This is a genomic window from Thermanaeromonas toyohensis ToBE, from assembly GCF_900176005.1.
Taxonomy (GTDB): domain Bacteria; phylum Bacillota; class DSM-521; order Neomoorellales; family Neomoorellaceae; genus Thermanaeromonas; species Thermanaeromonas toyohensis.
Genome location: NZ_LT838272.1, coordinates 1,195,083 through 1,310,425 on the forward strand (window position 1 = coordinate 1,195,083; position 115,343 = coordinate 1,310,425).

General features: G+C 48.3%; 118 protein-coding genes and 1 riboswitch (2 of these 119 cut by a window edge). Of the genes, 115 read left to right on the plus strand and 3 right to left on the minus strand.

The window, feature by feature from the left end; translation table 11 throughout:
• From B9A14_RS05915 to B9A14_RS06235, 67 genes are all read left to right on the plus strand, one after another.
• Positions 1 to 856, plus strand: the 3' portion of a protein-coding gene (locus B9A14_RS05915; RefSeq protein ID WP_084664724.1) for an NAD(P)H-dependent oxidoreductase. The gene continues 428 nt to the left of window position 1, outside the view; only the last 856 of its 1,284 coding nucleotides appear in the window; its start codon lies beyond the left edge, outside the window; it ends in the stop codon at positions 854 to 856.
• 91 nt (positions 857 to 947) lie between these two features.
• Positions 948 to 1,889 carry a pyruvate dehydrogenase (acetyl-transferring) E1 component subunit alpha gene (pdhA, locus tag B9A14_RS05920; RefSeq protein WP_084667054.1) on the plus strand — a complete coding sequence of 314 codons (942 nt, stop codon included), beginning with the start codon at positions 948 to 950 and terminating at the stop codon, positions 1,887 to 1,889.
• 27 nt (positions 1,890 to 1,916) lie between these two features.
• Positions 1,917 to 2,894, plus strand: coding sequence for an alpha-ketoacid dehydrogenase subunit beta (locus B9A14_RS05925; RefSeq protein WP_084664726.1), 978 nt, complete (start codon positions 1,917 to 1,919; stop codon positions 2,892 to 2,894).
• A complete protein-coding gene (locus B9A14_RS05930) occupies positions 2,894 to 3,991 on the plus strand; it encodes a dihydrolipoamide acetyltransferase family protein (RefSeq protein ID WP_084664728.1) in 1,098 nt (365 codons plus the stop codon). The genes B9A14_RS05925 and B9A14_RS05930 overlap by 1 nt, the downstream gene beginning before the upstream one ends.
• Positions 3,992 to 4,060: 69 nt before the next feature.
• Positions 4,061 to 4,390 (plus strand): hypothetical protein, encoded by a 330-nt coding sequence (locus B9A14_RS05935; RefSeq protein WP_084664730.1) that lies wholly within the window; start codon positions 4,061 to 4,063, stop codon positions 4,388 to 4,390.
• Entirely contained in the window at positions 4,390 to 4,668 is a 279-nt protein-coding gene (locus B9A14_RS05940; protein WP_084664732.1) for an HPr family phosphocarrier protein, read from the plus strand. The genes B9A14_RS05935 and B9A14_RS05940 overlap by 1 nt, the downstream gene beginning before the upstream one ends.
• Positions 4,661 to 6,355 carry a phosphoenolpyruvate--protein phosphotransferase gene (gene ptsP, locus B9A14_RS05945; RefSeq protein ID WP_084664734.1) on the plus strand — a complete coding sequence of 565 codons (1,695 nt, stop codon included), beginning with the start codon at positions 4,661 to 4,663 and terminating at the stop codon, positions 6,353 to 6,355. The genes B9A14_RS05940 and ptsP overlap by 8 nt, the downstream gene beginning before the upstream one ends.
• On the plus strand, positions 6,333 to 6,974 hold the full coding sequence (lipB, locus tag B9A14_RS05950) for a lipoyl(octanoyl) transferase LipB (RefSeq protein ID WP_084664736.1): 642 nt from the start codon (positions 6,333 to 6,335) through the stop codon (positions 6,972 to 6,974). Before ptsP ends, lipB begins: the two co-directional genes overlap by 23 nt.
• Positions 6,975 to 7,083: 109 nt before the next feature.
• Positions 7,084 to 7,176, plus strand: coding sequence for a putative PEP-binding protein (locus B9A14_RS18220; RefSeq protein ID WP_157110047.1), 93 nt, complete (start codon positions 7,084 to 7,086; stop codon positions 7,174 to 7,176).
• Between the two features lie 43 nt (positions 7,177 to 7,219).
• Positions 7,220 to 7,436, plus strand: a riboswitch (cobalamin riboswitch).
• A 109-nt stretch (positions 7,437 to 7,545) separates the two neighbouring features.
• On the plus strand, positions 7,546 to 8,844 hold the full coding sequence (gene thiC / locus B9A14_RS05955) for a phosphomethylpyrimidine synthase ThiC (RefSeq protein ID WP_084667055.1): 1,299 nt from the start codon (positions 7,546 to 7,548) through the stop codon (positions 8,842 to 8,844).
• 72 nt (positions 8,845 to 8,916) lie between these two features.
• The gene (bzaB, locus tag B9A14_RS05960) at positions 8,917 to 10,206 is read left to right on the plus strand and encodes a B12 lower ligand biosynthesis ThiC-like protein BzaB (protein WP_084664738.1); all 1,290 of its coding nucleotides are present in this window, start codon (positions 8,917 to 8,919) and stop codon (positions 10,204 to 10,206) included.
• 5 nt (positions 10,207 to 10,211) lie between these two features.
• A complete protein-coding gene (cobS, locus tag B9A14_RS05965; protein WP_197686568.1) occupies positions 10,212 to 10,952 on the plus strand; it encodes an adenosylcobinamide-GDP ribazoletransferase in 741 nt (246 codons plus the stop codon).
• 201 nt (positions 10,953 to 11,153) lie between these two features.
• Positions 11,154 to 12,233, plus strand: coding sequence for a nicotinate-nucleotide--dimethylbenzimidazole phosphoribosyltransferase (gene cobT / locus B9A14_RS05970; RefSeq protein ID WP_084664740.1), 1,080 nt, complete (start codon positions 11,154 to 11,156; stop codon positions 12,231 to 12,233).
• Positions 12,234 to 12,236: 3 nt separating this feature from the next.
• Positions 12,237 to 13,829 carry a DUF2284 domain-containing protein gene (locus B9A14_RS05975; protein ID WP_084664742.1) on the plus strand — a complete coding sequence of 531 codons (1,593 nt, stop codon included), beginning with the start codon at positions 12,237 to 12,239 and terminating at the stop codon, positions 13,827 to 13,829.
• Positions 13,826 to 15,361 carry a B12-binding domain-containing radical SAM protein gene (locus B9A14_RS05980; RefSeq protein WP_231967948.1) on the plus strand — a complete coding sequence of 512 codons (1,536 nt, stop codon included), beginning with the start codon at positions 13,826 to 13,828 and terminating at the stop codon, positions 15,359 to 15,361. Before B9A14_RS05975 ends, B9A14_RS05980 begins: the two co-directional genes overlap by 4 nt.
• A 40-nt stretch (positions 15,362 to 15,401) precedes the next feature.
• Complete coding sequence (locus B9A14_RS05985) at positions 15,402 to 15,962, plus strand: ECF transporter S component (RefSeq protein ID WP_084664746.1); 561 nt, start codon at positions 15,402 to 15,404, stop codon at positions 15,960 to 15,962.
• Positions 15,925 to 16,680 (plus strand): AIR synthase related protein, encoded by a 756-nt coding sequence (locus B9A14_RS05990; RefSeq protein ID WP_084664748.1) that lies wholly within the window; start codon positions 15,925 to 15,927, stop codon positions 16,678 to 16,680. Before B9A14_RS05985 ends, B9A14_RS05990 begins: the two co-directional genes overlap by 38 nt.
• Positions 16,681 to 16,841: 161 nt before the next feature.
• Positions 16,842 to 16,946 carry a UPF0236 family transposase-like protein gene (locus B9A14_RS18225; RefSeq protein ID WP_157109790.1) on the plus strand — a complete coding sequence of 35 codons (105 nt, stop codon included), beginning with the start codon at positions 16,842 to 16,844 and terminating at the stop codon, positions 16,944 to 16,946.
• A gap of 56 nt (positions 16,947 to 17,002) precedes the next feature.
• Positions 17,003 to 17,815, plus strand: a complete 813-nt coding sequence (locus B9A14_RS05995) for an IclR family transcriptional regulator (RefSeq protein WP_084664750.1) — start codon at positions 17,003 to 17,005, stop codon at positions 17,813 to 17,815.
• Positions 17,816 to 17,901: 86 nt separating this feature from the next.
• Entirely contained in the window at positions 17,902 to 18,543 is a 642-nt protein-coding gene (locus B9A14_RS06000) for a bifunctional 4-hydroxy-2-oxoglutarate aldolase/2-dehydro-3-deoxy-phosphogluconate aldolase (protein WP_084664752.1), read from the plus strand.
• A gap of 23 nt (positions 18,544 to 18,566) precedes the next feature.
• Positions 18,567 to 19,562, plus strand: coding sequence for a 2-dehydro-3-deoxygalactonokinase (locus tag B9A14_RS06005; protein WP_231968003.1), 996 nt, complete (start codon positions 18,567 to 18,569; stop codon positions 19,560 to 19,562).
• A gap of 205 nt (positions 19,563 to 19,767) precedes the next feature.
• Positions 19,768 to 20,790, plus strand: coding sequence for a sugar ABC transporter substrate-binding protein (locus B9A14_RS06010; protein WP_084664756.1), 1,023 nt, complete (start codon positions 19,768 to 19,770; stop codon positions 20,788 to 20,790).
• Between the two features lie 93 nt (positions 20,791 to 20,883).
• A complete protein-coding gene (locus B9A14_RS06015; protein WP_197686569.1) occupies positions 20,884 to 22,404 on the plus strand; it encodes a sugar ABC transporter ATP-binding protein in 1,521 nt (506 codons plus the stop codon).
• Entirely contained in the window at positions 22,397 to 23,326 is a 930-nt protein-coding gene (locus B9A14_RS06020) for an ABC transporter permease (protein WP_084664758.1), read from the plus strand. The genes B9A14_RS06015 and B9A14_RS06020 overlap by 8 nt, the downstream gene beginning before the upstream one ends.
• A gap of 69 nt (positions 23,327 to 23,395) precedes the next feature.
• Positions 23,396 to 24,499: a pyridoxal-phosphate-dependent aminotransferase family protein gene (locus tag B9A14_RS06025; RefSeq protein WP_084664760.1), complete on the plus strand. Its 1,104-nt coding sequence runs from the start codon at positions 23,396 to 23,398 to the stop codon at positions 24,497 to 24,499.
• Positions 24,500 to 24,516: 17 nt separating this feature from the next.
• The gene (locus B9A14_RS06030; RefSeq protein WP_084664762.1) at positions 24,517 to 25,263 is read left to right on the plus strand and encodes a flavodoxin family protein; all 747 of its coding nucleotides are present in this window, start codon (positions 24,517 to 24,519) and stop codon (positions 25,261 to 25,263) included.
• Between the two features lie 233 nt (positions 25,264 to 25,496).
• Positions 25,497 to 25,925 carry a 4Fe-4S dicluster domain-containing protein gene (locus B9A14_RS17690; protein ID WP_084664764.1) on the plus strand — a complete coding sequence of 143 codons (429 nt, stop codon included), beginning with the start codon at positions 25,497 to 25,499 and terminating at the stop codon, positions 25,923 to 25,925.
• Positions 25,918 to 27,831: an aldehyde ferredoxin oxidoreductase family protein gene (locus B9A14_RS06040; protein ID WP_172839054.1), complete on the plus strand. Its 1,914-nt coding sequence runs from the start codon at positions 25,918 to 25,920 to the stop codon at positions 27,829 to 27,831. Before B9A14_RS17690 ends, B9A14_RS06040 begins: the two co-directional genes overlap by 8 nt.
• Before the next feature lie 16 nt (positions 27,832 to 27,847).
• Positions 27,848 to 28,975, plus strand: a complete 1,128-nt coding sequence (locus B9A14_RS06045) for an S-methyl thiohydantoin desulfurase family protein (RefSeq protein WP_084664768.1) — start codon at positions 27,848 to 27,850, stop codon at positions 28,973 to 28,975.
• Between the two features lie 20 nt (positions 28,976 to 28,995).
• Complete coding sequence (locus B9A14_RS06050; RefSeq protein WP_084664770.1) at positions 28,996 to 29,265, plus strand: MoaD/ThiS family protein; 270 nt, start codon at positions 28,996 to 28,998, stop codon at positions 29,263 to 29,265.
• 34 nt (positions 29,266 to 29,299) lie between these two features.
• Positions 29,300 to 30,301: an aminopeptidase gene (locus tag B9A14_RS06055; protein WP_231967950.1), complete on the plus strand. Its 1,002-nt coding sequence runs from the start codon at positions 29,300 to 29,302 to the stop codon at positions 30,299 to 30,301.
• 38 nt (positions 30,302 to 30,339) lie between these two features.
• Positions 30,340 to 31,491, plus strand: coding sequence for a uroporphyrinogen decarboxylase family protein (locus tag B9A14_RS06060; protein ID WP_197686570.1), 1,152 nt, complete (start codon positions 30,340 to 30,342; stop codon positions 31,489 to 31,491).
• A 37-nt stretch (positions 31,492 to 31,528) separates the two neighbouring features.
• Positions 31,529 to 32,647 carry an alanine dehydrogenase gene (gene ald / locus B9A14_RS06065; protein ID WP_084664772.1) on the plus strand — a complete coding sequence of 373 codons (1,119 nt, stop codon included), beginning with the start codon at positions 31,529 to 31,531 and terminating at the stop codon, positions 32,645 to 32,647.
• 176 nt (positions 32,648 to 32,823) lie between these two features.
• Entirely contained in the window at positions 32,824 to 33,921 is a 1,098-nt protein-coding gene (locus tag B9A14_RS06070) for a Glu/Leu/Phe/Val dehydrogenase dimerization domain-containing protein (RefSeq protein ID WP_084664774.1), read from the plus strand.
• 6 nt (positions 33,922 to 33,927) lie between these two features.
• Complete coding sequence (locus B9A14_RS06075; protein WP_084664776.1) at positions 33,928 to 34,131, plus strand: 4Fe-4S binding protein; 204 nt, start codon at positions 33,928 to 33,930, stop codon at positions 34,129 to 34,131.
• A gap of 14 nt (positions 34,132 to 34,145) precedes the next feature.
• Positions 34,146 to 35,213, plus strand: a complete 1,068-nt coding sequence (gene vorB, locus B9A14_RS06080) for a 3-methyl-2-oxobutanoate dehydrogenase subunit VorB (protein ID WP_084664778.1) — start codon at positions 34,146 to 34,148, stop codon at positions 35,211 to 35,213.
• A gap of 9 nt (positions 35,214 to 35,222) precedes the next feature.
• The gene (locus tag B9A14_RS06085) at positions 35,223 to 35,975 is read left to right on the plus strand and encodes a thiamine pyrophosphate-dependent enzyme (protein ID WP_084664780.1); all 753 of its coding nucleotides are present in this window, start codon (positions 35,223 to 35,225) and stop codon (positions 35,973 to 35,975) included.
• On the plus strand, positions 35,972 to 36,532 hold the full coding sequence (locus tag B9A14_RS06090; protein ID WP_084664782.1) for a 2-oxoacid:ferredoxin oxidoreductase subunit gamma family protein: 561 nt from the start codon (positions 35,972 to 35,974) through the stop codon (positions 36,530 to 36,532). Before B9A14_RS06085 ends, B9A14_RS06090 begins: the two co-directional genes overlap by 4 nt.
• Positions 36,483 to 37,607 carry a butyrate kinase gene (gene buk, locus B9A14_RS06095; RefSeq protein ID WP_084664784.1) on the plus strand — a complete coding sequence of 375 codons (1,125 nt, stop codon included), beginning with the start codon at positions 36,483 to 36,485 and terminating at the stop codon, positions 37,605 to 37,607. The genes B9A14_RS06090 and buk overlap by 50 nt, the downstream gene beginning before the upstream one ends.
• Positions 37,608 to 37,661: 54 nt before the next feature.
• Positions 37,662 to 37,754, plus strand: coding sequence for an AAA family ATPase (locus B9A14_RS18230; protein WP_422938467.1), 93 nt, complete (start codon positions 37,662 to 37,664; stop codon positions 37,752 to 37,754).
• A 368-nt stretch (positions 37,755 to 38,122) separates the two neighbouring features.
• Positions 38,123 to 39,271: a pyridoxal phosphate-dependent aminotransferase gene (locus tag B9A14_RS06105; protein ID WP_084664788.1), complete on the plus strand. Its 1,149-nt coding sequence runs from the start codon at positions 38,123 to 38,125 to the stop codon at positions 39,269 to 39,271.
• A gap of 473 nt (positions 39,272 to 39,744) precedes the next feature.
• Positions 39,745 to 40,641 (plus strand): bifunctional enoyl-CoA hydratase/phosphate acetyltransferase, encoded by an 897-nt coding sequence (locus B9A14_RS06110; protein WP_084664790.1) that lies wholly within the window; start codon positions 39,745 to 39,747, stop codon positions 40,639 to 40,641.
• A gap of 899 nt (positions 40,642 to 41,540) precedes the next feature.
• A complete protein-coding gene (gene ltaE / locus B9A14_RS06115) occupies positions 41,541 to 42,569 on the plus strand; it encodes a low-specificity L-threonine aldolase (RefSeq protein WP_172839055.1) in 1,029 nt (342 codons plus the stop codon).
• Between the two features lie 182 nt (positions 42,570 to 42,751).
• A complete protein-coding gene (locus B9A14_RS06120; RefSeq protein WP_269456776.1) occupies positions 42,752 to 43,936 on the plus strand; it encodes a DUF401 family protein in 1,185 nt (394 codons plus the stop codon).
• Positions 43,937 to 44,008: 72 nt separating this feature from the next.
• Positions 44,009 to 44,401 carry a YlxM family DNA-binding protein gene (gene ylxM / locus B9A14_RS06125; protein WP_084664794.1) on the plus strand — a complete coding sequence of 131 codons (393 nt, stop codon included), beginning with the start codon at positions 44,009 to 44,011 and terminating at the stop codon, positions 44,399 to 44,401.
• A complete protein-coding gene (ffh, locus tag B9A14_RS06130) occupies positions 44,401 to 45,750 on the plus strand; it encodes a signal recognition particle protein (RefSeq protein ID WP_084664796.1) in 1,350 nt (449 codons plus the stop codon). Before ylxM ends, ffh begins: the two co-directional genes overlap by 1 nt.
• A gap of 55 nt (positions 45,751 to 45,805) precedes the next feature.
• Positions 45,806 to 46,078 (plus strand): 30S ribosomal protein S16, encoded by a 273-nt coding sequence (gene rpsP / locus B9A14_RS06135; protein ID WP_084664798.1) that lies wholly within the window; start codon positions 45,806 to 45,808, stop codon positions 46,076 to 46,078.
• A 22-nt stretch (positions 46,079 to 46,100) separates the two neighbouring features.
• Positions 46,101 to 46,328 carry a KH domain-containing protein gene (locus B9A14_RS06140; protein WP_084664800.1) on the plus strand — a complete coding sequence of 76 codons (228 nt, stop codon included), beginning with the start codon at positions 46,101 to 46,103 and terminating at the stop codon, positions 46,326 to 46,328.
• Between the two features lie 4 nt (positions 46,329 to 46,332).
• On the plus strand, positions 46,333 to 46,845 hold the full coding sequence (gene rimM / locus B9A14_RS06145) for a ribosome maturation factor RimM (protein WP_084664802.1): 513 nt from the start codon (positions 46,333 to 46,335) through the stop codon (positions 46,843 to 46,845).
• Positions 46,846 to 46,859: 14 nt separating this feature from the next.
• Entirely contained in the window at positions 46,860 to 47,609 is a 750-nt protein-coding gene (gene trmD / locus B9A14_RS06150; RefSeq protein WP_084664804.1) for a tRNA (guanosine(37)-N1)-methyltransferase TrmD, read from the plus strand.
• A gap of 21 nt (positions 47,610 to 47,630) precedes the next feature.
• Positions 47,631 to 47,972, plus strand: coding sequence for a 50S ribosomal protein L19 (gene rplS / locus B9A14_RS06155; protein WP_084664806.1), 342 nt, complete (start codon positions 47,631 to 47,633; stop codon positions 47,970 to 47,972).
• A 61-nt stretch (positions 47,973 to 48,033) separates the two neighbouring features.
• Complete coding sequence (lepB, locus tag B9A14_RS06160) at positions 48,034 to 48,564, plus strand: signal peptidase I (RefSeq protein WP_084667061.1); 531 nt, start codon at positions 48,034 to 48,036, stop codon at positions 48,562 to 48,564.
• A gap of 2 nt (positions 48,565 to 48,566) precedes the next feature.
• Positions 48,567 to 49,397, plus strand: a complete 831-nt coding sequence (gene ylqF, locus B9A14_RS06165; protein WP_084664808.1) for a ribosome biogenesis GTPase YlqF — start codon at positions 48,567 to 48,569, stop codon at positions 49,395 to 49,397.
• Positions 49,387 to 50,058, plus strand: a complete 672-nt coding sequence (locus B9A14_RS06170; protein ID WP_157109792.1) for a response regulator — start codon at positions 49,387 to 49,389, stop codon at positions 50,056 to 50,058. Before ylqF ends, B9A14_RS06170 begins: the two co-directional genes overlap by 11 nt.
• Before the next feature lie 10 nt (positions 50,059 to 50,068).
• The gene (gene rnhB, locus B9A14_RS06175; RefSeq protein WP_084664810.1) at positions 50,069 to 50,668 is read left to right on the plus strand and encodes a ribonuclease HII; all 600 of its coding nucleotides are present in this window, start codon (positions 50,069 to 50,071) and stop codon (positions 50,666 to 50,668) included.
• 81 nt (positions 50,669 to 50,749) lie between these two features.
• Positions 50,750 to 51,109 carry an NADH-quinone oxidoreductase subunit A gene (locus B9A14_RS06180; protein ID WP_084667063.1) on the plus strand — a complete coding sequence of 120 codons (360 nt, stop codon included), beginning with the start codon at positions 50,750 to 50,752 and terminating at the stop codon, positions 51,107 to 51,109.
• Positions 51,106 to 51,606 carry an NADH-quinone oxidoreductase subunit B gene (locus B9A14_RS06185; RefSeq protein WP_422938468.1) on the plus strand — a complete coding sequence of 167 codons (501 nt, stop codon included), beginning with the start codon at positions 51,106 to 51,108 and terminating at the stop codon, positions 51,604 to 51,606. Before B9A14_RS06180 ends, B9A14_RS06185 begins: the two co-directional genes overlap by 4 nt.
• Positions 51,603 to 52,124, plus strand: coding sequence for an NADH-quinone oxidoreductase subunit C (locus B9A14_RS06190; RefSeq protein WP_231967952.1), 522 nt, complete (start codon positions 51,603 to 51,605; stop codon positions 52,122 to 52,124). The genes B9A14_RS06185 and B9A14_RS06190 overlap by 4 nt, the downstream gene beginning before the upstream one ends.
• Complete coding sequence (locus B9A14_RS06195; protein WP_084664814.1) at positions 52,114 to 53,226, plus strand: NADH-quinone oxidoreductase subunit D; 1,113 nt, start codon at positions 52,114 to 52,116, stop codon at positions 53,224 to 53,226. Before B9A14_RS06190 ends, B9A14_RS06195 begins: the two co-directional genes overlap by 11 nt.
• Positions 53,227 to 53,280: 54 nt before the next feature.
• The gene (nuoH, locus tag B9A14_RS06200) at positions 53,281 to 54,297 is read left to right on the plus strand and encodes an NADH-quinone oxidoreductase subunit NuoH (protein WP_084664816.1); all 1,017 of its coding nucleotides are present in this window, start codon (positions 53,281 to 53,283) and stop codon (positions 54,295 to 54,297) included.
• Positions 54,291 to 54,740 (plus strand): NuoI/complex I 23 kDa subunit family protein, encoded by a 450-nt coding sequence (locus B9A14_RS06205; protein WP_231967953.1) that lies wholly within the window; start codon positions 54,291 to 54,293, stop codon positions 54,738 to 54,740. Before nuoH ends, B9A14_RS06205 begins: the two co-directional genes overlap by 7 nt.
• A gap of 33 nt (positions 54,741 to 54,773) precedes the next feature.
• A complete protein-coding gene (locus B9A14_RS06210) occupies positions 54,774 to 55,283 on the plus strand; it encodes an NADH-quinone oxidoreductase subunit J family protein (protein WP_084664820.1) in 510 nt (169 codons plus the stop codon).
• A complete protein-coding gene (nuoK, locus tag B9A14_RS06215) occupies positions 55,280 to 55,588 on the plus strand; it encodes an NADH-quinone oxidoreductase subunit NuoK (protein WP_084664822.1) in 309 nt (102 codons plus the stop codon). The genes B9A14_RS06210 and nuoK overlap by 4 nt, the downstream gene beginning before the upstream one ends.
• A 39-nt stretch (positions 55,589 to 55,627) precedes the next feature.
• Entirely contained in the window at positions 55,628 to 57,511 is a 1,884-nt protein-coding gene (gene nuoL, locus B9A14_RS06220; RefSeq protein WP_084664824.1) for an NADH-quinone oxidoreductase subunit L, read from the plus strand.
• Entirely contained in the window at positions 57,508 to 59,037 is a 1,530-nt protein-coding gene (locus tag B9A14_RS06225; RefSeq protein WP_084664826.1) for a complex I subunit 4 family protein, read from the plus strand. The genes nuoL and B9A14_RS06225 overlap by 4 nt, the downstream gene beginning before the upstream one ends.
• A complete protein-coding gene (locus B9A14_RS06230) occupies positions 59,037 to 60,467 on the plus strand; it encodes an NADH-quinone oxidoreductase subunit N (RefSeq protein WP_084664828.1) in 1,431 nt (476 codons plus the stop codon). The genes B9A14_RS06225 and B9A14_RS06230 overlap by 1 nt, the downstream gene beginning before the upstream one ends.
• A gap of 30 nt (positions 60,468 to 60,497) precedes the next feature.
• On the plus strand, positions 60,498 to 60,860 hold the full coding sequence (locus B9A14_RS06235; protein ID WP_084664830.1) for a YraN family protein: 363 nt from the start codon (positions 60,498 to 60,500) through the stop codon (positions 60,858 to 60,860).
• 23 nt (positions 60,861 to 60,883) lie between these two features.
• Here the strand turns inward: B9A14_RS06235 and B9A14_RS06240 are convergent, their stop codons facing one another.
• Together B9A14_RS06240 and B9A14_RS06245 are read right to left on the minus strand one after the other, a co-directional pair.
• Positions 60,884 to 62,194 (minus strand): histone deacetylase family protein, encoded by a 1,311-nt coding sequence (locus B9A14_RS06240; protein ID WP_084664832.1) that lies wholly within the window; start codon positions 62,192 to 62,194, stop codon positions 60,884 to 60,886.
• A complete protein-coding gene (locus B9A14_RS06245) occupies positions 62,187 to 63,875 on the minus strand; it encodes a hydantoinase/oxoprolinase family protein (protein WP_084664834.1) in 1,689 nt (562 codons plus the stop codon). The genes B9A14_RS06240 and B9A14_RS06245 overlap by 8 nt, the downstream gene beginning before the upstream one ends.
• A gap of 161 nt (positions 63,876 to 64,036) precedes the next feature.
• Here B9A14_RS06245 and B9A14_RS06250 point away from each other — a divergent pair, with 161 nt between their 5' ends.
• Positions 64,037 to 65,044, plus strand: coding sequence for an isocitrate/isopropylmalate dehydrogenase family protein (locus B9A14_RS06250; RefSeq protein WP_084664836.1), 1,008 nt, complete (start codon positions 64,037 to 64,039; stop codon positions 65,042 to 65,044).
• A 39-nt stretch (positions 65,045 to 65,083) separates the two neighbouring features.
• The gene (locus B9A14_RS06255) at positions 65,084 to 65,782 is read left to right on the plus strand and encodes a metallophosphoesterase (protein WP_084664838.1); all 699 of its coding nucleotides are present in this window, start codon (positions 65,084 to 65,086) and stop codon (positions 65,780 to 65,782) included.
• A gap of 65 nt (positions 65,783 to 65,847) precedes the next feature.
• Here the strand turns inward: B9A14_RS06255 and B9A14_RS06260 are convergent, their stop codons facing one another.
• Complete coding sequence (locus B9A14_RS06260) at positions 65,848 to 66,372, minus strand: ferredoxin domain-containing protein (protein WP_084664840.1); 525 nt, start codon at positions 66,370 to 66,372, stop codon at positions 65,848 to 65,850.
• A gap of 149 nt (positions 66,373 to 66,521) precedes the next feature.
• Between B9A14_RS06260 and B9A14_RS06265 the strand changes: the two genes are divergently transcribed.
• The 46 genes from B9A14_RS06265 to B9A14_RS06490 all read left to right on the plus strand — a co-directional run.
• Positions 66,522 to 68,090, plus strand: coding sequence for an INTS9 family MBL fold metallo-hydrolase (locus B9A14_RS06265; protein ID WP_084664842.1), 1,569 nt, complete (start codon positions 66,522 to 66,524; stop codon positions 68,088 to 68,090).
• Positions 68,091 to 68,174: 84 nt separating this feature from the next.
• Positions 68,175 to 69,695: a YifB family Mg chelatase-like AAA ATPase gene (locus B9A14_RS06270; RefSeq protein WP_084664844.1), complete on the plus strand. Its 1,521-nt coding sequence runs from the start codon at positions 68,175 to 68,177 to the stop codon at positions 69,693 to 69,695.
• Between the two features lie 74 nt (positions 69,696 to 69,769).
• Entirely contained in the window at positions 69,770 to 71,374 is a 1,605-nt protein-coding gene (murJ, locus tag B9A14_RS06275; RefSeq protein ID WP_084664846.1) for a murein biosynthesis integral membrane protein MurJ, read from the plus strand.
• A gap of 44 nt (positions 71,375 to 71,418) precedes the next feature.
• A complete protein-coding gene (locus B9A14_RS06280; protein ID WP_084664848.1) occupies positions 71,419 to 72,852 on the plus strand; it encodes a Mur ligase family protein in 1,434 nt (477 codons plus the stop codon).
• Complete coding sequence (locus tag B9A14_RS06285; protein WP_084664850.1) at positions 72,812 to 73,561, plus strand: type 1 glutamine amidotransferase; 750 nt, start codon at positions 72,812 to 72,814, stop codon at positions 73,559 to 73,561. Before B9A14_RS06280 ends, B9A14_RS06285 begins: the two co-directional genes overlap by 41 nt.
• Positions 73,562 to 73,575: 14 nt before the next feature.
• On the plus strand, positions 73,576 to 74,679 hold the full coding sequence (locus tag B9A14_RS06290; protein WP_084664852.1) for an iron-containing alcohol dehydrogenase family protein: 1,104 nt from the start codon (positions 73,576 to 73,578) through the stop codon (positions 74,677 to 74,679).
• A gap of 47 nt (positions 74,680 to 74,726) precedes the next feature.
• Positions 74,727 to 74,861 carry a hypothetical protein gene (locus B9A14_RS17940; RefSeq protein ID WP_269456763.1) on the plus strand — a complete coding sequence of 45 codons (135 nt, stop codon included), beginning with the start codon at positions 74,727 to 74,729 and terminating at the stop codon, positions 74,859 to 74,861.
• Between the two features lie 47 nt (positions 74,862 to 74,908).
• On the plus strand, positions 74,909 to 76,027 hold the full coding sequence (gene dprA / locus B9A14_RS06295) for a DNA-processing protein DprA (protein ID WP_084664854.1): 1,119 nt from the start codon (positions 74,909 to 74,911) through the stop codon (positions 76,025 to 76,027).
• 32 nt (positions 76,028 to 76,059) lie between these two features.
• On the plus strand, positions 76,060 to 78,159 hold the full coding sequence (gene topA, locus B9A14_RS06300; RefSeq protein WP_084664856.1) for a type I DNA topoisomerase: 2,100 nt from the start codon (positions 76,060 to 76,062) through the stop codon (positions 78,157 to 78,159).
• Positions 78,160 to 78,161: 2 nt separating this feature from the next.
• Entirely contained in the window at positions 78,162 to 79,478 is a 1,317-nt protein-coding gene (gene trmFO / locus B9A14_RS06305; RefSeq protein WP_084664858.1) for an FADH(2)-oxidizing methylenetetrahydrofolate--tRNA-(uracil(54)-C(5))-methyltransferase TrmFO, read from the plus strand.
• Between the two features lie 107 nt (positions 79,479 to 79,585).
• A complete protein-coding gene (locus tag B9A14_RS06310; RefSeq protein ID WP_172839057.1) occupies positions 79,586 to 80,551 on the plus strand; it encodes a site-specific tyrosine recombinase in 966 nt (321 codons plus the stop codon).
• A 35-nt stretch (positions 80,552 to 80,586) separates the two neighbouring features.
• On the plus strand, positions 80,587 to 81,126 hold the full coding sequence (gene hslV, locus B9A14_RS06315; protein WP_084664860.1) for an ATP-dependent protease subunit HslV: 540 nt from the start codon (positions 80,587 to 80,589) through the stop codon (positions 81,124 to 81,126).
• Between the two features lie 33 nt (positions 81,127 to 81,159).
• Positions 81,160 to 82,542, plus strand: a complete 1,383-nt coding sequence (gene hslU / locus B9A14_RS06320) for an ATP-dependent protease ATPase subunit HslU (protein WP_084664862.1) — start codon at positions 81,160 to 81,162, stop codon at positions 82,540 to 82,542.
• Positions 82,543 to 82,568: 26 nt separating this feature from the next.
• Positions 82,569 to 83,357 carry a GTP-sensing pleiotropic transcriptional regulator CodY gene (gene codY, locus B9A14_RS06325; protein WP_084664864.1) on the plus strand — a complete coding sequence of 263 codons (789 nt, stop codon included), beginning with the start codon at positions 82,569 to 82,571 and terminating at the stop codon, positions 83,355 to 83,357.
• Between the two features lie 233 nt (positions 83,358 to 83,590).
• On the plus strand, positions 83,591 to 84,301 hold the full coding sequence (rpsB, locus tag B9A14_RS06335; protein WP_084664868.1) for a 30S ribosomal protein S2: 711 nt from the start codon (positions 83,591 to 83,593) through the stop codon (positions 84,299 to 84,301).
• A gap of 15 nt (positions 84,302 to 84,316) precedes the next feature.
• Complete coding sequence (gene tsf / locus B9A14_RS06340; protein ID WP_084664870.1) at positions 84,317 to 84,925, plus strand: translation elongation factor Ts; 609 nt, start codon at positions 84,317 to 84,319, stop codon at positions 84,923 to 84,925.
• 101 nt (positions 84,926 to 85,026) lie between these two features.
• Positions 85,027 to 85,755, plus strand: coding sequence for a UMP kinase (pyrH, locus tag B9A14_RS06345; protein ID WP_084664872.1), 729 nt, complete (start codon positions 85,027 to 85,029; stop codon positions 85,753 to 85,755).
• Complete coding sequence (gene frr / locus B9A14_RS06350; protein WP_084664874.1) at positions 85,749 to 86,306, plus strand: ribosome recycling factor; 558 nt, start codon at positions 85,749 to 85,751, stop codon at positions 86,304 to 86,306. Before pyrH ends, frr begins: the two co-directional genes overlap by 7 nt.
• A 5-nt stretch (positions 86,307 to 86,311) precedes the next feature.
• A complete protein-coding gene (locus B9A14_RS06355; RefSeq protein WP_084664876.1) occupies positions 86,312 to 86,557 on the plus strand; it encodes a hypothetical protein in 246 nt (81 codons plus the stop codon).
• Positions 86,538 to 86,708: a 4Fe-4S binding protein gene (locus B9A14_RS06360; RefSeq protein ID WP_084664878.1), complete on the plus strand. Its 171-nt coding sequence runs from the start codon at positions 86,538 to 86,540 to the stop codon at positions 86,706 to 86,708. Before B9A14_RS06355 ends, B9A14_RS06360 begins: the two co-directional genes overlap by 20 nt.
• Positions 86,709 to 86,812: 104 nt before the next feature.
• Entirely contained in the window at positions 86,813 to 87,544 is a 732-nt protein-coding gene (uppS, locus tag B9A14_RS06365) for an undecaprenyl pyrophosphate synthase (protein ID WP_084667066.1), read from the plus strand.
• Complete coding sequence (locus B9A14_RS06370) at positions 87,545 to 88,330, plus strand: phosphatidate cytidylyltransferase (RefSeq protein WP_084664880.1); 786 nt, start codon at positions 87,545 to 87,547, stop codon at positions 88,328 to 88,330.
• A gap of 23 nt (positions 88,331 to 88,353) precedes the next feature.
• Positions 88,354 to 89,442, plus strand: coding sequence for a sporulation integral membrane protein YtvI (gene ytvI, locus B9A14_RS06375; protein ID WP_084664882.1), 1,089 nt, complete (start codon positions 88,354 to 88,356; stop codon positions 89,440 to 89,442).
• A gap of 35 nt (positions 89,443 to 89,477) precedes the next feature.
• Positions 89,478 to 90,629 carry a 1-deoxy-D-xylulose-5-phosphate reductoisomerase gene (locus tag B9A14_RS06380; RefSeq protein ID WP_084664884.1) on the plus strand — a complete coding sequence of 384 codons (1,152 nt, stop codon included), beginning with the start codon at positions 89,478 to 89,480 and terminating at the stop codon, positions 90,627 to 90,629.
• An 18-nt stretch (positions 90,630 to 90,647) separates the two neighbouring features.
• The gene (gene rseP / locus B9A14_RS06385) at positions 90,648 to 91,658 is read left to right on the plus strand and encodes an RIP metalloprotease RseP (RefSeq protein ID WP_084664886.1); all 1,011 of its coding nucleotides are present in this window, start codon (positions 90,648 to 90,650) and stop codon (positions 91,656 to 91,658) included.
• Positions 91,659 to 91,730: 72 nt separating this feature from the next.
• A complete protein-coding gene (gene ispG, locus B9A14_RS06390; protein ID WP_084664888.1) occupies positions 91,731 to 92,819 on the plus strand; it encodes a flavodoxin-dependent (E)-4-hydroxy-3-methylbut-2-enyl-diphosphate synthase in 1,089 nt (362 codons plus the stop codon).
• A complete protein-coding gene (locus B9A14_RS06395; RefSeq protein WP_084664890.1) occupies positions 92,809 to 94,542 on the plus strand; it encodes a proline--tRNA ligase in 1,734 nt (577 codons plus the stop codon). The genes ispG and B9A14_RS06395 overlap by 11 nt, the downstream gene beginning before the upstream one ends.
• A 117-nt stretch (positions 94,543 to 94,659) precedes the next feature.
• The gene (locus B9A14_RS06400) at positions 94,660 to 98,268 is read left to right on the plus strand and encodes a PolC-type DNA polymerase III (RefSeq protein WP_197686572.1); all 3,609 of its coding nucleotides are present in this window, start codon (positions 94,660 to 94,662) and stop codon (positions 98,266 to 98,268) included.
• A gap of 349 nt (positions 98,269 to 98,617) precedes the next feature.
• Positions 98,618 to 99,772, plus strand: a complete 1,155-nt coding sequence (locus B9A14_RS06405; RefSeq protein ID WP_084664894.1) for an ABC transporter substrate-binding protein — start codon at positions 98,618 to 98,620, stop codon at positions 99,770 to 99,772.
• A 70-nt stretch (positions 99,773 to 99,842) separates the two neighbouring features.
• A complete protein-coding gene (locus B9A14_RS06410; protein ID WP_084664896.1) occupies positions 99,843 to 100,727 on the plus strand; it encodes a branched-chain amino acid ABC transporter permease in 885 nt (294 codons plus the stop codon).
• 83 nt (positions 100,728 to 100,810) lie between these two features.
• Positions 100,811 to 101,827: a branched-chain amino acid ABC transporter permease gene (locus tag B9A14_RS06415; RefSeq protein WP_084664898.1), complete on the plus strand. Its 1,017-nt coding sequence runs from the start codon at positions 100,811 to 100,813 to the stop codon at positions 101,825 to 101,827.
• Complete coding sequence (locus tag B9A14_RS06420) at positions 101,808 to 102,581, plus strand: ABC transporter ATP-binding protein (RefSeq protein WP_084664900.1); 774 nt, start codon at positions 101,808 to 101,810, stop codon at positions 102,579 to 102,581. The genes B9A14_RS06415 and B9A14_RS06420 overlap by 20 nt, the downstream gene beginning before the upstream one ends.
• Positions 102,581 to 103,300 carry an ABC transporter ATP-binding protein gene (locus tag B9A14_RS06425; protein WP_084664902.1) on the plus strand — a complete coding sequence of 240 codons (720 nt, stop codon included), beginning with the start codon at positions 102,581 to 102,583 and terminating at the stop codon, positions 103,298 to 103,300. Before B9A14_RS06420 ends, B9A14_RS06425 begins: the two co-directional genes overlap by 1 nt.
• Before the next feature lie 208 nt (positions 103,301 to 103,508).
• Positions 103,509 to 103,982: a ribosome maturation factor RimP gene (rimP, locus tag B9A14_RS06430; protein WP_422938469.1), complete on the plus strand. Its 474-nt coding sequence runs from the start codon at positions 103,509 to 103,511 to the stop codon at positions 103,980 to 103,982.
• Positions 103,983 to 103,996: 14 nt separating this feature from the next.
• Positions 103,997 to 105,067: a transcription termination factor NusA gene (nusA, locus tag B9A14_RS06435; protein ID WP_084664906.1), complete on the plus strand. Its 1,071-nt coding sequence runs from the start codon at positions 103,997 to 103,999 to the stop codon at positions 105,065 to 105,067.
• A 29-nt stretch (positions 105,068 to 105,096) separates the two neighbouring features.
• Entirely contained in the window at positions 105,097 to 105,369 is a 273-nt protein-coding gene (gene rnpM, locus B9A14_RS06440; RefSeq protein ID WP_084664908.1) for an RNase P modulator RnpM, read from the plus strand.
• Positions 105,369 to 105,692, plus strand: coding sequence for a L7Ae/L30e/S12e/Gadd45 family ribosomal protein (locus tag B9A14_RS06445; RefSeq protein ID WP_084664910.1), 324 nt, complete (start codon positions 105,369 to 105,371; stop codon positions 105,690 to 105,692). The genes rnpM and B9A14_RS06445 overlap by 1 nt, the downstream gene beginning before the upstream one ends.
• Positions 105,693 to 105,706: 14 nt before the next feature.
• Entirely contained in the window at positions 105,707 to 108,310 is a 2,604-nt protein-coding gene (infB, locus tag B9A14_RS06450; RefSeq protein ID WP_084664912.1) for a translation initiation factor IF-2, read from the plus strand.
• A 16-nt stretch (positions 108,311 to 108,326) separates the two neighbouring features.
• A complete protein-coding gene (gene rbfA / locus B9A14_RS06455; protein ID WP_084664914.1) occupies positions 108,327 to 108,674 on the plus strand; it encodes a 30S ribosome-binding factor RbfA in 348 nt (115 codons plus the stop codon).
• 6 nt (positions 108,675 to 108,680) lie between these two features.
• Entirely contained in the window at positions 108,681 to 109,667 is a 987-nt protein-coding gene (locus B9A14_RS06460; protein WP_084664916.1) for a DHH family phosphoesterase, read from the plus strand.
• Complete coding sequence (truB, locus tag B9A14_RS06465; RefSeq protein WP_084664918.1) at positions 109,648 to 110,574, plus strand: tRNA pseudouridine(55) synthase TruB; 927 nt, start codon at positions 109,648 to 109,650, stop codon at positions 110,572 to 110,574. Before B9A14_RS06460 ends, truB begins: the two co-directional genes overlap by 20 nt.
• Positions 110,575 to 110,613: 39 nt before the next feature.
• Positions 110,614 to 111,561 carry a bifunctional riboflavin kinase/FAD synthetase gene (locus B9A14_RS06470; protein ID WP_231967954.1) on the plus strand — a complete coding sequence of 316 codons (948 nt, stop codon included), beginning with the start codon at positions 110,614 to 110,616 and terminating at the stop codon, positions 111,559 to 111,561.
• Positions 111,562 to 111,630: 69 nt separating this feature from the next.
• Positions 111,631 to 111,852 carry a hypothetical protein gene (locus B9A14_RS06475; RefSeq protein ID WP_084664920.1) on the plus strand — a complete coding sequence of 74 codons (222 nt, stop codon included), beginning with the start codon at positions 111,631 to 111,633 and terminating at the stop codon, positions 111,850 to 111,852.
• Between the two features lie 125 nt (positions 111,853 to 111,977).
• Complete coding sequence (gene rpsO, locus B9A14_RS06480; protein ID WP_084664921.1) at positions 111,978 to 112,247, plus strand: 30S ribosomal protein S15; 270 nt, start codon at positions 111,978 to 111,980, stop codon at positions 112,245 to 112,247.
• A 143-nt stretch (positions 112,248 to 112,390) separates the two neighbouring features.
• A complete protein-coding gene (locus B9A14_RS06485) occupies positions 112,391 to 114,610 on the plus strand; it encodes a polyribonucleotide nucleotidyltransferase (protein ID WP_084664922.1) in 2,220 nt (739 codons plus the stop codon).
• Positions 114,611 to 114,716: 106 nt separating this feature from the next.
• A protein-coding gene (locus B9A14_RS06490) for a polysaccharide deacetylase family protein (protein ID WP_157110051.1) crosses the window boundary here: on the plus strand, positions 114,717 to 115,343 show its 5' portion. The gene runs 126 nt beyond the window's last position; only the first 627 of its 753 coding nucleotides appear in the window; the start codon lies at positions 114,717 to 114,719; the stop codon falls past the right edge of the window.

A 115,343-nucleotide genomic window follows, 5' to 3' on the forward strand; every position in this document is an offset into this window, starting at 1 on the left:
TCTCTCCCGGTTGGCCCAGCGAGCAGGTGTTGTTTATACCTTGGGCGCTGGCGATGAACCAGCCTGTATAAAAGAGTTATATGATTTCGCCGAGGCTTTAGGTTTTAAAGTCATAGCTTGCGGTAAGGGGAAAAATAACCCGTTGGATTATTATTGCACACCCGAAAGCTTGATTGAGATAGCCCGGGTCAAAGGGGCCAATCCTAAGATGTTAACTTCTTTCTATGATGGTACTAAAACTATGGTGGAAATGGCTGCTGTAGCCAATGCTACAGGGTTATTGCCCGATGTCCCTGGCATGCATGGACCCCAAGCAACAGTAGAGGAATTACCCCGTATTTTTGAGTTAAAAGAGAGAGGAGGTATTTTAAATTCTTTAGGTGTGGTGGATTTTGTAATAGGAGTGGCCCCCGGGGTTTTTGCCATAGTAACTACAGATAATTTAAAAGTTCGGGAAGAGCTAGCTTATCTTCAAATGGGAGAAGGGCCTAATTATGTCCTCTACCGACCTTATCATTTGACTAGCCTAGAGACCCCTCTTTCTATTGCTCGAGCTGTAATTTATGGTGAGCCCACCCTCGTCCCCCGCTTTCATGCAGCAGAAGTAGCGGCAGTGGCTAAGAAAAAACTTTTACCAGGGGAAATATTGGATGGGATAGGGGGTACTACGGTGTACGGGTTAATAGTCAAAGCAGAGGAAGCCGAGAGCCAGGGTTATCTTCCTATGGGGCTTACAGGGTGTAAATGTGTGGTAAAAAGACCAGTAGAACGAGGAGAGGTGCTCCGGTGGAGCGATATTTCCTTGGAAGAAGAAAACGCTTTAGTACAGCTATACCGGTTGCAAAAGATTATGTAGGGTGGCCGGATTTGTTGGAATGAAAGTTGCAAAACAATTTTGTGGCTAAAGAAGCTTAGGGGCGGGAGAGTGGAAACAAGTGGATAAAGCGATGGCTGGCGATATTTACCGCAAGATGCTATTAATACGGCGTTTTGAGGAGCAGGTGGACAACTTTTTTGCTAAAGGTATGATCCACGGTACTACTCACCTTTACATCGGGGAAGAAGCCGTGGCAGTGGGGGCTTGTGCGGCCATAGAGCCGGAAGACTATATCACTAGTACTCACCGCGGACACGGCCATTGTATAGCTAAAGGCGGCGATATTAAACTTATGATGGCTGAGCTTATGGGCAAAGCTACAGGTTATTGCCAGGGTAAAGGGGGATCCATGCATATAGCTGATCTAAATATTGGGATACTAGGGGCTAACGGGATTGTGGCAGGAGGGATACCCATCGCTGTAGGGGCAGCCCTGGCTTTAAAAATGCAAAGGCGAAAAGAAGTGGTTCTTTGCTTTTTCGGTGATGGCGCCTTAGCCCAAGGCGCTTTTCATGAGGCGGCTAATTTAGCTGGCCTGTGGAAATTACCGGTAATATTTATATGCGAAAATAACCAATATGGCATGTCGCTAGCCGTAAGGAAAGCCCTGGCTTGCCAAGATATAAGCATTTGGGGCCAAAGCTATGGCATGCCAGGTATACGTGTAGATGGAAATGATGTAGAAGCGGTAATGGAAGCAGTTAAGGAGGCTGTAGCTAGGGCCAGGCAGGGAGAAGGGCCCAGCCTAGTAGAATGTGTAACTTACCGCTGGCGGGGCCACTCCAAGAGTGATGCTAATCGCTACCGGACCAAGGAAGAAATTGAACAATGGAAGGAGCGCTGCCCCTTAAAAAGGTGGCGAAACAAGCTACTTGAACGAAATCTTTTTACCGAAGAAGAATTAAAGGCCATAGAGAAAGCAGTAGAAGAAGAGATCGCTTTGGCTATAGCTTTTGCCCAGGAAAGTCCGGAGCCAGGGCTCGAGATTTTAGAAGCTGACGTATACGCTTAAAGAACATCCCAGGGGGTCGCTACATTTATGAGGGAGATAACTTATAAAGAAGCCATAAGAGAAGCTTTGCGGGAGGAACTGCTCCGCGATGAGAGGGTGTTCTTGCTGGGAGAAGATATTGGGGTATATGGAGGAGCCTTTGGTGTAACCTTAGGGCTTGTTGAAGAATTTGGTGAAGAACGGATTAAAGATACCCCTATTTCAGAAGCCGCTATAATTGGAGCGGCGACAGGAGCTGCTTTAATGGGGATGCGGCCAGTGGCAGAGATCATGTTTTCGGACTTTATCACCTTAGGCATGGACCAACTAGTGAACCAAGCAGCCAAAATACGGTATATGTTTGGAGGGAAAGCTAAGGTACCCCTAGTGGTAAGAACGCCTTTGGGTTCAGGGACAGGAGCTGCAGCCCAGCATTCCCAAAGTTTAGAGAATTGGTTTGTCCATGTACCCGGGTTAAAGGTAGTTATGCCTTCTAATGCATATGATGCCAAGGGTTTGCTTAAATCTGCTATCCGGGATGATAATCCGGTAGTATTTTTCGAGCATAAGCTGCTTTATAACACTAAAGGGTTAGTCCCTGAAGAAGAATATCTTATACCTTTAGGACAAGCTGATATTAAACGACAAGGTCAAGATATAACTATAATTGCTACTGGGATAATGGTATCCCGGTCCCTTGAAGCGGCCCATATTTTATCTAAAGAAGGCGTAGAGGTAGAAGTTGTAGATCCCCGTACATTGGTGCCGCTAGATAAAGAGACAATTATAAATTCAGTAAAGAAAACAGGGCGGGCGCTAGTAGTACATGAAGGATGTCAGCGTGGAGGTTTCGGTGGGGAAATAGTTGGGTTACTTTGCGAAAGCGAAGCGTTTTACTATCTTGACGCGCCCATATGGAGGGTGGCCGGCAAAAATATACCTATCCCCTATAACCGGAGGTTAGAAAGCGCGGCTGTACCCCAAGTACAGGATATTGTAGCAGCAGTAAGGAGGCTGGTGGCCTGATGTCTTTTGTAATGACTATGCCTAAACTGGGTATGACCATGGAAGAAGGAACTATTCACAAGTGGTGGAAAAACGTGGGGGAGGAAGTAAGACAAGGAGAAATTCTTCTAGAAATCCTTACAGATAAAGTTAATATGGAAGTAGAGGCACCTGTGTCAGGTATACTTAAGGAGATAAAAGCCCAGGAAGGAGAGGTAGTAAAGGTAGACGAACCTATTGCCGTAATTTTATTACCTGAGGAAGAACAAAGAGAAGAAGCTTTTAACTTAGAGCCCCAAAAGGTTAAAGAAGAAAAAGTCAAGGCTACCCCGGCTGCCCGCTATATTGCACAGCAAGCAGGGATAGATTTAAGGAAAGTACAGGGGAGTGGCCCAGCAGGAGAGATCAGGAAAAAAGATGTAGAAGACTTCATTTCGGATAGGGGAGCCATGGAAGTTGACCTCGTACCTTTGACTGGGGTACGTAAAGTAATTGCCGATAAGATGTTGGCAAGTTATACCAGTATACCCCATGTCACCTTGGTTACCGAAGCCAAAGCTTCAGAACTAGTTAACCTTTGGATTAAGCTAAAACCCATAGTAGAGCAAATAGCTAGTACCAAATTATCTTTTACTTCCCTGCTAGCTTACTTCTTGATTAAGGTCTTAAGTAAATATCCTTATATCAATGCCCGCCTAGAAGGGGATAGTATAAAAAGATATAAAGAGGTTAACTTGGGGATAGCTGTGGATACCCCAGAGGGCTTATTAGTGCCAGTGATAAAAAAAGCAGATAGGATGGGTTTAGGTGAGCTGGCCAAGGCTATAGAAGAAAAGGTGTATAAAGCCCGGGAAGGGAGGCTTATTCCTGAAGATCTAACAGGAGGTACGTTTACTCTTTCCAATCTAGGTATGTTCGATATAGATTTCTTTACCCCCATCATAAACAAACCAGAAGTAGGTATCTTGGGTGTAGGGCGGATTAGGGAATTTTCTGGTCAGAAATGGCTAACCTTAAGCCTCTCTTTTGACCACCGGGCTTTGGATGGAGGTCCGGCAGCTAGGTTTTTGAAGGCGCTAAAGGAGGTTTTGGAAGATCCTATAAAGGTGATAATCTAGTTACCTGGGCAGAAAGGGGAAAATTTTGATATAGTAGAGATAGTAACACTTAAAGAAGGTGATATAGCTATGAAAAAGATTGAAGTAGAGCTTTTCTGCCCCCAATGTTTGGAGAACACTGTGCATAGGGCAACTTGTGTAGGGGATTTCCTCCTAACCTTAGAATGTTCTAATTGCGGTAAAAAGACTAGGGTAAGCCGCCGGGTGCCGGTTAAAGAGTTAACCCAGGACTTTTTAGAGAGGCTAATGACCAAGCCTTTAAGGATTACAGAGGAGCTCCGCCGTTCTCCGCACAAAACTCTTTTATCTTTACCTAGAAGGGCTATAACCAAACCCTTACGCCTAATGCAGGAAGTAATGGATGATTTGGGGTTGCTCGGGAGGGAGAGGAAAAGTTAATGGTAGCTAAAGAAGCTGTTCTGCTAAACGAAGCCGGCCTGCATGCACGACCGGCTGCTCTTTTTGTTCAGGAGGCCAAGAAGTTTAAGAGCAAGATCATAGTGCATAAAGGAGATAAACAAGCAGATGCCAAAAGCATTTTAGGGATTATAAGCCTGGCGGTTACTAAAGGGACTTCGATAGTAATAACCGCTGAAGGAGAAGATGAGAAAGAAGCAGTAGAGACTCTAGTGGGCCTTATTAACAGTAAATTTGGAGAAGGGATGAAAAATGATTAAAGGATTATCGATTTCGCCAGGAATAGGCATAGGAAAAATTTACAAGTTAGGCGGTATGCAGGTTGATATTCTGGAAAGGACTATTTCTGAAGAAGAAATACCAGGAGAAATGAAAAGGTTAGAGGAAGCCCTTGATAAAGCTAAAGTAGAACTTAAAGAGCTAGTTTTAAAATCTCGGGAAAAAATAGGAAAAGAAGAGGCCCAAATTTTTGAAGCCCACTTACTTATCCTTGAGGATCCCAGTTTAACTGACAAGATAACAGAAAAGATTAAAGGAGAAAAGAAGAATGCTTCCTGGGCAGTGAAGGAAGCAGTAGAAGAGGTAGCCCGAACCTTTGAAGCTCTAGATGATGAATACTTCCGGGCTAGGGCAGTGGATATACGGGATATTGGAGAAAGGCTTATAAATTTCTTAGAAAGTGGGCATAGAAGAACAGGGGAGATTCCCCCTGGTTCAGTCGTTGCAGCTAAGGAACTGACGCCTTCAGAGACAGCTTCCTTTTCAGCGGAAATTATAAGAGGGATTTTAACTGAAAAGGGAGGACCTACTAGCCATGCAGCTATTGTAGCCCGGGCTCTGGGGATCCCTGCCATATCTAGCCTTCCCGGACTTATGGATAAGGTAAACGATGGGGACATAGTGGTGCTAGATGGTACAGAGGGAGTGGTATATTTAAATCCCAGTGAAGAGCTTATCCTAGAATTTGAAGAAAAAAGAAAAAAGCTTAAGCAACAGCAAGAACTGCTGATCTGGGGTGGTCCTGCAGCGACCAAGGATGGTAAAAGAGTAGAACTTGCCGCCAATATAAGAGACCCTAGGGAGGCGAAAGCGGCCATAAAACAGGGGGCTGAGGGCATCGGACTTTTCCGGACGGAATTTTTATTTATAAATCGTGAGCAGCCTCCCAGCGAAGAGGAACAATTTGAAACATACCGGGAAGTATTGGAACTGATGGAAGGAAGACCAGTAGTTGTTCGTACCTTGGATATCGGCGGAGATAAGCCCCTGCCTTATTTAGACCTGGCCCAGGAAGAAAATCCCTTTTTGGGATTAAGAGGTATAAGGTTAACCTTAAAGTACCGGGATTTATTTAAGACCCAGCTTAAGGCTTTACTCCGGGCTTCCCTTTATGGCAACTTAAAGATAATGTACCCGATGGTGGCCAGTATAGAGGAGGTAAGGGAGGCTAAGAAGATACTAGAAGAAGCCAAGAATGAAGTAAATAAATGGGCACCGGTAGAAATAGGGATAATGATTGAAACCCCGGCCGCTGCTTTATCTGCAGATATATTAGCTCGCGAGGTAGATTTCTTTAGCATCGGTACCAATGATCTTACCCAGTATACTCTGGCGGTAGACCGGGGAAATGAAGAAGTAACGGCTTTATACGATCCTTATCACCCCGCTATCTTACGGCTTATATATACTACAGTAGAAGCAGCTCACAAGTTTAACAAATGGGTAGGTCTGTGCGGTGAGCTAGGGGGAGAAGTGACAGCAGCGGCCCTCTTGGTGGGACTAGGCCTAGATGAGATAAGCATGAGCCCTATTTTTATACCCCAAGTAAAACAGGCTATCCTCCATCTTTCTTATGAAGAGGCTAGAAAGCTCGCTTTAAAAGCCTTAGAACTCTTAAGCGGACAGGAAGTCCGGGAATTGTTATATGCAGGAACTAAAGGTTATTGATCTGGGCAGAAAAGATTATCTGTCCACTTACGAGCTTCAGCTTGAGCTAGTAGACAAGCGGATCAGAGGAGAGATAGGTGATGTATTGGTTTTAGTAGAACATTTCCCCCCTGTAATAACCCTGGGTCGAAGTAGTAAAAAAGAGCATCTCCTGGTGGGCCCAGAAGTTTTAAAGGAGCTGGGGATAGAGCTTGTGGAAGTGGACCGGGGTGGTGATATCACCTACCACGGTCCGGGCCAGATAGTAGGTTACCCTATCTTAGACTTAAACTATTATGGAAAAGATTTACACAGGTTATTGAGGCTTTATGAGGAAGTGATGCTTAAGGTAGTAGCTAGTTATGGGTTAATAGGTAGCCGTAAACAAGGGCTAACAGGAGCTTGGGTGGGGGATAAAAAGATTGGTGCTATAGGAGTGGCTGTAAAGCGTTGGGTAACTTACCACGGGTTTGCTTTTAATGTACAGGCAACCTTAGAAAACTTTTCTCTGATCGTGCCTTGTGGGTTGCAGGATTATGGGGTTACCTCTTTAGAAGATTTAATAGGGCGCCCTGTACCTATGGAAGAAGTTAAAGAACGGCTCCTTAAAGCTTTTAGAGAGGTGTTTGGTTTCTTTTAGGTTACCAGGGCTTCGCTAAGGTAGAAGATTTAGGTACAACGCCAATGCCGCGCTCAAATAATAACTTTGTGATATCACAGGGAATGTGATATAACAAAATAAGTTAGGTCTGTGCGGTGAGCTAGGGGGAGAAGTGACAGCAGCGGCCCTTTTAGTGGGACTAGGCCTAGATGAGATAACGCTAGAGCCACACCTCTATTGACACCAGGGGAAATCATATACTAAAATCATAAACGAAAAAATTAATAAAGATAACCCGGCCAGGTGCCCGTCTAGGGAGAATAGGGAATTGGGTGTGAATCCCAAGCGGTCCCGCCACTGTAACCGGGGAGCGAACCTAAAAGAAGGCCACTGTTCCTTAACCCGGAGGGTAGAAGTTTAGCTACCGGGGAAGGGGGATGGGAAGGCGCAGGGGAGCAAGGATCCGGGAGCCAGGAGACCTGCCTGGTCGTAAGGAGTACACCTTCTCGCGGAAAGAAGGTGGGAAGCCCTGAGGATGATGGTAAAGTTCTCAGCGATGCTGGGAACTTTTTTATTTTACTTATTTAAAGGTAAAGGAGGTAGCCGCTCCATGACTCAACTGACCAGCGCCCGGCAAGGAATAATTACACCAGAAATGGAGGAGGTGGCTCTCAAAGAGGGGGTTACCCCGGAATTTATAAGGCAGGGAGTGGCCGAGGGAACCATAGTAATCCCCCGCAATGTTAAGCGCCGGAATATAGTTCCTATAGGTATCGGAAAAGGGCTTAGAACTAAGGTAAGCGCAAGTGTGGGGTTGTATGGAGACAGGGCAGAAATGGGGGTAGAAATAGCTAAAATTAAAGCAGCAGTAGAAGCGGGCGCGGATGCTATTATGGACCTTAGTGTAAGCGGGGATATCAACGCCATGCGCGAGGCTTCCCTCACCTCTACGCCTACTCCTGTTGGTACCTTACCTATCTACCAGGCCTTTGCCGAAGCGGCTAGAAAATATGGATCTTCACTCAAAATGGAAGTGGAAGAACTGTTTGAAGTTATCGAGCGCCAGGCTGCCGAAGGCGTAGATTTTTTCGGGCTACATTGCGGACTCACCATGGAAATAGTGGAGCGGGCCCAAAGGGAAGGGAGAGTAGATCCCTTAGTGAGCTACGGGGGTTCCCATCTTATGGGATGGATGTTGTATCACCGCAAGGAAAATCCCTTGTATGAGCACTACGATCGCCTTCTGGCTATCGCCTATAAATATGATGTTACTTTAAGCTTAGCCGATGGGATGCGACCGGGGTGCTTGGCCGACTCTTTAGATGGGGCCCAGGTACAGGAACTGGTGGTCTTAGGGGAATTGGTAAGGAGGGCTAGAAAAGCAGGCGTACAAGTAATGGTTAAAGGGCCGGGGCATGTTCCTTTAAATAAACTTAAAACTACTATAGCGCTTGAGAAAAGCCTTTGCCAAGGAGCACCCTACTTCGTTTTCGGCCCTGTTGTTACAGATATTGCTGCAGGCTATGACCACATAAGCGCGGCCATAGGGGGGGCTATCAGCGCTTGGGCGGGCGCGGAGTTTATTTGCTATGTAACTTCCGCCGAGCATCTAGGCCTACCTGATATAGAGCAGGTGCGGGAAGGTGTGATAGCTGCGCGCATCGCTGCCCACGCCGCTGATCTAGCCAAGGGGGCATCTAAAGCTTACGACTGGGATTTAGCCCTTTCCCGAGCCAGAAAAGAGTTAGATTGGCAGAAACAGATTTCCTTAGCCATTGACCCCGAACGGGCAAGTAAGTTGCGTAGGGAAAGAAGCGAGGCTTCTTCGTTGGCTTGTACTATGTGTGGTAAGTACTGTGCTATGGCTATTGTGTCCCATTATTTAGGAACTCCTAGGCTTAGCTGTTAGACTCCTCAGTAGCAAGGTAAGGCATAGTGAGAGGTTAAAAGAACCCGCAATAAAAAAGAAAGGGTGATAGTAATGACCCAGGTCCTGGCTGCACGTGCAGGGAAGATAACTTCTGAGATGGAGTGGGTCGCTGCCCAGGAAGGTGTAGACGTAAAGTTTGTCCAGAGGGGTGTTGCCGAAGGCAGAATAGTTATCCCCCGCAATGTAAAACGTAAAGAATTTAACTACTGCGGTATAGGAGAGGGGCTGCGGGTAAAGGTGAACGCCCTTATCGGTACTTCCAGCGACCGTTCCGATCCAGCTATGGAGGAGAAAAAGTTGGCCGCGGCGGAGGCGGCGGGGTGCGATGCTGTGATGGATTTAAGCACAGGCGGAGATATCGATGCCATGAGGCGCCTCGTGCTGGAAAAGGCTCATGTAGCAGTGGGGACCGTACCCCTTTACCAGGCGGCTATTGAGGCTATTGAAAAACATGGGAGCATCGTAGCTATGACGCCCGAGGATATGTTTGAAGCAATTGAAAAGCAGGCTGCCGATGGTGTTGATTTTATGGCCATACATTGCGCTTTAAATTTTGATATTATCAAGCGTCTTCAAGGTAGTGGCCGGGTTACAGATATCGTAAGCCGGGGAGGAGCTTTTCTTACAGGCTGGATGTTATATAACAATAAGGAAAATCCTTTATATGAACAGTTTGACCGCTTGCTTGAGATCTTAAAGAAATATGACGTTACCTTAAGCCTGGGTGACGCCGTCCGTCCCGGTTCTACTGCTGATTCCCTAGATGGACTCCAGCTCATGGGGCTTATAACCGCCGGTGAACTTGTGGCCCGCGCCCGGGCAGCCGGAGTCCAGGTGATGGTAGAAGGACCGGGACACGTACCTTTGCACCACATTGAGACTACCATATTGCTACAAAAGCGTTTATGCGGTGGTGCGCCCTATTTTATCCTAGGAACTCTACCTACGGATGTAGCCCCGGGATACGATCATATTGTGGCAGCTATAGGCGGGGCCCTTGCTGCTTATGCCGGAGCCGATTTTTTATGCTATGTAACACCTGCTGAACATTTGGGATTGCCTACTGAAGAAGATGTGAAAGAAGGGGTTATGGCAGCCCGTATCGCCGCCCAGGCAGCGGATCTGGCCAGGGGTAATAAGCGGGCCTGGCAAAGGAATGTAGAAATGGCCCAGGCCCGGGTAAATGGAGATGTAAAAACTCAAATTAGGCTTTCCCTGGACCCGGAGAAGGTAAAGTCGGCCTTGGGTAATTTAGCCCCAGACCAGCCTTGCGTTATGTGTGGGAAAGAATGCGCAGTTAAGATCGCGGCCCAGTATTTTGGTATAAACTTAAGGAGTTGAAAGGCTTGAGATTTATAGAGTTCTTGCTGGCTGTACAATTCCTTACCAGGATACCCATAACTATCCGCGCCCCCGTAGAAGAAAAAGACCTGGCCAGGTCCATGGCTTTTTTCCCACTAGTGGGGGTGCTCTTAGGTGTCTTAGCCGCAAGTTGCCATGCTTTAATCTCTCCCTTTTTGGGCAGGCCGGCTGGCGACCTTTTGGCCTTAGTTTTCTTAGTGGTGATAACCGGGAATTTGCACGGGGATGGTCTAATGGATACTGCTGATGGCCTTTTTAGCGGACGTTCGCGCGAAGAGATTTTAGAAATCATGAAGGATAGCCGGGTGGGATCCCACGGGGCCACCGCAGGGTTCCTGGTGTTTTTGGCTAAGTTTGTTCTTTTAGGCCAGCTCCCCGGAAAAGGGGTGACTTTGGGCCTTATCCTTATGACGGCTTTAGGCCGTTGGGCGCAAGTTTATGGTGCAGCGCTATACCCTTATGTCCGTAAAGGTCGAGGGGCGGGAAATTTTACAGTTTATGTTGGGTTCCGCGAACTTTTCTGGGCTTCGGTGACCGTGCTGGGTTTTCTGGTAGTTCTCCTAGGTTTTAAAGGGATCTTTTTGGCAGGAGGTGTTCTTGCTGGAGTTGCCGGTTTAGGGTGGCTTATCCGCAAGAAAATAGGAGGTATGACAGGTGATACTCTGGGTGCCCTAAATGAATGTACTGAGGTTTTAACTCTACTTATCTTGCAGGTTCTCCTTTAAAGGAAGAGGTGTAGAGAAGGTCTGTCTTGTCTAGTAAGCGAGGAACTTTTTCCAAGCGAATTTTACTAAAGTCCTGTTCGCGAGGGTTTAAGGCCGCATTTAAGGCCGTAAAGTTTAAAGTAAAGTAGGCCTAGATTAACAGGTCTAGATTAGAAGAAGATACGCTAGAGGTTAAGCCGTCGATGTGGGGGAGGTTAGGCGATGGGACTTACGTTAGAAGTGACTGTCCAGGGTATTAAGCCCGTAAAGGAAGAATGGCAAAAGAAGGCCCGGGAGCATTTAAAGAATTTGGCTATTCCTCAGGGGAGCCTGGGAGAACTTTTGCTCCTCGCTGAACGCCTGGCCGCCATCAAAGAGACTTTAAAGCCTTCCGTCCGCCATAAAGCGGTCGTTACCATGGCCGGAGACCACGGAGTAGTAGAGGAAGGGGTAAGTAACTTCCCCCAGGAGGTGACCCCCCAGATGGTGGCCAATTTCGTGGCCGGTGGGGCGGCCATCAATGTTCTGGCGGAAGTGGTAGGAGCCCAAGTCATCGTGGTAGACATGGGCGTGGCCGCTGATCTTAGTGATTTGGTTAAAGCAGGGAAAATCCTTTCTTACAAGATAGGTTATGGAACTAGAAATATAGCCAGGGAGCCGGCCATGACTCGTGAACAGGCCATCTCGTCTATAGAGGCGGGCATAGAAATTGCTAGTACTTTAATTAAAAAGGGTGTTGAGCTCTTGGGCACCGGAGACATGGGTATAGGTAATACGACCCCTAGTAGCGCTATTTTAGCTGCCCTTTCGGGGTTGCCTGTAGCCGAAGTGACGGGAAGAGGGACAGGGATAAGTGAAGAGGCCTGGCAAAACAAGGTTCGGGTTATTGAGAGAGCCCTTAAAGTGAACAAGCCCGATCCGCGGGATCCTATAGATGTTTTGGCCAAAGTAGGCGGATTTGAAATTGGTGGGATAGCGGGACTCATTTTAGGGGCGGCTTACTACCGGGTACCGGTGGTCATAGACGGGTTCATATCTTCCGCTGGGGCTCTCCTTGCCCGAGAGTTAGCCCCTTCTTGCGTGGATTACATGTTCGCTGGGCATCTTTCTAAGGAGCCGGGGCATAAGTTTATGCTGCAAAGATTAGGCCTTAAGCCCCTCCTCGACCTGGACTTAAGATTGGGAGAAGGTACCGGTGCTGCCCTGGCCATGAATATTATAGAAGCTGCTGCCCAGGTGATAGGTAAGATGCTTACCTTTGAGGAAGCAGGGGTATCCAGGAGTCGGGGGAGGGTAGAATAGTGAATGAGGCCCTTACCTTATCTTAAGTACGATCCTCAGGATACGAGCCCCCAATACCTTGAAGATCTGACCTGTGCCTATTGGTTTTCTGAAGTTCTTTTTAGCGCAGTAGAATGGGATCTCTTCACCCTCCTGGAACCGGAGGGCAAAAGTCTTGAGGAAATAGCACAGGTGCTTAAAGTTAGTTCTCCGGCGTTAAAGCGTTTCCTGGAAGCCCTCTGTACCTTAGGGCTAGTCAGCCGTTATAGAGATTTATTTTGCAATACCGCTATGGCCCAGAAGTACTTGGTGAAGGGGAAGGAATCTTACCTGGGCGATTCTATCCTGTGGCGCCGGTTCCTGGCTTCTCACTGGGGTGATCTTAAGGCCTGCCTTAAAGCCGGCGGGAGGGTAAGCTTCCCTCCCGCCGAGGAGGATCCCCGGTGTTTATCCTCCCGGATCCATAAGTTTCTTCGCGCCATGGATAACGTGGCAAAAATTAAAGTACAGGAATTGCTCCCTATGGTGGAGGAGATCCCTCTAAAGGGAGAGCTTTTGGATGTGGGGGCCGGTTCCGGGGCCATGGCAGCCGGCTTTTTAAGGCGTTTCCCTTCCCTTACAGCTACTCTCCTTGACCTTCCCCATGTGCTGGAGCATACTAAGGAATTCATGCGAGGCAGGAATCTAGAAGATAGGGTAAAGTATCTGCCGGCTAATGTTTTGGAAGCTTGGCCTTTAAAGGAACATAAATTTAACGTAATTATCTTGTCCAACCTTATTCACACCTACGGGGAAGAAGAAGTCTCCCACATCTTAGCTCAGGCAGCTTTTGCTTTACAAGATGATGGCCTACTTATTATCCATGACTTTTTCCTGGAACATTATCCAGAGAAGGCGGTCCTTTTTGATCTTAATATGCTCATAAATACCTATAACGGGAAGGTTTATTCCTCAGAGTGGGTACGGCAAAAACTTTTAAGCCTTGGGCTTTCTTCTACGGAGACGATTCCCTTAGGTACGGACACCGCCGTTATTTTCGCTGCCCCCCAAGAAGATACCCTTATGAACCTGGCCCTGGACCTTAAAGCTCGTCTCTTGGCCAAGATAAAAAAGTTGGGGTTTAGAGAAGCGCGCTTTATCCCTGTGGAAGCCGTTAAAGTATCCGAGTGGGTGGCTTGGAGGTGCCGGTTCGGGTGCGATCATTACGGCAGTCCCCACTGCCCGCCCTACAGCCCTTCCCCCAAAGAGACAAGGGAGATTCTTAAAGACTATACCCAGGCCTTGCTACTAGAAGGAGAGCCCCCTACGAGGGATTTTCAGCTTAAAGTCCTTGAGGCTGAAGGGGAAGCTATGCGAGCAGGCTTCTACAAGGCCTTCGCCTTTTGGGCCGGCCCCTGCTCTTTATGCCAACCTTGTCCCGTCGATAAAGAGGGAAATATTAGGTATAATGCGGTAGGTAGGACCAGGATATGCCCTAATGCCCAAAAAGCTCGCCCTTCCATGGAGGGGGCCGGGATCGATGTTTTTGAAACCGTAAGAAGGGCGGGTTTAAGCCTTAAGACTTTAAGCGAGGAAAATAGATTTATAAAGCATTTTGGCTTGATCCTCCTTAAGTGAGTGATGTAAAAATGAAGATAATGCTTTTGGAGCACCCGCGCAGTATCAGCCGGGAGAGGCTAAATGATGTGGCCAATACGCCCCTCTCTTCCTGCCTCTTGACAGGTTATATTGCTGCTGTCCTGAAGGCCAAGGGGTATGAAGTGGAAATTGTAGAGGGATATTTAGAGGGGCTTTCCTACGACCAGATAGAAGAAAGGCTAGAGGTTCTAAGGCCCGATATCCTTGGGGTACACATGGTGTACCAATGGAGAAAGGAACAGGAGTTGTTTGACTTTTTGGAGAAGGTAAAAAAGGAGGGGCCGGCACCCTACATAACAGCTTACGGGTTTTATCCTACTCTGGCCTTGGAAGAGATCTTAAGCACTTCTTGGGCTATCGATTCGGTAATTCTGGGGGAGCCGGAGTTAACCTTTGGGGAGCTAGCCGAAGCCCTATCCTGTGGAATTTTCCCACGAGATCTTCCCGGCCTGGCGGTACGGGAAGGAGACAGTGTAAGGTTCCTCTGGAGGGATCCTCTGGATGATCTGGACTTACTTCCTTTCCCTTTGCGCACTGAGGCCATGTTTAGGCTTCCGCAAGTAAATATCCAAGGGAGCCGGGGGTGCTATGGGAGATGTACCTTCTGCTATATTAATCCCTTTTATGGTCCTAATTCCCGCTGGCGCGGGCGGAGCCCGGAGAATATCGTGGCGGAAATAGATACTATAGTCTCCGCACGAGACTTCCGGGACTTTTACTTTGTGGATGCCAACTTTTTTGGCCCGGGTAAGAGGGGCCAGGAGAGGGCCAGGCGGTTGGCTTCCTTACTAAAAGGCCGGGGCATCCGTTTTGGAATCGAGGCCCGGGTAAACGATATTTATGATGAGGTGATCGGGGAGCTGGTGGAGGCGGGGCTCTATCAAATTTTTCTTGGCCTTGAAAGCGGGAGCGAGAGATCTTTAAAGCGGATGAATAAGATGACCACAGTGGAACAGAATGAGAGGGCTTTAAGTATCTTAAGAAAATATGGGTTAGAGCCTAATTTGGGGTTTATAATGTTTGAGCCAGATGCTACTCTGGAAGATGTCCGGGATAATTTTAACTTCCTTAAGAGAAACGGGCTGCTAAAAGACCTGGCTATAACGGCCAATGTTCTTTATCATTATCAGATTATTTTAAAGGGGACTCCGGCCTATCATAAACTCTACCGGGAAGGACGCCTGAAAATCTCCCCTTCTTCCTCCTACGAAGGCAAGGCCCTTTTCGTCGATCCTCGGGTGGCAGCTTTAGCTAAGCTTATGCAGCGCCTGACTAATTTTCTTTTCCTGCGTATGGAGGGCATCTGGAGCGGAAAGGTAAAGGAACCCCCGGATGCTCAAGGGAAATATGCTAAACTAAACCATTTGCTGGTAAATGTATTTGAGGGGGCTTTAAGTACCTTGGAGAAGGGGCCTGGAATAGGCCAGGAGGAATTAGATACCTTAGCGGAGAAAAAACAGAAGGAAATAGAAAAAATAACACGGCTTTTATACAGGCCTGTGGAAGTGTGAAATTAAAAACTATGAGTAAAGGAAGGAGGTACTTCCACCAATGCTGTACACTTCTTGGACTGCCCGGAGAATAGCCTATATAGCTATGTTCGTAGCCCTCTCGGCGGTAGGCGCCTACCTAAAGGTGCCCAGCTTTATCGGGACTCCGGCTCTAGATTCCTTCCCTGGCTTTCTCGGTGCCCTAGTACTCGGTCCCCGTGATGGAGCCCTCATAGCCTTTTTAGGGCATCTCTTCACCGCGCTGACGGCCGGATTCCCCCTAACACTACCTCTCCACCTGTTCATTGCGGCTGGCATGGCTGTCATCACAGCCCTTTTTGCTTTCCTCGCTTCCTATTCCGTTCCTGTCGGTGCGGTAACGGCCATATTCTTGAACAGTGTCCTTTTGCCCGCCTTGTTCATCCCCCTACCGGGATTCGGGAAGGGCTTTTTTATTGCCGTTCTAGTTCCCCTTTTAGTAGCTTCTACCCTCAACATCCTCGTAGCTATATTCGTTTTTGCTGGCCTACGGCCCGTATTCCCCAACAGTTGGGTGCTGGCGCGGCGCCGAAGGGTGAAGGGGCATGAGGAAGTATCGGGATCTCACACTGATAGAGCTTAACGATGGCAGACTCCTAGTGATAGCCTGCGATTCCTGCGGGGCAATAGGTCCTAAAGAAGGGGATGTGGTAAAAGTACCCGGCTACGTAGTGGGCCGCTTCACTAGCCGCGTAGCCCTGATGGAAGTCCTAGCTGCTGGGGCATGGCCGATCTGCGTTGTGAACACCTTGTGTGTGGAACCCTTCCCCACGGGAGCTGACATACAGCGCGGGATAGCCGATGAGCTGCGATTTTTAGGGGTGGATCCAGAGGCTTTACTTACTGGTAGCACAGAGAAGAATATGCCCACTTCCCAGTCAGGAGTGGGAGTAACTGTCATCGGGATAGCTTCTAAAGAACAATTACGAGTGGGTCGCCTGAGTGCGGGAGATTCCCTTGGCCTCTTTGGGCTGCCCAAAGTAGGAGCCGAGGTTTCCCTTAACGACCCGGAAATAGCGGATCTACCAACAGTAATGCTTTTACTTTCCAGTAGCCAAGTAAGGGAAATAGTACCGGTCGGCTCGCGGGGCATAAAAGCCGAAGCTGAAACATTGGCTCGGCTCAACGACCTAGAGCTTGTGTGGTACGAAATCCCAGATGAAGTGGATCTATACAAATCGGCCGGTCCCGCCACCTGCCTATTGGTGGCCGGGGAGGAGGCTAGCCTAAAACTCTTGGGAGAGAAGGCTAAAAAGCCCTTCCTTCTGCTAGGTAATTTGATTCCCCATTCTAAAGGCTAGCCTCTCACCAACACCACTGAAGGATGGGAGAAGGAAGCCCCGGGATCTGACCGGGTAAGATTAAAAGGGAAGAATTGCGGGGGAGGAGTAATGGAAGGGGAGAGATTCTGAGAGCAAGGGAGTATAGTTTTTCGCAGCCGCTATGACAAAGAAAAAGTAAAGTGTCAACTTTTTTGATAAACGGGGATGGAGCCAAATGGATAAAACAAGGCAAGGAATACTTCCTCAAGGCTCACATCTATTTAGACCACTTGAAGCTAATTTGAACAAAAATTTTTTGTAACCTTAGCAGGAATTTCAAACGATATGTCGAACTATTACAATGAAGCAACGTAGTTGGATATTATGCAACAACATCTTTGGGTGGAGTGAAGTGGGAGAGGGTATCCAATCTGTTCAACGGGCCGTATATATCCTTGAGCGTCTGGCTTCCTCGAAGAACGGGGCAACTGCCTCTGAAATCGCTAAAGAGTTAGGAGTTAACCGTAGTACTGTATTTAGGTTGATGGAAACGTTAATCGAAGCGGGTTACGTTAGACAGGCAACTTTGACTAAGCGTTATCACCTTACTATGAAGTTGTTTTCTTTAGGGAGTAAGCTTTTAGATGAAATGGACATCCGTTCCTGTGCTAGGCCTGTGTTGGAGAGTTTACAAAAAGAAACCGGTCATACGGTCCATCTAGGTTTGCGGGATCTAAATGAAGTTGTGTATATAGACAAAATTACAGGTACTAATCCTATCCAAATGTATTCCATGATAGGCCGGAGAGCTCCCCTTTACTGTACAGGTATTGGGAAAGCTATTTTGGCATTTATGAAGGATCATGAAATAGATCAATTTCTAAGGAATACCAAGCTGATTAGATTTACCCCTAACACTATCGTGGATCCCATAAAGTTGTGGCAAGAAATAAAGGAAATACGGGTAAGAGGATATGCCCTGGATATGGAAGAGCATGAAATGGGAATACGGTGTGTAGCCGCTCCTATTTTTGATTACACTCAGGAAGTTATAGGGAGTATAAGTCTTGCTGCGGTGGTTATAACCTTAGGAGACAAGAGTATAGAAGAATATGCGGACAAGGTCATACAGGCAGCCAAGACGGTAAGTGAATTGTTGGGGGCGCGGAAATAGCTATGATAATTTTAACCAAGATGAACAACATTGTTGCAATTTATGCAACAATGTTGAGGCCGTAATAGAAAGGGGATTATTAAAGTATGGAGGCGACAAAGGTTGAGAGTGTTATAGATACTATTTTACAGGAAAAATTGGTAGCCATTTTAAGAAAAATAGAAGGGGACAGGTTATTTAAAGTCATTGACAGTTTATTGGAAGCCGGGATACGGGTGGCTGAGATTACACTAAATACCGAGGGCGCTATTAACTTACTTGGCGAACTGATAAAAAGATATGGCGAAGAGATGCTTCTCGGTGCGGGCACAGTAACTCGTATTCAGGAAGTAGAAGAAGCTGCTGCTAGTGGTGCAAAATTTATTGTAACCCCAGTAATGCTGCCTGAGATAATACAAGCATGCAAGAGGTTTCAACTGGGCGTAATTCTAGGAGCTTGTTCTCCTACTGAAATATACCAGGCTTATTCTTTGGGAGCGGATATAGTCAAGGTTTTTCCAGCAGGTAGCCTAGGCCCCTCTTATTTCCGCGAATTGCAGGGGCCTTTAGGAAATGTTCCGCTGGCCGCCGTTGGAGGTGTAACTCTTGAGAATGGGCGAGCGTTCCTCGAGGCCGGGGCCAAGGTGTTAGGCGTAGGTTCGTCCCTTACTCCGCGACAACTGGTAAATGCAGGTGACTGGATGCAGCTCAAGAACATAGCAAAACGGTTCAAGGAACTAGTAAGTTAGAAGGATGATACACATTGTTGCTGATGGCGATAGATGGTGGAACAACTAACACTAGGATCCGGGTACTTAAGGATGAAAAGATAATTGGTAAAGCCCATGTTCCTGTAGGAGTAAGGAATACAGCAATTGCAGGTTGCAATAAGGAGCTGGTGGAAGGTCTCAGAGAGGGTGTGCACATGGCCCTGGCGTCAGCAGGGCTTACGGAAAAGGATTTGCAACTAGTTGTGGCTTCCGGGATGCTTACCTCTAACGTAGGTATAATGGAAATACCGCATATCAGTACACCTGCTGGAGTGAAGGAGCTTGCTGCAAACAGTAGATTGGTAGAGATGCCGGAAGTAATAAACGTGCCTATACTTTTTATTCCGGGAGTAAAAAATAGTTGTCCGCTCAGACAAGACGTGGATGAATTAGAAGCAATGGATATAATGCGGGGTGAAGAAACGGAAACAATCGGTATCTTAGAATTGAAGAAAATTAGGGGACCTATTACCTTAATTTTACCAGGCTCACATACAAAAGTTGTAAGGGTTAATGAACATAACCAGATTACTTGCTGCTTGACTACTATGGGAGGAGAGATCTTTGGGACGTTAGCTACTAATACAATCCTGGCTGATTCAGTACCTTCTACCCTTGTTTCTGAACTGGACAGGGAGATGCTTCTTAACGGGGCAGCTATGTCCCGGAAGGTAGGTCTTACGCGCGGTTGCTTTTTTACCCGGATCATGAGCCAGTTTATACCCTTTGATGGTGATAAAAGGGCCAACTTCCTGCTAGGCGTAGTATTGGGCCAGGATATCATTGCTATGAAAAATAGTAAAGCCTGTCGGCTTTGCTGGGGTGAAAAAATCGTTATAGGGGGACCGTCACCGTTGCGTAGGGCTATTTACTATCTGTTGGAGGAAGAAATGGGTTCTAAAGCTGACCTTTCCGTACTAGATGATGAAACTGTAGAAATGTCAACTGCTATCGGGGCTCGTATAATAGGATTGGAACATCTCAATATATTTTGCTAAAGAGTCACCGTAGTATAAATAAATAAACATAAATATCCAAGGAGGTGAAAAAAGAAGTCTTAGAAAAACAAGATTTATTATGTTAATGAGAAACAAAAAAGGAGGGGAGAGTCAAGTTTACTGCGTAGAGAAGGGTTAAGAAAAACTTAGCATCGGCGGCTCAGAAGTTCAATACCAACTAATACCTAAAGGAGGTATAGGGTAAATGTGGCGCAAATGGCTTATTAGTGTGCTAATAATAGTCGTGGCCATTAGTTTAGCTGCCTGTTCGGCTCAACAATCCTCTCAAAAGGTAAACCAACAGCCGGCTACAGGGCAGCCAGCTACTACTGAAGCTGGGAAAGGCCAGGGCACAGTAGCAAAGGATGATAAAAATATAAAAGTAGGTATCGTAGTAAATGGCCAAGGGAACTTCTTTAACGCAGGGATATTTCAGGAGACCCAGCGGCTGGTAAAAGAAAAGGGCGGGACACCTGTTGCTCTTGATAGCCTGGGTCAGCGCGAGAAGATGCTAAGCGATATCGAGACTCTCATACAGCAGAATGTAGACGCGTTAATCGTTCTGTTAGGTGATCCCACCTTCCTGGAGCCTGCTCTTAAGAAGGCTAAAGAGAAAAACATCCCGTGGATTAGTGTGGCTGCTGGCTTCCATCCGCTTGTTGATCTTGAGATAGATTCCAACGACTGGGCTATGGGAGCCAAGGTTGCTGCTTACATGGCTGCGCGGCTAGGGGGGAAGGGTAAGATCGTAGAAATTTATGGGGATCTTATTTTGCCTACCAGAGCTAGGGCTGAGGCGCTTCGAGCAGTCCTTAAAGAATATCCTGAAATCCAGATTGTTGAGCGTCATGCCTATGCTTGGCCTGGCTTCCTTGAGGATTGTCGGAAGTGGATGGAAACGGTATTACAAAAATACCCGAAACCGGGAGACATTCAAGCCGTGTTTGCCGCCTTTGACGGTGCAGGCATAGGAGCCGCTCAAGCTATCGAGGCTGCTGGGCGTAAAGAGATATTCGTAGTTGGGATAGATGGAGATCCCTTAGCCTATGAAAACATGCGCAATAAGGGTGTATTTGCTGCAACTGCAGCTCATGACCTAAAGGGTATGGCCGAAAAGGCTGTTGAATGGGCATTTAGGATGGCTAAAGGTGAGAAACCGCCTGTTAAGATGATGTTTATTGATAGCCCACTTATTACCCAGGAGAATGTTCCACCAGCTACCAAGTAACAATGCTCTCTGACCGTAGGAATCAATTCTTACAAAGTAGGGTGCCACCTTACGGGTGGCACCCGCTAACCCTTACTCTGTGGGGGCGGTACTTTGGAAGGCAATAGCTATGTCCTTGAGATGAAGAATATTTCTATGCAGTTTCCCGGAGTCAAAGCCCTGGACAACGTAGATTTTTCCGTAGCGCGGGGTGAGATCCACGCCCTGGTGGGAGAGAACGGCGCTGGTAAGTCTACGTTAATAAAGATCTTGGGCGGGGTCTACCTGCCAACGAGCGGCGAGATCCTTGTCGAGGGCAAGAAAGTAACCTATAGTTCCCCGCAGGAAGCTGCTGCAGCAGGAATAAGTATAGTGCACCAAGAGCTAAATTTGGTGCCTTATATGTGTGTGGCGGAGAACCTGTTTATGGGGCGTTCCCTGCCCAAGAACAAGTGGGGTATGGTTAATTGGAGTGAACTCTACCGGAAGGCTGCAGAGTTGTTAACGGTGGTTGGCCTCCAGGATCTTGTACGTTACCCTGCGGGCCGCCTGAGTGTAGCTCAGCAACAGCTTCTCCAGATTGGGCGCGCGGTTTCTTTTGGAGCCAAAATAGTGGTATTTGACGAGCCTACGGCCTGTCTGAGCCGTAGCGAAGTAGAGAATCTCTTTAGAGTTATCAGGTCTTTAAAAGAGCGGGGAACATCTATCATTTACGTGTCTCACCGGCTAGAAGAAATATTTGAACTTGCCGATAGAGTAACTGTCCTGAGAGACGGTAAAAGAGTAGGCGTGCACGAAATAAATCAAGTCTCCCCACAACAGATCATAAGTCTAATGCTCGGAAAAGAATTGAGTAAGGAGAGACGACGACAAAGTTACGTTCAGGATGAGGTGGTACTTCGGGCAGAAGGGCTTTGCTCGGACACAGGTGTAAGAGATGTGAGTTTCGAACTGCGTAAAGGAGAAGTAGTAGGGCTAGCAGGAGTGGTAGGTTCGGGCCGAACGGAGGTTGCGCGACTGCTTTTTGGCGTAGACAAGCTGACGAGTGGTCGAATTTTTGTAGGAGAGGAACAGATTTTTCCCCCCAATATAAGGAAAGCAATTAGAGCCGGATTGGCCTTCGTACCGGAGGATAGGCGTAACCAGGGATTAGTCTTAAATATGACAGTAAAAGAGAATGCGAGCTTGGCTTTCTTAAAGAACTTCGCCCGCTATGGTTTTATAAGCCATGCAAAAGAAAAAGAAAGAGTGCAAGGCCTGATCCGAACCCTTTCCATAAGGCCGCCGGAAGCTAGCAGGATAGTGAAATATCTCAGTGGTGGCAATCAACAGAAGGTAGTGTTGGCTAAGTGGCTAGCTGGTGCGAAACCGAAAGTGGTAATCTTTGATGAACCTACTCAAGGCATAGACGTTGGAGCAAAAGCTGAAGTTCACCAGCTTATCGATAATCTAGCGCGCGAAGGTGCGGGGATCCTCCTCATATCCTCGGATATACAAGAACTCTTGAGTCTTTGTGACCGCATTTTAGTTATGGTAAGGGGTAAGATTGTCAAGTGTCTCAGTCGCGAGGAAGCGACTGCGAGTACGATTTTGGCGTACGCTATGAGAAAGGAGAATAGTGCGGAATATGCCTAGTGTTCTGCGGAAATACGGTACGCTTATAGGGTTTCTTGTACTATGTGTTATATTTTCCTTTCTCTCCCCTGTCTTCCTAACCGTTGATAACCTAGTGATGGTTTTGCTGCAAGGAAGTATGTTAACAATCATCGCTTTAGGTACCACAGTGGTAATGGCTGCTGGCGGCTTCGATATGTCTTTCGGTTCTGTATGTGGCCTGATTGGTGTTGCGTTGGCAGGGATGTTGGTGAAAGGTGTACCTATTCCATTAGCGATTTTAATAAGCCTGGCAATGGGGGCAGCCTTTGGTTGCGTAAATGGGATACTAGTAGCTGTATTTGGTATAGCAGATTTCATCGCAACTCTTTCGACTATGTCAATAGCTCGGGGACTTAACTATTACTATACAAGAGGGGAACCCATCTTCATGGGGATACCGCCAGAGTTTAAGATTATCGGGCAGGGCAAGATCGGAATAATCGGGTATCCGGTACTAATAATGCTAGCAGTCCTTGTGATATTGTATGTGTTTATGAATCACACTGTAACAGGTAGGCAGATTTACGCAGTCGGTGGAAATAAAACTGCTGCGCGATTGTCCGGTATCAATGTTAGATGGATTAGAATATTTTCATTCATAATAGGGGGTTTAGCAGCAGCTCTTACCGCCGTTATAGTCACATCAAGGTTAGGGTCTGGACAGCCCACCGCTGGTGAGGGGTTCCTACTGGACGGCTTGGCAGCAGTGTTTCTTGGGATGACTATGTTTAAGGAAGGGGAACCCCACATTTCGGGTACTTTTATAGGAGCTCTGATTATGGGTGTTTTAGTGAACGGGCTAAACTTACTTGGAGTGCAATACTTCTTTCAGGATATATTGAAAGGATTGATTATCCTCGCCGCTGTTGGTCTTACAGCAACCGGCAAACCCAAAGACTAGTTCTTCGAAAGTTTGTTGGAAGGTCTTTATAGTAGTAGCTCGGGTATCAGTTTCAGGAGGCAACACGCAATGGAAAAGCCGCTTTTGATGATTCCTGGACCCTGCGCTCTCGAACGGGAAGTTTGCGAGGCCATGAGCTGGCAGCCTGTACCCCATTATGGACGCGAATGGGTAGAAGAGTTCAACCGGGTTCGAGAGTCTTTAAAGCCGCTCTTTGGTACTACTGAGGGCAAAATATATATTACTGTAGGCTCAGGACATGCTGGGATTGAAGCAGGAATAAACGCTATCGCGGCTGAGGGTGATCGGCTCCTAGTAGTAAACAACGGTTTTTTTGGTGAAAGGATAGTGTGGATAGCTCGCAATTACGGTATAGAAGTTGTAGAACTTAGGAGCGAATGGGGTGAGCCAGTAGACCCGGAGGCGGTAAGGGATGCCCTCGATAGGGATCCAATGATAAAAGCATTGGCTGTAGTGCATGGGGAAACCTCTACGGGGGTGTTAAACCCAATAAAAGAAATAGGCAAAATCGCTTGCGAGCGGGAAGTACTCCTCTTTGTGGACGCTATTTGTTCAGTAGGGGGTACTGAATTCCTGATGGATGAGTGGGGGGTTGACCTGTGTGTAGCGGCCTCTCAGAAAGGTCTTTCAGCGCCGGCGGGGCTGGTAATATTAGCTGTCCGGCAGAAGGTGTGGGATAACCTGAAGAAGCGTAAAAAGCGGCCTGTCGGTTGGTACTTGAACGTGGAAGTGTGGCGGCATTTTGAAGAAAGCCAAGGAGATTTTCAACCTTACGGGATTACAATGGCGGTAAACAACGTAAGGGCTTTACAGGTTAGCCTAGACCAGATGTATCGTGAAGGCCTGGAAAATCGCTTTCGTAGGCATCACGAGATTTCTCGGTATATAAGAGATGGGCTTGCTTCTCTTGGTTTGGAATTGTTTGCGCGTGGAGAGCCACTCCCCCTGGTTACGGTGAGCAAGTGCCCGCAAGGGATCGAAGCGGAGAAACTGGTGACGCTCCTTAGGAAGAGGTATGATATCTATATTACAGGCGGGCTGGGACCTTATAAAGAAAAAACCTTTCGCGTAGGACATATGGGGCCCTTAGCGGTGCCAGAGGTTGCAGACTACTTCCTGGCAGCGTTGAAGGATTGCCTGCAGCAGCTATAGGTGAGGTGGCAGTGTGTATGATCTTTGTACTGGGTATATGCGGTAGCCCGCGCAAAGGTAACAGTTATTATCTATTGGAAAAGGCCTTGGAGTCGGCGCGGGAGGTAGCCCCGAAAGAGGTAAAGACGGAGCTTTACTCGGTAAGAGGGAAAAAGTTTGCGCCATGTATCTCCTGTTTCAAGTGCGGAGAGCTTCAGGGCGAATGCGTTATCAAGGATGATTTCCAGGAGCTGAGGGAGAAGTGGGTAGAAGCAGACGTTATCATTTACTCTGTACCTGTGTATCACATGGGGATCCCCGCGCAGCTTAAAGCATTTATTGATCGTCTAGGAAACAGTTTATTCGGACGTTATTCTAACCTGTTCCCAGGGGAGGCTAAATTACCGAGAAGTTTGAAGGTGATTGGAGCGATAGCCCAAGGAGCACACTTATACTCTGGCCAGGAGCATACCTTGACAGATCTTATAAATCACGCCCTAGTTATGGGTTGCGTTCCCGTAACCGGTGATATGTGGGAGACATACATTGGCGCCGGAGCATGGACGTATAACGATGTGGGCAGGAATGTGCTGGCGGATAAAAGTGAAGAAAGTAGTTTGGATATGCGGGTTGCCTTAAGGGGGACGGCTTCGCTTGCCCGGCGGGCAGTAGAGCTGGCTATCATTCTTAAATCGGGAGGAAAGGTAGAAGCTAAGCGGCTAGAAGTTGACCCAGTTTATATTCCATTTCTGGCTCGGGTAAGAGGAGAAGTCACTAGTCAATAAAGTAAAAAATGGGGTGGAAGGTTGGGAAGAGGGCATAAGTGAAAAATTTAGGAGCACTGGAAATTTGACGGCGAATTCGTAATCGGGTGGTTTGCTTTCCCCCGGGGCTTAAAATGGCTAAATGACGGGATAAAGGGCAAGTTCAAGCCATATTGTTGCATTTAAGAAAAAGGGTTCAGTTACTAGACTGGGGTGGCACTGCCACTTATTATCGTACCAAGGAGGTTAACCTTATGGGTAAGATAACAGTTGTTGCGGAGAACTGTACCGGTTGCAAGGCATGTATGATGGTGTGCACCCTTGTTCATGAGAAGGCTCCAAGCTATAAGAGGTCACGGGTAAAAGTGAAAAAGAACGATGAGTATGAAGAGTTTCTTCCCCTAATTTGCCGCCATTGTGAGGAAGCTCCTTGTGTGGACGTGTGTCCTGTCGGGGCCCTATGGAGAGATACAAGAGGAGCGATTGTGCTTAACAGTAGCGAATGCACGGGTTGCCGTCAATGTGTGGATGTGTGTCCCTATGGAGCACTATTTATCGATGAGGAATTGGGTACCGCATATAAGTGCGATCTTTGTAATGGGGAACCAGCGTGTATAAAAGTGTGTCAAGTAGCAGGGGCACTCAGATACGAGATTGAGGGAGGTTTGGATGGAAATGAGTAGAAGGGGAGTTATACTTCATGTTGACCTAACCGAAGGAAGGATATGGCGGGAAGAGATACCGAGGGAATGGGAGGCTGCCTACCTGGGTTCTCGCGGCATAAATGCCCGGCTGTTGTGGGACCTGCTAAAAGCGGGTGTGGAGCCCCTAAGTAAGGATAATGTACTTATTTTTGGAGCAGGCAAGTTAAGCGGTACGGGAGCTCCATCAAGCGGGCGAACCACAATAACGTGTAAGAGCCCGGCTACCAACCTGTACATGAAGGTAAATGTTGGAGGCCACTGGGGAACGGAACTAAGGTATGCGGGTTACGACCATTTAGTGATACATGGAGCGGCCGATAAGCCTGTTTATCTTTATATAAATGATACTACTGTAGAAATCCGGGATGCAGGACACTTGTGGGGTAAAGATGTACGTGAAACTACTAGAGCTATAAGGCACGAAATAGGAGATGAGGAAGTTGAAGTTGCCTGTATTGGCCAAGCCGGTGAAAATCTGGTCAAGATGGCAGGGATCATGTGCTCCGTTTATAACGCTGGCGCTAGGGGCGGCGTGGGAGCTGTAATGGGATCTAAGAAACTCAAAGCAGTAGCGGTTAAGGGGAGCGGAGCCATTTACCTAGCAGACCCCGAAAGGTATTGGCAGGTGGCGCGCGAATGTGTAGACGGGCTTTTGGCGGAATCGGGTATAGGAGGTCTGCACGCCTACGGTACCTCTGGCTCTATTCTGCCGCTTAACGAATTAAAGTGCTTCGCTGTATACAACTTTCGCGGTGGAGCACATCCGGAAATGGAAAAGATTAGCGGGTTAGCTCTGGTGGAACAGGGTTACCTGAAACGCAAGGTAGGTTGTAACAGCTGTATTATTGGCTGTCACCGGTTTACGGTAATAGAGAAAGGAGAATATGCTGGGACTTATTCGGGAGGTCCGGAACTGGAAACATTAGGTTCATTAGGCTGCGGTTGCGGCGTATTTGACCTTGAAGCCATCTTGAAGGCTAACGAATTATGTAATATCTACGGTTTAGATACCATATCGGTCGGTAATGTAATTGCATGGGCAATGGAATGTTTCGAACGCGGAGTACTAACCAAAGAAGATACAGGCGGTCTTGACCTTTCCTGGGGGAACGGAGAAGCCGTAATTGAGCTGGTTAATCAAATCGCCTTCCGTCGTGGTCTCGGGAATTTATTGGCTGAGGGTGTTCGGCGGGCGGCTGAACAAGTTGGAAAGGACTCTTGGAAATGGGCCATAGAAGTTAAGGGGTTAGAACAATCCCGGGTGGATACGCGGGCAGCAATGGCGTATGCTCTGGCCTTTGCGGTTAATCCCAGGGGAGCAGATCACTTGCATACAGAAACCTTTGCGGAATTCGGTTTAAGCCCGGAAGCGCGGAAGGTAATTGCAGACATTACGGGCAACGAAAAATACGCTAACCCTTATCTGGTGGAAAAGAGAGCAGAAATTGTCCGTTGGCACGAAGATTGCTATGCAGTAACTGATTGCCTGGGCTTCTGTGCCTTTACGACAACAGCACTCTTCGGTGTTACTCCAGATAGAATGGCTAGGCTATTTAGTGCGGCTACTGGAATAGAAATTACGGAAGAAGAAATTATGAAGGCAGGGCGGAGGATCATTAACCTTGAAAAAGCTTTCAACGTTCGTGAAGGGGCTACACGTGCAGACGACCGCGCCCCCTGGCGTATCTTAAATGAAAGATCCCCAGATCTGCCCGCAGAAGCAACGGTGCTTACGGAAGAAAAATTAAACCAAATGCTTGATAAGTATTACACTCTGCACAACTGGGACTTAAAAACAAGCTGGCCAAAGAAAGAAACCCTTTTAGAGCTTGGGTTAGAGGATGTGGCTGAGGAACTAGAAAAACTAGGTAAGATTCCCAGCTAGAGGAGGTACAGATGTCATGTATAAGATCACTACGAATGATGTGGAGCCGTTGCTGGAAGGTTTGGCTATATTGGGAACTGGAGGGGGTGGCAATCCCCAATGGGGTCGAGCTATTTTGGAAGCTGACTTGGCCCGAGGCCGGGAGCTGGTGCTGATAGATCCTGATGAGGTATCCGATGAAGCTCTGGTCGTTTGCGGAGGTATAATGGGTTCGGTCAAGACGCTCGAACAGTGGAGTATTAGAAGCCTGCTTGAGCGCTGGGAAAATAAATTTGAATTGTTGGAAGCCACAAGAGCTATGGAAAGATATCTGGGGCGGAAGGTAGATTTCGTGGTCCCCTTTGAAGTTGGCGGACTTAACACTCCTGTGATGCTATCCCTGGCTGCAAGGTTAGGAGTAGCATGTGTGGACGGGGACGCTTTAGGTCGCTCGGCTCCAGAGACACAGATGACAAGCTTTATCGGTCATGGAATATCCCTTACGCCGATGCCCCTAGTGGATGCACACGGCAATTGTATCATAGTTACCGAACAAGTTGATCCGGTATTTGCGGATGAGGTAGGACGGTGGATGGTAACCAAAGGTGGTGGCCTCGGGGCTAATAATCATTACCCTATGTCGGGTGCTCAACTTAAGGAGGCTGTGGTTCCTCGAACCATTAGCAAGGCGCTGGAGTTGGGGAGAGCAGTAATAAAAGCAAGAAGTGGGAGTGGTGACCCTGTCGCCGAAGTAACTAAGGCGTTGGGAGGTTGGAAGCTTTTTCAAGGCGTGGTAAACAAGGTAGAGGGTGAAGATAAGGGCGGATTCTACCTTACTAATGTGTGGCTGAAGGGTACTGGAGAGTATAGCAACGCCACGGCGGACTTAGTAATTAAGAACGAAACGATGGTGCTGTGGGTAGACGGGCAATTGAAGGCGGTATTTCCTGACCTGGTATGCATGTTAGACCCTGTAACGGGCAAAGGGATCATGAGTGTTGACATTATAGAAGGCACAGCCATGGTCCTGGTGGGCGTACCCTGCCACCAGCGTCTCAGAGAGGCCATGGCAACACCTGAGGGTCGCCGAGCCTTTGGGCCTGCCAGATTTGGTTATCCAGAATTGGGTTATATACCGATTGAAGACCTTACCAATAATGCCTGACCTTGGAAAGGAGGTTACTGGTGATTAGGGTCACCCTGAAATTTGTTGGCGGAAGTGCTTCTAAGTTTAAGATGACTCCAGAGCAGATGGAAATTGAACCTAACACCACGGTTGGCCAATTGATAGATATTCTCCGTGGCGAGAGTTCAAGAACAGGAACTGCGGGGCAGCCTAATTTACCCATGGCGGTAATAGTGAACGGTCGTAGCATTTATACCTTAAAGGGACTGGAGACCGTTCTTAAGGACGGAGACACTGTGGTCTTTGTTCCTTTCCTGGCAGGAGGGTAAACTTATTGAACGTCAATAGCTTGAGGTGCTCAAAATGATAAACAACACAATGTTAGACAACAAAATAGTAGACCCCGAGAAGAAATTAGTGGCTATCGCGGGGTGGGTACTTGAGCAGTGTTTTCGTGTAAAACCTGAAGAGACCGTCTTAGTAGTAACAGATGGTGGTGTACCGAGGGTAGCGAACGCTTTTTGGGAGGCAGCTCGGGAAAGAGTACAGGAAGTTCTTCTGCTGAGGTTTGAGCCCCGGCCTGAACATGGCTGCGAGCCTCCCGCAGGTGTGGCTGCGGCCATGAAAGCCTCAGATGTTGTCCTGTTGCCGACCGTAAAATCTCTTACCCACACCAGGGCAAGAAGAGAAGCCTGTGCTGCTGGCGCGCGGATCGCTAGTATGCCTATGATAACTGAAGAAATTATGCAACGAGCTTTGGATGTGGATTATGAGAAGTTGAAAAGAATTACGTACATTTGCGCTGACCTACTCGGGAAGGGGCAAGCATTACGCCTCACTGCCCGGAACGGTACAGACCTAACGTTAGACCTAGGCGGACGACAAGGTGTGGTTGATACGGGGGATCTGTGGCAAAAAGGTTCTTGTAGCAACTTGCCAGCAGGTGAAGCCTGTATTGCACCTGTAGAAGGGTCGGCGCGGGGGATCGTGGTTCTGGACGGTTCCCTTGCGGGCTGGGGCAAGCTTGAAGAGCCTGTGAGATTGAGGGTTGAGGAGGGCCGCGTTACTGGAGTAGAGGGGGGGAAGGCTGCAGATTGGTTAAGGGAGACGTTAGAAAAGTATGGGGCTCTGTCAGGTAATATAGCCGAGTTAGGAATTGGGACTAATGAGAAAGCAGTGGTAACTGGTAATATTTTGGAAGATGAGAAAGTTTTGGGAACTGTGCATATAGGTTTGGGGGATAACAAGGCATTAGGTGGAAAGGTAGAAGCTGGTATTCATTTAGATGGAGTTATATTGAACCCTTCTGTGGAAATTGATGGAAGGTTAGTGATAGTGGAAGGGCAATTAATGATTACTATATGAAACCCCAAACACCTTATTATTATGAAAGGAGGAAAAGCATGAAATCACGGGAACGTGTTCTAATGGCGTTACAGCACCAGGAACCAGATAGGGTTCCATTTGATCTTGGGGGAACAGTAACTAGTGGTATCCACAGGATAGCTTACAAGAACCTACTTGATTATTTGGGTATTAAGAAGGACGAGATTAGGATTGCAGAGATCCACCAGCAATTAGCAGATGTACATGAGGACGTTCTCCAGCGGCTAAAGGTGGATTTTAGACCTGTTTTTTCCAAACTGCCTGAGGGGTGGAAACCCGAGTTTAAGGAAGACGAAGAGTATATCCGCTTTAAGGATCAATGGGGAATTGGGTGGAGAATGCCTAAAGATGGGGGACTTTATTTTGATCTAGATACCCACCCTTTTGCCGGCTTTACTACCGTAGACGAGGTGGTAAATTATCGAGTACCCGATCCGGCTGATCGAAGCCGCCTGCGCGGGGTAAAAGAGGAGGCCCAGCGGCTAGCCGATACTACTGGAGCTGCGTTGTGTCTAGCTGGAGTATCGGCCGGCTTTCTGGAAATGGCCTATTGGCTTCGGGGTTATGAGCAATTCTTCGTGGACCTGGTATGGGACCCTAAAATGGCCAACGCCATTCTAGACAAAACGGTTGAAATTAAGATGAGATACTGGGAGATGGCCCTGAAAGAGTTAGGGGACATTATTGATATAGTTGTAGAGGCTGATGACTTTGCTTCTCAATTTGGACTTATTATTTCACCTGAGACCTACCGCAAATTTATTAAGCCGCGCCAGCAAGAATTATTTGCTACCATTAAGAAGAATTCCAATGCGTATATATGCTTCCACTCGTGCGGCGCCGTTTATGAGCTTATCCCGGACTTGATAGAAGTTGGCATAGATGCTCTGAACCCGGTACAAGTTAGTGCCGCTAATATGGATACCAAAAAGCTTAAGAAAGAGTTTGGAGATGTGCTCACTTTTTGGGGTGGTGGAGTCGATACTCAAAACGTCTTAAACCACGGTACACCGCAACAAGTAAGGGATGAGGTAAAAAGGAGAATAGATGACCTGGCACCAGGAGGAGGATTTATTTTTACTCCTGTGCATAATGTCCAGCCTGATGTGCCCCCTGAAAACTATATGGCTATGTGGGAGACGTGGGAGGAATATGGCAAATATAGGTAGATTCATAGCAGGATAAATTTAAGGGGGTTACAGTGTAATGATTGTTGGGGTGCCCAAAGAAATAAAAACTAATGAGAACCGGGTGGGGTTGGTCCCCGCAGGTGTTTCTGCGTTAACTAAAGCCGGACACAGAGTTATAGTTCAAAAATCGGCCGGGGAAGGCAGCGGTATTCCCGATGTAGAGTATGCTCGGGCAGGGGCCGAAATGGTAGATACCTTGGAAGAGGTTTACAGGGAAGCTGAAATGATAGTAAAGGTAAAAGAACCCCAACCTCAAGAGTATGAACTTTTTCGGGAAGGACAGATTTTATTTACGTATCTCCACTTAGCTGCAGAAGAAGCCTTGACAAAATGTTTGATTGACAAAAAAGTAATCGCTATTGCTTATGAAACAGTCACAGGTCCCGATGGTACCTTGCCGTTACTGACCCCCATGAGTGAAGTAGCCGGGAGAATGTCCGTGCAAATAGGGGCCCGGTTGCTCGAGAAGCATAATGGGGGGGCAGGGCTGCTACTAGGAGGAGTACCTGGGGTACCGCCCGCTAGAGTTACCATCATAGGCGGAGGTGTAGTGGGGACTAATGCAGCAAAGATTGCCTTGGGAATGGGCGCTCAAGTAACAATTTTGGACATAAATCCTGATCGGCTACGATACCTTGATGATATTTTCTATGGACGGATACAGACTTTAATGTCCAATGCTTATACCATCGCCGAGGCAGTACAAGATGCTGATCTCCTGATTGGGGCTGTATTAATTCCTGGTGCCAGAGCTCCCAAGCTAGTGACTGAAGAAATGGTTGAGGCTATGAGGCCGGGTTCCGTTATCGTAGATGTGGCTATTGATCAGGGAGGATGTATTGAGACTGTAGACCGGGTGACTACACATGCAGAACCGACGTATGTAAAGCATGGCGTAGTCCACTATTCTGTAGCTAATATTCCCGGTGCAGTTCCTCGCACTTCTACCTTTGCCTTGACTAATGTAACTTTACCTTACGTGTTAGAGTTAGCTAATAAGGGCTGGTTAAAAGCTATAAGGGAAAATCCAGGTCTTGCCAACGGCGTTAATATTATAGACGGCAAAGTGACCTGTCCAGGAGTAGCAGAAGCTTTTGGACTACCTTATTACCCGTTGCAAAATATTGTGGCATAATTTTGGGCTACTTTTCGCTCCTGACCGGAAAGGTAGGGTAGTCCGATGGGAAGCAATCTAAACTTGCGAGGCTCTATCCAAACCTAAAGGGACGGTACCATAACAAGCTCGCCGAGTGTTTGATGGTCTCCCTGACTGAAAGACATAACGAAATACGGGAGGAGGGACGGAGGAATATGGAAATCTTTGCCTATCTTCAAAAATACGACTACGAACAATTGGTGCTTTGCCATGACAAAGATACCTCCCTTAAGGCGATAATATGCATCCATGATACCACGTTAGGTCCTGCCTTGGGCGGTGTCAGGATGTGGCCATATGCCTCAGAAGATGAAGCTATCCTTGATGTTCTGCGTCTAGCCCGGGGTATGACGTACAAAAATGCAGCTGCAGGACTTAACTTGGGAGGCGGTAAAGCTGTCATAATTGGTGATCCCAGAAAAGACAAAACCGAAGAGTTGCTCCGGGCCTTTGGTCGATTTGTAGATACCTTAGGTGGCAGGTACATTACTGCAGAAGACGTCGGTACAAGCGTTGAGGATATGGAGTATATCCGCGCCGAGACCAAATATGTAGCTGGTTTACCAGAGTCAAGCGGGGATCCATCACCTTTTACGGCCTATGGTACTTATATGGGGATGAAAGCGGCTGCGTTATTTGTGTGGGGTAACAAATCCTTAGAGGGGAAGATTGTAGCTGTTCAAGGCTTGGGCCATGTAGGGTACGCCTTATGCCAATATTTGGCCGCAGAGGGCGTAAAACTTATAGTTACCGATCTATACCAGGAGAATGTAGAGCGTGCCGTAAAAGAACTGGGCGCTACAGCAGTAAGTCCCGAAGATATTTATAGCGTAGAATGCGATATCTACTCGCCTAATGCCTTAGGCGGGGTGCTCAATGATGATACTATTCCCAAGTTAAAATGCAAGATTATAGCTGGCGCGGCCAATAACCAGCTTAAAGAGGATCGGCATGGTGCCATGCTTCAGTCGCTGGGGATAGTATATGTACCCGATTATATCATCAATGCGGGTGGAGTCATAAATATTGCAGAAGAACTCCGGGGGTATGACCCAGAAAAAGCCAAAAGGCGGGTCGCTCGGATCTACGATAATGTCCTTAGGGTCCTTAAGAAAGCGGAAGAAGATAAAGTACCTACTTATGTGGCGGCCGATCGCGTGGCCGAGGAACGGTTAGAGCGGATAAAAAAACTACATTCTTTTTATCTACCTAACGCGACTTCTATGTATAGTTCGTCTGGATTTAGAAGGTGAGCAGAATTGCCGGTTAAGTTTGAAGAAGAAAGGTGCAAAGGCTGCGGTCTCTGTGTTCAAGCATGTCCGCGAGGACTAATTTCCCTTAATCATGGCCGGGTAAACACCAGCGGGTTTTACCCGGCCATGCTCAGCGACGCTGAGAAGTGTACAAGTTGTGGCCTCTGCGCCCTTATGTGCCCTGACACTGCTATAGTGGTATATGAGTAGGGGGCTCCGTTATTATGGAATGTCTTCAGCTAGTTAAAGGGAACGAGGCACTGGCGGAAGCGGCAATCCTTGCGGGATGCCGCTTCTTCGCCGGATATCCGATCACGCCTCAAAACGAAATACTGGAGTATATGGCTTGGCGGCTACCCCAGGTGGGGGGCTCCTTTGTACAGGCGGAAAGTGAACTAGCAGCCATTAACATGGTCTTTGGGGCTGCAGGTGCAGGCGCGCGGGCAATGACGGCATCCTCAGGCCCGGGGATAAGTCTTATGCAAGAAGGAATTTCTTATTTGGCTGCTGCTGAGCTGCCTGCAGTGATCGCTAATATGGCTCGGGGTGGGCCGGGTCTCGGAGGCATTCAAGCAGCACAGGGCGACTACTTTCAAGCAACTAAGGGTGGAGGTCATGGGGACTACCGAGTAATTGTCCTGGCACCAGCGTCTATTCAGGAAATGGTTGATATCACATTTACTGCTTTTGAGCTGGCTGACAGGTACAGAAATCCTGTAATGATACTTGCCGACGCTATTCTGGGGCAAGCTATGGAACCAGTCAGGCTAAAAGACCCGGGAACACAGGAAACGAGCGATTTCAAGCCCTGGGCAACGACGGGATGGGAGGGAAACAGACCTCGAAACGTTATTTACACTTTGTATCTAGAGCCAGAAGCATTAGAAGGGTTGAATTTGCGATTGCAACGCAAGTATGCTGAAATCTGCCAGAAAGAAAAGCGGTGGGAAGCAGTAGGATTAGCGGATGCGCAGGTAGCCTTGGTAGCCTATGGAACTGCATCACGCATATGTCGGCGTATAGTTGAGGTAACGAAGCAGCAGGGCTTGAGAGTGGCACTTATTCGTCCTATTACCCTATGGCCTTTTCCAAGCGAGGCTTTTGAAGAAGCTCTTGCGGCTGGTATCACTAAGTTTTTGGTAGTAGAAATGAACTATGGCCAAATGGTGGAAGATGTTCGCTTGGCAGTTAATGGTCGTGGAAAAGTTGCTTTTTACGGCCGGGGCGGTGGTATGATCCCAACACCGAAAGAAATTATAGCTGCACTTCAGAAGCTTATCCAGGAGGGATAGCTTACTCATATGAAGGTTAGGTTTGGTCGGCCTAAAGCCCTCACAGACGTGCCAACTCATTATTGCCCAGGTTGCACCCATGGTATTATCCATCGTTTAGTAGCAGAGGTGATCGACGAACTGGGGATTCAATCTAAGACAGTGGGGGTAGCAGCGGTCGGATGTTCTGTCCTTTCCCATAGATACTTCAATGTCGATATGCAGGAAGCAGCCCACGGGCGAGCTCCTGCAGTAGCCACTGGGATTAAAAGAGTATTGCCTGATCGTGTGGTTTTTACCTACCAGGGCGATGGAGACCTAGCCTCCATCGGGCTTTCAGAGATTGTACATGCAGCTGCACGAGGAGAAAACATTACGGTGATTTTTGTAAACAACGCTACTTATGGCATGACAGGCGGTCAAATGGCACCGACCACCCTCCTGGGGCAGAAAGCCACTACTGCACCAGAAGGACGCTTGGCTCAGACTGCCGGGTATCCTATCAGGATCTGTGAAATGCTCGCTACCCTTACCGGACCTTCCTATATTGCTCGAGTTGCAGTAAGCGCTCCCGCGCGCGTTATTACAGCCAAACGTGCAATTAGAAAAGCCTTTGAAGCGCAGATCAAAGGTGACGGTTTTTCCCTCGTAGAGGTGTTGTCTACATGCCCCATCAACTGGGGCTTATCGCCTGTAGAGGCCTTAAAATGGCTGGAAGACAACATGATACGTTATTACCCTTTGGGCGAATTTAAGAACTCGGAGGGGGCAACCCTTAAGTGAGACAGGAGATAATTATTGCCGGGTTCGGGGGCCAGGGTGTAATGCTCATCGGGGAGATTTTAGCTTATGCGGGTATGTTAGAGGGGAAGCGCGTTAGTTGGATGCCGTCTTATGGACCTGAAATGCGCGGGGGAACCGCGAATTGCTCTGTAGTTCTTACTGACGAGGAAGACATAGGTGTCCCCGTAGTAGCCGAACCCACGGTGGTGATCGCCATGAGCGAACCGGCATTACAAAAGTTTGCACCCCTGGTGGTTTCCGGAGGCCTGTTAATATTCAGCGAAGGCTTGGCTCCACAGAATATAAGGAAAGATGTGGTCCTTATGGAAATACCGGCAACAGATATTGCTGTCAGGCTCGGGGAGGCCCGGGTAGCGAACATGGTATTCCTTGGAGCTCTGGTTGGAGCGACGGGATGTGTGAGCCCCAAAGCTGTAATTTCCTCGCTCAAGGAAAAGCTCCCCCAGCGGTATCACAGCCTTCTACCTGTAAATGAAAGGGCAATAAATGAAGGTATTAGGCTTGCACATAAACTGCGAGGTGTGGTGGGTGTATAGAAAAGGGCCTTTCAGGATAGTAGCAATAAATTTAGGCTCTACTTCTACAAAAATTGCCATATATGAGGATGAGACTCCACTTTATGAGGGAGTTAAAAGACATTCTTACGAGGAGCTAGCTAAAGTTGGGCAAAATATCAATGAGCAACATATTTTCCGCTATCTGCATGTGAGGGAACTACTTACCACTTCAGGTGTTGATCTTTCTAATCTGTCTGCCGTTGTGGCTAGAGGTGGACTATTCAAACCGGTAGAGGGAGGAGTTTACCTGGTTAACGAACGAGTGCTTCAGGACGCTATTGTTGGAGTTCAGGGAAATCACATCAGTAATGTGGCTGTTCTTGTAGCCAAAGATATAGCTGAACGCTATGGTGTTCCTTGCTTTTTTGTCGATCCGCCTTGCGTAGACGAATTAGAGCCCATAGCTCGGTTTTCCGGAGTACCAGAGCTGCCCCGTACAAGTATATTTCACGCGTTAAATCTGAGGGCCGTTGCCAGACGTGTGGCTAAAGATAAGAATACTAGCGTAGAATACCTCAATTTAATCCTCGCTCATTTAGGCGGGGGTATTTCTGTTGCAGCTAGTAGGGCAGGACGTTTTATTGATGTTACTAATGCGCTGGAAGAAGGCCCCTTTTCACCGGAACGGGCCGGAAGTGTTCCTGTGTTGAAGTTAGTCGAGTTATGCTACAGTGGAAGGTTTACAAAGGAAGAGATAAAACAGAGACTCGTGGGTAAGGGCGGGTTAGTTGCATACCTTGGCACCAATGATATCTCAGAAGTCGAAAAGAGAGCTCTATCTGGAGACGGAGAAGCTGAGCTGATTCTGAAAGCAATGGCATACCAAATTGCTAAAGAAATTGGAAGTATGTCTTGTGCCCTCTCGGGGAAAGTTGACTATATTGTGCTTACTGGTGGAATTGCACATTCGACATTAGTTACCGCTAGTATTATTGAGCGGGTTCAATGGATAGCTGAGACACTTGTTTATCCTGGGGAGGAGGAACTGAGAGCACTAGTGGAGGGAGCGCTTAGAGTACTGAGAGGCGAAGAAACTCCCAAACTTTATGAATGAGAGAGGTCAATTCTAATGGCTAAAGTAGAAAGTCTTGCCCTAGCTGTTCAGACCATGGTTCCTGTTCTTCTGTGGGGACCACCTGGAACAGGTAAAACCTCCACTATAAGAGCGATATGTCAGGAATCAGAGTGGCACTCGAGGTAGTAATTTCTTCAATCCGGGAGCCTTCAGACTTTGCTGGGTTACCAGTGGTGGAGAACGTTCTGTCCGTTTTGTCCCACCATTATGGGCTACAAGAAATTTTAGAGGTTAGCAGGAATTATTGAGCCGATATTGAATTACTATATGCAAATAAAACAACTATGTTGCGTATTATACAACAGTAAGTTATTACAATATTGAAAAGGTATCTGCTCTGTCTAGCACTCTATATAATTGGAACGTTGGACAAGGAGAACTATCATCTGTTACCCCTTAATAAAAATACCAGTGAGGGGCATTACCTGGTTGCAGGTCTTTTTGGAATTTCAGGATATTAGAGTAGGTACGCAGGTTGGAGGTATTGTATTACCATGCGGGAACTCTCCAAATTAGTAACAGGCTTGAGAAGGTCTGGAATCAGGGAAATAGGAGATCTGGCCGCCAGCATGCAGGATGTCATCCATCTAGAAATAGGTGAACCGCTTTTCAGTACACCACCTCACATAATAGAGGCAGCATCTGAAGCAGCAAGGGTCGGTTTTACCAAATACACACCCAACGCTGGCCTCATGTCTGTCCGGAAGGTTATAGCGCAGCGCTTGAACGAAGACTACCACTTAAAGCTGACACCTGAGAACATAGTAGTGACTGTAGGAGGGATTGGGGCAATATCTAGCGCTGTGCGAGCTCTGATAGACCTGGGCGACGAGGTTTTAATACCCGATCCTGGCTGGCCAAATTATGAAATGACTGTGAAGTGCGCTGGTGCCGTACCTCGACGCTATCAGCTGGATCAGCTAAAGGGATTTGTTCCGAGTATAGAGGATCTAGAAAAGGTTGTAACTCCGAAAACCAAAGTGCTGATAATCAATTCACCTTCCAATCCCCTCGGAACAGTGTTTCCTGAGGCTGTAATGAGAGATTTAGTGGCCTTTGCCCGGCGGCATGACCTTTATATTATTTCAGATGAAGTTTATGAGAAAATCATATTTGAAGGAACACATGCCAGCGCCCTTTCCTTTGATACTGATGGCAGAGTAGTAGCGGTCTTCAGCTTCTCTAAGACTTATGCCATGACAGGGTGGAGAATAGGCTATGCTGTAGCTGCTGAACCCGTGGCAAAGGAAATCGCCAAGCTACAGGAAGTTTACGTATCTAGTGCTGCCTCTGTTTCCCAGAAGGCTGCAGAAGCAGCTATTACGGGGCCCCAGGATTGTGTTGAAGCCATGCGGAAGGCCTACCACGAAAACTTGAAAATTGCTTGTCAAGTACTTGATGATCTTGGCATTAACTACCATATGCCGCAAGGAGCCTTCTATATGTGGATTGAGGTGAACTGCGAGGATTCCATGGAATTTGCCAAAGCGCTATTGATGGAACAAAAGGTGGCCGTAGCACCTGGAGTCACCTTTGGACCTTCGGGCAAACGACATGTTAGAATTTCACTTGCTTCACCTCAGGAAGCTATCCGTGAAGGGTTGAGTCGGTTAGGGCTCATGCTTAGTAAAAGAGTTAGGTAAGGCTTTTAGATTAGTAGTGCTTAGCAATTACCAATTCAGGGATTTACATTAAGATTGCCCTGTATCGCATCAGCAACCTATTTGGACGCAAATTACCTAGCCCATACAGTGGAAGAACTGGTGCGTTGGGAAAACAGTAAGGACTAGTGGGTCTTCCATAGAGAGAAAAACTCTCTTAAATCGCAAAGATTTTCACTTTCCTCCTTTGCGGTGTAGTTGGCCGGGGCAGCCTGCTGTACCCCTTTTATCAGGCGGGATTTATAGAGTAACGAGCAAAATGGCGTAAGAAATGCGTAGAGATTTTTCGAGGATAACACACCTCCAACCTGGGTGGCTCTCTAGGTGGATGAAATAGCGCATGATTCCGGTACTCCTCCTTACATTTTTTTGGACCTCCCTTGAGAAGAGAAATTAGATTCTCTCGCCGCCATTTCAGGTAAGCAGGGAAAACCTTAGAATATTGAGGTGGGAGAATGCGTACCCTAGAGGACCTGATAGAAGCAGCCCGGAGACGTGGGGCAAAGAAGGTGGTTGTGGCTGCAGCCCACGGCGAAGAAGTTCTGCAGGCCATCAAGACTGCACAGGAAATGGGCTTGGCGAAAGCCCTCTTAGTGGGCGATGCTTTGCTTATTAGGTCCAGCGCTGAGAGGGTGGGGCTTGACCTGGCTAAAGACCAGGTGTGGCATGAAACAGATCCGGAAGGGATAGCCTATCGAGCTGTAGAACTGGTCTGGTCGGCTCAGGCTGATATTTTAATGAAGGGCTTGATAGATACAGCAACTCTGATGAAGGCTGTACTGGATAAACAGAGTGGGTTGCGGAGCGGGCGGGCTTTAAGCCATGTAGCTGTTTTACAGGTAACAGATATGAACCGCCTCCTTATCATCAGCGATAGTGGCGTAAATATTGCTCCTGATTTGACCCGAAAGGTTGAGATTATCCAAAATGCCATTGAAGTTGCTCAAGCCATAGGGGTTAGTCTGCCCAAGGTAGCTATCCTGGCGGCTGTGGAGACAGTGAATCCGGAGATGCCAGCCACAGTAGAGGCTGCTAATCTTGCAAAGATGGCAGAACGGGGTCAAATAAGAGGTGCTATTGTGGATGGCCCCCTTGCGCTGGACTTAGCTATTTCCCTCGAAGCTGCTAAGCACAAGGGAATAGATAGCCCAGTTGCTGGCGTGGCGGATATCTTAATAGTACCGAATATTGAAGTTGGGAATGTCCTACTTAAGGCCCTGATTCATCTTTCTCGTGCTAAAACTGCACAAGTAGTGGTGGGTGCTAAGGTTCCTCTTGTTGTGACGTCCAGGTCAGATACTTGCGAAACCAAACTCTTTTCACTGGCTTTGGGTTTGATGATGGTAAGGTAAAGGCTGAAGACATTGAGACTCGAGCATTTGGGAATTGATTGGGGAAGAAGCATGGGAGGGAAGACAAGGGGGACAGAAAGGGGTGTTTCCCTGGATTGTTGGTTGGAAATGGCTACCGGGAGCCGGGAAGGCAAGAAAGTATGAGGCGCCTGCTGTCTAGGATTACTGTTCAGCAAGCTAATATTGTCAAAAAACTGCGGTAGGGGGAGCCAAATCCACATTTCTGCAACGATGTCAGCTTGGTAATTTCCGAGTGTGAGCCAACCAATGGATGGTGTTTTTTACCTTCGTGATAGTTCTTTCCACGGCTGTTTTTACTCAGCGGTGTGTATACTGACGCTGTTGGCAGCTTTTATGAGGTAATACTGAAGAGGGTAGATAAGTATTGGTTTTGGTCAAAGAAACTATTTCTTCCCCAGAACCCCTCCTGACTGGTGCTAGGTAAGACATTTCCGCGAGAATGCCAGTGGTGGATACTTTCCCCAAAAGCTGGACAGTCAAGAGGGGTTATTCGGGCCTGTCGTGTCATAAGTAGATAGCCTTTTCAATATCCTTTCCGAATAGGCTCAGGGAAGCTTTATTTGGGGGGTTCCAGCAGTCGCGATTCATCGCGCGGCCTTACACCATAGCACTGTCACAGCTTTTAACCGATGTACAAGCCGGCTACTGCAACCGGGCTTAGAGTGCTGGGTGCACAGCCAGGGGAATAATAACATACGTCAGCAGTGGGGCCGCACTCTTTATCTAGCACTGTAAGTGCTAGGGGCAATGGTATAGCCCTGAAACCATCTTCACACATAGTTTCTGTTGGGAACCCCCAAAACCTTTTTTCGCTATCTACTTTTCAAGGACGAAACGGTAAACAGTGGAATTAACTATCATACCAGGAGGCAAGAAAGGTGAGAATCATAGATTTGCGCAGTGATACAGTTACTGTCCCCACTAAGGAAATGCGGCTAGCCATGGCCGAAGCTGAGGTAGGTGATGACGTTTATGGGGAAGACCCTACCGTAAACAGGTTACAAGAAGTAGCAGCCGAACTAGTTGGCAAGGAGGCCGCCCTTTTTCTACCCAGTGGTACGATGGCCAACCAAGTTGCCATTCTGACCCATACGGAACGTGGGCAGGAAGTTATTCTCGATGAAGAATCGCACATTTATTACTATGAGGTAGGGTCTCCAGCCATGTTGGGAGGGGTGCAGCTAAAGCCCGTCGCCGGGTTGCTATCTGAACGTGGGCCAGAAGTTCTGCGCCAAGCTTTTCGTCCCCCGGATATTCACTTTCCTCCTACTAGCCTTGTTTGTCTGGAAAATACTTTTAACCGGGGCGGCGGGGTAGTTATTTCTCAAGGTATAATGAAGGAAATATATGAATTGGCAAAGGACCGAAATTTAACCGTACACTTGGATGGTGCGAGAATATTTAATGCTAGTGTGGCAGCAGGTTGCAATGTGCGCGAATTTACTAGGTTTTGCGATAGCGTAATGTTTTCCCTCTCCAAGGGGTTGGGCGCGCCAGTAGGTTCCATCCTCGCCGGTTCCCGGGATTTTATTGAAAGGGCAAAACGTTACCGCAAGGCGTTGGGTGGGGGCTGGCGGCAGGCTGGTATATTGGCTGCGGCGGGCCTGGTAGCCCTCCAGAATATTTCCCGGCTGGCAGAAGATCATGCCAACGCTCGCCGTCTGGCGGAAGAATTAGTTGGACTTCCCCAGCTACTGGTAGATTTAAGCAAAGTCCAAACCAATATAGTAGTCGTAGAGGTTAAAGGCCAGTGGACGGCTGCTGAGTTTGCCCAAAAGCTATACTTTAAGGGTGTGAGATGCAGTGTCATGGGGCCAAACACAGTCCGCTTTGTTACTCATAAAGATGTTTCCAGGGAGGATATTGAACTAGTCATATCCATAGTCAAACAAATTTTTGTACCTTAATAACTCTGTATCGCAGGGAGCGCCTCCAGCTAGAGCGCAATTTTTTTGTGATGGCGAAGGAACAGAAATTTTAACTGGCCCGGCGATTTTTGTGGTATTATAAGAAACTGCAGGTATCCAACGGATAAAAACGATTTAGGTAGTAAAAGAAGGGAGAGCCGTTGGAAGGGCTAAAACTGTTAGTGGTATTTATATTAATTATGGTGCTTCTTATGCGGCGGGCTCCTTTAGGGCCAGTAATGTTAGGCGGTTCTGTCCTCCTGGCTATCCTTTACCGTACGAGCCCGGGGGCCTTTCTAGGTATGGTTTGGCGAGCTACTCAAAATCCGGCTACTATCGAACTGCTCGCCATTTTAACTTCCATTATGCTTTTGGAGCATCTTCTGGGGAAAGAAGGTTATCTTGAGAAGATGTTAAAAGGGCTAAGGGGACTTTTCCAGGACCGTAGAGTGATAATGGCCCTTATACCAGCTTTTATCGGTCTTATGCCCTCAGCAGGCGGGGCTATTTTTTCGGCTCCTTTAGTAGGGCAGGCGGCAGCCAGCGGTGGTATTGCGGCTGAAGAGAAAAGTTTTGTCAATTACTACTACCGCCACATCTGGGAATACTTCCTGCCACTGTACCCCGGGGTTTTGTTAGCCTCTCGCCTGAGCGGTCTGCCGCTACCCCATTTAATTACAGCTTTAGCTCCTTACGGACTTCTAGTGGTCCTCCTGGGGTTACCTATACTATGGCGGTTACCACCCCTAAAGGAAGAAGAAGAGGGGCCTGGAGAACGGTTAATAAGGGCAAAAGAATTCTTCACCGGTACTCTGCCCATCTTGGTGGTATTGGCCTTAAGTTTAATCGCCCAAATTGAAGTGGGGCTGGCCGTAGGAACAGTAGTGGCCGTTCTTTTGATACGCCACCGTTATAATCCTTCAAAATTGTGGCACCTGTGCAGGGAAGCTATTACGGTTAAAACCCTTGTATTGGTATGGGGCATCATGGTTTTTAAACAGGTGCTGGTGGATACAAAGGCAGTAGAGAGTCTGCCGCCTTTACTGGGAAGACTACCAGTACCCGGGTTTTTAGTTTTCGGTTTCTTAAGTTTCCTAGTAGGCATGCTGACAGGGCTTATGGCCGCCTTTGTGGGCATTACCTTTCCCCTTATTACAGCCAGTATGGGTGACCAACTGGGCTTGCCTTTAGTAGTGTTCGTCTTTATTGCGGGATTTACAGGTACCATGTTAAGCCCTCTGCATCTATGCCTGGTGTTGACGGTGGACTTTTTTAAAGCCGATGTACGCAAAGTATTCCGCCTGTTAGTGGGTCCCGAGATAGCTTTGATGACTATCGCCCTGCTTGGATATTTGTTCCGTATATAGCTGAAACTGATATCACTCTGTCAAAGCTCTAACCTTGACGGCCCCACCAAGAGAGGGTATAATTTTAAACCGATGGGCAATGCCTTGGATCGTATGACGCGCATAGGCCGGCTGTATGATTTTTATGGGCCCCTGCTTACTCCTAAGCAGCGCCAGTGGCTCGAGCTACATTACCATCATGATCTCTCTTTAGGGGAAATCGCCGCAGAATGCCGTGTCAGTCGTCAGGCTGTTCACGATGGTTTGCAACGTGCCGAGAAAGCTCTAGAAGATTATGAAGCCCGCCTGGGCTACCTAGAAAGATACTTACGGGAAAGGGAAAAGCTAGAAGAAATAAGACGCGAGCTACATAACTTCCGCCAGAAAGGATCCTGGGAAAACTTCGATAAGGCTCTAGAATTGCTAGACCAGCTCCTTGGATGGCCAGCAGGTGGAGGTACCCAGGAACAAGGGGAGGGATCATGATGGTGCTTTTTGGATCCCTTGCAGAAAAGCTCCAAAATACTTTGCGGAAACTCAAAAGTAAAGGTAAGCTAAGCGAAGCGGAGGTCAACGAGGCTTTAAGGGAAATAAGGTTGGCCCTCCTCGAAGCCGATGTTAATTTTAAGGTAGTAAAGGAGTTCTTAAGCAAAGTTAAGGAGCGTGCTGTAGGCCAGGAAGTCCTCGAAAGCCTTACACCAGGCCAGCAAGTGGTAAAGATAGTATATGAAGAGTTGGCGAATTTGATGGGCAGTCACGAGAGCAAGATCAATTGGGCGAGCCGCCCGCCCACAGTCATCGTGCTGGCCGGTCTTCAAGGTTCGGGGAAGACTACTACGGCTGCGAAGCTAGCTTATTTTTGCCAGAAACAGGGGCGGCGCCCCTTGCTTGTAGCTGCGGATGTTTACCGTCCGGCCGCGGTGGAACAGCTAAAAATCCTGGGCCAGCAGTGCCAGCTTCCTGTTTTTAGCCTGGAGGAAGGATGCAGCCCGGTAGATATTACCCGCTTGAGCCTAGAACAGGCAGTAAAATCTGGTTATGACCCGGTAATAGTGGATACGGCGGGGCGTTTGCATATCGATGAAGAGATGATGGATGAACTTAGGGCTATAAAGGGAACCATTCAGCCCCATGAGGTATTGTTGGTCTTGGATGCCATGACCGGGCAGGATGCAGTGAAAGTGGCGGAGACCTTCCACCAGCAGGTCGGGTTAACAGGGGTTATTTTAACTAAGCTGGATGGCGATACCCGGGGCGGTGCGGCCCTTTCAGTGCGCGCCGTAACCGGTTGTCCTATAAAATTTATTGGTGTAGGGGAAAAGGTGGAGGCCTTAGAGGCCTTTCACCCTGACCGCATAGCGGCCAGGATCCTGGGCATGGGGGATGTTTTAACTATAATTGAGAGGGCCCAGGCTGCCTTCGACCAGGCCCAGGCCCGGGAGTTCCAGCGGAAACTTCGGCAAAAGGATTTTACCCTGGAAGATTTCCTGGAGCAATTAAAACAAATAAAAAAGATGGGATCCCTGGATGAGCTTTTAAGTTTGTTTCCAGGGAGCGGGCCCTTCAAGCAGTTAAAGGGCCTCCAAGTTGATGAGCGCGAGCTCCTCCATATGGAGGCCATAATTCAATCTATGACCCCGGAGGAGCGGCGTAACCCTACCATCATTAATGGTAGCCGTAAAAGGCGTATCGCCGCGGGGAGCGGAACCAGCGTACAAGCTGTAAACCGGCTGCTCCGCCAGTTTAGCGAAGCCCAGAAGCTAATGGAGCGCTTGAGCGAGCTAAGTTCGGGTAAAAAAACTAAAGGGAAGGGGTTTTTCCCCTTTTTAAGCTAAATGCGGCGCAAAAAAGCTTAAGCAAAAAATTAAGAGTAGGAGGTGAAAAGGAGGAGTGGCCACCCGGATAAGGCTTAAGAGGATGGGCGCCAAGAAGTCCCCCTTTTACCGGTTGGTAGTGGCTGATGCGCGTTCTCCGCGGGATGGCCGGGTGATAGAAGAGCTGGGATACTATAACCCTGTGCGCCAGCCTGAGGAAATAGAAGTGGATGAAGAGAAGGCTCTCCGGTGGCTCAAAGTGGGAGCCCAGCCTTCAGAGACAGCCCGAGCACTTCTGGAGAAGGCAGGGGTGTGGCAGAAATTCATAGCTTCCAAACAGGCCAAGTAGTTAACGAAGGGGAGGTGTAACAGTGAAGGAACTAGTAGAAACTTTGGCCAAGGCTCTGGTGGACAATCCAGATCAGGTAAGCGTGACCCAGATCGAAGGAGAAAAATCGGTGATTCTAGAGTTGAGGGTGGCGCCCTCGGATATGGGTAAGGTTATAGGCAAACAAGGCCGGATTGCCCGGGCTATCCGCACTGTAGTAAAGGCAGCGGCTGCCCGGGAGGGTAAACGGGTAGTGGTGGAGATTATCTAGCCCTATGGATACAAAACGTATAGCAGTAGGGAAAATATTAACTACCCACGGCCACCGTGGTGAGGTTAAGATTTGGCCGTGGACAGACTTCCCCCAGCGCTTCCGGCCGGGTACCAGGTTATGGTTACGTTCCGCGCAAGGCTACCGGCGGGTAACGGTGACTAGTTCCCGTCCCCACGGCCGGCATCTTATCCTTAAGTTTGCTGAGATACCCGATATGACAGAAGCAGAAAGATTGCGGAACACTATTTTGGAGGTCGATCCCTGGGAAGTAGAGCCTTTACCGCCCGGCCGGTATTATGTCTTTCAGCTTGTCGATTGCCGGGTGTTTACAGAAGAGGGAGAGTTTCTAGGTAGCCTTAAGGATGTGCAGAAGACAGGGGCTAATGATGTATTTGTGGTAGTTACCTTGGAGGGGAAGGAAGTTTTGCTTCCTGCCTTAAAGGAAGTAGTAAAAGAGATAGATGTTGCTAACAAAACCATAAAAGTTAAACTCCTTCCTGGGCTTCTGGATTAAGGGGGAAGGCCGGAGTGCGGGTGGATGTACTTACTATTTTCCCCCGTATGTTTACAGGCCCCCTGGATGAAAGCATTGTTAAACGAGCGCGGGAGAAAGGGTTGTTGCAAGTTAATTTAGTAGATATACGGGATTTTTCTTTGGATAAGCATCGTACAGTAGATGATTATCCTTATGGCGGAGGACCAGGGATGATCCTCCGGCCAGAACCGGTTTTCCTGGCGGTGGAATCCCTGCTTCAAGGGGGAGCTGGGAAGAAACCCCCGATAATCCTTTTATCTCCCCAGGGAGAAGTGTTTAATCAAGCCATGGCCCAGGAACTAGCCCAGGAAGAATGGCTTATCCTTATCTGTGGCCATTACGAGGGAGTAGACGAAAGGATACGGGCTTATCTCGCCACCCGGGAAATATCGATAGGTGATTATATCCTTACGGGTGGAGAGCTACCAGCCATGGTTTTGATAGATGCTATAACCCGCCTTTTACCTGGAGCAGTGGGGGCTGAGGACGGGCCCCGGGAAGATTCCTTCGCCTGGGGTATTTTAGAATATCCGCAGTATACCCGTCCCCGTTCTTTTCGGGGCTTAGAAGTTCCTGAGATCCTCCTTTCAGGTGACCACGAAAAAATACGTGTCTGGCGCCGTAAAAAGGCTTTAGAGCGGACTTGGCTAAAGAGGCCGGACCTTTTAAAGAAGGTTTCTTTAACTGAAGAAGATCGCCGGTTGCTAGAGGAGATTGTAAAAGAGAATCAAGGAATGCTATAATACGGAAGGGGGGCAAAGGAAATGAACCTCTTGGAAAGTGTGGAACAGGAGCAGATGCGCCAGGATATCCCCTCTTTTAAACCTGGGGATACGGTGCGGGTGTACGTAAAAGTTATTGAAGGCAATCGCGAACGTACTCAGGTATTCGAAGGAGTGGTTATCGGTCGCAGGGGGAAAGGATCCCAGGAAACCTTTACTGTACGTCGTATATCCTATGGCGTGGCAGTAGAAAGGATTTTCCTTTTGCATTCCCCTCGTATCGAACGGATCGAGGTCGTACGGCGAGGAGATGTACGCAGGGCTAAACTTTATTACCTGCGGCAACGTAAGGGAAAGGCAGCCCGCATAAGGGATGAAAAATAGCTGTATAGGAACAAGGGGTTGAAGGCGCAGCCCCTTGTTTGGTTTTGAAGAGGTGGCGGGGATGAGCGTGGTAGAAGAGAAGAGGGGGGGTTTTTTAACCGAGGTTTTACAGGCCCTCATAACGGCGGGTATATTAGCTTTCATAATTCGGACCTTTTTAATAACCCCTTTTTATATTCCCTCCCGGTCCATGGAGCCGACCCTTTACCCTGGGGATCGGATCCTAGTCAACCGGTTAGCTTATCGCTTCGGTGAGCCACAGAGGGGAGATGTATTAGTATTCCGTTACCCCTTGGATCCTAGCCGGGATTACATTAAACGGGTAATTGCTGTAGGTGGCGATACTATTGAGGCCCGGCAAAACAGGATTTATGTGAACGGTCAGGCCCTTGAGGAAAGCTATGTACCTCCGGGTGTGGTATACAACGATTTTGGGCCCATTAAGGTTCCCCCCAATACTTACTTTATGATGGGTGACAACCGCAATATAAGCGCTGATAGCCGGGTATGGGGGCCATTAGAGCGCAAGCTCATTATTGGAAAAGCTGTATTCATTTTCTGGCCTTTAAATCGCTTAGGGTTTATTAAGTGAAGATGCTTACCTCCTCCGATATTAAGCGCTATCTAAAGGTAGTAGACGTGGTCCTGGAAGTGGTGGAGGCTCGTCTGCCTGCCTCCAGCCGTCCTCCTGATTTGGGAAGCTTGCTTAAGGGTAAGGAAACTATACTGGTCTTAAATAAAGCTGATCTCGCCGATTTTACCGCCACTAGGCGATGGTTAAACTTTTATAGAGCGCAGGGACAGCTAGCTGTGGAGATGAATTCCCAAACAGGGGAAGGTTTAGCTAAACTTAAGTATCTTCTTCGGAAGTTAGCAACCGCCAAGAAAGAGAGACTTAGCCAGCGAGGTATCTTAAGCTCACCTTTGCGGGTAATGGTGGTAGGTATTCCTAATGTAGGGAAATCCTCTTTGCTAAACCGACTGGTGGGTCGAGCAGTGGCGCGTACTGGTGACCGGCCAGGTATAACCCGGGGTCCCCAGTGGGTACGGCAGCTTAAGGAATGGGAAGTGCTAGATACCCCTGGAATCTTGGGTATTTCCATGAGACAAGAAAGGACAACCCTTCTCCTCCATGCTTTAGGCTGTATTCCTGAATGGAAGGTTTCTCCAGAAGAAGTAGCAGCAGAGTTAATTTGCACTTTGCAGGAGCAAGGTTGGCGAACTCAGGAGGACTGTGAGGAGATTCTGGATAAAGTTGGAAGAGAGCGAGGTTTTTTAAAGCCTGGGGGCGAGGTGGACCGAGAGAAAGCTGCGCGCGTTTTTATTCAGGAGTTTCGGCGAGGAGATCTGGGGAAGTTTACCTTGGAGTGGCCGCCTATAGATATAAGCTTTTTCGGAGGGAGCGGGGAGGAAAGTGCCGGCTGAGGAGGGGAAAATAGCTGTTTTGATTGCCGATGATCATCCTTTAGTCCGGGAAGGGATAAGGAAGATCCTTTCTCTTGAGCCTCGCATAGTGGTTGTGGGCGAGGCTGCGGATGGTCATACGGTTATAGAACTGGCTCGGAAACTTAAACCCCGTATCATCCTTATGGATATAAATCTGCCCTTGATAAACGGGCTAGAGGCCACCAGAGTTATCCGCCGCGAAGTTCCCCAGGCCGAGGTTATAGCCCTTACTATCCACGAGGAAGAAGAGTACATAATGGAGCTTTTCAGGGCCGGCGCGGCCGGGTATTTGCTAAAGGATATTAGTGCAGAGGGACTAGTGGAGGCCATTTTGCAGGTAGCCCAGGGTGTGCCTGTCATCCATCCAGGGGTAACTAAAAAGATGTTACGCCTACTTACAGAATCCCCTTGCGAAGGCCCCAAGGCTCCGGGAACATCCCTTACCCGAAGGGAAAAGGAAATTTTAGCTTATGTAGTGAAGGGAGAATCTAACAAACAGATAGCCCGGCGCTTGTATATTAGTGAAAAAACGGTTAAGAACCATTTAACCCGCATCTTTCGTAAAATTGGAGTTCAAGATCGTACACAAGCGGCGGTTTACGCCTTGAAACATGGGTTAACTGATGCTACCCTAGAATAGGTGAGCGCGGTTGGGAGACGAGCTCTACCTCTGGGAAAAAAGATTGGCAGCCCGGGGTATAAGGTACATAGCCGGCGTAGATGAAGTAGGCCGCGGGCCCTTAGCAGGCCCCGTGGCAGCGGGCGCCGTGATATTACCCCCGGGTTTGTTTTTACCAGGACTTATGGACTCTAAAAAGCTTTCACCGCGGGAGCGCGAACTCTTGGCGGCGGAGATAAAGGCCAAAAGCCTTGCCTGGGCTATAGGCTGGGCTTCGGTAGTGGAAATAGATTGTCTAAATATCGCAGTGGCCTCTCGCCTGGCCATGCAGAGAGCAGTGGCTGCCCTAAAACTTAAGCCGGAGCATATTTTAGTAGATGCTTTTCCCTTACCTGGTATACGGATAGCCCAGACGCCCCTTATAAAAGGCGACGTTTTAAGCGCTTCCATAGCTGCAGCTGCTATTTTAGCCAAAGTAGCCAGGGATAAACTGATGGAGAGTTACGATCGTGTTTTTCCGGGTTACGGATTTAGCCGGCATAAGGGTTATCCTACCTTGGAGCACCGGGCAGCTCTGGCTGCTTACGGACCCACACCCATCCATCGGAAGAGCTTCAGATTGGTTTGGTAACAGAGTAGGAGGAATCTACCCGGAAATAGCGAATACATAATAGTGTTTTGGTTTCAATCCGGCTTGGGGAGGTGTTCAAAAATACTATACCAATATCTAACCGTGGCCATATTCCTCTTGGGAGCTGTGGGTGTGGCTTTGGGAGCCTTAGCCACGAACTGGGTGTTACGGCCCAAAAGACCCCAGGTCGGCGACCAGAGGGAAACTTACGAATGTGGGCTTACGACAAAAGGTCCTACATGGGTTCAGTTCAGGATCAGCTATTTTCTTTATGCCCTGATCTTTTTACTTTTTGATGTAGAGACCGTGTTCCTTTATCCTTGGGCAGTTAAATTTCAAGTTCTGGGTTTGTTCGCATTTATAGAGATGGTTATTTTTATAGCCATTCTAATCCTAGGATTGTGGTATGCTTGGAAGGAGGGGGGCTTGGAGTGGCTATAATAAGGCTTAAGCCCCAGGAGCCGGAAATTCCTCAAAATATAATTCTGGCCTCCCTGGAGAAACTTCTAAATTATTGCCGGGCCCATTCTTTTTGGCCCCTTACCTTTGGGCTGGCCTGTTGTGCCATTGAGATGATGGCTACTGGTTCGGCCCGCTATGACATCGCTCGCTTTGGATATGAGGTATTCCGGCCTTCACCACGACATGCCGATCTCATGATTGTGGCTGGAACTGTCACTAAGAAAATGGCTCCCTTGGTACGGCGGCTGTATGAACAGATGCCAGCACCCAAGTGGGTTTTGGCTATGGGTAGCTGTGCCATAAGCGGTGGGCCTTTTGTGGATTCTTACAATGTAGTTCCAGGGGTGGATACCATTGTCCCGGTAGATGTTTACGTACCAGGATGTCCACCACGGCCGGAAGCCCTACTCCACGGGCTATTAAAGCTAAGGGATAAGGTAATAAATCCTAAACTTGCGCTGGTGAAGTCGCGATGAAAGAAAGGCCTAAAGTGCTGCTGGATTTACAAGGGTTAAAAGAGCGCTTCCCAGAGGTAGAAGTCACAGAAGGTATCGATATGACTACCCTCTGGGTACCAGTAGAGCGGTTAATAGAGGTTATGCAAGTGCTAAAGGAAGATTATGGCTTAAACTTTTTAGCCGACCTTACAGGAGTAGATGTACCGGCAGAAGAGGCGATAATTTTGGTATACCATTTGATGGCCGTGCCTAGCGCTCGAGAAACTAGGGTTAAGGTGAAGCTTCCACGCGGCAACCCCCGGGCGCCCTCCTTGGTGTCCTTATGGCCAGCAGCGGAAGTCCAGGAAAGGGAGGCCTTTGATCTTCTAGGAATTATTTTTGAAGGTCACCCTAATTTAAAGCGTATCCTTTGTCCGGATGATTTTAATGGCCATCCCTTACGTAAAGATTTTACTATAGGTAATGGTTCCGGCTACCTCGAGCGTGAAGATTCTGCTGGGCCCCGGGAGGAAGGAGGGAGAGGGGATGAAGCCTAGCACCTCACTAGTTACAGAGGAAATAACCCTCAACATGGGTCCCCAGCACCCTAGTACCCATGGAGTTTACCGAGCCGTCCTTACCTTGGATGGGGAAAAGGTAGTGGAGGTGGAGAATGTTATAGGATATCTCCACCGGGGTATAGAGAAGCTAGCTGAAGACAGAACCTATACCCAGTTTATCCCCTATACTGATCGCCTCGATTACCTGGCCGCCATGTTGAACAATTTGGGTTATGTCCAGGCCGTAGAGAAACTAATGGGCATCGAGGTACCGGAACGAGCGGAGTATCTACGGATTATTATGGCGGAACTTTCTCGTATAGCCAGCCACTATGTTATGCTGGCTTCCATGGCCTTGGACCTTTCTGGCTGGACGGGATGGTTTATACCCTTCCGGGATCGCGAGCGGATTTTGGATCTTTTTGAGATGGTGTGTGGATCTCGCTTAACTTTAAGCTATATGCGTATCGGAGGGGTAGCCGCTGATATACCCCCGGAATTTATCCCCGCCTTGAAGAGCTTCTTGGCAGATCTCCCGCGAGGATTGGAAGAGTTTAATGGGCTTATTACCAATAATGAGATTTTCAAAGCTCGCTGCCAAGGGGTCGGCAAGATCGATCTAGAAACGGCCTTGGCTTATGGCATCACGGGACCCAACTTAAGGGCCTGCGGGCTACCTTTTGATCTGCGCAAAGTGAAACCCTACGGTATTTATGAGCGTTTCGATTTTGAAGTCCCTACCCGCAACAATGGAGATACCTATGATCGTTTTGTTATCCGTATCTTAGAAATAGAGCAGAGCGCTAGGATAATCGAGCAGGCTATAAGGGACTTGCCTGAAGGCCCTGTACTGGCTAAAGTTCCTAGGGTATTAAAGCCTCCTCAAGGGGAAGTTTATCACCAGATCGAGGGTGCTAAAGGAATCTTGGGCTTTTACTTGGTAAGTGATGGTTCGTCCAAACCCTATAGAGTCCATATCCATAGCCCGTCTTTTGTAAATTTAGGGGCTTTTCCTGTTATGGCTAGAGGAGGTACCATCCAGGATGCTGTGGCTACCCTAGCCTCTATAGATATAGTTTTAGGTGAAGTGGATAGGTAGGCAGGTTTTGCAGCCGGGGCAGAATAAAAGCCTTAATCTTAAAGGAGTGAGGGTATGCTAGATACTTTCCTTGCGGCTTGGGGGTTACCCCTTTGGGCTGTTAGCGTAATTAGAGGGGTTATATATCTTCTGGGAATCTTAGCCTTTGTGTTCCTTAATGCTATCTATTTAATTTATCTAGAACGGAAAGTTAGCGCTTATATGCAGCAGCGCCTCGGGCCTAACCGGGTAGGCCCTCGCGGTCTCTTCCAGTCGGTGGTAGACGCTATTAAACTTTTGGGTAAAGAAGATATAATTCCCCGAGAGGCGGATAAGTGGGTATTTCTGGTGGCACCTATAGCCATTTTTATCCCGGCTATTATGGTGTATGCTGTTATTCCCTTTGGCCCGGGAATAATCGCTGCAGATTTAAATATCGGAGTATTTTATTTCCTTGCTGTAGCTTCTACTACGACTATAGCCATACTCATGGGCGGCTGGGCGGGAAATAATAAATACTCCCTTTTGGGAGCCATGCGGACAGTGGCCCAGATGGTGAGTTATGAGATCCCTTTGGTATTTTCTATATTAGGAGTAATTATGCTAGCTGGATCCCTAAAGACCTCGGATATTGTGGCGGCGCAGAGGGAAATTTGGTTTATATTTTTGCAACCGATAGCCTTTCTCATTTACTTTATAGCCGCTACGGCGGAGGTAAACCGCGGACCTTTTGATCTGGTGGAAGGGGAGCAGGAGATCATAGCGGGTCCCTTTACTGAATTTACAGCTATGCGTTATGCCCTTTTCTATTTGTCAGAGTACACCAATCTTCTTAGCGTTTCAGCTTTAGCGGTGACCCTTTTCTTTGGGGGATGGCAAGGGCCTTGGTTACCTTCGTGGTTATGGTTTATCATCAAGGTTTATATAATGATCCTCCTTTTTATGTGGGTGCGGTGGACTTTTCCGCGTATCCGGATAGATCATCTGTTGCAGTTTAACTGGAAGTTCCTATTACCCCTTTCCCTAGCTAATATTTTAGCTACTGGTATAGGCATCAAGGTATACCAGGTTTTGGTGACAGGTGGGTGGTAGAGTTGTTTGGGCAGGGGCTCCTTAAAGGTTTAAGCATAACTTGGCGTCTTGGCTTTGGTCGAGCCATTACTGAGCAGTATCCGGAATGGCGTCCTAATCTTCCGCCACGTTCCCATGGTTCTTTTGTTTTGGAAAAGGAAAAGTGTACGGCTTGCGGAGTATGTGCCAATGCTTGCCCCAACCATGTTATTTCTGTAGAAAGCCGGCGGGTAGATAAGAAGCGTTATTTAAAGAGGTATACCATGAAGCTCGGGCAATGCCTTTTTTGCGGCCTGTGTGTGGAAAGCTGTCCTAGCGAAGCCCTTCGTTTCCGGCCTGACTTTGAGTTAGCCTGTTATAATTTTGAAGATACCATCCATGTACTGGCGGAGGAGAAGGATAACTTAGAAGGAGAAGGGGTGGGTGCGGAGCCCAAGGATGCTAAGGACGGTGGAGCATCTTAAGGTTCTTTGAAGGTAGGGAAGGAGTGAGGGGAATTGGCTGGTAACTTAACTTTACTAGCCTTTTGGGTATTGTCCGCCCTGATAGTGGCTTCGGCTTTAGCTGTAGTTTTCCTCCCCAATATTGTGCATAGCGCCCTCTATCTAGTCTTAAGCTTTATCGGGGTGGCCGGTATTTATATATTGCTGGAAGCTGAGTTCCTGGCCGCGGTGCAGGTTCTAGTTTATGTGGGTGCAGTGTCTGTATTGTTAATCTTCGGTGTGATGCTTACCCGGCGTGGAAATATTAGGCAGAGCAATCTTTTTAACGGGTTTGGTCTAGCGGCTGGGGTTGTATCTTTAGCCCTCTGTGTCCTGATAATGTTAGCTCTAGCTCGTACTCCAGCGAGCTTACCCTTTGGTACCTGGCCGAAGGACACTGTAGGAGCCTTGGCTGAAGCTTTCTTAGGATCCTTTGTGTTACCCTTTGAAGTAGCGGCCATCTTGCTACTGGTAGGGATAATAGGGGCTATCCTGGTAGCGAGAGAGGTGAAGGAGGACAAGTGATTACTTTAAATCATTATTTAACGCTAGGCGGGATTTTGTTCGTTATCGGCCTTTTTGGTGCCCTGGCCAAAAAAAATGCGGTAGCTGTGTTGATGGGGATCGAGCTTATGCTTAATGCGGTAAATATTAATCTGGTGGCTTTTAACCGTTTTTTAAATCCGGATAAGGTGGTAGGCCAGGTTTTTGCTATCTTTGTTATCGTTGTGGCGGCGGTAGAGGTAGCAGTAGGGTTGGCCATTGTTATTAACTTGTATCGCCAAAGGCTTAATACCAGTATAGATGAGGCCGATTGGCTTAAATGGTAGTAAGTTTATTGAAATGAGTGAGGCAGGTGAGAAGAGATCATGATCCAATATGCTTGGCTGGTGCCTCTCTTCCCGGCCTTAGCTTTTCCGGCGATAGTTTTTATTACCCGCAGGCTTAAGGCTTTTAGTGCCTTGGTAGGTATAGGAGCTATCGCAGCTTCCTTTGTCTTATCCCTTGGTATTTTATGGGAGACATTAACCTCTGGGGTAACTATGGAAAAACCTGTAGAGTATGCTTTAAGCTGGTTGGCCCTTCCGGGAGCTAAAGAATGGGTCCTTAAGATTGAAGCCGGGGTTTTGGTAGATCCCCTTACGGCGGTCATGCTTCTGGTGGTCACCCTGGTAGCCCTGCTAGTAGAAATTTATTCGGTGGGGTACATGCACGGTGATCCAGGCTTTAGCGTGTTCTTCGGGTATTTATCTCTTTTCAGTGCTTCCATGTTAGGTCTGGTGTTAGCCAACAATTTCTTTATGATGTTTTTCTTCTGGGAACTGGTGGGTTTATGTTCATACCTTCTTATAGGCTTTTACTTCCATAAGCCTGAGGCGGCGCGGGCTAGCCTTAAGGCCTTTGTGGTTAACAGGGTAGCTGATTTCGGGTTCATGTTGGGCTTCTTTTATCTCTTCCTCTTGTTTAGGACTTTCAATTTCCGGGAGCTGGCCGAAGCCCTTCCCCATGCTCCCCATATGGGGCTTTTAGCCCTAGCTGCTATACTAATTTTTGCTGGACCTATAGGTAAGTCGGCCCAGTTTCCCCTTCATGTGTGGCTGCCGGATGCCATGGAAGGACCTACACCGGTGAGCGCCCTGATCCACGCGGCTACCATGGTGGCAGCGGGCGTGTATCTCCTTGCTCGGGCCTTTGTGTTGTTCGCTAGCGTGCCTAAAGTTTCTTGGTTTGTTGCTTACGTGGGCGGTTTTACAGCCCTCTTTGCAGCCACCATAGCCCTGGTCCAGCGGGATATTAAGCGTATTCTAGCCTACTCCACCATGAGCCAGCTGGGTTATATGATAATGGCTATGGGTGTAGGTAGTATGACAGCCGGTATGTTTCATCTTACTACCCATGCTATTTTTAAAGCCCTACTTTTCCTGGGAGCTGGTAGTGTTATACATGCCTTACACGAACAGGATATTTTCCGTATGGGTGGGTTAGCTAAGGATATGAAGGTTACTACCGTAACCTTCCTCCTAGGAGCTCTGGCCTTGGCCGGTATCCCGCCCTTAGCTGGTTTCTGGAGCAAAGATGAGATTTTACTGGCGGCTTACTCTAATGGATATCAAGGCCTTTATATCCTGGGGACGGTAGTAGCTTTCCTGACTGCCTTTTATATGTTCCGGCTCATTTTTGTAGCCTTCTTTGGCCGGCGGCGGGCAGGTCTTCACGGACATGAATCCCCCAAATGTATGACTATACCCCTTACTATCCTGGCTGGCTTGACTATAGCGGCCGGTTTTGTCGGGGCTCCCTTTGTGCCCCATGGTTTCAGTTCCTGGGTTTACTTTGGAGAACCTCACCACCTGGAACCTAATTACTTCATTATGGCGGTCTCTACTTTAGTAGCCCTCTTGGGTATTTATCTTGCCTGGCTTATTTATGGTCGGGAGGTTATCTCCCCTGAAGCCCTGGCCCAGAGGTGGCGGAGTATCTACACGGTACTTTACAACAAGTACTATATAGACGAGGCTTACCTCTGGTTTTTCCGGCGGATAGTTTTAGGTTTGGCCGAGGCTTTCCATTGGCATGACCGCCATGTAGTGGATGGAATCTTTGACGGAGTAGGGGATACGGTACGCTGGTCGGGGCATAGGTTACGGTATCTCCAGACTGGAAGCCTCCCTGTTTATGCCCTGGTGTTCTTTGCTGCGGTAGTGGTGTTTGTTCTCTGGGTAGCAACGCCGGTGATAGGAGGGATAAGATGAGCTTCCCGCTTTTGACGGCTATACTTCTCGCTCCAGTGATAGGGATTATACTCATACTCTTTATACCCGAAAGGGAGCAGCTGACCATAAAGATCACGGCAGCAGTAGCTACCTTCGTTTCTTTGGTATTGTCCATCTATGCTTATGCAGCTTACGATCAAGTAGCCGGCGGTCTACAGTTTTTAGAGGACAGGTCTTGGATACCCGCCCTAGGCGTTAATTATTCCGTAGGAGTGGATGGGATAAGCCTTCCCATGGTTTTGCTTACCGCCCTGGTGATCTTTACAGGTGTCTTCGCTTCTTGGGATATGACCCACCGGATAAAAGAGTTTTTCCTCTTCTTGCTTATGCTGGTGACGGGAGTCTTCGGGGTTTTCATCTCCCGGGATCTCTTCTTTTTCTATCTGTTTTTTGAAGTAGCTGTAATTCCTATGTATTTGCTTATTGGCATCTGGGGCAGTACCAGAAAAGAGTATGCAGCTATGAAGTTGACGCTCTATCTTTTAGTAGGCAGTGCCTTCGCTTTAATCGGGATAATTGCCTTGTACCTTTACGCTGCCCGCCAGCTTGGATATCCTACCTTCGATATCCAGACCCTGGCCACTGTGCAATATGATATAGCCTTCCAGAAGTTTGTCTTTTTCCTCTTCCTCATAGGGTTCGGTGTATTAGTACCTATATGGCCCCTGCATCTATGGTCTCCGGATGGCCATGTAGCTGCACCTACTGCCGTGAGCATGCTGCACGCTGGGGTACTTATGAAGCTAGGTGCTTACGGTTTAATACGGGTAGGGGTCTTCTTTCTCCCGGAAGGAGCTAAGTTCTGGGCTCCTCTTATCGCTGTCCTTTGCATAGTTAATGTAGTCTACGGTGCTATGATAGCCATGGTCCAGCGGGATCTGAAGTTCGTAATCGGCTATAGCAGTGTCAGCCATATGGGATATGTCCTCTTAGGGATCGCTGCCCTTAATACTTTGAGCCTTAGCGGAGCTGTAACCCAGATGTTCGCCCACGGTATCATGACTGCCCTTTTCTTCGCCCTGGTGGGTAATATATACCATAAAGCGCACACCAGGGAGATCGCCCGCTTCGGTGGCCTAGCTCATCAGATGCCCCGGGTGGCGGCTGGATTCTTGATAGGTGGTCTGGCCTCTTTGGGATTGCCAGGATTGCATAACTTTGTGGCCGAATTCTTAATCTTCCTTGGGGCCTTCACTAGGGAGCAAGGGCTATTTGGCGGCTTTTTGACTTACCGGGCCTTAGCTATACTGGCCATTTTAGGAATAGTAATTACGGCTACCTATGTTCTCCGGGTGGTGCAGCGGACTTTCTTTGGACCCCGGAAAGAAGACTGGGATCATCTGGAGGATGCCCGGGGTGTAGAGATGGTACCTATTGTAGTATTGTGTACCACCCTTATACTTTTTGGTCTTTTCCCATCGCTTATGGGAGACCTTATCTACAGTGGTGTGGCTCCTCTGGTAGCTAAGATCGAAGCTGCCAGAACCATAGGGGGGATCTTCTGATGGCTATATGGGAACTTTTAAGTGTGGAGCTTTTGACGGCGTCCTTAGGGCTAGGGCTCTTGGGTTTGGGACTATTGGTGCCTAAAGGGCAGAAACGGGGATTAGGGTATCTGGCTACGCTGGGGTTATTGGGTATCGCTGTTTTAACCTTTCTCTTGCGGGAAGCCAAGGGTGTGGTCTGGGAAGGATATATCATCGATCCCTTGGGAACTTATTTTAAGCTATTGTTTCTATTTGCCGCAGTGCTGACTTGTATTTCTTCCTTTGAATATATTGGCCGGCTGGGACATGGGGAAGGGGAATACTATGCTCTGATTGTACTTTCCACACTGGGTATGATGATTTTGGCCTCTGCCGGTGAGCTTATTACCCTGTATCTAGGGCTGGAACTGATGACCATAAGCCTTTGTATTTTGGCGTGTTACCGCAGAGGGGATATGAAATCGGCCGAAGCGGGTATTAAGTATATAATCTTAGGAGCCCTTTCTTCGGCTATTTTACTGTACGGGTTAAGTTTACTCTACGGAAGCACGGGAAGCACTTTCATTAAGGAAATCGGTTTGGTGGTAGCTAGCGGTGGTGTTACACCCCTTATGGTGGTGGGGATAATCTTTGTGCTGGGTGGCTTGGCCTTTAAAATCTCCGCCGTCCCCTTCCATATGTGGGCTCCGGACGTGTATGAAGGCGCGCCTACACCGGTTACTGCCTTTCTTTCTGTGGCTTCCAAGGCCGCAGGTTTTGCAGCCTTCTTAAGGGTTTTCTTTGTAGGCCTCTCCGAAAGCCATCCCCTTTGGGCTGAGCTGATAATAGCTTTAACTGTCTTAAGCGTGGTGGCCGGGAATCTGGTAGCTATCCCGCAAAAGAACATTAAAAGGCTTTTGGCTTACTCTAGTATTTCCCAGGCAGGTTACCTTTTATTAGGTATAGTCGCTTTTTCTGCCCTGGGCGTAGGAGCGATCCTGTACCATTCTATGTTATATGTTTTCGCCAACATGGGTGCTTTTATGGTAGCTACCATTTTTTATAATACCGATGGGAGCGATGAGATCCGGGATTATGCGGGGCTCGCTCGCCGTTCTCCCCTTTTGGCAGCGGTTATGCTTTTTTCCCTTCTCTCCCTAGCTGGAATACCCCCTTTGGCCGGGTTTGTTAGCAAGTTTTATTTGTTCATGGCCGTTATTGATCGGGGGTACATTTGGCTGGCTATTTTAGCTGTGCTCATGAGCATGGTTTCGGTATATTACTATCTCCAGGTAGTTAAAGTCATGTATTTGGGCGATCCCCCGCCAGGGAAGCCCGCTATTACAGTACCTTTAGGGGTACAGGTAGCCCTGGCTTGTTCCCTGGCCGTGCTGTTCTTTTTCGGCCTATACCCCACCCCTCTTACTAATTACGCCTTTAATACTGCTGCGGCCTTCTTCACCCCTTAAAGAGGGGCTAGAAATAAGGGGGTATTCCTTTTGAACTGTGGGAGGCGGCAAAAGGGCTGGCAGGGAGAGGAAGTAGCAGCTACTTTCTTGAAAGAGCAGGGATATCATTTGCGGGAGCGGAATTTCCGCTGCCCCTTGGGTGAGATAGATATTGTGGCGGAGGAAGGCGGGGAAATAGTATTTATAGAAGTCCGGACGCGCTCTTCCTCCGCCTTTGGACTTCCCCAAGAATCCATAGACTTTCGCAAACAGAACCGTTTGCGACGTTTGGCTAGTTTCTATTTGAAGCAAAGGAAGCTACATGGTCAACCCTGCCGGTTCGATGTAGTAGCAGTATTGTTGAATGGGCAAGGCAGGGTGGCGAGGATAGAATTGATACGGGGAGCTTTTTAAAGAAGGTAGTAACTCCAAAGGTTTTACCGCTTAAGGAGAATATCATTATCGCGGTCCTGGAGGAAAATACCAGTATATTCACGCTTACTGGCTCGCTTGTAAATTTTTTCTCCTTCTTCCCGGCAGCGCTGGCAGGCACCACGGGGCAGAAATACAGCTAGGATATGTTCTCCTCGATCAGAATAGGATTCTATCCAGGTCAGGCCAGCACACTCCTCACATACTAAGGTGGTTTCCTTTTGGAGTTCTAGCAAGCCCACTGTATCGTAGTATACGCGACGCTGACGGGTGATTTCCTTTTTCCCTTGTATTATCTTGGCCCGTATCTCCTCCCTGTGCCGCCAGGCCGTATAGGCCTCTTGACAAAGGCGGGCAATATACTCGCTAATTTCCTTGGACTGGGAAACACGGGCAAGGCTATAATCCGGTTCGCGTACATAAGAATAATCCAACCCCGCCAAAGCCAGGATTATCCCTACATTAACGTAAGGCAAGGCACCTTCGATGGAGTAGCCACCTTCTAGTACAGCGATATCTGGGTTTAAGAGTTCGTTAAGCCGTGCGTAACCCTGGGCCGAAAAACGCATATTCGTAATGGGATCGCTATAGTGGTTATCTTGCCCGGCCGAATTAATGACTAGGTCGGGTTTGAATTCCGCTAGGACGGGGAGGACTAGATTCTCCATAACGTAAAGGAATCCCTCTTCCCCCGTCTCCGGCGGTAGCGGAACATTTAAAGTATACCCGCAAGCGTTAGGCCCACCGAATTCACTCAGGAAACCTGTACCAGGGTAGAGGGTACGTCCGTCCTGGTGAAGGGAGATAAATAGGGTATCCTTGTCATGCCAGTAAATGTCTTGAGTTCCGTCACCATGGTGGCAGTCGGTGTCTACTATAGCTATACGTTTAGGACCGTACCGGCGGCGGATGTATTCTATCATGATGGCTTCATTGTTGATGTTGCAAAAACCCCGGTTAGCGTAGACAATGCGCTGGGCGTGGTGACCGGGTGGCCTAATTATAGCGAAGGCCCGTTCTACTTCCCCTTGCAGGACAGCCTCGGCAGCAGTTATGGCACCACCTGCCGCGATAAGGTCAGATTCTGTAACGCGGCTTTCTACATCCGGTACGCAAACATGTACGCGTTCCACATCCCGGGTGCTAGCTACCTGAGGACGGTATTCTACGATCCCTTCGATATCCAATAACCCTTCTTCCCATATTTGATCTTGAGTGTAAAGTAAGCGCTCCTCGCGTTCCGGGTGGGTGGGGGAAATGGCCCAATCGTAGGCCGGGAAAAATACCAGGCCCACACGGCGGGAAGCTTTAAGCATGGAATAATTCCTCCTTGAGGTTTGTTTCCACTAGACCTGCGGGAGATGGCCTATTTTGAACCTTCAGGCGTATGTTTTTACCTGCGGTATAAAAGCCCCTCACCACATTGAACACTTGCTCTTCGATTACCTCAAGCTCAAGGTTTGTTTCAGGGTATCCTAATTCCTTAAGCCGCTTTTTAAGAAGTTCGAAGGCTCGGTTTCTAGCGTCCTCCAGGGTAAAGCGGGGAGAGATTTTTTCCTCCCATCCTACTTCGGGAATAAAAAGTCTACCTTGCTCGGTATCTGCAAAAAGGGTTAAGCTAGCTGTAGGTCGGCTTATGGCGGCACCTATGGCATTAGCTACTCCGGCAAGCTCAGGGACCTCTACCGGGAGTCTTAAGGCTTGAGCTAAAAAAGGTTTTAAGATAGGTGCAGGTGTTCCAACAACCAAGGCTTTGGTAGGTTGGAATTTTCGTCCCCTTAGGATTTCCCTTACAGTATATACTGGTCTTTGGTTAAGCTGGTGAACAAGTCTGGTTACTACTTGGGCTATTCGCCTGGTGAATTCTTTTAGGATAGCTTCTGCTGTAGCTTGTAAGGATAGGTTTAGAGCCTTAGCTATATTTTGTAAGGCCTGTAAGGCTAGTTTAAGGTCCCCTAAACTTAGAAGGCCTAATACCACTAAAGCATCGGTAGGTGTAGGAGCTGGCCCACCTAAACAAGCTGGAGGACCCAAACGCTGGGGACCTATAGATAAAAAGCCATCCGCTACCCGAATTTGGCTATCGCCCCCCAACCCTATAGGGTAAGCCCAGAGGGAGCGGACCAGGGTGGGGTAAGGGCCTATATAAATTCCCTGAGGTTCAAATAGAGGTATACCTTCCGCGCAAAAAGCCACATCCGTAGTAGTACCACCTATATCTAGGATTACTGCGTCCTCCTTAGTGGGTAGCAGAGCTAGAGCCCCCATTATACTGGCGGCCGGGCCCGAAAGGATAGTTTCTACGGGAGCACTTTTAGCAGCAGAAAGGGTCAGGGTGCCCCCATCTGCTTTAAGGATAAAGGGTTCTCTATTTACACTTTTTTCGGCCAAGTGGGCTTGGACAGCCTCAGCAAAGCGATGAAACACCCGCCAGACAGCGCTATTTAAATAGGCTGTATAAACCCGCCGGGGGAAGCCCAACCGTCCAGACAAACGATGACCTAGGGTAATAAAATCATAATCTCCTTCCAAGAAGCTGGCTATTTGTACCTCGTGGGTGGGGTTACGGTTAGAGAATTTGCCTACTATGGCCAGGGAACGTAAGCCCCGGGCCCGGAGCTTCCGTTTAGCTAAAGCCAGTTCTTCCTCCCTTAAGGGTGAAGTTTCCCGCCCGCGGTGATCGATACTCCCCTGGAGGATAAAATTAAGTTGCCCACACTGTAAAAAAGAGGGATTAAGACCTGGTCCAGGTATCAGCAGCAACCCTACAGGTTCTGTTTTACCTTCTACAATAGCATTGGTACACACTGTAGTACTTAAGTTTACCCGTTCTATTTGAGCAGGATTTATACCTTTTAATATTTCTTCCAGGGCTTCCTGCACGGAGGCTAAGAAGTTAAAAGGGTGGGTGGGTCGTTTAACGTACCGGACCACGCGACCTTTAGATATGAGCACGGCATCGGTATGGGTACCGCCCATGTCTAGGCCTATGTACATAAGTTTCTTCCTCCCGCTTTATTGTACTTCTAGGAAGAGGGACTGGCAAGGGTTGGGACATAGGCGTAGCCCTAAGCTAGCCACGCTAGGGCTAGGCAGGGGGGACAGGATCACGTATAATAGGAAGGGCAACCAACTTTTTAACTGGAGGTGGCTTGCTTTTGCGGCATACGGTAACTTTAATTCCTGGAGATGGAACGGGGCCGGAGGTGATCGCTGCTGCCCGCCGGGTATTGGAGGCTAGCGGGGCCGAATTAGAATGGGAAGTAGTAGAGGCAGGGGAAACGGCCCTTAAGAAATACGGGGAGGTTCTCCCCTCAGAAGTACTTGATTCTATACGGCGTAATAAAGTAGCCCTTAAAGGTCCTATCACTACCCCGGTGGGTACCGGTTTCCGCAGTGTAAATGTAGCCTTACGCCAGGAGCTAGATCTCTACGCTAATGTCCGGCCTTTCCGGAACTGGCCCAATGTCCCTTCGCGGTACCAAGGGGTAGATTTGGTAATCTTCCGGGAAAACACAGAAGATCTCTATGCGGGGATAGAGCATATGGTAGGTGAGGATGCTGCAGAGAGTATAAAAATTATAACTCGCAAAGGTTCTCAAAGGATAGCCAGGGCTGCCTTTGAGTACGCACGGAAAAACGGGCGCCGCCGAGTAACGGCTGGCCATAAGGCTAATATAATGAAACTCACGGACGGACTTTTCTTGCGTTGTTTTTATGAGGTAGCCCAAGAATATCCCGAAATAGAGGCTGACGATCGCATTATTGATAACTTGGCTTTACAGCTGGTACAGAAGCCGGAGCAATATGATGTATTGGTGCTTCCCAACCTTTACGGTGATATCCTTTCTGATCTCTGCGCTGGCCTTGTAGGGGGCCTGGGGATAGCCCCAGGTGCTAACCTAGGAGAAACAGCGGCTGTTTTTGAGCCTATACATGGAAGCGCGCCTAAATATGCGGGGCAGAACAAGGTTAATCCTTTGGCCACTATTTTATCTGGGGTAATGATGTTGGAATATCTGGGGGAAAGGGAAGCGGCAGAGCGCGTACGCCAGGCTATTATTCAAGTTTTACAGGAAGGTCAATATCTGACCTATGATCTGGGTGGTAGTGCAGGAACCCAGGAGATGGCAGATGCTATTGTAAGTCGTCTGGTTTCTATGTAAAGGGAGGAGATAAAGTAAACTGGAAGGGCGAGGGAGGAAATGGCGCTTTACGCTCTTGGAGACCTCCATCTGGGAAGGGATATGTCTATTTTCGGCCCAGAATGGCAAAACCACGAGCAAAGGATTGTAGAAGAATGGAAGGAACAAGTTAGGCCTGAAGATACTGTATACTTACTGGGCGATCTTAGCTGGGCTATGAGGCTTGAGGAAGCCCTCCCGCACTTAAAATTAATAAAAAGCCTGCCTGGCCGAAAAAGGCTTCTTAAAGGCAATCACGATTATTGGTGGCAGACAGAAAAAAAGATGCGGGCTGCTATTCTGGATGAGGACTTCTCTCTGCTCAAACCGGAAGTGGTAGAAGGTGTGGCCATTTGCGGTACTCGGGGCTGGTTAGTACCGGAACACCCGCTTTTTAATCCCGAAACCGATGAAAGGGTTTACCGCCGGGAACTCATAAGGCTAGAACGCGCCCTAACAGATCTGCTTAGTGTTCGCCAGGACGGGGAACCTATTGTGGTTATGTTTCATTTTCCGCCCGCCCTTCCAGGGGTTTTTACCGGCTTTATCGAGCTTATGCTTAAGTACGGTGTAAGCCGATGTTATTATGCCCATCTTCACGGTCCGGACCGGTGGAAGGCCCTGGAAGGTCTCCACTGGGGGATTGAATTCCATTTAGTGTCTGGCGATCACGTCGCTTTTCGACCAGTGCCTATTTACACCCAAGCCCTTCCTTCTTAAGTATAAGCGGTTTAGAAACTTTTTAGCTAATCTTACAGAGGTCCCTCGAGGGAGGGACCCCCTTTTTAGCTAGGCCGATCAAAATAGATGTTTTTCCCCGTGGCTGAGAGGGGAACCCCGATTACTACTTCGGCATCGATGAACTTTAAGCGCCGGGCCAGTACACCAATACGGTACATGATACGGTTATCTACGTTTAATATGCTGGCTGTTTTAACAGCAGAACCTATAGCTATTCCTAAGTCAAGGAGACGCCAGACACATAAGGGGCCTGCAAACTCGGGCCCTTCCTGAACTTCACCCAGTTCGGCGCAGCGCGGCGCACCACAAGCACCACAATCTAGTCCGGTCTTTTGAGGATTTTTTAGGCCTATAAGAAGGACAGCTGCAGAGCGGCGCACGTTTTCGCCATCCCGGTCAAAATTTTTACGGCCTGTTTGGCGGCCGTATTCCACCATGGCATCGGCTAATTTGTTTAGCTGTTCACCTTCCAATATTTCTAGCACTACGAAATCTTTTCCCGCAGCTTTGGGAGCTGTACGAGCAGCCAAAGCCATAAGTTCAGCTGCTGTACGTAAAATATTGGACATGGCACCAACCTCCTTCTTGAGTATTCTACATTCGACAGGGATTTATCAGAATCCTGTTGGCGAGCATTATCATTCTGGTACAATTATCCTACAAACATGCAAGGGAATCCAGTTTAAAGAGGAAAGGTGATTAAAGGAGCCAGAATAAAATGAGCGTTTTCCTTACTTTCTATGATGGAGTAGACAATATAGGGGGCAATAAAATTCTTCTAGAAGATAATGGTACAGCTTTACTACTTGATTTTGGGACGAACTTTAAGGTCGAGGGCATGTTCTTCGACGAGTACCTTACTCCGCGCATCATTTTCGGTTTTGCTGACCTTCTGGCCCTAGGGATTCTACCACCCTTACAGGGAGGATACCGGCTGGATTTAGAGTATCCTGGTATCTGGGAAAAATATAGTTCCCATCCTTCCTATAGGAAGATAGAGATTCAAGGGGTACTTCTTTCCCATGCCCATTGGGATCACTGTGGGTATCTTTCTTACTTGCGGGCAGATATTCCTGTCTACACCAGTTTGGCTACAAGTTTAATCTTGAAGGCCCTTCAGGATACAAGTAGTAGTAGGTTGCAAGAAGTATGTTATATTACTCCTCGCGAGCTTAAGGATGGGCTTCTCCGGACGACTGATTACCGTCGGGTCCCAGGGGAACAAAGGCCTTTTGTGGTTTGGGGGAGACAGGGGTTACCGGATGCTGCCCAAGCTTTCTGGACACGGTGCGAGGGTTCTCGGAAGTTGGTTAGCCGCCCTTTAGTCGGTTGGAAGGAGCAAATTGAAGGAGGGGGGATCGGGATACGCTTCTGGCCTATGGACCACTCTATACCAGGGGCAGGGGCCTTTGGCCTTAAAACTTCCGTTGGTTGGATTCTTTATACTGGAGACTTCCGTTTGCACGGCAAGCAGGGAGAATTAAGCCGTAAGTTTATACACGAAGCAGCAAGTTTAAGGCCGGTGGTGTTGATCTGCGAAGGGACCCATCCTGGAACCCAAAGACCAGTAACGGAAGAAGAGGTATTAGATAATTGCCGGAAAGTAATACCTCGGACTTCTACCTTAGTGGTAGCTGACTTCGGGCCCCGCAATATAGAAAGGCTTCTCTCTTTTTTAAAAATAGCTAGGGAGAAGGGGAGACAACTGGTTCTTACCCCTAAGGATATACATCTTTTGGAGGCCCTCTATGTTAGTGGAGAACCAGGTATACCCGATCCTTACAGTGAAAGCAATATTGTACTATATACCCGGCCTAAGGCCCAGCGCGCGAGATGGGAAGAAAACCTGCTTGAGCGCTTTCGAAAGAAGGCGCCAGAACGCATAGTAGAGGCGAAGGATATTCGGCGCGATCCCGGAAGCTATATACTTTGTTTTTCTTATTATGATTTTCATGCCTTACTAGATTTGGAAGTACGAGGAGGTATTTACATTTATTCTTCCAGTGAGGCCTTTGATGAAGAGATGCTCCTCGATCAAGAGCGGGTGAAGAACTGGATCGATTTTTTTGGTTTTGAGTTATATGGGACTCTGGGTCGGGAACGGGAAAAGTCAGGTTTTCACGCCAGCGGCCACGTCCATGGACCAGGACTAGAAGAGATGGTGGAAACGATCCGGCCCGAGATACTGATCCCGGTCCATACAGAGGATAAAGAGTTCTTCCAGAGATTTGAAGGCCTATGCCGGATCGTTTTTCCAAGTAAAGGTCAAACTTTAGCTGTAGGCTAAGATTAATGTTTAAGATAAAAAAGCAGGAAGTGCTGCCCTGGTGGCGAATAGCAATAGTTGGGTAAAACTATAGGAGGTTGACTGGTGTTAGCCATTGTTCATTCCGTGGTTCTTATAGGCTTGGAGGGTCAACAAGTAAGGGTAGAAGTCGATATAAGCAATGGTTTACCAGTATTTACTATTGTGGGGCTACCTGATGTTTCTGTAAAGGAGGCCAGGGAAAGGGTTAGAGCAGCTATTAAAAACAGCGGTTTTGAATTTCCCCTTCGACGTATAACTGTAAATTTAGCACCGGCGGATGTAAAAAAAGAGGGGCCCATTTATGACTTGCCCATAGCTATAGGAGTTCTAGCGGCTTCGGGGCAACTGGAAGGGGGTTACCTACCTAAGGACCTTTTTTTGGTAGGTGAGCTTTCTTTAGAAGGGAGCTTACGACCTGTACCAGGTGTTTTACCCATGGCCCTAGCCTTGCAGGAGTTGTACCCAGGCTCCACCCTGGTGGTACCAGAGGGTAATGCTCAAGCCGCAGCATTGGCTAAAGGTATCCATGTCTTAGCTGCTAATAATCTTTCTCAAGTACTAGCTTTCCTTAAAGGGCAAGAAGAGCTACCTCGGGTATTACCGGAAGAGGAGCTTAATTTTTCGGAGCCTTGGGGGTCGGTAGATCTAGCAGATATCAGAGGGCAAGACCAGGCTAAGCGGGCTTTGGAGATTGCAGCTGCAGGAGGGCATAATATTCTTCTCATTGGTCCTCCAGGAACGGGTAAGACAATGCTAGCCCGCAGTTTACCAGGTTTATTGCCCTCGCTCACTTATGAAGAAGCCTTGGAGATCACGAAAATCTATAGCGCTGCCGGATTGTTACCAGCTGGCCAGGGTTTGATAAGGGAGCGCCCTTTCCGTTCGCCGCACCATACTGCTTCTTTAGTCAGTATCGTCGGAGGCGGTCGGGCGCCACGGCCAGGGGAGGTTAGCCTGGCTAGTTACGGGGTTCTTTTCCTGGATGAAATACCAGAGTTCCGCCGGGAAGTACTGGAGGCTTTGCGTCAACCTTTAGAGGATCGTGTTATTACGGTAGCCCGCGCTACAGCGGCCGTTACTTACCCGGCTAATTTTTTGCTAGTGGGAAGTATGAATCCTTGCCCGTGTGGGTTTTTGGGAGATCCTGTAAGGATGTGCCAGTGTACTCCTTACCAGGTGGCCCAATACCGTAAGCGCTTATCGGGGCCTTTGCTGGATAGGATAGATTTGGTAGTAGAAGTCCCTCGCCTGGAGTACCGTAATATAGAAAGGGCTGAACTCGGGGAGACTTCCAGCCAGGTGCGTATAAGGGTAGAAAGGGCGCGGAAGAAGCAGAGGGAAAGGTTGGCTGAAGATAGACTACAGTGTAACGCGGAGATGCAGGGTCCGCAGGTAAAAAAATATTGCCAGCTTTCTTCCTCTGCCCGGGTACTGTTGCAAAATGCTTTTACTAGGCTGGCCCTTTCTTTACGAGCCCATGACCGGGTGCTAAAAGTGGCCCGTACTATAGCTGATCTAGAGGGGGTTAAGAATATTGAAGAACACCATCTAGCGGAAGCCTTACAATATCGTTCGACTCTGTAGGATTAAAAGGTAGAAGGGACGGAAAAACTGGAAGATATATAAAGTACGTTTCAACAAAAAGGTAGGTTGGTTGTATGGGAGAGAAAAGGGAATTGGGCCTGGCTAGCTGGGCCCTTATAATAACTAGTGCATCTTTATTGTCCCGCATCCTGGGCTTTATGCGCAATATGGTTATTTCCACCCTATTTGGCCAGAACCGATGGACAGACATGCTTAACGCTTCCTTTGTGTTACCCGATACCTTATACCTTATACTAGTGGGCGGAGGTATAAGTTCGGCTTTTGTTCCGGTTCTTTCGGGTTATCTAGCCGAAAAGAAAGAAAGGGAAGCTGGGGAAGTGGTTAGCATTGCCTTTAATTTAGTTTTGGTTGTGGTAGGTTTGGCAGTAACCTTAAGCATCTTTTTTTCTCCCTTTCTTGTGCGTTTAATCGCTCCTGGGTTTAATTCCCAGGAGATTAGTTATACAGCTTACCTGACCCGGGTGGTACTGATGGCTATTTTGTTCCATTCCCTAAACGGAGTTCTTATGGGGACGGAATATGCTTATCAATCTTTCCTTGGTACCACTATTGGACCCTTAGTGTATAATGCGGCCATTATAATTTTTGGTACTGCTTTGGCTAGCCGCTTAGGGATCGCTGCTTTTGCTTGGTCTACTTTGTTAGGTGCCTTTCTTAATTTTCTAGTGCAAGTTTGGGGTGTATGGCGCCTTCGGATTCCTTACTTGTGGTCTTGGAACTTCCGGCATCCTGCCATCAGGCGGATAGGAGAACTTATGTTACCTGTAACCATCGGGTTATCCATCGCTCAGATAAATCTTTTTTTAAACCAAACTTTTATCGCTTCTTTCTTACCTCCGGGATCCATCAATGCCTTAACCCTAGCTAGCCGGGTGGTGTTAGTTCCCATGCTTTTTGCCCCTTCTTTAGGGATCACTTTACTTCCGACTTTAACCAGGTTGGCTGTAAATAAGGAGCGGGAAGCCTTCGAACGGTACCTGGTTATGTCCTTAAGTGCCATTCTTTTTATAGCCCTTCCGGCTACTGCAGGATTTATAGTACTGGGAGAACAGGTTATCAGGGTATTGTTTGAGCACGGCCGCTTTACAAGGCAAGATACTTTAGCTACCGCCAACGCTTTAGTGTATTATTCCTTAGGTATTGCGGCTTACGGCGCCTACGAAATGTTAAGCCGGGCTTTTTATGCCTTACAGGATACTAGAACGCCTCTAAAGGTAGGGCTTCTAACTTTGGGGGTGGGCACTTCTTTTAATTTCCTATTAGGTCCCCTTTGGGGAGTTAAAGGATTGGCGCTAGCTTACTCCTTGGCTGGATGGTTTAATGTTGCCTTACTCTTTTATCTTCTTAAACGCCGAGGTATAATTTCTGGTAGTCCCAAGGTATTGGGCTCCACTTTAGTTAAGAGCTTGATAGGAGCTATCTTTATGGGTGGGTGCTTAAAAATATTGACAGGTAGGGTTACCCTTTTTCTTACAGGCTCTGGGATTTGGACTGAGGGCCTTAAGCTTTTGTTATTAATTACTGGTGGGGCAGTCCTATATATTACTATAGCTTGGCTTTTGCGAATGGAGGAGCTAGGGTTTGTAACTCAAGCCCTTAAGGGTCCTTTCCGGCGTCGCCGAGCTGGACTATCAGAGGATCTAGGGAAAGTGGGGTAGTAAACCCCCGGTAAATTCTGCATTACAGGATGGGGGTAGAATAGTTGCTGGCTAAGGGATTAAATTGGTTAGCCTACCTGGTGGCCACGTTCAGGTTTAAATTGGCTATTTCTCTTGGCCGCTTGGCGGGCCTGTTTTCTCGCTTATTAGGCCGGGAAGGTACTTCTTTGCCTGGGTGGATAGCTTTGCGATTATATCCTAATCTTTTAAGGGATCTAGCTCGAATCTTAGATAAGGTAATAATCATAACCGGTACCAATGGCAAAACCACTACGGCTAATCTTGTGGCTTATATTTTGAAAGAAAGAGCAGGCTTAAATGTAGTGCATAATAAGCAAGGTGCTAATATGCCGGCCGGCGTGGCTGCAGCTCTTATGGCTTCGGTTTCCCAACTTTCCAATACCTCAAAGGAAAGAATAGCTGTGTTAGAGGTAGACGAGGGTAGCTTGGGCTATATTTTAACGCAGGTTCCAGCTAACTTAATAGTGATAACGAATCTTTTGCGCGATCAGCTAGACCGCTACCACGAACTAGAACAGATATTAAAGTATATCCAGCAAACCTTGGAGAACATGCCACAAGCCCAGCTATTGTTAAACGCCGACGATCCTTTGGTGGCCTCCCTGGGTCGCTACCGGGAAGATGTTTATTATTTTGGGATGGATCGCACCTCCTATATACGTTTTACCAGCGGAGATGTACAAGAGGGTCATATCTGCCCTGAATGCCATGGACTTTTGGATTTTGCTTATTATCATTATAGCCATTTGGGGCAATACTATTGCCCCCGTTGTGGGTGGGAACGACCTCTTCCCCATTTTAGGGTTAAGGATTTATGTAAAACACGTACCGGATATACTTTTACTTTGGTCTATCCTGGGGGAGAAGTTGAGCTTTTCACTCCCCTGCTTGGTCTTTATAACTGTTATAACATCCTCGCCGCCCTTAGTGCAGGTTGGATGTTAGGGATAGACCCCAGGGAAGTAATTGAGTTGGTGGCTATTTTTCAACCCGGGCAAGGGAGGACAGAGGCTTTCCGTTTAAGGGATAAGAAAGTTACCTTAGTCTTGGTCAAGAATCCCACAGGGTTAAGCGAAGCTTTGCGGGCAGTAGCTGAGATAAGAGCAGAGGCTTATGTTCTGGCTATTAATGATTTAGCTGCGGATGGCCGGGATGTATCATGGTTATGGGACGTGGATTGGGAACCCCTTGTTAGGGGTTCGAGTAAGCGCATAATCTGCTCCGGACTTAGGGCCTGGGATATGGCGGTATGTTTAAAGTATCAAGGCATTAACCTTAACCTAATTAAGGTAGTTCCTAATCAGGCTGAAAGCCTGGAAGAAGCCTTACAGGAGGAAACTAGCGAGATATTAATATTATGTACTTATACCAATTTGGCTGTATATCGGCGCCTTCTTCTCAGGATGGGGGCCCAAAGTGAAGTTAAGGATCTGTCATCTTTACCCCGAACTGCTTAATCTATATGGTGACCGGGGAAACCTCCTGGTTCTTCGCCGTCGAGCTGAATGGCGCGGTATCCAGGTGGAGATAAGTTGGGTTTCTTTGGGGGATCCTTTAGACCCTAAAAACTATGACCTGTTTTTCCTGGGAGGAGGACCTGATCAGGAGCAGGGTATAGTAGCCCAAGACCTGATAGTTAAAGGACCTTACCTAAAAGAAGCTTTGGCCCGGGGAGCGGCTTTGCTGGCCATTTGCGGTGGATACCAGCTCCTGGGTCGTTACTACCGAACTGCCTCCGGTCAAGTATTCTCGGGAGTTGGGTTGTTCCCTGTCTATACCATAGCGGGGGATAAACGCTTAAAGGGTAACATAGCTATTAAGGTGGAAGATTTATCTATTCCACGCCCCGTGGTGGGTTTCGAAAACCATATGGGTCGGACTTATCTAGAAGCTTCAGAAGAAGGCCACCGCCCTTTAGGTAGGGTTCTCTTCGGGTACGGTAACAATGGAGTAGATGGAACCGAGGGCTGCCTTTATGGGCGGGCCATAGGAACTTATCTTCATGGGCCTTTACTGGCTAAAAATCCCCACTTGGCGGATTACATTTTAAGCTTGGCTTTAGAAGGCCGTTACGGCCAGGTAGAGTTGATGCCCCTTCCTGGTGATGAGATGGAATGGAGAGCCCATGAAGCTTTCTTTCACCGGTTTTTTAAAGGGAAAAGGTGAGGAGGAGCAAGGTAATGGATTTCTCCTTTTTTCTTCCCACCCGGTTCTATTTTGGAGAGGGGTGCTTAAAGGCCAATTTTCACCCTTTAGAAGAATTAGGGAGGAGAGCCCTAATTGTTACTGGCCGCAGGAGCGCACGGGAGAGCGGGGCTTTGGAAGATCTCCTGGAGGTGTTGGAGCACCTTAAAATTAAATGGAGTATTTTTGAGCGTGTACCCCCTAATCCAACCCTAGAGGTGCTAGCTGAAGGGGTTAAGGTGGCCCAGGAGGAAAGAGTGGACCTAGTTATAGGGTGCGGTGGGGGTTCACCGATGGATGTAGCTAAGGGGATCGCCATCCTGGCTACTAACAAGGTGAAAGCTACTGAACTTTACCGGACCCCTTTACCAGAAGCTCCGCTACCTGTGGTAGCCATACCAACTACTGCGGGGACAGGTAGCGAAGTAACCCCTCATGCGGTTTTTACCTTGCCTGAAGAAGAGACCAAAAAAGGATTCAGCGATGTGCGGTTGTTTCCCCGGGTGGCCTGGGTCGACCCGCGGTATACCTATTCCCTGCCGGAAGAAGTTACCATTGATACGGCCCTGGACGCCCTTTCCCATGCAGTAGAAGGGTACCTTTCCCGCCGGGCCTCTCCTTTAACCGATCTCTTGGCTACCGAGGTTATACGCCTTATAGGTTCTTGCCGGAACGCCTTGGAAAAGCGGGAGTTTACCCCCCATATACGTCGAAGCCTGCTCTACGCCAGCAGCCTCGCCGGAATGGTTATAGCCCAGACCCGTACAACTATCTTACATACCTTAGGCTATTCTTTAACCTTTTTCCGAGGTGTTCCCCATGGGAGGGCTAACGGGTTACTAATGGCAGCTTACTTGGAGTTTTTGGCTCCGGTAGCCCCGCAGAAGGTAGCCCATATCTTGAGCTTATTGGGATTTTCGGGTATAGATGAGCTAGGGGTGACGCTTAAGAACCTTCTCCCATCACCAGAACGGTATACGGACGAAGAACTTAAAGGTTATGCGGCATTAGCTTCTAAAGCACAACATAGCCTTAAAGCTACCTTAAGATCCGCCCGAGAAGATGAGCTATATGAGATTTTACGGCGGAGCCTGCTTTAAAAGCTTTGATTTTATGGATTGTCCTTAGGAAGGGAGGACGCCTAGTTATGTTTAAATTTGTTTTGGCTCTGGTAGGTATGATCCTTCAACTTTTCGCCCTCTACCTCTTGCTTTTGGTTATAGGAGATAAAAGGGAGGGAGAGCTCTCGAAGAAGGAGAAACCGGTAGAGGGACATCATTGAAAGTGCCATCCAGGTAGATGAATACCTGGTAAGAGGGGCAGGCAAAATTGAATAATAAAGGATTTGAGTATAGCTATTGGATAGCTTTACAGCAGGTTCCAGGCTTAGGCCCCCAGCGGCTGCTTAAGCTAGTAGAACACTTTGGTAGCGCGGAGGCTGCCTGGGAGGCCGAAGAAGGAGAGCTTTTAAATCTCCCTTGGATGGGGAAAGCGGCACAAGAGCTGATAGCCTGGCGCAGGAACATAGACCCTGCCAGGCTAGGGAAGGAGTTTTCCCGTTTAAAGGTGGGGATTTTAGTTTTTACTGATGCACGTTATCCCCCAGAACTAAAGAGTATTTATAATCCCCCACCGGTGTTATATTATTTAGGCGATTTGACAGCTTTAGAAGGGCTAAAAGTAGCTGTGGTGGGTACTCGACGCCCCACACCTTACGGCCTTAAAGTGGCCCACGTCCTGGCCCAGGGCCTGGCTGAGGCAGGTATAATTGTGGTGAGCGGACTGGCGATAGGGATAGATGCTGCTGCCCACCGGGGAGCCCTTCAGGGGAAGGGGAAAACTATAGCTGTATTAGGTAGCGGGGTGGACGTAATCTACCCTCGGGAAAATGCCCGGCTCTACCAGGAAATAGCCCGGGAGGGGTTGATACTTTCTGAGCTTCCTCCTGGTACACCCCCTGAACGGTACCATTTTCCCGCTCGTAACCGTATCATAAGTGGCCTGGCCCGAGGAACCGTAGTGGTGGAGGCGGGCGAGAAAAGCGGCGCTTTAATAACAGCCGATTTGGCCCTGGAACAAGGACGTGATGTTTTTGCGGTGCCAGGGCCCATTACAAGCCCCCAGAGCAAGGGGACTAATAATTTACTTAAACAGGGGGCTAAGATAGTTACTGGGGTGGGGGATATCCTGGAGGAATACTTCCCGGCGGAGGTTCAGGTTCCCACCCTGGAAGTGGTAGCAGGAAAGTCGGGGGGATTCCAACTTTCTCCTATAGAGGAAAAGGTCCTGGCCGCGGTAGTGTCTTCACCGTTATCCTTAGAAGAGATTGTGGAAGCCACAGGGCTTTCCACTCAAGAAATAAACGTTGCGCTAACTTTTTTGGAGTTACAAGGCCTGGTCTTAAGGCTTCCAGGCGGGCTTTATCTACGCTCCTTCCCAGGGGATTAAGGCTGTAAAGATGCTCTTAGGGGTGAAGCTAGTTGGCCAAGACGTTGGTTATAGTAGAATCTCCGGCCAAGGCCAAAACCATTAGCAAATTTTTGGGCCGTGACTACTTGGTTAAATCCTCTATGGGACACGTCAGGGATCTACCTAAAAGCCAGTTCGGGGTAGATATTGAACATGGCTTCGAGCCCTATTACATTACCATCCGTGGTAAGGGAGAAATAGTTAAAGAGTTGCGCGAGGCGGCTCAAAAAACAGAGCGGGTCCTTCTAGCCCCCGACCCTGACCGTGAGGGAGAAGCTATAGCCTGGCACTTACAGCACCTTTTGGGGTTACCCGATGGGAGATGTCGTATAGAATTTAACGAGATAACCCGACAGGCTGTGCTGGAGGCCATCAAAAATCCACGTCCCATCGACATGGACCGAGTGGCTGCCCAGCAGGCCCGTAGGGTTTTAGACCGCTTAGTAGGCTATAAACTAAGCCCCCTGCTCTGGCGCAAGATAAAAAAGGGTTTAAGTGCTGGTAGAGTGCAATCGGTGGCTGTGCGGCTAATTGTAGATCGCGAGAGAGAGATCGCTAATTTTAAGCCGGAGGAATATTGGACCTTAACAGCTTGGCTTAAGACGGGGGAAGAAGGAACTACTTTTGCAGCCAAACTACACAAGTTTCAGGGAGAAACTATCAACGTTAAAAACAAAGAGGACATGGACGAGATCCTGGCCGCCCTGGCTGGGGTTTCTTTCCAGGTCGTAGAAGTTAAAAAAAGGGAGCGGCGTAAGAATCCTCCGGATCCCTTTACTACCAGCACTCTGCAACAAGAAGCTTATCGACGCTTGAACTTTACCACCCGGCGTACTATGCAGGTTGCCCAGGAGCTTTATGAGGGTATCGACCTGGGGCCGGATCTAGGCCGGGTGGGATTGGTGACCTATATCCGCACGGATTCCACCCGGATAGCCCAGGTGGCCCAGCAGGAAGCCCGGGAATACCTTCTTAAGCATTTTGGCCCCCTTTATGTTCCTGCCAGGGTACGCCGGCAGGGTGAACGTAAAGAGCATGTGCAGGATGCCCATGAGGCTATAAGGCCCACCTCAGTTTGGCGGGAGCCCGAGGCTATTAAAGAGGCTCTGACCCGGGACCAGTATCGCCTGTACTCTTTGATTTGGGAACGATTCCTGGCTAGTCAGATGGAGGCCGCCCTTTTGGATACTGTTATTGTGGATATCGCTGCTGGCGAATACCTTTTTAGGGCTTCAGGCTCGGTAATTAAATTCCCTGGCTTTCTTAAAGTTTTTAAGGGGGAGAGGGAACAGGAAGACTGGGAAAAGGAAGAATTACTTCCCGAGGTTTCTGAAGGTCAAATATTAACCCTTGTATCCTTAGAACCCAAGCAGCATTTTACCCAGCCCCCACCGCGGTATACCGAGGCTACCCTAGTCAAAACCATGGAAGAATTAGGGATAGGTCGACCTAGCACTTACGCTCCCACCATTGAAACTATCTTAAGCCGGGGGTATGTGGTACGGGAACAGAAGCATCTTGTTCCCACCGAACTAGGTTGTATCGTGGTAGATTTGCTTAAGGAATACTTTCCCGATATTATCGATGTGGAATTTACCGCCCACATGGAGGCTAAACTGGATGAAGTGGAAGCCGGAAAGCTTTCTTGGCGAAAAGTAGTAGAAGAATTCTATATCCCCTTCAGCAAGGTTCTAGAGCAGGCTGAGGCCAAAATCGGTATACTTAAGCTTCCGGAAGAGATTACGGAAGAAAAATGTGAAGCGTGTGGCCGGAATTTGGTGGTGAGACAGGGGCGTTACGGCAAGTTTTTGGCCTGCCCTGGTTTTCCAGAGTGCCGTTTTACGAAACCCCTTCTTACTGGTATAGGAGTGGAATGCCCCCGTTGTGGCCAAGAGATTGTGGAAAGGAAAAGCAAACGAGGTCGCAAGTTCTATACCTGTAAGAATTATCCCGAGTGTGATTATTTTTCCTGGGATAAACCCGCCCAGTCCTTTTGCCCGGAATGTGGCAGCCGCCTAGTGGAAAAGGGCGGCCGGCGCTCGCTGCGTTTGGTCTGTCCGAGTAAAGATTGCGGGTATCAGGAAGAAGTAAGGAGGCAGGGAGAAGCCTGAAGATGAAAGAGAAGTTAATCGTAATTGGTGGAGGTTTAGCCGGAAGCGAAGCCGCTTGGCAGGCAGCCCAGAGGGGTATAAAGGTGGAGCTTTGGGAGATGCGACCTTACCAGACTACCCCGGCCCACCGGACCGGTTATTTGGCTGAACTGGTCTGTTCCAATTCTTTACGTTCCAATGAGTTAGAGAATGCCGCCGGGCTCCTCAAAGAGGAAATGCGTAGAGCAGGTTCGCTACTTATGGAAGTGGCTGAAAAGCACCGAGTCCCGGCAGGAAAGGCCTTGGCCGTGGATAGAGTTGCTTTTAGCCAGGAAGTGACCTCTAGGATAGAAGCCCACCCCTTCATTACCCTGGTACGGCAAGAAGCAAAAGAAATACCTTCAGAAGGGGTTGTGATTATCGCTTCCGGCCCTTTGACGTCGCCTGCCTTAACTGAGGCCCTTAGGGAGTTGACGGGAGAAGAATATCTTTATTTTTATGATGCGGCAGCCCCCATTGTTACAGCGGAATCCCTGGATTGGTCGAAGCTCTTTCGAGGTAGTCGTTATGGTAAGGGGGAAGAAGACTATTTAAACTGCCCCCTGACAGAGGAGGAATATTACACCTTTTACCAGGCACTAGTAAATGCCGAGCGTCACCTGCCCCATCCCTTCGAAAAGGAGATATACTTTGAAGGCTGCATGCCGATAGAAGAAATGGCCAGAAGGGGACCGGATACCTTAAGGTATGGCCCTATGAAACCTACGGGTTTAGTTGATCCGGCCACGGGCAAACAGCCATTTGCCGTAGTACAATTGCGCCAGGATAACCGAGAGGGAACCTTGTATAACTTGGTGGGGTTTCAAACGAGCTTAAAATGGGGTGAGCAGGATCGGGTTTTTCGCCTCATTCCTGCCCTGCGGAACGCAGAGTTTGTACGCTATGGAGTTATGCACCGTAATACATATATCAATTCACCTCGCTTGCTGCTGCCTACCCTCCAGCTAAAAGAACGGCCAGAAATTTTTTTGGCCGGGCAGATCACCGGTGTAGAGGGTTATATAGAATCTGCTGCTATGGGCTTATTGGCCGGCCTTAATGCTGCTCGTCTCCTCAAAGGACTAAAACCCCTTGTACTTCCCCGTGAGACTGCTCACGGGGCCTTGGCCCATTACATTACTGAAGCCCATCCCCAAAATTTCCAACCTATGAATATCAATTTTGGGCTGTTACCCCCCCTCGAACGGCGTGTACGTTCCCGCCGCCAACGTAACCTCCTATTATCCCAAAGGTCCTTGTCCATTTGGGAACAAGTTCTCGATGAATTTTCACTCAATTGACTTGCCCTTTCTTCGACAATTTGATAATATATAAAGGCTGGCAGGGCTCTCGGCTTCAAGTTAAGCCGGGGCTTTTTACTGGGATATTTAATAAAGGGGGCTAGCGTTTGATCGGCCGTGAGTTTCAACGAGCGCTGGAGGATTTTGCTTCCTATCTAATAGCAGAAAAGAACGTGGCCCCTAGGACACTTATAGCTTACCTAACAGATTTGAAGCAGTTTGCGGTTTATGTACAAAGTATCTTAGGACCCGGTACACGACCAGAAGAAGTAGATCGCACCTTGATACGGCGTTTCTTGGGCTGGCTTAATGTATTGCAGGAAAAGAAGAGTAGCATAGCCCGAAAGCTAGTGGCCTTGCGGGTATTTTATCGTTATCTTTTGCGCGAAGGCCGGGTAGAGATTAATCCAGTAGAGCTTGTACGGTCTCCCCGACAAGAAAAAAGGTTGCCCAAGTATCTTCCCTATAATGAAATAGTAAAGATCCTCGAGGCCCCCCCTCCCACCCCCTTGGGATTAAGGGATCGGGCTTTGTGGGAAACCCTTTATGCTTCGGGGCTGAGGGTAGGAGAGCTAGTAAGCCTTAATCTAGAGGACGTAGATTTAATACGGGGGGAGATAAGGGTAAAGGGTAAAGGGCAACGTGAACGCTTAGCACCCCTCGGAAAGATAGCCATAGCAGCCCTTAAAGATTATTTGGCGCGGGGGAGGCCGGTATTAGCCGCTAGAGGAAACCAAAAGGAAAAGGCGCTTTTCTTAAACCACCGGGGGCGCCGGTTGACCAGTCGTGGAGTCCGGGAACGCCTGGACTATTACGTTAAAAGGATGGCAGTAACCGCAGATGTTTCACCCCATACCTTAAGGCATTGTTTTGCTACCCATATGTTGGAGAGGGGAGCTGACTTGCGTGTTGTGCAGGAATTGCTGGGTCATGCCCGTTTAAGTAGCACTCAAGTGTATACTCATGTTACCCCAGAGCACTTACGCCAAATATACCAAAAGGCACATCCTAGGGCACGGGAGGTTACCAGAAAAGAAACAGGGGAAACAAGGCTATATATTGAGCAGGAATAGAGCCTCGATAGAGCCCCTAAGGAAGAGGTATGAATATGCAGGCTAAAAAAGTGTATAGTACCACTGTCATTGCTGTGAAAAGAGGCGATAAAGTAGCCATAGCAAGTGACGGACAGGTTACCTTGGGTAATACAGTGCTTAAACACCAGGCGCGTAAAGTCCGCCGCCTCTATCAAGGGCAAGTCCTTGCCGGGTTTGCAGGTAGCGTAGCTGACGCCTTTACCCTTTTTGAAAAATTTGAAGCCAAGTTAGAGGAATACAAAGGGAACCTCCAACGTGCTGCTGTAGAGCTAGGGAAAGAGTGGCGTACAGATCGGTTGCTTAGACGTTTGGAGGCCTTATTAGTGGTAGCGGACCGGGAAAGGTTACTTCTTATCTCTGGTAGTGGGGAGATTATAGAGCCGGATGATGGTGTAGTAGCTATAGGTTCAGGAGGTCCTTATGCCCTGGCTGCAGCTCGAGCCTTGATAAAACATACAAACCTAGGCGCAGCGGACATTGCCAGGGAAGCTCTAAAAATAGCAGCTTCTATCTGTATCTATACCAATGAAAATATTGTTATCGAAGAGCTATAAAATAGCAAGCCCGGCATAGAAGGGGGTTGGCCAGTGGAACTCCTTACACCGCGCCAGATTGTCCAGGAACTGGATAAATATATAGTAGGCCAGGAAGAAGCTAAGAAATGCGTAGCTATAGCCCTGCGCAATAGGTACCGGAGACAGAAGCTTCCTCCGGAGCTTAGGGACGAGGTCTTACCCAAAAATATCCTCATGATCGGGCCTACGGGGGTAGGCAAAACCGAGATAGCCCGACGTTTAGCACGGTTGGTGGGTGCTCCTTTCCTCAAGGTGGAAGCTACACGTTTCACCGAAGTGGGTTATGTAGGACGGGATGTAGAGTCCATGGTGCGGGAGCTAGTGGAGAATGCGGTCAGAATGGTGAAGGCGGAAAAGCGAGCAGAGGTGGAAAAAGAGGCTTATAAGTTAGCCGAAAAGAGATTACTCGATCTCATCGTACCACGGTCTAGACGGAAGAGGGAAGCCCGTAACCCCTGGGAAGCCCTTTGGAGCGGACTTATGGAAGGGGAAGGGGCTACAGAATATGAAGATGACAACGGGGATAAACGAGCCATATTTTGGGAAAAGTTAAGAAGGAAAGAGCTGGAAGATATGATGGTGGAAATTGAGGTAGAGGAAAGCACTATGCCAGGGGTGATGTTCGGTACCTTAGGTTTAGAGGAATTAGGTCTTAACCTCCAGGATATGCTAAGCCATATATTTCCGCGGCGTAAACGTAAGAGGCGGGTAACTGTAGCTGAAGCACGGAAGATCTTGGCCCAGGAAGAAGCTGACAAATTAATAGATATGGATGAGGTGGCTAGAGAAGCTGTACAAAGGGTAGAACAAAATGGTATCATATTTATCGACGAAATCGATAAAATTGCGGCAAGAAATGGGGGAGTAGGACCAGATGTTTCCCGAGAGGGAGTACAGAGGGATATACTGCCCATAGTAGAAGGCACCACTGTACAGACCAAATACGGGCCAGTGAAAACTGATCATATATTGTTTATCGCAGCAGGTGCCTTCCATATAGCCAAGCCATCAGATTTGATTCCCGAGCTTCAGGGCCGGTTCCCCATAAGGGTGGAGCTTAAAAGCCTCACTCGGGAAGATTTTCAAAGGATCTTGACGGAGCCCCAAAATTCTTTGCTTCGTCAATATAAAGCTTTACTCGCTACGGAAGGTTTAGAAGTGGAATTTACAGGAGATGCTATTGCGGAAATTGCCGATATTGCTTATACTGTAAATACTCAGGGAGAAGACATCGGCGCTCGCCGTCTCCATACTATTATGGAAAAAGTGCTGCAGGATCTCTTATTTTTAGCTCCTGAGCTTGTGGACAGCCGTGTGGTAATCGACCGCAATTACGTGCGGGAGAAGCTCGGAGATATTCTGCAAAAGGCTGATCTTCGGGCCTATATTTTATAAAAACCTTGAGAAAGGAGGAAAATACCTTGCAGACTTTGCTAGAAAAAACCCGTACTATAAACCGCCTTCTCCAGAGGACAGCAGGCAATCCCGTAGATTTTCAAGAAATGGCTGGTGTACTCCGGGATGTCCTGGGGGCTAATACCTATATAGTGGGCCGCCATGGACGAGTCCTAGGGTATGCTTTTGTAGAGGGTTTCACTTGTGAGATCATGGAGGAGATCGTTTTTCAGTCAGAACGCTTCCCGGAGAAATATAATGAGCAGCTCCTCCGTATCGACGAAACTCAAGCCAATTTCTGTCAGGTAGGGAATGCCTGTGTGTTCGATCCAGAGAAAAGGTGTGTATTCAGCAATAAGTTAACCACTGTGGTACCCATAGTGAGCGGCGGTCAGCGCCTTGGTTCCTTGGTGCTGTCTAAGTTCAATATCCGTTTTACGGATGAAGACTTGATCCTGGCAGAATATGGGGCCACGGTAGTGGGCATGGAGATCCTGCGGTCCAAATCTGAGAAAATTGAAGAGGAAGCGCGTAAGCGGGCGGCGGTGCAGGTAGCTCTGGCTACCTTGTCTTACTCAGAACTAGAAGCCGTGGAGCACATCTTTGCTGAGCTCGACGGTGATGAGGGGATATTGGTAGCCAGTAAAATAGCCGACCGGGCGGGCATCACCCGTTCGGTGATCGTCAACGCCTTACGGAAGTTTGAAAGCGCCGGTGTCATAGAATCTAAGTCCCTAGGTATGAAAGGGACCTATATCCGAGTGTTAAATGACAACCTCCTCGAAGAGCTGCAGAAGCTCCGGAGTAGGGCCTAAATTTTTAAGGCCAGGGAAAAACAGATTGCCCCTGGCCTTAAATTTATTTTTTGAGGTACAAGATTTTGACACGGACAGACTTTCCCTTCGGCTTGCGGTAGAGTTAACTTTATGCTATACTACCGCTGGTGTGCTATTCCACACGCGGCCTGACGCGCAGGACGGTGCCTTTTTAAAGGTCTCCTGTGAGGATGAGGGAGCGGAGGCATAAAACCACAAAGGAGGTATTTTTGGTGTCTGTTGTATCTATGAAGCAGTTATTAGAAGCGGGGGTTCATTTCGGGCATCAGACCCGGCGCTGGAATCCCAAGATGGCCCCTTATATTTTTACCGAGCGTAATGGTATTTATATTATTGACCTGCAACGTACAGTTAAGAAGCTGGAGGAGGCTTATAACTTTGTCCGGGATGTAGCTAAAGAGGGTGGCAAGATCCTCTTTGTAGGCACAAAGAAACAGGCCCAAGACACAGTCAAAGAGGAAGCCGAGCGCTGTGGTATGTTTTATGTTAATGTACGTTGGCTGGGCGGGACCCTTACCAATTTTCAGACTATCCGCCGGCGCATTGAACGCCTAAAAGAGCTGGAACGGATGGAAGAAGAAGGTACGCTAGAGCTCCTTCCCAAAAAAGAAGTTATGGCTTTAAAAAAAGAAAAGGAGAAGCTTGAGCGCTTCCTAGGCGGCATTAAAAACATGAAGCAGCTGCCGGAGGCCCTTTTCGTGGTAGACCCGCGCAAGGAGCGCATTGCAGTCGCGGAAGCCCGCCGTTTAGGTATCCCCATTGTAGCCATTGTAGATACCAATTGCGATCCTGATGAAATAGATTACGTAATTCCAGGTAATGATGATGCCATCAGGGCGGTTAAATTGATAACTAGTAAAATTGCTGATGCAGTTTTAGAGGGACTGCAGGGTGAAGATCAGCCCGAAGCTGTGGGTGAGTAAAGGGGGAAACTTAGGATGATTTCGGCTGAAGCTGTAAAAGAGCTGCGCAACCGTACTGGGGCTGGGATGATGGATTGTAAGCGAGCCCTAGAGGAAACGGGGGGCGATATAGAAAAAGCCATTGAAATCTTACGTATGAAGGGCCTAGCGGCAGCCGCTAAGAAGGCAGGGCGGGTAGCCAAGGAAGGCTTGGTACACGCCTATATCCATGGTGGTGGCCGGATAGGAGTCCTTATCGAGGTGAATTGCGAAACGGACTTTGTAGCCAGGACAGAGGAATTTAAAGATTTGGTTCACAACCTGGCTATGCAGGTGGCTGCTGCTCGGCCGGAGTATGTAAAGAGGGAAGATGTTCCAGAAGAAGTAATTGAAAGGGAGAAGAGCATCCTTCGTGCCCAGGCCCTGAACGAGGGTAAGCCGGAGAAGGTCGTGGAAAAGATTGTATCGGGTCGTTTGGAAAAGTTTTTCCAAGAGAATTGCTTATTAGAACAGCCTTATATAAAGGATCCTGAGCGTAAGGTCAAAGATCTTATTGCTGAAAAGATAGCCAAATTAGGAGAAAACATTGAGGTCCGGCGGTTTGCCCGCTTTGAAGTGGGTGAGGCTAACACTATTAGCCAGTAAACTTCAGGGAAGAGCACAGAGGTGCTCTTTTTTTCTAAAATACGAAAGGAATTTTAACAAGTTTGTAGAAACATTATGAGGAATTACGGGGGTACTGCGCTATGCAGAAACCCAAGTATAAGAGGGTGGTTTTAAAGTTAAGCGGTGAGGCCTTGGCTGGGAATCAAGGCTTCGGCATCGACCCTGATGTTATAAATTCCATTGCTGAACAGATTAAAGAGGTACGGGATCTTGGAGTCGATGTGGCCGTAGTGGTAGGGGGTGGCAACATCTGGCGGGGGGTCAAAGGAAGCGCCCAAGGGATGGATAGGGCGACGGCGGATTATATGGGGATGTTGGCTACAGTAATTAATTCCCTCGCCCTCCAGGATGCTTTAGAACGTTTAGGGGTTGACACGAGGGTACAATCTGCCATTGAGATGCGTCAGATAGCAGAACCTTATATCCGGCGGAGGGCCATCAGGCATTTAGAAAAAGGTCGCGTAGTGATTTTTGCCGGAGGTACAGGAAATCCTTACTTTTCTACGGATACTACTGCCGCTCTGCGGGCTGCGGAGATTGAAGCGGAAGTAATACTTATGGCTAAGCGAGTGGATGGGGTATATGATGCAGATCCTGAACAGAATCCTCAGGCTAAACGCTACAAAGGGCTGGATTATCTAGATGTTCTAAATAGCAATTTAGGAGTTATGGATTCCACTGCTACTTCCCTCTGTATGGATAATAACATTCCCCTTATTGTTTTTGGAATCAAAGAGAAGGGTAATATATTGAAGGCGGTCATGGGTGAAGAAATCGGTACCTATGTAGGGGGTAAAAGGGGATGTTAGAGGAGATACTTAAGGAAACAGAAAATAAGATGCAGAAAGCCGTAGAAAACTTGCGTAGAGAGTTAGCCACTATTAGGGCAGGAAGGGCTACTCCTGCCCTATTAGAGAAGGTTCAGGTTAATTATTATGGGACTCCTACCCCGGTAAATCAACTAGCTACCATTTCGGCCCCTGAACCCCGGTTACTCGTTGTTCAGCCCTGGGATCGCTCTATAGTGGGGGAAATCGAAAAAGCCATCCTTAAATCAGATCTAGGCCTTACTCCTACCAGCGACGGTACCGTAATCCGTATTGTGCTCCCCCAATTAACGGAAGAACGGAGGGCCGAACTGGTGAAGCTAGTTCGGAAAAAGGCCGAGGAATTTCGCGTAGTTGTACGGAACATCCGCCGGGAGGCTAATGAGAAGCTAAAGGCTAAAGAAAAAGGCGGCGAAATTTCGGAAGATGAAGCACGGAGGGCCCAGGATAAGGTCCAGAAGTTGACCGATACCTATATCCAGGCCATCGATAAGGCTTTGGCCACTAAGGAAGCTGAAATTATGGAGGTTTAAGGGAGTTGTTTACAGATTGCTTGGGCTTACCCCCGGAAGAGGCCTGCCACCTCCTTAACCGGGCTGGCTACCAGGTGGTAGCTACTTGCGTAACCGGTGGCGGTGCTTTAACCGGCCAAGGGATCACGACAAGGGTCGTGAGGGTGCGGGTGGTGGGAGCTGGCCAGGTAGAGCTGGTCGTGGCTCCTGTTATAAATTTGTGGCCACCAGGGAAAGGAGGTGCAGGAGCCCATGCCCCATCGGATTACTGAGGAATGTTTAGCGTGTGGGGTGTGTGCCGACGAATGCCCCAATGGCGCGATTTCCGAGGGAGATAACATTTATGTAATCGATCCCGAGTTATGTACTGATTGCGGTACTTGTCGAGAAGCTTGTCCTAATGAAGCCATCGTAGCAGAGTGATGGCGCTACCCCCTCCTCTGGAGGGGGTTTGTTTTGTGTATCTTTTGGTAGGAGGGTATAGAAGTTTGCCAGAAGCTTTCTTTCCCTGGCTACATAAGCGTCGTATGACGCAGAGATGGAAACTACCCCCACGAGACCGCCTACCCCGGCACCTAGCCATTATAATGGACGGTAACGGTCGTTGGGCCCTACGCCGGGGCTTACCCAGAGTAGCTGGCCACCGGGCAGGGGTAGAGGCCCTGCGAGAGACAGTCAAAGCCTGCTTGGAATGGGGTATTGAGATCTTGACAGTATATGCTTTTTCCACGGAGAATTGGAAAAGACCCCGGGAAGAAGTGGACACTTTAATGGAGTTGCTGGTGGAGTACCTCCGGAAAGAGGTTAAAGAGCTCAACCAGCAAGGGGTAAGGATAGGTGCCATCGGCCGGTTGCATGAACTACCTATAGAGGCCCAACAGGAGCTCGCGCGAGCTAGGGAACTAACGGCGGGGAACCAAAGGCTTCTCCTTAATTTAGCGTTGAACTATGGAGGGCGGGCAGAACTGGTAGATGCTTGCTGCGCAGTGGCCCAGGATATACTCCAGGGGAAACTCAAGCTTGAACAAATTGATGAAGAGGTTTTAAGTCGGTACCTTTACACCGCTGGGCTCCCGGATCCTGATCTCCTTATCCGTACAGCTGGGGAAATGCGTTTTAGCAATTTTCTCTTATGGCAATCGGCCTATACCGAGCTTTGGGTAACTCCTATACTTTGGCCGGATTTCCGCCGGGAGGATTTGTTGGTTGCCCTCCATGATTATGCCCGGAGGGAAAGGCGTTTTGGGGGGTTAAAGTAGATGCTCTGGGCAAGGGTTTTCGTAGCAGTGGGTGGTATACCCATCCTATTGTTAGTAGCCTACCTAGGTAGCGTATGGTTGCTGGGGGTAGTGGCTATAATATCCTTTCTAGGCTTAAGGGAATACCATCATTTACTTAGGCGTTTAGGGCTAAAACCTCCGGTTTTAATAGGATACTTAGGAACCCTAGGTATACTGCTAGCTGTTTACTGGCAACGGGAGTTCTCTACTTATCTACCTTTTCTTTTGCTTTGGGTTTTTCTAGGTGGGTTCCTTCTCCGATTTCCCCGTTATTCTCTGGCGGATATAGGAGCCACCTTTTTGGGTTGTCTTTATATACCCGGCTCCTTGGCTCATCTTTTCCTTCTGCGGGCTGGCCAGTCAGGGAGCTTTGGTCTTTTATTATATACTTTCCTTCTTACTTGGGTTAGCGATACGGCGGCCTACTTTATTGGTCGAGGTCTGGGCTCTAGGAAGTTATGCCCCGTTTTAAGCCCTGGTAAGACTTGGGAAGGAGCCTGGGGAGCTGGGGTAGTTACGGTGGCGGTCGGGGTTTTATTAGGTATTTACCTTTTTTCCTTAGGAGGATGGCGGGCCCTGGTCTTAAGTTTTCTTATAACCCTAGCGGCCCAGGTGGGGGATCTGATAGAATCAGGAATGAAGCGCCTAGCCCAGGTTAAAGATAGCAGCCACCTTTTGCCAGGCCATGGTGGTATTTTAGATCGCTTCGACAGTTTGTTCCTGGTCGCACCAGTGGTATACTATTTTTGGAAATGGTTGGCTTAAAGCTTAAGGGGTGAGGTATAAATATGCCCGAACGGTTGGCCCGGGCTTTTCAAGGCTTATTAGTCCTTTTGACAGCGTGTTTAGTAGTTTTTTTACTTTTATACTATATTATTCCAGCTATAGTAAAAATTATCAATAGCTTACTCCCTGTTATTTTACCCTTTGCTGTGGCAGCTTTACTAGCGGCCTTGATAGATCCGGTAGTGAACTTTATCCAGGAGCACGCAAAGCTTAACCGTACAGCCGCGGTGTTAATCACCATATTCTTTTTTTTAGGGTTGACTTCTACTGGGCTTTTTTATCTTATTTCTAATCTTATTATAGAGCTTGAGGGTTTGGTGAGTACTCTGCCTGCCCAGGCTAGGGGGCTCGGAGCTTTACTTCAGGAAATTTTCAATCGGCTCCAGGCCTTTTACTTCTCAGGGGCTCTTCCGCCGGATATTCTAAGTTCCCTTCAAAATCTCCTTAATACTGCTACGGTGGGACTTAAGGGTTTACTTACTTCCTTAATCCAATGGTTAATAGCTTTCTTAAGTTCCTTGCCTGAACTTTTTATAGTAGTTATTATAACTTTAGTAGCTACTTTCTTCTTTAGCCGGGACAAGGAAGCCATAATGGCTACCTTACGCCAGTTTCTACCTTTAAGCTGGGCCAAGAATATAGAGACCGTGGGCTCTTCTGTAGGTAGAGCTATTATCGGGGTCCTACGAGCGGAAACCCTTCTAATAAGCTTACAGATTACCCAGACAATCATTGGGTTACTTATATTGCGGGTGGATTATGCTCTTACCCTAGCTTTTTTGATCGGGCTAGCAGATATTTTACCCATTGTGGGTCCGGGGACCATTTATATCCCCTGGGCGATCTGGGAATTCATCCAGGGAAGATACGGGTTAGGTATAGCGCTTTTGATTCTATATAGCTTTATTATTATACTTCGTCAACTTTTACAGCCCAAACTGGTGGCTGTAAATTTGGGGTTACACCCCTTAACCGCCCTGATAGCCCTGTACGCTGGCCTTAAACTTTTAGGTATAGCCGGGTTGATTATAGGGCCTTTAACGGTAGTAGTTTTTAAGGCATATTTAGCAGCAGGTATAGGAAAACGATAAAGGTTAAGGATGCATGTTGGAAGGATGGGTAAAGGTTGGGTAAAGGTATAGTTATTTTAGGTTCTACAGGATGTATAGGTCGACAAGCTTTGGCGGTTATCGACAGTTTTAGAGATAAGTTCCAGGTAGTAGCTCTAGCGGCGGGGCAAAACATAGACCTACTGGAGGAGCAGATTCGGCGCTATCATCCCCGTTTGGCGGCAGTACTGGATGAGGAGAAGGGGAAAAGGCTAAAAGAAAGGGTAAGCGGGTTGGGAGTGAAGGTGGTTGTTGGGGAAGCTGGTCTTCTGAGTGCAGCCACTTTCCCCGAGGCTCATTTGGTGCTTGCTGCCATGGTGGGTATTAAGAGCTTGCCGGCTGTACTAGCGGCCATCCAAGAGGGGAAAAATATAGCCCTGGCTAACAAAGAGATTCTGGTGGTAGCTGGGAAGTTGGTCATGGAGAAGGCTCGAAAGTATGGCATCCAGATCCTTCCTGTGGATAGCGAACACTCAGCTATATTCCAGTGCCTCAACCGAGGTGGCAGGGTGAAGAAGGTTATTATAACCGCTTCTGGCGGCCCTTTCCGGGAGCTACCCCGGGAAGAGATGGATAAGGTTACTCCAGAGATGGCTTTGGCCCATCCCAACTGGCGTATGGGTCCTAAAATAAGCATAGATTCTGCGACTCTTATGAATAAAGGCTTGGAAGTTATCGAAGCTAAGCATCTTTTTGATTTGGACTATGAGAAAATTGAGGTGTTGATCCACCCGCAAAGCGTCGTCCATGCCATCGTTACCTATATGGATGGTAGCTCCTTCGCCCATTTAAGCTACCCAGACATGCGGTTACCCATCCAGTACGCCCTGACCTGGCCAGAAAGATGGGATAATCCCTACGGTCCCTATTTGGATCTAGCGGCCTTGGGCCGGCTCACCTTTGAAAAGCCGGATGAAGAACGCTTCCCCTGCTTGAGGATCGCCATGGAAGCTGGCCGCCAGGGTGGGACATTGCCGGCTGTGCTCAATGCTGCAGATGAGGTAGCCGTGGAGCTATTCTTACAAGGAAGAATAAAATTTCCAGCCATACCTCATTTGATAGAAGAAGTTTTGGGGCGTCACCAGAAGGTAGAAGACCCCAGCCTAGAGGATATTTGGGAGGCCGATGCCTGGGCCCGTCGACAGATCTGGGCTTTAATAGAAGGCTAGGGAAGGGGTAGATTAAAGGTGAGCATTCTCTGGTCTTTACTAGTATTTAGCTTGCTTATTTTGGCCCACGAGTTAGGCCATTTTCTAGTGGCCAAAAGGGTTGGTATACGGGTTGAAGAATTTGCTCTAGGTATGGGGCCAGTAATAGCCCGAGTTAAGCGGGGGGAGACAGTGTACTCCTTACGGGCCTTTCCTTTAGGAGGCTTTAACCGTATGGCTGGTATGGAGGAGAAGGATGCTGATGACCCCCGTGGGTTTAACCGGCAACCCGTAACTGCGCGCATGGCAGTCATTGCTGCTGGCTCAGGTATGAATTTTTTGCTAGCCATCTTTTTGTTTATTTTTGTATTTATGGTTATAGGCCTTCCGGTAGATAAGAATATAGTAGGGCGTGTGGAACCGGGGCGGCCAGCAGCCCTGGCTGGAATTAAGCCGGGAGATAAAATAGTGGCCATAGAGGGAGTGGCTGTAAATAGCTGGTCAGATATTGTACAGGAGATTTATCGACGACCGGAGCAGGATATAACTTTAGAAATAGAACGCCAGGGAGAACGCCTTAAGGTAGTGGTACGAAGTGAAAGGGATCCCCATTCTGGAGTGGGGCTTATTGGTATAGGGCCTTCTTGGGAACGGCAAGGACTTCTTAAATCTGTTCGCCTCGGTTTTTCCCAGGCTGTGGCGGTTACAGGGATGATTCTAATGAGCTTGATAGAAATGATAACTGGTAAGACAGCTCCAGAGATAGTGGGACCGGTAGGGATCGTACAATTAGTAAGCCAGGCCGCTTCTTTCGGGTGGATTAATGTGCTTAACTTCACCGCTGTCTTAAGTTTAGACTTAGGCTTAATAAACCTCCTGCCCATTCCGGCCTTGGATGGAAGTCGATTAACATTTTTAATTTGGGAAGGATTGCGTGGGCGGCCCATTGACCCGGCCAAGGAAAATTTTATTCATTTGATCGGTTTTGCCTTGCTCATGGGTTTGCTCTTGCTTATCACTTATCAAGATTTGGTACGGCTCTTAGGCTAAGTCAAAGGAGAAGAAGCCGGACCTTTCAGGTGTGGGGGAGGTTAGGTTAGCAATTTGAGGTGGAATTAAAAAATGAATAGCATCCAACGGAGGGCTTCCAAGCGTATCTATGTAGGTCAGGTACCCATTGGTGGTGGGGCTCCCATTGTTGTACAATCCATGACTAATACCGACACCCGGGATGTGAATGCTACTGTAAACCAAATCCGACGGCTGGAAGAAGCGGGTTGCGAAATTGTGCGGGTAGCTGTACCGGATCGAGAAGCTGCCCGGGCTATAAAGAAAATAAAAGAACGCATTCGCTTACCGCTTATTGCAGATATTCATTTTGATTATCGTCTGGCCTTGGAAGCATTAGAGGCTGGCGCCGATGGCCTGCGGATAAACCCAGGTAATATCGGGGGTTCACAAGCTTTAAAGGCTGTGGCCCGGGAGGCATCTGAACGAAAAGTTCCCATCCGGGTGGGGGTTAACGCTGGTTCACTGGATAAAAAGGTAGTAGCTGCTCATGGAGGTATTACGCCGGAAGCCATGGTAACAAGCGCCTTAGAGGCCATTCACCTTTTGGAAGACCAAGGTTTCTACGATCTTAAGGTCTCCCTTAAGGCCTCAGATGTTCTTTTGATGGTAGAAGCCTACCGGTTGCTGGCGGAAAAGGTGAATTATCCCTTCCATCTGGGAGTAACTGAAGCGGGGCCCCCTTTGGCAGGAGCTGTTAAATCCGCTGTAGGTATAGGTATTTTGCTTAGCCAAGGTATAGGCGATACCATACGGGTTTCTTTAACAGGGGATCCTGTATTGGAAGTGGAAGTGGCTTACCAGATCCTCCGTTCTTTAGGTTTACGCCAGCGGGGGATCGAGCTCATATCCTGCCCTACCTGCGGTCGCTGCCAGATAGAGCTGGAAAATCTGGTTGCTGAAGTAGAGAAGAAAATAAAAGGCTTGCCTTATCCCTTGAGAGTGGCAGTTATGGGCTGCGCAGTAAATGGGCCGGGCGAGGCTAGCCAGGCCGACGTAGGTATAGCTGGAGGAAGGGGATGGGGTTTGCTCTTCCGGGAGGGGAAACCCATAAGACGAGTCCCGGAATCCCAGCTTGTTGATGCCCTTATGGAGGAGATAGACAAAATTGTACGAGAACGGGAGGGAGAAAATGCGCGCTAGCCAACTTTTTGCCCCTACTTTAAAGGAGACACCAGCGGAAGCCGAGGTGATAAGCCACCAGTTACTTCTACGTGCTGGGTTTATACGGAAAGCTGCTGCTGGTATTTATACTTTTCTTCCCCTGGGCTGGCGGGTACTGAAAAAAATTGAAGGTATCGTACGGGAAGAGATGGATCGTGCTGGAGCCCAGGAACTGGTTTTACCTATCCTTCAACCTGCGGAAGTTTGGCAGGAGAGCGGACGTTGGGATCTTTATGGGGAGGAGATGTTCCGGCTTAAAGATCGCCATGGGCGTCCCTTTTGCTTAGGGCCCACCCATGAGGAGATAATCACAGCTTTGATCCGGAGCGAAGTTAATTCCTATAAACAGCTGCCCCTCCTTCTTTACCAGATTCAAAACAAATATAGGGATGAACGGCGCCCTCGCTTTGGTCTCCTCCGGGGCAGGGAGTTCATCATGAAGGATCTCTACTCCTTTGACCGTGATGAGGCAGGGTTGGAGGAGAGCTATCGAAAGATGTATACAGCTTACTCAAATGTTTTCCGGCGCTGCGGATTGAAATTCCGGGCGGTAGAGGCAGATACTGGGGCCATTGGAGGTAACTTTAGCCACGAATTTATGGTGTTGGCTGAAACGGGGGAGGCCCGGGTGGTTTTTTGCCCTTCCTGCGATTATGCTGCCAATGTGGAAATAGCCCAAAGTATTCCCCAGCCTATAGAAACTCCCGAAAAAGAGCTACCCCTTAAAAAGGTAGCCACCCCAGGGAAGCGTACAGTAGAGGATGTCTGCGCTTACCTCGGGGTCATACCGCAGCGGCTTATAAAAACCCTTTTCTATGAAGCCGATGGCCAGCTGGTAGCCGCCCTAGTGCGGGGTGACCGAGAGCTGAACGAAGTTAAGTTACAAAATGCTCTAGGATGTTGGAAGCTCAAGCTGGCCGAGCCTGAAAGGGTTAAAGAGGCCCTCGGAGTAAGCGTGGGTTACGTAGGTCCAGTGGGCTTAAATGATATTCCTATTTATGCTGATCTGGAGATCCCTTATCTAGTGAACGCGGTAGCCGGGGCTAACGTGGATGATTACCACTGGGTGAATGTCAACCCTGAGCGGGATTTTGTTCCTGCTAAAGTGGTTGACCTGCGGGAAGTGGGGGCTGGGGAACCTTGTCCACAGTGCGGGCAACCCTTGGAAGGGGCACGCGGTATTGAAGTGGGCCAGATCTTTAAGTTAGGAACCAAGTATAGCAAAGCTTTGGGAGCTACCTACCTAGATGAAACAGGTAGAGAACGTCCTATAGTCATGGGGTGCTACGGTATAGGAATAAGCCGTACTATGGCAGCAGCCGTAGAGCAGTATCACGACGAAAAGGGGATTATATGGCCTATTTCTATTGCCCCCTATCAGGTGGTAGTAATACCGGTTTCCATTAAGGATCCCCTCCTCAGGGAAGAAGCCGAAAAACTTTATGAGGAGCTTAAGGCTGAAGGTGTGGAAGCGGTCTTAGATGATAGAGATGAAAGGGCGGGTGTCAAGTTTGTAGAGGCTGATCTTATAGGTTACCCCTTACGCCTTACCTTAGGTAACAAGACCCTATCCCAGGGTACTGTGGATTGGAAGTGGAGGGGGAGCCAGGAAGAACAAGCTGTTCCCCGGGAAGGTTTAGCACGGCGGGTAAAAGAAGCTATACAAAGGGCCTTACAGGAGCTGGATAGCCCTAGTCCTTAAAAGTTCTGATAAAAGATTAAGAAACTTAAGGGGCTGTTTGCATAGAAGCAGTTGGCTAAAGACAAAACTCGCCGGTGAATGTAGAGGCTTTCCATGGATACCTTAGGGGGAAGTTTTATGGCCGTGGATCCTAGAGCTGTCCATAAAATAGAAGTGTATCGTCGGCAGGGACGGTGCCGTATTTGGGTAGGGGGAAAGGATTTAGACCCTAAGGAAGAGGAAGCTTGGCTAAGATTTTGGAGGGAAGAGTTTCCGGACTTGGAGGTGGAAGTGAAACGGGTGGTTCAGCCGGAAGATGATGGGGAGGCGTGGGAGGATCATATTTTGCAGGAAGTGGCCCTCCGGCTGGACAAAGGAACGAGACCCTGGTTAGCAGGGGCACGCTTGATAGGACAGCAAGACCGCTGGGAACTTGTGCTACCTGGTCGGCTCGCCCAAGAGATTTTACATGAACAGGGCTGTAATACTATCCTGGAAAAGGTTCTCGCCCAGAAGCTAGGCTATCCTGTAGAAGTGGAACTGAAATCTGATGAGGATTATAACCAAGAGCTAATACGGGTTTCCCGGGAGATGGAGATTAAAGAGGTTCAAAAGGTTTTACAAACCTCTCAGGTTCAGAACGATAAACTTAAAGATAATGGAGTAGGGGATGTTTGTAAGGATAGGGTACTTTTAGGTAAAAAGATCAAGGGACAGGAACGCCCCTTAAAGGATATTCTAGACGAGGAAAGGCAGGTAATAGTCCGGGGGGAAGTGTTAAATTCTTTTGCCCGGGCCCTTAAGAGCGGCAGAATGGTCTTTACCTTCGACCTTACGGACCGTACGGATAGCATCACAGTAAAAGCTTTTGTCTCGGAAGGACCTTTAAAAGAGAGGGGATTGCAGGCTGGCGACTGGGTTTTAGTACGGGGGGACGTACAGTATGATACCCATACCCAGGAACTGATCCTGGTGGCTAAAGATGTGGAGCTTACTGATCCCCGGCAGCGACAGGATTTGGCCCCAGTGAAGAGGGTGGAATTGCACTTACATACTAAGATGAGTGCTATGGATGGGGTGGCGGAGGTGGAAGAGGCCATACGCTTAGCTGCCCTCTGGCAACATGGAGCGGTGGCCATTACCGATCACGGTGTAGTTCAAGCCTTTCCCTTGGCAGCTGAAGCAGCCAAGAAGTACGGAGTTAAGGTAATTTACGGGATGGAGGGATATTTGTACGACGACGATTCTGGATTACCGCCCGATCAGCAGAAAACGTATCATATAGTAATCCTGGTAAAAAACCAACAGGGGTTGTACAACCTTTACCGCTTAGTCTCCGCGTCCCATCTAGAATTCTTTTATCGTAAACCCCGCATACCCAGAAGGCTCCTGAACCACTACCGCGAGGGCCTCTTGCTAGGTACAGCTTGCGAAGCTGGAGAGTTGGTACAGCATTACCTGGCTGGCGCAGGGGAAGAAGAGCTGGCTAACATTGCCTCTTTTTACGATTATCTAGAAATCCAACCCCTGCCCAACAACGAATTCTTAATCCGGGAAGGGAAGCTTCCTGATAGAGAAGCTCTGCAAGAAATGAACCGTAAGATAGTGGAGCTGGGCCGGAAGCTCAGGAAACCTGTGGTGGCTACGGGTGATGTTCATTTTTTGGAACCTGAAGATGGCGTATTCCGCCAGATACTTCTTGCCGGTCAGGGTTATGAGGATGAGGTCCAAGCGCCCCTTTTCTACCGGACAACCGAAGAAATGCTAGAAGAATTTAGTTATCTGGGGGAGGAGGTGGCGAGGGAAGTAGTTATAGATAACCCGCGGGCTCTAGCGGAGTCCATAGAAGAAGTTAAGCCTGTTCCTAGCGAGTTTTACCCACCTGAAATTCCTGGGGCTGAAGAGGAACTCGTCCGCCTTGTCCAGGAACAAGCTCGGGCCTGGTACGGCGACCCTTTACCTCCTGTTGTGCAGGCTCGCCTGGACAAGGAGCTAAATGCTATTATCAGCCACGGTTTTGCTGTGTTATACCTTATCGCTCACAAATTAGTGAAAAAATCTAATGAAGATGGCTATATGGTGGGCTCCCGGGGTTCTGTGGGCTCCTCCCTGGTGGCTACCCTGGCGGGTATTACAGAAGTTAATCCCCTTCCCCCCCATTACCGGTGTCCAGCCTGTCATTATAGCGAGTTTATACAGGATGGTAGTTTTGCTTCAGGAGCCGACTTGCCAGATAAGCTTTGCCCCCAATGCGGGACCAAGCTAGATAAGGATGGGCATGACATTCCCTTTGAAGTTTTTCTAGGGTTTAAAGGGGATAAAGTGCCGGATATTGACCTTAACTTTTCCGGGGAATATCAAGCCCGGGCGCACAGGTACGCTGAAGAGATGTTCGGCAAAGACTGCGTTTTCCGGGCTGGTACTATTGCTACTTTAGCTGAACGAACTGCCTTTGGTTTTGTCCAGAAGTTCTTAGAAGAACGGGGGCTGACCTTAAGGAGGGCCGAGATCAACAGATTGGTGCAAGGTTGTAGCGGAGTAAAACGTACTACTGGCCAGCACCCAGGGGGCCTTATGGTAGTTCCCCGTGGGCTGGATGTGCACTTGTTTACCCCCTTGCAGCATCCGGCCGACGACCAGGATAGCGATGTGATCACTACCCACTTCGATTATGAAGCTTTAAGTGAACGTCTGGTGAAGTTAGATCTTCTAGGCCATGATGATCCTACTGTACTTAAAATGCTAGAAGACCTGACGGGGGTACCGGCCAAGAGTATTCCGTTGGATGAAAAGAAAACCCTCTCCTTGTTTTCTAGTGTGGAAGCCTTGGGGGTTAGACCTGAGGATATAGGTTCCCAGGTAGGGACTTTAGGTATTCCGGAGTTCGGTACCCGTTTCGTCCGGCAGATGCTGGAAGAGACACGACCTAAAACTTTTTCTGAACTCGTACGTATTAGCGGTTTTTCCCATGGAACAGATGTTTGGCTAAACAACGCCCAGGAGTTGATCAAAAACGGAATAGCTAAGTTAAGCGAGGCTATTTCTACCCGGGATGACATAATGAACTTTTTAATCCAGAAGGGAGTAGCCCCTGAACTGGCCTTCCGGGTTATGGAGGATGTACGGAAAGGGAAAGGGGTTAAAAAAGAGTACGAAGAAGCGATGCTGGCCGCTGGTGTGCCGGAATGGTTTATTAACTCTTGTAAAAAAATTACTTATTTGTTTCCTAAGGCCCACGCTGTAGCTTATGTTATGATGGCCTTCCGGATCGCCTTTTATAAAGTATACTATCCTGAAGCCTTTTATGCTGCTTTCTTTAGTGTACGCGCTGAAGAATTCGATGCTGATATTATCTGCCAAGGACCGGAGCGGATCCGCCAGGAAATTGAAGTTTTAGAGCGTAAAGGGAACGAGGCTACTGCTCGGGACAAGAATTTTCTTACTATCTTAGAAGTAGCCCGGGAGATGTTTTGCCGGGGGATAAAACTAAAGAGAGTAGATATTGCTACATCAGATGCAACGCGCTTCCTTATTGCGCCGGGGGAACTGTTGCCTCCACTGGCTGCTTTAGCCGGTGTGGGGAAGGCCGCGGCGGAGGCCATCGTACGAGCCCGCCAAGAGAAGCCGTTTACGTCTATAGAAGATCTTCAACGTCGGGCGCGGGTTAATCGGGCAGTCCTAGAAGTCCTAGAGAAGCACGGGTGCCTGTCTAGCCTACCAGCCACTGACCAGCTAGTGCTCTTTTAGATTAGCGTTCTAGACCAAGAAAGTTTATTTTCCTTTCTTTACAAGTTTTTTTAAAGGGTATATACTCTATAGTAGAAGCGAAGGCGCTTCCCTTAAGCGGGGAAGCGTTTACTTTTTTAGAATAGGCTTTATGGGGGTGCCCAAAGATAAGAAAGGGTAAATAAAAAAGCAGGAAACGTTGGAGTTATTGGCGAATAAAAAAGGCATTTGATTTTTTAGTATGAACTTAAGGGGAGGGGGGACGTGTTAGATTAAAGGACAGTTAGCGGTGATCTAAAACAAAAATACTTAATTTATCAAATTAGAACATTTAAAACCAATTCTTGGGGGAAGGAGGAACGAGCTTCTCATGGAAAGAAAAAAAGCTTGGTTTATTCTGTTAATCTTACTTGTTACTGTTGCCCTTTCTTTGGCGGGCTGCAGCGGTAAGACTAGCCAGACTAGTACGGGTGAAAAGACTATAAAAATTGGGTTTATAGCCCCACTTACTGGTGACGTGAAAACCTTCGGGGAATCCGCGAAGAATGCTTTTCTTTTAGCGCTGGAACAGGCGGGCATGAAAGCTGGGGATTATAAAATTGAATATGTAATCGCTGATGACCGGAATGATGCTACAGAGGCCGTAAATGTGGCAGATAAGCTTATTTCCCAAGATAAGGTTCAAGCCATTGTCGGCTCGGTAACTTCCAGGACGACCATACCTATTTCAGAGGTTGCCAACAGTAAGAAAGTGCTACTAATTACTCCTACGGCTACAGCTACTAAGGTTACGGTGGACAACAAACGTAAGGAGTTTGTCTTTCGGGCCTGTTTCTTAGATCCTTTCCAAGGCAAGGTAGCAGCGCAGTTTGCTCGTGAAAATCTCAAGGCTAAAACGGCTGCTGTTTTGTACGATCAGGGTAATGACTATAGCAAGGGTCTAGCTGAAGCTTTTAAGAAAAGCTTTGAAGCTGGTGGTGGTCAGGTTGTGGCCTGGGAGTCTTATTCCAAGGATGATCAAGATTTCTCTGCCGTCTTAACCAACATTGCGGGGAAGAATCCTGATATACTTTATCTCCCAGATTATTACCAAAAAGTTTCCTTAATTGGGAAGCAAGCCCGGGGTAAAGGTATTAAAGCTGTGTTTCTGGGAGGGGATGGCTGGGATTCTTCTGAATTGGACTTTGCTGCCATGGAAGGTGGGTACTTTACCAATCACTATTCTCCAGACGACCCTCGGTCAGAGGTACAGAAATGGATACAACAATATAAGGCAAAATATGGTACCGTACCAGATGCTTTGGGTACTTTAGCTTATGATGCCACTAACCTTCTGTTAAATGCTATTAAAACAGCTAACAGTAATGATCCAGTAAAAATCAAAGAAGCTCTACAAGCCACTAAAGATTTCCCTGGGGTTACTGGGAAGATCACCTTTGATGCCAATGGAGACCCTGTTAAACCTGCCCATATAATTCAGATCAAGGGTGGAAAACAAGTTTATGTAACTACTATAAACCCGTGATAAAAAATAAAGACCTGGAGGGGCGTTATTGCCCCTCCCCTTCGAATTAGAGGGTAGGGGGTAAGAGTCTTTGGAACGCCTATTGGAGCAGATTATTAACGGTCTTCAGTTGGGATTTGTGTATGCTTTAATCGCCCTGGGCTATACCATGGTTTATGGTATAATTAAGCTTATTAATTTTGCCCATGGCGATGTCTTTATGGTAGGTGCATTTATAGGCTATTTCGCCTATACCTTTTGGGGGTTTTCGCTTTTCGGAGCTGTTCTTATCGCTATGGTCCTATGCGCTTTATTAGGGATCCTCATAGAACGGGTAGCCTACCGGCCCTTAAGATATGCTCCGCGCATAGCTGCACTTATAAGTGCTTTGGGAGTATCTCTTTTTTTGGAATATTTTTCTAGCCTTAAATTCGTCTTTGGACCTAATTTCCGGGTGGTACAACCACCTTTAAAGGAAATACATTGGAATTTGGGTGGTATACCAATTACCAATATCCAAGTTATTATTGTATCTGTAGTCATCCTTTTACTCTTGGTTCTCCAGTATCTTGTGTATCGGACTAAGATAGGGACAGCTATGCGGGCGGTTTCCTTTGACCATGATGCTGCACGTTTAATGGGGATAAATGTGGATTTTATAATTTCCTTCACCTTTGCCCTGGGCTCTGCTTTAGCTGCAGCTGGCGGAGTGCTATATACCTTAGCTTATCCTCAGATTTATCCGTTTATGGGTATTATGCCTGGCCTTAAAGCCTTCACGGCAGCGGTATTGGGGGGGATAGGTATCATCCCAGGGGCCGTCCTCGGTTCCCTTATTATGGGACAAGTGGAAACCCTTACAGCAGCTTACCTCACCTCCCAGATGCGAGATGCTATAGCTTTTTTAATTCTTATTGTTGTGCTTCTGGTTCGACCTTCAGGCATCTTGGGCCGCAGCGACCCGGAAAAGGTGTAATACCGCGATAGAAGGCGAGGTACGTTGCGTGCCGCACGTTGCCGAGGATAGCCTAGGGAAAAGCGTAATAGAAGGATAGAAGGATGGTGATTCCTATATTGCGGCGGCCAATCGTCTTAGGGGGGCTATTCGGTGCCCTTTATGTGGTATTAAAGCTTTTGGGTTTAGTAGGGTTGATAAACGATTATTGGCAAAGAGTTTTAGATCAAGCATTGATTACCACTATAGGAGCTTTAGGGCTAAGCATTATTTATGGTTTTGCTGGACAGTTTTCCTTAGGTCATGCAGCCTTCTATGGGATAGGTGCCTATACAGCAGGGGTAATAGGTAAAGTATGGGGCCACGGGAATTTAGCCTATTTTTTGTTGGCCCTTTTGGCCGGAGTCTTGATGGCTGGTTTTATAGCTTTCCTATTAGGGATTCCTATTTTAAGGCTGCGTTCCGATTATTTGGGAATAGCTACTTTGGGGTTTGGGGTAATCGTTAGGGTAGCCATGGAAAATTCCAACAAGCTCTATCCACCCCTGGGCGGTGCCACGGGAATGACCGGGATCCCTCAAGTAGCCAATTTCGACTGGATTTTTTGGTTTGCGGCAGGGACGCTTGTCTTAGTGTGCAATCTGGTTACCTCGAGTTACGGGCGAGCGTGGCTAAGTATACGGGAAGATGAAATTGCAGCTGATGCGTTAGGTATCGATACTACACGTTACAAAATCCTGGCTTTTGTGTTAGGATGTGCTTTGGCTGGACTAGCAGGGGGGCTTTATGCTTACCGCTACCCCTATCTCCACCCCAGTAGCTTTGATTTTCTTAAATCCTTTGACTTCCTTCTTATAGTTGTACTGGGAGGATTGGGGAGTATATCGGGAACCGTAGTTACGGCTATAGCCTGGGTTTTCCTGTTGGAAGGTTTACGAATAGTTTTGGGTCAGGCTTTCGTGGATTGGCGAGGGATAATTTATGCCCTTATTTTAATCGTAACCATCCTTCTTCGCCCCCAAGGTCTCTTTAGTGGTAAGGAGTGGAGGCTGTTATTCCCTTCCCTTAGTCAAGACAGAACACTGGGAAAGGAGGGGAAACATGCCTCTTTTGGAGGTTAAGGACTTATGTAAGGATTTTGGAGGTTTAAGAGCTGTATCTAACTTTCATCTTAAGATGGAAAAAGGGGAGATAGTGGGGCTTATTGGGCCGAATGGAGCTGGTAAGACCACTGTATTTAATTTGATTACAGGCCTGATCCCTCCCACTTCTGGGAGTATAATATTTCAAGGAGAAAATTTGGTGGGTCTACCTCCATATAAGATTGCTGCTAAAGGGGTTGCCCGTACCTTTCAGAACATACGGCTCTTTAAGAATATGAGTGTACTGGATAATGTGCGCGCAGTTCTCCACGTTCAGAACGGGTATGGGCTTTGGCAGGCAGCTCTCCATGGTCCACGATATGCCCATAAAGAAGAACAGGCCTTGGCTAGGGCGAGGGAGCTATTGGAGGTAGTGAATTTGGCTTCCCGTGAGCAGGACCCGGCAGGAAGTCTCCCCTATGGCGACCAGCGCCGCTTGGAGATAGCTCGGGCTTTAGCTTTAGAACCCAAGCTCCTTCTTTTGGATGAACCGGCGGCAGGGATGAATCCACGAGAAGTGGCTTCCTTGATAGAATTGATCCGCTTCATTAAAGATAAGTTCCAGCTTACAGTGTTACTGATTGAGCACCAGATGGGCCTGGTTATGAACCTGTGTGAGAGGATAGTGGTGATGGATTTCGGAGAGATCATTGCTGAAGGAACACCTCGCGAGGTAAGCAATAATCCTCTTGTGCTGGAGGCCTATCTGGGAAAGGGGGCCGTAGTCAACTGATGTTAGAAGTTAAGGATTTGGAAGTGTTTTATGGGTCTATACAGGCCCTCCACGGTATATCCTTTAAAGTTAATGAAGGCGAAATTGTAACCCTTATAGGAGCTAACGGAGCCGGTAAGTCCACGACTTTGCGTACCATTTCAGGGTTAGTGCGGCCCCGTCGGGGTAAAATTCTTTTCCGGGGAACGGACATAAGCCGGGTCCCGGCCCATACCATAGTTCGTATGGGTGTGGCCCATGTCCCTGAAGGGCGCAAGATTTTTCCTAACCTCACGGTCTTGGAGAATCTGCAAATGGGGGCCTATACCCGGAGCAATAAGCAAGAAATCGAAGAGAGCCTAGAGAGGGTATTTAAAAGTTTTCCCCGGTTGAAAGAGCGAGTAAAGCAACTGGCAGGCACCCTTTCAGGTGGCGAACAGCAGATGCTGGCCATGGGGCGGAGTTTAATGTCCAAGCCTTCCCTTCTCCTTTTGGATGAGCCTTCCATGGGATTATCCCCCATCCTGGTGGAAGAAATATTTGAGATTATAAAGAACATCAACCGTGAGGGCACGACGGTTCTTTTGGTGGAGCAAAATGCTTTTATGGCCTTACAAATTGCTCACCGAGCCTATGTATTAGAAACCGGAAAGCTAGTGTTGGAAGGTGCAGCGAAAGAGGTACGGGATAACCCTAAAGTGCGCTCGGCATATCTGGGGGAACTTTCCTTTGCAAGCTAAAGGAATCTATGAGGGAAACTTTCGCGAGCGAAAGCCCAAGAGGCTGGGGTTTAAAAGTGGGGATAACCTAGGGCCTTAAGGGTTGCAGAGGGATGAAACCTATGTTATACTAAGGCTAGGTTAATGTAGGTCTCTAACTTTTGTGTAGTATGAGCTTTTTAGCAGGGAAAGAGTGGGTGCATGCCCACTCTTTTATGTTGAGGAGGTAATCCCTTTGAGCAAAATAGCGGCTACTGTTGAAGGCCTGGTAGGACCCATTATAGAAAGCATGGGCTATGAGCTGGTAGATGTAGAATACTGCAAGGAGGGGCAGAGGTATTTTTTGCGGATATTTATCGACGGACCAGGCGGCATAAGCTTAGAGGATTGCGAAAAGGTAAGCGAAGTGATAGGGGAGGAGCTGGACCGGGCTGACCCCATTCCCCACAGTTACTATTTAGAAGTCTCGTCGCCCGGTGTGGAGAGACCCCTTAAGAAAGAGGCCGATTACCACCGTTTCCGGGGCCGCTTGGTTAGCGTGCGTACCTTTGCTCCTATAGGAGGTCGTAAGCGGTTTGAAGGTCGGCTTTTGGGCCTGGAAGGGGATGAGGTCCATATACTTACTACCACCGGAGAACATTTTAGAATCCCCCGCCCAGCCATAGCTAGTGCAAGATTAAAGTATGAACCGGGAAAGGAGTGAAGGGGGCTTTAAGGATGAATACAGAGTTTATCCATGCTTTAAAGGATTTAGAGCGAGAGAAAGGAATACAGCTAGGGGTACTTTTGGAGGCTATTGAAGCAGCTTTGGTTTCTGCTTATAAAAAGAATTTTGGTTCAGCCCAAAACGTGCGGATCCATATCCAACCGGAAACAGGGGAGATAAAAGTCTTGGCCCAGAAAAGGGTAGTAGAGAAGGTTAATGATCCCCGAGTGGAGATAAGCCTGGAGGAAGCTAGAAAATTGAACGCGAATTACGAGGTAGGAGATATAGTAGAGAAGGAAGTTACTCCTAAGGAGTTCGGCCGAATAGCAGCCCAGACAGCTAAACAGGTGGTAATCCAGCGCATACGGGAAGCGGAGAGAAACCTGATTTATGAGGAATTTATCGCTCGGGAAAATGATATAGCCACTGGAATTGTGCGCAGGCAGGAAGGCAAAAACTGGATTATCGATCTAGGCCGTGCAGAGGCTATAATGACCCCATCAGAGCAGATACCTTCTGAGGTATATACTCAGGGAGAAAGAATAAAAATTTACATCTTGGAAGTTAAAAAAACTACCAAGGGACCGCAGATTTTTGTATCCCGTACCCATCCTGGCCTTCTTAAACGACTTTTCGAGTTAGAAGTACCGGAGATCCATGACGGGATAGTGGAGATTAAGGGGGTGGCCCGTGAGGCAGGGACAAGGTCGAAAATAGCAGTTTATTCGCGGGAGGAAAAGGTGGATCCTGTAGGAGCTTGTGTAGGACCCAAAGGAATCCGGGTTCAGGCAGTAGTTAACGAATTGCGGGGAGAAAAAATAGATATCATCAAGTGGAGCGACGACCCTGCAGTATTTGTGGCTAACTCCTTAAGTCCGGCTCGGGTTTTAGATGTGGAAATTGATTATGAAAATAGGGTAGGGCGAGTTATCGTACCAGATAATCAGCTATCCTTAGCAATAGGTAAAGAAGGGCAAAACGCCCGCTTGGCAGCCAAACTTACTGGGTGGAAGATCGATATTAAGAGTGAAAGCGAAGCTGGCGATTGGCATGGTTGGGATGATGAGGATTTTGAGTTTTAAGTTTTAACTTTTTGGAGGAGAAAAAGAAAGTGCCGCGTCCTAAAAAAATACCCTTGCGTATGTGCGTGGGTTGTAGAGCACGTAAGGATAAAAGAGAATTAGTAAGGGTAGTACGTACACCGGAACACATGGTGCTTATTGATCCTACAGGTAAGAAAGCCGGGCGGGGGGCCTATCTTTGCCCTAAGTTGGAGTGCCTCCAGAAAGCTGCTAAAAGCCGGGCCTTAGAGAGGGCTTTGGGGGTTCAGATTAGCCCTGAGATCCTAGCTGAATTAGAAGCTAGCCTGCGGAATGAGGATTGATGGAACGGAAAGTGCGGGAGATTTTCGGGCTGGCCCTCCGTGCCCGTAAGTTAGCCTGGGGTGCCCGAGCGGTAAAAGCCGGGCTTAAAAAAGGTGAAATTCATTTTGTTTGGATAGCAAAAGATGCGAGTTCACGCTTGCAGGAGGATTTCCAACAGGCCTGCCGCAGAGCTGGTGTTAAAATAGCGATAGGGGGTACTAAACAAGAGCTAGGTTGTGCTTTAGGTAAAGAACCTTGCGCTGTGATAGGTCTAAAGGATATTGGCTTTGCTAGCTTGATACAACAAGCCCTAAAGGGGGTTGATGGTAAATCATTGAGATAAGCGGGGGTGGGAAGATGGCTAAAACCAGGGTTTTTGAACTAGCCAAGGAATTACGAGTTTCCCATAAAGAACTCATGGATACTATGGCTAGCCTTGGTATTTATACCCGGTCGCATATGAGTGTCTTGGAAAATGGAGAGGTTATTAAAATACGGAACTATTATCGACACTTAAGGCGGGCGGCGAAAGCTGCGGCGCAAGCTGCAATCCAGAGTGCTACTGAGACAGAAGGTGCTCCTGGGCCGGCCACCCACGTTGGAGAGACTAACGTACAACCGGCAGCGCCTCAACCTGTTTTACCCCAGGAGCGTCCTGAAGAAGGAGGGGCGACTGCAGAACTTAAGCAGGTCCCAGTGCCAGAACAGCAGGAAGTGGTATTACGGGAGAAGGCTGAAGGAGTAGCTAAGGCTGAAGCAGTTGTAGAAGAGAAGCCTTCGGCACCACCGGAAAGGTCGAGGGAAGTGGCAAAGATAGCTAAAGCTTCGCCAGGGAAACCAGAAGTAGCGCCTATAACTTCTAGTAGAGTGGAAAAGGTAGAGAAGATAGATAAACCAGAGAAGGGGGAAAAGGTTCGTCCGCGAGGACGGGAACGGCGCGAAAAGGAACGTAAGGGTAAAGTGACCCCCCTGGATACCGCTAGGCCCCTCCGTAAACGGGCGGAAAGCAAGCCGTTGCGCATCCCTAAGCCCCCAGAGTTGGGGACTAAGGAAACTCAGGAGAAGAGACGGGAGCGCCCTGGTAAAATTGAAGCTAAAGCCCGGGAGAGGATCCGGGATAGATTCTTGGAAGAAGAACGGGAAGAAGAACGCCTAGTCTGGCGGGAAAAGCCTCGGCCTAAGGTTAAGGAACAACCGGAGCCTCCTCGAGTGGTACCGCATGTTGTCTTGAGCGGGCCCTTAACTGTACAGGAGTTGGCTAAAAAATTAAATAAGACAGCAGCCGAGGTAATTAAGAAGCTTATGAGCCTGGGCGTAATGGCTACCATAAATCAAGAGCTCGATGTGGATACAGCGGCCATCGCAGCTCAGGAGTTGGGTGCTGAAGTAGAGATCAAGATAGAAAGGCCTATAACAGAGCTTCCAGATATCCCCGACGATCCCGCCACCCTTAAGCCGCGACCGCCAGTAGTAACGGTTATGGGTCATGTAGACCACGGGAAGACATCGCTTTTAGATGCCATCCGGCATACTAATGTTACAGCGACAGAAGCTGGCGGAATTACCCAGCATATAGGAGCCTACCAGGTAACAGTTAATGGCCGTAAGATAACTTTCCTGGATACGCCAGGACATGAAGCCTTCACGGCCATGCGGGCTCGGGGAGCCCAGGTTACAGATATAGCTGTACTGGTAGTAGCTGCCGATGATGGGGTAATGCCCCAGACAGTGGAGGCCATAAACCACGCTAAGGCAGCTAACGTGCCTATTATTGTAGCTATTAACAAGATCGATAAGCCGGATGCTAACCCAGAGAGGATCAAGCAGCAGCTAACCGAATACGAGCTGGTACCTGAAGAATGGGGTGGAGATACTATTATGGTACCAGTCTCGGCTTTAAAGAAGCAGGGCTTGGAGCAGCTCCTGGAAATGATCCTTTTGGTCGCTGATTTACAGGAGCTCAAGGCCAATCCGGATCGACCTGCTCGCGGGGTAGTTATTGAGGCCAAGCTAGATCGGGGACGCGGGCCAGTGGCTACTGTACTGGTGCAGAAAGGCACTCTAAAAGTAGGGGATACTCTGGTAGCTGGGAGCGTCTATGGCCGGGTCCGGGCCATGCTTGACGACCGGGGTAACCGGGTACAGGAAGCCCCACCTTCTACACCGGTAGAGATTTTAGGCCTTAATGATGTGCCGGAAGCTGGAGATATATTCCAAGTGGTAGAAGACGAAAAGCTGGCCCGCCAGGTGGCTGAGGAACGCCTGATAGAGAAAAGGCAAAAAGAGCTACAGGTTGCTGCTAAGACTTCCCTGGACGAGATCTTTAAGCAAATGGAAGCAGGACAACTTAAGGAGCTCAAGGTTATTCTTAAAGCTGACGTGCAAGGTTCCGTGGAGGCTTTGCGGAATAGTCTAGAACGTCTCTCCAACGAGGAAGTAAAGGTGAATATCATCCACAGCGGAGTAGGCGCCATCACGGAGACTGATGTTATGCTGGCAGCTGCTTCCAAGGCTATAATCATCGGTTTCCAAGTACGGCCGGATGCTAACGCCCGCAAGGCAGCTGAGGGTACTGGAGTCGAGATTCGCTTATACCGAGTTATTTATGAAGTATTGGATGATATTAAAGCTGCCATGGTTGGGCTCTTAGAACCTGAAAAACGCGAGGTTTTCTTAGGCCGTGCGGAAGTCCGAGCTACTTTTAAGGTTCCTAAAGTGGGTACCGTGGCTGGTTGTTACGTTAGCGAAGGGAAGATTGTTAACCGGGCCCTGGTGCGGTTAATACGTGACGGAGTAGTTATTTATGAAGGACGCATCGCCTCCCTTAAGCGCTTTAAGGATGATGTCCGCGAAGTGGCGCAAGGGTTCGAGTGTGGTATTGGGCTGGAGAAGTTTAACGATATTAAGGAGGGCGACATTATAGAAGCTTATACTATTGAAGAGATAAGACGCGAGTTATAAGGAGGCGAAAGCTCCTATGTCGATAAGGGTGGAACGGGTAGCAGAACAGATGAAAAAAGAAATAGCCGAGCTTTTGCAAGATGAAATAAAAGATCCCCGGATCGGTTTTGTAACCGTGACCGATGTGGAGCTATCTAGTGATATGCAGCACGCCAAGGTGTATGTCAGCGTCTATGGAGATGAGGAACAAAAGAAGCAAACCCTAGAGGCGTTAGCCCGGGCTACGGGTTTTATCCGCCGGGAGATAGGCCGGCGGATAAAGCTCCGCTTAGTGCCGGAGATTGTATTCAAATACGATGAGTCTATCGAACGCGGGGACCGGATAGCCCGACTTTTATCCCGGATTAAAGCGGAGGAAGGGTAAGGTATCATGGGTATAGCAGCCGAGATAGCTGCTGAGCTGACCCAAGCTAAAGAAGTAGTCATCGCTTCTCACCGGCTACCCGATGGGGACTGTATAGGTTCCACCTTGGCCTTGGCTAGAGCCTTGGGTCAGCTGGGGGCCCGAGTGGCGGCTGTAATAGGTGATCCGGTACCTGAGATGTATAGTTTCCTTCCCGGTAGCAAGGAATTATTGTTCCCTAATCAGGTCCCTTTCCTACCCTCTCTCCTTATAGTGGTGGATTGTACAGATTTAGAAAGGGTAGAGGAAGGTTTTAGTTCCTGGAGACAGAAAGTCCGGCGGATAATTAACATCGATCACCATGTTAGTAACACTTTTTTTGGTGATCTTAACTTTGTGGATGAAGGAGCCGCTGCTACAGGGGAACTGATTTACGCTGTGCTAAAGGAAATAGATGGAATATGCATAGATGCCGCCATAGCTACAGCCCTGTATACTGCCCTGGTAACTGATACAGGTTCTTTTCAGTTTGAAAACTGCCAATCCCGTACCTTGAGGCTCGCTGCTGAGTTGGTAGATTTGGGGGCGGATCTAGCCCTTATTCGAGAAAATTTATGGGAAAATAAGCCTCTTTTGTCTATCCGCCTCCTGGCTGAAGTTTTGCCTACCCTTTCCTTAGCTTATGAGGGGAAGGTGGCGTGGTTGGTAGTCAGACAGGAAGTAATGGAAAAACTAGGTGCAAAGGGAGAACATGCTGAGGGGCTGGTAAACTATCCTCGCTCTATCGCCGGTGTAGAAGTAGGAGCGGTCTTCAGGGAATTGGAGCCGGGGGTTATTAAGGTAGCTTTACGCTCAAAAAAGCAACTAGATGTTAATGAAGTGGCTGCTCTCTTTGGTGGCGGAGGACACAAACGGGCCGCAGGCTGCCTCATTCGCGGGTCGTTAGAAGAGGCGGTGGAACAGGTGATTAAGGCGGTGGGGGAGCGTTTAAATCATGCTGGAAGGCTTTATTAATGTGTTAAAACCCCCCGGACCTACCTCACGGGGGGTAGTGGACCGCCTGCGCCAGATATTAGGGGTAGAAAGGGCTGGACATGGCGGCACCTTGGACCCTTTAGCTTCCGGGGTATTACCGGTAGCTATAGGTCGCTCTACCCGGCTTCTAGAATACATTCAGGCGGAGCGCAAGTCCTATCGGGTAGAGGTGATTTTTGGCCTTAAAACCACCAGTCACGACCTGGAGGGAGAGGTGATAGAGTGCTCTCCAGTAGAAAGGCTGGAGGAAGAGGTCCTTCTTCGTGCCCTTTCCCACTTCACAGGGGAACTAGAGCAGGTTCCTCCTATGTTTTCGGCTTTACGCCACCAGGGTCGGCGTCTTTATAACCTGGCCCGGGAAGGTAAGGAATTGCCCCGCCAGGCAAGAAAGATCACCATATATGACCTACGATTAGTAAGGATATGGCCTGAGGGGCCCTACCCGCGGGCCCTTCTTGAAATAATGTGTTCTAAAGGTACTTATGTGCGAACCCTTTGCCACGACCTAGGAGAATTTTTAGGTTGTGGGGCTACTTCATTATTTCTTTTAAGGACACAAGCAGGACCGTTTAAAGTAGAGACTGCTTGGACCTTAGAAGAGATTGCCAGGGCTGTTCAAGAGGGGTGTCGGGATTTTCTTTTGCCGCCAGAAGCCGGGGTGCAGCATTTACCTGCTGTAGTGGTCAAACAGGAAGGGGTGGAAAGGTTTTTAAACGGCCATTTTCTGCCCGCGGCCCTTTGCCAGGAATTGCCTGCTGAGCTTCCAAGGGGAGCACGGGTGCGGTTACACCAAGAAGAAGGGAAATTATTGGGTATAGCCATATACTCAGAAAGGATGGGTGAAGGACTTTTAAAACCCGAAAAGGTTATTTTCTCTTCAGGTTAGAGCGATCTTAAGACGACGAGGAAACGAGGCAATATGAGGGTGCGGTACGGTTTACAAGGTACTGACGCCGTAAAGGGATGTTGTGTAGCTTTAGGAAACTTTGATGGTGTCCACCGGGGACACCAGGAGCTTATTCATGCCACAGTTAAGAAGGCCCAGGAGAAAGGGTGCCCTGCGGTAGTTGTCACTTTCGATCCCCACCCAGCTTTAGTGCTTACCCCGGATGATCCACCGGGCTTACTTACCACTAAAGAGCAAAAAATGGAGCTCATAGCTGGGTTAGGGGTTGATTTTCTTTATTTTTTACCCTTTGATTTAAACCTTGCTTCTTTAACTCCAGAGGCTTTCGTGCGACAAATCCTGTGGACTTATTTTTACCCTTCTTTAGTGGTAGTAGGTTTTAACTATACCTTTGGCCGGGGGGGGCGGGGTAATCCTTACTTGCTGGCTGCCCTGGGAAGGGAGCTAGGCTTTGAGGTAGAGGTTATCCCCCCTGTAAAGGTACGTGACCATCTCGTCAGTAGCACTGCCATCCGAGAGGCATTAGCCGCAGGGGATGTAGCCCTAGCCAGGGAATTCCTAGGATACTGGCCTACCCTTGTAGGATATGTAGTTTCAGGTGAGGGACGTGGCCGGCTTTTAGGTTTTCCTACGGCTAATATAGCTGTGGAGCCAGAAGTTAGGCTTCCCGCTTACGGAGTATATGCTTGCCGTGTTAAGCTTCCTAACGGTTCCTGGCAGGCGGGAATAGTAAACATAGGGAAGCGGCCCACCTTCGGTTCTAACCTTGTACCCACGGTGGAGGTTCATCTATTGGATTTTTCTGGTTACCTCTATGGAGAAAAACTCAAGCTTGAATTAAGGTATTTCCTGCGGCCAGAAAAATCCTTCGCCAGCTCCCATGAATTGATCGAGCAAATAGGAGCCGATATAAGGAGGGCTAGGCAAATCTTAAAAGGCGTAACCAGCTCTTTTAAAGTGACGTAAGATGATTATGGTAGCTTAATTTTCTAATGGGCTTCCCGGGTAAGCGGAGCTGGTGCGAGGTGCGGGTAGGTGCGGGTTATTCTTACTTCCCATGGGCGAAAACGCTTAAAAGAACTACGGCAGGAAGGTATAGATATAAGCGATGTCATGTCCGCCGCCCTTAAGATCCCAGGACACATCGTAGTAGCTACTAGATTCCGCGGTTTCCTAGCTTCCTCGGGTAGAGCCTTCGACCTAGTTATTAAGGATGTACCGGCTGGACGATTGGTCATTACAATTATCGGGAAATAGTTGCACGGGCTTGGCTATTTATTTTATAATACTAACAAAATGAACAATGAACCCAGGCTAGGAGAGGCGAGCCTCCGGCGCTTCCCTTGGCAGTGGGCGATTAAGCATTTAAGGAGGTAAATTCCATGGCTTTAGAAAAGGAAAAGAAACAGGAAATTATTAAACGCTTCCAGAGGCACGAAACGGATACGGGGTCGCCAGAAGTTCAGATAGCTATCCTAACGGAACGTATTAATTCTTTAACCGAGCATCTTAAGATACATCGTAAGGACCATCATTCACGTCGAGGCCTTCTTAAAATGGTAGGCCAGCGCCGGCGTTTACTCAATTATCTCCGGGAGAATGATATGGAAAGATACCGCCAGTTAGTGGAGACACTAGGTTTGAGGCATTAATAACACAACGGGAGCGGGAAAGCCGCTCCTTTTATTTGTAGCCTGGGGGGATTTAAGAGCTTGTCCTGCAGGAAATACTATGATAAATGTCGAAGAAATACTAGATTATCCAGGTTAACAACAGGGGAGGAAAAGGGAAGTTCATGCAACCAGTATTGCGTAAAGCGCTTACCGTAGCCGGCCGGGACCTTATTTTAGAAACGGGTCGGCTAGCGAGGCAGGCTGGTGGTGCCGTCCTAGTCCAATACGGAGGCACTATGGTACTGGTTACCGCCACAGCCTCACCTCAACCTCGGGAAGGTATTGACTTCTTTCCACTAACTGTTGATTATGAAGAACGGCTATACGCGGCTGGTAAAATACCAGGGGGCTTTATAAAGAGGGAAGGAAAACCTAGCGAAAAAGCCATCCTTTCCAGCCGTTTGATCGATCGGCCTATCCGTCCCCTTTTTCCCAAAAGTTATCGGAATGATGTGCATGTAGTAGCTACTGTTCTATCAGTAGATCAGGATTGCCCCCCCAATGTAGCTGGGATAATAGGCGCTTCAGCTGCGCTAACCCTTTCTGATATTCCTTTTAATGGACCTATAGGAGCCGTAGCTGTAGGCCTCATCAACGGGGAGCCTGTAATAAACCCCACCCTAAAACAGGAAGAAGAAAGCAAACTTCACTTAGTAGTGGCTGGTACCTATGAGGCGGTTATGATGGTGGAAGCGGGAGCTGATGAGGTACCGGAGGATCTCCTTTTGGAAGCTATAATGGCCGGCCACGAAGAAATCAAGCGTATTGTGGCTTTTATACAGGAGTTTTGCCAGGAAGCTAAAGATTTAGGGTTAGCCCGAGAAAAACAAGAAGTTCCTGTAATAGAGCTATATCCGGGGATTGAGGAGGCTACCCGGTCTCTGGCTTGGAGTAGGTTAGAAGAGGTGATACGCCAGGGAATAGCGGAAAGATGGGGAAAGCAAGTACGGGAAAAAAATCTAGAAGCTTGTAAGGAGGCCATCATCCAAGAGGTCTTGGCCACTCACAGCGAGGCCGCTGTGGAACAACCTGAACTAGCGAGACAAATTAGTGACATTGTGACCCAGGTGGAGAAGGAGATCGTCCGGAAGTTGATATTGGAGGAAGGGATACGGGTAGACGGCCGAAAGCTAGATGAGATCCGTCCCATAAGCTGTGAGGTAGGAGTCCTGGCGCGGACGCATGGTTCGGCGTTATTCACCCGAGGAGAAACCCAGATCCTTACTGTAACTACCTTAGGGTCAGTAAGCGATGAACAGATATTGGATGACCTGGGAGTAGAAGAGTCTAAACGCTATATGCATCACTACAACTTTCCACCTTACTCTGTGGGAGAAGCGCGGCCCATACGAGCTCCTGGCCGACGTGAGATAGGCCATGGCGCCTTAGCCGAGCGTGCCTTAGAGCCTATGATCCCTTCTGAAGAGGAGTTTCCTTACGCTATTAGGCTTGTGTCCGAGGTGTTGAGTTCCAACGGTTCCACTTCCATGGGGAGTGTATGCGGTAGTACCCTAGCTCTTATGGATGCCGGGGTTCCCATTAAGGCTCCGGTGGCCGGTGTGGCTATGGGCCTAGTCAAGGAAGGGGATAAAGTCGCCATCCTAACCGACATCCAGGGGATCGAAGATGCCTTAGGAGATATGGATTTTAAGGTTGCAGGTACAGCCCGAGGAGTAACCGCGTTGCAGATGGATATTAAGATCCCCGGGATCGATCGTAACATCCTGGCTCAGGCCTTGGAACAAGCTCGCCGTGCTCGCCTATATATTTTAGAAAAGATGCTAGAAGTGCTCCCGGAGCCCAGGAAGGAATTGTCTCCTTATGCCCCACGGATGCTCACCACCGTGGTGGACACTGATAAAATACGTGATATCATCGGCCCCGGAGGCAAAGTAATTAAAAAGATTATAGAAGAGACGGGGGTAGAAATAGATATTGAGGATGATGGCCGTATATTTATTGCTGCTAATGATGCGAAAGCCGGGGAAAGGGCCCTTCAAATTATAGAAGCCCTTACCAAGGATATAGAAGTGGGTAAGATTTACAACGGTCGCGTCACCAGGATAACTGACTTTGGTGCTTTCGTAGAGATTATACCAGGTGTCCTAGGGATGCCTGGTAAGGAGGGCCTGGTGCATATTTCCCAACTGGCCGAGGGAAGGGTAAGCCGTGTAGAGGATGTAGTGAAAGAAGGGGACGAAATATTAGTGAAGGCCATAGGGTTTGATTCCCAGGGAAGGGTAAGGCTGTCTCGTAAAGAAGCCCTGCGATCTCTACAGAGCTCTCCTGCGCCCACGCGGCCTACTTATCGACGCCCTGGTCGTGAACGCCGGGTTCGCTAAGCACTTAGAATCTTAAGCGATATTCTATTCCTGGTTGTTCTGATGCCGGATAGTGTTCGCTGATCATTTTTAGATTACTAACCCTTTGCCAGTAGAGCATATATTTATGTATGGACTTAAGGCAAAAGCTAAAGGGAAGCGGGTGAAAGATTTGCGTGTGCTCTACTGGCGGCGCCAGAGACTGATATTTTGGGGTTTAGTAGTCCTAGCTTTGGGATTGGTGTTTGGCGGTTGGCTATGGTGGGCGGCACGGACGGTTTATGTGACTAAGGTAGTTCCTATATACCAGGGTGATGCAAATAAGAAAGCTATAGCCCTGGTATTTAATGTGGATTGGGGGGAAGAGCATCTTCCCCAAATATTGGAACTTCTTTCCCAAGGGAAGGTACGAGCCACCTTTTTCCTCACAGGGCAGTGGGCAGATAAGTTTCCAGAATTGGTTAGAAAGGTGGCTGAGTCTGGCCATGAGGTGGGGAATCATGGTTACGGCCATCTGCATGTAAATAATTTAAGCCGAGAGGAAATACGCCGGGATATAAAGCGAGCAGAGGAAGTGCTTATGGGTTTGATAGGCCGAAAACCTGCTCTTTATACTCCTCCCTATGGAGAGAATAAACCCCATGTCATAGCTGCAGCAGTAGAGTTAGGGTATAAATTTATCCTCTGGACTATAAATCCAGGGGACTACTTGCCAGGCACTAAACCAGAAGATATTATAAAAACGGTAATATCC

Coding starts and splice junctions, on each gene's coding strand:
- B9A14_RS05930 (WP_084664728.1), top strand. CDS start 2,894: ATGTCTTTTGTAATGACTATGCCTAAACTGGGTATGACCATGGAAGAA.
- B9A14_RS06370 (WP_084664880.1), top strand. CDS start 87,545: ATGCTCTGGGCAAGGGTTTTCGTAGCAGTGGGTGGTATACCCATCCTA.
- B9A14_RS06000 (WP_084664752.1), top strand. CDS start 17,902: ATGGAGGCGACAAAGGTTGAGAGTGTTATAGATACTATTTTACAGGAA.
- B9A14_RS06395 (WP_084664890.1), top strand. CDS start 92,809: ATGCGCGCTAGCCAACTTTTTGCCCCTACTTTAAAGGAGACACCAGCG.
- B9A14_RS06025 (WP_084664760.1), top strand. CDS start 23,396: ATGGAAAAGCCGCTTTTGATGATTCCTGGACCCTGCGCTCTCGAACGG.
- B9A14_RS06010 (WP_084664756.1), top strand. CDS start 19,768: ATGTGGCGCAAATGGCTTATTAGTGTGCTAATAATAGTCGTGGCCATT.
- B9A14_RS17940 (WP_269456763.1), top strand. CDS start 74,727: ATGTTTAAATTTGTTTTGGCTCTGGTAGGTATGATCCTTCAACTTTTC.
- B9A14_RS06245 (WP_084664834.1), bottom strand. CDS start 63,875: ATGTACATAGGCCTAGACATGGGCGGTACCCATACCGATGCCGTGCTC.
- B9A14_RS05990 (WP_084664748.1), top strand. CDS start 15,925: ATGAGGAAGTATCGGGATCTCACACTGATAGAGCTTAACGATGGCAGA.
- B9A14_RS06265 (WP_084664842.1), top strand. CDS start 66,522: ATGAGCGTTTTCCTTACTTTCTATGATGGAGTAGACAATATAGGGGGC.
- B9A14_RS06290 (WP_084664852.1), top strand. CDS start 73,576: ATGGATTTCTCCTTTTTTCTTCCCACCCGGTTCTATTTTGGAGAGGGG.
- thiC (WP_084667055.1), top strand. CDS start 7,546: ATGACTCAACTGACCAGCGCCCGGCAAGGAATAATTACACCAGAAATG.
- B9A14_RS06070 (WP_084664774.1), top strand. CDS start 32,824: ATGGAAATCTTTGCCTATCTTCAAAAATACGACTACGAACAATTGGTG.
- B9A14_RS05940 (WP_084664732.1), top strand. CDS start 4,390: ATGGTAGCTAAAGAAGCTGTTCTGCTAAACGAAGCCGGCCTGCATGCA.
- B9A14_RS06460 (WP_084664916.1), top strand. CDS start 108,681: ATGGGTATAGCAGCCGAGATAGCTGCTGAGCTGACCCAAGCTAAAGAA.
- murJ (WP_084664846.1), top strand. CDS start 69,770: ATGGGAGAGAAAAGGGAATTGGGCCTGGCTAGCTGGGCCCTTATAATA.
- uppS (WP_084667066.1), top strand. CDS start 86,813: ATGACGCAGAGATGGAAACTACCCCCACGAGACCGCCTACCCCGGCAC.
- B9A14_RS06255 (WP_084664838.1), top strand. CDS start 65,084: ATGGCGCTTTACGCTCTTGGAGACCTCCATCTGGGAAGGGATATGTCT.
- B9A14_RS06230 (WP_084664828.1), top strand. CDS start 59,037: ATGGCTATATGGGAACTTTTAAGTGTGGAGCTTTTGACGGCGTCCTTA.
- lepB (WP_084667061.1), top strand. CDS start 48,034: ATGAGCGTGGTAGAAGAGAAGAGGGGGGGTTTTTTAACCGAGGTTTTA.
- trmFO (WP_084664858.1), top strand. CDS start 78,162: ATGAAAGAGAAGTTAATCGTAATTGGTGGAGGTTTAGCCGGAAGCGAA.
- B9A14_RS06240 (WP_084664832.1), bottom strand. CDS start 62,194: ATGCTTAAAGCTTCCCGCCGTGTGGGCCTGGTATTTTTCCCGGCCTAC.
- B9A14_RS06020 (WP_084664758.1), top strand. CDS start 22,397: ATGCCTAGTGTTCTGCGGAAATACGGTACGCTTATAGGGTTTCTTGTA.
- B9A14_RS06040 (WP_172839054.1), top strand. CDS start 25,918: ATGAGTAGAAGGGGAGTTATACTTCATGTTGACCTAACCGAAGGAAGG.
- vorB (WP_084664778.1), top strand. CDS start 34,146: ATGGAATGTCTTCAGCTAGTTAAAGGGAACGAGGCACTGGCGGAAGCG.
- pdhA (WP_084667054.1), top strand. CDS start 948: ATGGCTGGCGATATTTACCGCAAGATGCTATTAATACGGCGTTTTGAG.
- truB (WP_084664918.1), top strand. CDS start 109,648: ATGCTGGAAGGCTTTATTAATGTGTTAAAACCCCCCGGACCTACCTCA.
- B9A14_RS06045 (WP_084664768.1), top strand. CDS start 27,848: ATGTATAAGATCACTACGAATGATGTGGAGCCGTTGCTGGAAGGTTTG.
- B9A14_RS06360 (WP_084664878.1), top strand. CDS start 86,538: ATGCCCCATCGGATTACTGAGGAATGTTTAGCGTGTGGGGTGTGTGCC.
- B9A14_RS06055 (WP_231967950.1), top strand. CDS start 29,300: ATGATAAACAACACAATGTTAGACAACAAAATAGTAGACCCCGAGAAG.
- ffh (WP_084664796.1), top strand. CDS start 44,401: ATGGTGCTTTTTGGATCCCTTGCAGAAAAGCTCCAAAATACTTTGCGG.
- pyrH (WP_084664872.1), top strand. CDS start 85,027: ATGCAGAAACCCAAGTATAAGAGGGTGGTTTTAAAGTTAAGCGGTGAG.
- B9A14_RS06195 (WP_084664814.1), top strand. CDS start 52,114: ATGAAGCCTAGCACCTCACTAGTTACAGAGGAAATAACCCTCAACATG.
- buk (WP_084664784.1), top strand. CDS start 36,483: ATGAAGGTATTAGGCTTGCACATAAACTGCGAGGTGTGGTGGGTGTAT.
- bzaB (WP_084664738.1), top strand. CDS start 8,917: ATGACCCAGGTCCTGGCTGCACGTGCAGGGAAGATAACTTCTGAGATG.
- B9A14_RS06110 (WP_084664790.1), top strand. CDS start 39,745: ATGCGTACCCTAGAGGACCTGATAGAAGCAGCCCGGAGACGTGGGGCA.
- rbfA (WP_084664914.1), top strand. CDS start 108,327: ATGTCGATAAGGGTGGAACGGGTAGCAGAACAGATGAAAAAAGAAATA.
- B9A14_RS05925 (WP_084664726.1), top strand. CDS start 1,917: ATGAGGGAGATAACTTATAAAGAAGCCATAAGAGAAGCTTTGCGGGAG.
- B9A14_RS06445 (WP_084664910.1), top strand. CDS start 105,369: ATGGAACGGAAAGTGCGGGAGATTTTCGGGCTGGCCCTCCGTGCCCGT.
- nuoL (WP_084664824.1), top strand. CDS start 55,628: ATGATCCAATATGCTTGGCTGGTGCCTCTCTTCCCGGCCTTAGCTTTT.
- rpsO (WP_084664921.1), top strand. CDS start 111,978: ATGGCTTTAGAAAAGGAAAAGAAACAGGAAATTATTAAACGCTTCCAG.
- B9A14_RS05995 (WP_084664750.1), top strand. CDS start 17,003: ATGAAGCAACGTAGTTGGATATTATGCAACAACATCTTTGGGTGGAGT.
- B9A14_RS06190 (WP_231967952.1), top strand. CDS start 51,603: ATGAAAGAAAGGCCTAAAGTGCTGCTGGATTTACAAGGGTTAAAAGAG.
- B9A14_RS06485 (WP_084664922.1), top strand. CDS start 112,391: ATGCAACCAGTATTGCGTAAAGCGCTTACCGTAGCCGGCCGGGACCTT.
- B9A14_RS06030 (WP_084664762.1), top strand. CDS start 24,517: ATGATCTTTGTACTGGGTATATGCGGTAGCCCGCGCAAAGGTAACAGT.
- rimM (WP_084664802.1), top strand. CDS start 46,333: ATGGATACAAAACGTATAGCAGTAGGGAAAATATTAACTACCCACGGC.
- nuoH (WP_084664816.1), top strand. CDS start 53,281: ATGCTAGATACTTTCCTTGCGGCTTGGGGGTTACCCCTTTGGGCTGTT.
- ytvI (WP_084664882.1), top strand. CDS start 88,354: ATGCCCGAACGGTTGGCCCGGGCTTTTCAAGGCTTATTAGTCCTTTTG.
- B9A14_RS06400 (WP_197686572.1), top strand. CDS start 94,660: ATGGCCGTGGATCCTAGAGCTGTCCATAAAATAGAAGTGTATCGTCGG.
- cobT (WP_084664740.1), top strand. CDS start 11,154: ATGGGACTTACGTTAGAAGTGACTGTCCAGGGTATTAAGCCCGTAAAG.
- B9A14_RS06425 (WP_084664902.1), top strand. CDS start 102,581: ATGTTAGAAGTTAAGGATTTGGAAGTGTTTTATGGGTCTATACAGGCC.
- B9A14_RS18230 (WP_422938467.1), top strand. CDS start 37,662: ATGGTTCCTGTTCTTCTGTGGGGACCACCTGGAACAGGTAAAACCTCC.
- ptsP (WP_084664734.1), top strand. CDS start 4,661: ATGATTAAAGGATTATCGATTTCGCCAGGAATAGGCATAGGAAAAATT.
- nusA (WP_084664906.1), top strand. CDS start 103,997: ATGAATACAGAGTTTATCCATGCTTTAAAGGATTTAGAGCGAGAGAAA.
- frr (WP_084664874.1), top strand. CDS start 85,749: ATGTTAGAGGAGATACTTAAGGAAACAGAAAATAAGATGCAGAAAGCC.
- B9A14_RS05975 (WP_084664742.1), top strand. CDS start 12,237: ATGAGGCCCTTACCTTATCTTAAGTACGATCCTCAGGATACGAGCCCC.
- B9A14_RS06105 (WP_084664788.1), top strand. CDS start 38,123: ATGCGGGAACTCTCCAAATTAGTAACAGGCTTGAGAAGGTCTGGAATC.
- B9A14_RS05985 (WP_084664746.1), top strand. CDS start 15,402: ATGCTGTACACTTCTTGGACTGCCCGGAGAATAGCCTATATAGCTATG.
- B9A14_RS06415 (WP_084664898.1), top strand. CDS start 100,811: ATGGTGATTCCTATATTGCGGCGGCCAATCGTCTTAGGGGGGCTATTC.
- B9A14_RS05935 (WP_084664730.1), top strand. CDS start 4,061: ATGAAAAAGATTGAAGTAGAGCTTTTCTGCCCCCAATGTTTGGAGAAC.
- rplS (WP_084664806.1), top strand. CDS start 47,631: ATGAACCTCTTGGAAAGTGTGGAACAGGAGCAGATGCGCCAGGATATC.
- hslV (WP_084664860.1), top strand. CDS start 80,587: ATGCAGGCTAAAAAAGTGTATAGTACCACTGTCATTGCTGTGAAAAGA.
- B9A14_RS06420 (WP_084664900.1), top strand. CDS start 101,808: ATGCCTCTTTTGGAGGTTAAGGACTTATGTAAGGATTTTGGAGGTTTA.
- ylxM (WP_084664794.1), top strand. CDS start 44,009: ATGGGCAATGCCTTGGATCGTATGACGCGCATAGGCCGGCTGTATGAT.
- B9A14_RS06405 (WP_084664894.1), top strand. CDS start 98,618: ATGGAAAGAAAAAAAGCTTGGTTTATTCTGTTAATCTTACTTGTTACT.
- B9A14_RS06005 (WP_231968003.1), top strand. CDS start 18,567: ATGGCGATAGATGGTGGAACAACTAACACTAGGATCCGGGTACTTAAG.
- B9A14_RS06085 (WP_084664780.1), top strand. CDS start 35,223: ATGAAGGTTAGGTTTGGTCGGCCTAAAGCCCTCACAGACGTGCCAACT.
- B9A14_RS06060 (WP_197686570.1), top strand. CDS start 30,340: ATGAAATCACGGGAACGTGTTCTAATGGCGTTACAGCACCAGGAACCA.
- B9A14_RS06260 (WP_084664840.1), bottom strand. CDS start 66,372: ATGTCCAATATTTTACGTACAGCAGCTGAACTTATGGCTTTGGCTGCT.
- B9A14_RS06225 (WP_084664826.1), top strand. CDS start 57,508: ATGAGCTTCCCGCTTTTGACGGCTATACTTCTCGCTCCAGTGATAGGG.
- B9A14_RS17690 (WP_084664764.1), top strand. CDS start 25,497: ATGGGTAAGATAACAGTTGTTGCGGAGAACTGTACCGGTTGCAAGGCA.
- lipB (WP_084664736.1), top strand. CDS start 6,333: ATGCAGGAACTAAAGGTTATTGATCTGGGCAGAAAAGATTATCTGTCC.
- ald (WP_084664772.1), top strand. CDS start 31,529: ATGATTGTTGGGGTGCCCAAAGAAATAAAAACTAATGAGAACCGGGTG.
- tsf (WP_084664870.1), top strand. CDS start 84,317: ATGATTTCGGCTGAAGCTGTAAAAGAGCTGCGCAACCGTACTGGGGCT.
- infB (WP_084664912.1), top strand. CDS start 105,707: ATGGCTAAAACCAGGGTTTTTGAACTAGCCAAGGAATTACGAGTTTCC.
- ispG (WP_084664888.1), top strand. CDS start 91,731: ATGAATAGCATCCAACGGAGGGCTTCCAAGCGTATCTATGTAGGTCAG.
- ylqF (WP_084664808.1), top strand. CDS start 48,567: ATGCTTACCTCCTCCGATATTAAGCGCTATCTAAAGGTAGTAGACGTG.